General features: G+C 64.0%; 88 protein-coding genes, 2 tRNA genes and 2 pseudogenes (1 of these 92 only partly in view). 51 read left to right on the top strand and 41 right to left on the bottom strand.

Features of this window, described 5'->3' with window-relative positions:
* Positions 1-10: 10 nt before the first annotated feature.
* The 14 genes from dusB (at position 11) to ACSVIK_RS08160 (ending at position 17,584) form a co-directional block, all read left to right on the top strand.
* Entirely contained in the window at positions 11-1,009 is a 999-nt protein-coding gene (dusB, locus tag ACSVIK_RS08225) for a tRNA dihydrouridine synthase DusB (RefSeq protein ID WP_442443854.1), read from the top strand.
* Positions 1,006-1,326 carry a DNA-binding transcriptional regulator Fis gene (gene fis, locus ACSVIK_RS08220; protein WP_268179136.1) on the top strand — a complete coding sequence of 107 codons (321 nt, stop codon included), beginning with the start codon at positions 1,006-1,008 and terminating at the stop codon, positions 1,324-1,326. Before dusB ends, fis begins: the two co-directional genes overlap by 4 nt.
* Before the next feature lie 99 nt (positions 1,327-1,425).
* Positions 1,426-3,033 carry a bifunctional phosphoribosylaminoimidazolecarboxamide formyltransferase/IMP cyclohydrolase gene (purH, locus tag ACSVIK_RS08215; protein ID WP_442443853.1) on the top strand — a complete coding sequence of 536 codons (1,608 nt, stop codon included), beginning with the start codon at positions 1,426-1,428 and terminating at the stop codon, positions 3,031-3,033.
* Between the two features lie 110 nt (positions 3,034-3,143).
* Positions 3,144-4,433 (top strand): phosphoribosylamine--glycine ligase, encoded by a 1,290-nt coding sequence (gene purD / locus ACSVIK_RS08210; protein WP_442443852.1) that lies wholly within the window; start codon positions 3,144-3,146, stop codon positions 4,431-4,433.
* Positions 4,434-4,544: 111 nt separating this feature from the next.
* A complete protein-coding gene (locus ACSVIK_RS08205; RefSeq protein WP_442443851.1) occupies positions 4,545-7,325 on the top strand; it encodes a response regulator in 2,781 nt (926 codons plus the stop codon).
* Between the two features lie 40 nt (positions 7,326-7,365).
* On the top strand, positions 7,366-7,962 hold the full coding sequence (locus ACSVIK_RS08200) for a MarC family protein (protein WP_442443850.1): 597 nt from the start codon (positions 7,366-7,368) through the stop codon (positions 7,960-7,962).
* Between the two features lie 280 nt (positions 7,963-8,242).
* On the top strand, positions 8,243-10,042 hold the full coding sequence (gene atzF, locus ACSVIK_RS08195; RefSeq protein ID WP_442443849.1) for an allophanate hydrolase: 1,800 nt from the start codon (positions 8,243-8,245) through the stop codon (positions 10,040-10,042).
* Between the two features lie 8 nt (positions 10,043-10,050).
* Positions 10,051-10,755: a GntR family transcriptional regulator gene (locus ACSVIK_RS08190; protein WP_442443848.1), complete on the top strand. Its 705-nt coding sequence runs from the start codon at positions 10,051-10,053 to the stop codon at positions 10,753-10,755.
* Between the two features lie 76 nt (positions 10,756-10,831).
* On the top strand, positions 10,832-12,097 hold the full coding sequence (gene urtA / locus ACSVIK_RS08185; protein ID WP_442443847.1) for an urea ABC transporter substrate-binding protein: 1,266 nt from the start codon (positions 10,832-10,834) through the stop codon (positions 12,095-12,097).
* A 110-nt stretch (positions 12,098-12,207) separates the two neighbouring features.
* Positions 12,208-13,779: an urea ABC transporter permease subunit UrtB gene (gene urtB / locus ACSVIK_RS08180; RefSeq protein WP_442443846.1), complete on the top strand. Its 1,572-nt coding sequence runs from the start codon at positions 12,208-12,210 to the stop codon at positions 13,777-13,779.
* Positions 13,779-14,867, top strand: a complete 1,089-nt coding sequence (gene urtC, locus ACSVIK_RS08175; RefSeq protein ID WP_442443845.1) for an urea ABC transporter permease subunit UrtC — start codon at positions 13,779-13,781, stop codon at positions 14,865-14,867. The genes urtB and urtC overlap by 1 nt, the downstream gene beginning before the upstream one ends.
* Positions 14,864-15,700, top strand: coding sequence for an urea ABC transporter ATP-binding protein UrtD (gene urtD / locus ACSVIK_RS08170; protein ID WP_442443844.1), 837 nt, complete (start codon positions 14,864-14,866; stop codon positions 15,698-15,700). The genes urtC and urtD overlap by 4 nt, the downstream gene beginning before the upstream one ends.
* 98 nt (positions 15,701-15,798) lie before the next feature.
* Positions 15,799-16,497, top strand: coding sequence for an urea ABC transporter ATP-binding subunit UrtE (gene urtE, locus ACSVIK_RS08165; protein WP_017678742.1), 699 nt, complete (start codon positions 15,799-15,801; stop codon positions 16,495-16,497).
* A gap of 328 nt (positions 16,498-16,825) precedes the next feature.
* The gene (locus ACSVIK_RS08160) at positions 16,826-17,584 is read left to right on the top strand and encodes an SDR family NAD(P)-dependent oxidoreductase (RefSeq protein ID WP_442443843.1); all 759 of its coding nucleotides are present in this window, start codon (positions 16,826-16,828) and stop codon (positions 17,582-17,584) included.
* 103 nt (positions 17,585-17,687) lie between these two features.
* On the opposite strand, the pseudogene ACSVIK_RS08155 reads toward ACSVIK_RS08160, so the two are convergent.
* From ACSVIK_RS08155 to ACSVIK_RS08130, 6 genes and pseudogenes are all read right to left on the bottom strand, one after another.
* Positions 17,688-18,401, bottom strand: a pseudogene (locus tag ACSVIK_RS08155) (TSUP family transporter).
* A gap of 165 nt (positions 18,402-18,566) precedes the next feature.
* The gene (locus ACSVIK_RS08150) at positions 18,567-19,010 is read right to left on the bottom strand and encodes a hemerythrin domain-containing protein (protein ID WP_442443842.1); all 444 of its coding nucleotides are present in this window, start codon (positions 19,008-19,010) and stop codon (positions 18,567-18,569) included.
* An 83-nt stretch (positions 19,011-19,093) separates the two neighbouring features.
* The gene (locus tag ACSVIK_RS08145; protein WP_268179149.1) at positions 19,094-19,360 is read right to left on the bottom strand and encodes a DksA/TraR family C4-type zinc finger protein; all 267 of its coding nucleotides are present in this window, start codon (positions 19,358-19,360) and stop codon (positions 19,094-19,096) included.
* Between the two features lie 85 nt (positions 19,361-19,445).
* On the bottom strand, positions 19,446-20,309 hold the full coding sequence (locus ACSVIK_RS08140) for an isocitrate lyase/PEP mutase family protein (protein WP_442443879.1): 864 nt from the start codon (positions 20,307-20,309) through the stop codon (positions 19,446-19,448).
* 157 nt (positions 20,310-20,466) lie between these two features.
* A complete protein-coding gene (locus ACSVIK_RS08135; protein WP_442443841.1) occupies positions 20,467-21,462 on the bottom strand; it encodes a type II secretion system F family protein in 996 nt (331 codons plus the stop codon).
* Complete coding sequence (locus ACSVIK_RS08130; protein ID WP_442443840.1) at positions 21,455-22,219, bottom strand: substrate-binding periplasmic protein; 765 nt, start codon at positions 22,217-22,219, stop codon at positions 21,455-21,457. The genes ACSVIK_RS08135 and ACSVIK_RS08130 overlap by 8 nt, the downstream gene beginning before the upstream one ends.
* 1,031 nt (positions 22,220-23,250) lie before the next feature.
* Here ACSVIK_RS08130 and ACSVIK_RS08125 point away from each other — a divergent pair.
* The 7 genes from ACSVIK_RS08125 (at position 23,251) to ACSVIK_RS08095 (ending at position 28,896) form a co-directional block, all read left to right on the top strand.
* A complete protein-coding gene (locus ACSVIK_RS08125) occupies positions 23,251-23,970 on the top strand; it encodes a VC0807 family protein (RefSeq protein ID WP_442443839.1) in 720 nt (239 codons plus the stop codon).
* Between the two features lie 18 nt (positions 23,971-23,988).
* On the top strand, positions 23,989-24,426 hold the full coding sequence (locus ACSVIK_RS08120; protein WP_442443838.1) for a YqaA family protein: 438 nt from the start codon (positions 23,989-23,991) through the stop codon (positions 24,424-24,426).
* A gap of 225 nt (positions 24,427-24,651) precedes the next feature.
* Positions 24,652-25,626, top strand: coding sequence for a lysylphosphatidylglycerol synthase transmembrane domain-containing protein (locus ACSVIK_RS08115; RefSeq protein WP_442443837.1), 975 nt, complete (start codon positions 24,652-24,654; stop codon positions 25,624-25,626).
* A gap of 139 nt (positions 25,627-25,765) precedes the next feature.
* Positions 25,766-27,031, top strand: coding sequence for an Hsp70 family protein (locus ACSVIK_RS08110; protein WP_442443836.1), 1,266 nt, complete (start codon positions 25,766-25,768; stop codon positions 27,029-27,031).
* A gap of 277 nt (positions 27,032-27,308) precedes the next feature.
* Positions 27,309-27,839, top strand: coding sequence for a hypothetical protein (locus ACSVIK_RS08105; RefSeq protein WP_442443835.1), 531 nt, complete (start codon positions 27,309-27,311; stop codon positions 27,837-27,839).
* 74 nt (positions 27,840-27,913) lie between these two features.
* Positions 27,914-28,600 carry a type 1 glutamine amidotransferase domain-containing protein gene (locus tag ACSVIK_RS08100; RefSeq protein WP_442443834.1) on the top strand — a complete coding sequence of 229 codons (687 nt, stop codon included), beginning with the start codon at positions 27,914-27,916 and terminating at the stop codon, positions 28,598-28,600.
* Positions 28,597-28,896 carry a putative quinol monooxygenase gene (locus ACSVIK_RS08095; protein WP_442443833.1) on the top strand — a complete coding sequence of 100 codons (300 nt, stop codon included), beginning with the start codon at positions 28,597-28,599 and terminating at the stop codon, positions 28,894-28,896. Before ACSVIK_RS08100 ends, ACSVIK_RS08095 begins: the two co-directional genes overlap by 4 nt.
* Positions 28,897-28,932: 36 nt before the next feature.
* Here the strand turns inward: ACSVIK_RS08095 and ACSVIK_RS08090 are convergent, their stop codons facing one another.
* Complete coding sequence (locus ACSVIK_RS08090) at positions 28,933-29,832, bottom strand: AEC family transporter (RefSeq protein WP_442443832.1); 900 nt, start codon at positions 29,830-29,832, stop codon at positions 28,933-28,935.
* A gap of 266 nt (positions 29,833-30,098) precedes the next feature.
* Here ACSVIK_RS08090 and ACSVIK_RS08085 point away from each other — a divergent pair, with 266 nt between their 5' ends.
* Positions 30,099-30,479, top strand: a complete 381-nt coding sequence (locus ACSVIK_RS08085) for a hypothetical protein (RefSeq protein ID WP_442443831.1) — start codon at positions 30,099-30,101, stop codon at positions 30,477-30,479.
* 898 nt (positions 30,480-31,377) lie between these two features.
* On the opposite strand, the gene ACSVIK_RS08080 is transcribed toward ACSVIK_RS08085, so the two are convergent.
* Positions 31,378-32,499, bottom strand: a complete 1,122-nt coding sequence (locus ACSVIK_RS08080; RefSeq protein WP_442443830.1) for a fatty acid desaturase family protein — start codon at positions 32,497-32,499, stop codon at positions 31,378-31,380.
* Complete coding sequence (locus tag ACSVIK_RS08075) at positions 32,457-33,536, bottom strand: flavin reductase family protein (protein WP_442443829.1); 1,080 nt, start codon at positions 33,534-33,536, stop codon at positions 32,457-32,459. The genes ACSVIK_RS08080 and ACSVIK_RS08075 overlap by 43 nt, the downstream gene beginning before the upstream one ends.
* A 148-nt stretch (positions 33,537-33,684) precedes the next feature.
* Here ACSVIK_RS08075 and fabR point away from each other — a divergent pair, with 148 nt between their 5' ends.
* The 10 genes from fabR (at position 33,685) to ACSVIK_RS08025 (ending at position 44,277) form a co-directional block, all read left to right on the top strand.
* Positions 33,685-34,320: an HTH-type transcriptional repressor FabR gene (gene fabR, locus ACSVIK_RS08070; RefSeq protein WP_442443828.1), complete on the top strand. Its 636-nt coding sequence runs from the start codon at positions 33,685-33,687 to the stop codon at positions 34,318-34,320.
* 164 nt (positions 34,321-34,484) lie between these two features.
* Complete coding sequence (gene ureE / locus ACSVIK_RS08065; protein WP_442443827.1) at positions 34,485-34,985, top strand: urease accessory protein UreE; 501 nt, start codon at positions 34,485-34,487, stop codon at positions 34,983-34,985.
* A 37-nt stretch (positions 34,986-35,022) separates the two neighbouring features.
* Positions 35,023-35,697 (top strand): urease accessory protein UreF, encoded by a 675-nt coding sequence (locus ACSVIK_RS08060; protein ID WP_442443826.1) that lies wholly within the window; start codon positions 35,023-35,025, stop codon positions 35,695-35,697.
* Positions 35,698-35,712: 15 nt separating this feature from the next.
* Positions 35,713-36,327, top strand: a complete 615-nt coding sequence (gene ureG, locus ACSVIK_RS08055) for an urease accessory protein UreG (protein ID WP_442443825.1) — start codon at positions 35,713-35,715, stop codon at positions 36,325-36,327.
* Positions 36,328-36,396: 69 nt separating this feature from the next.
* A complete protein-coding gene (locus ACSVIK_RS08050; RefSeq protein WP_442443824.1) occupies positions 36,397-36,969 on the top strand; it encodes a HupE/UreJ family protein in 573 nt (190 codons plus the stop codon).
* A 438-nt stretch (positions 36,970-37,407) separates the two neighbouring features.
* Positions 37,408-37,653: a hypothetical protein gene (locus ACSVIK_RS08045; protein ID WP_442443823.1), complete on the top strand. Its 246-nt coding sequence runs from the start codon at positions 37,408-37,410 to the stop codon at positions 37,651-37,653.
* Between the two features lie 136 nt (positions 37,654-37,789).
* The gene (locus ACSVIK_RS08040; protein ID WP_442443822.1) at positions 37,790-39,856 is read left to right on the top strand and encodes a type VI secretion system Vgr family protein; all 2,067 of its coding nucleotides are present in this window, start codon (positions 37,790-37,792) and stop codon (positions 39,854-39,856) included.
* Complete coding sequence (locus tag ACSVIK_RS08035) at positions 39,853-40,413, top strand: DUF4123 domain-containing protein (RefSeq protein ID WP_442443821.1); 561 nt, start codon at positions 39,853-39,855, stop codon at positions 40,411-40,413. Before ACSVIK_RS08040 ends, ACSVIK_RS08035 begins: the two co-directional genes overlap by 4 nt.
* On the top strand, positions 40,410-43,310 hold the full coding sequence (locus ACSVIK_RS08030; RefSeq protein WP_442443820.1) for a toxin VasX: 2,901 nt from the start codon (positions 40,410-40,412) through the stop codon (positions 43,308-43,310). Before ACSVIK_RS08035 ends, ACSVIK_RS08030 begins: the two co-directional genes overlap by 4 nt.
* Positions 43,311-43,314: 4 nt before the next feature.
* Positions 43,315-44,277, top strand: a complete 963-nt coding sequence (locus ACSVIK_RS08025) for a hypothetical protein (RefSeq protein ID WP_442443819.1) — start codon at positions 43,315-43,317, stop codon at positions 44,275-44,277.
* A 141-nt stretch (positions 44,278-44,418) separates the two neighbouring features.
* On the opposite strand, the gene avs3b is transcribed toward ACSVIK_RS08025, so the two are convergent.
* Positions 44,419-45,096, bottom strand: coding sequence for an AVAST type 3 anti-phage proein Avs3b (gene avs3b, locus ACSVIK_RS08020; protein WP_442443818.1), 678 nt, complete (start codon positions 45,094-45,096; stop codon positions 44,419-44,421).
* Positions 45,074-51,331 (bottom strand): AVAST type 3 anti-phage nuclease/ATPase Avs3a, encoded by a 6,258-nt coding sequence (gene avs3a / locus ACSVIK_RS08015; RefSeq protein ID WP_442443817.1) that lies wholly within the window; start codon positions 51,329-51,331, stop codon positions 45,074-45,076. Before avs3a ends, avs3b begins: the two co-directional genes overlap by 23 nt.
* Positions 51,332-51,720: 389 nt before the next feature.
* Here avs3a and ACSVIK_RS08010 point away from each other — a divergent pair, with 389 nt between their 5' ends.
* From ACSVIK_RS08010 to azu, 4 genes are all read left to right on the top strand, one after another.
* Entirely contained in the window at positions 51,721-51,945 is a 225-nt protein-coding gene (locus tag ACSVIK_RS08010) for a hypothetical protein (protein ID WP_442443816.1), read from the top strand.
* Between the two features lie 1,148 nt (positions 51,946-53,093).
* Entirely contained in the window at positions 53,094-53,681 is a 588-nt protein-coding gene (locus ACSVIK_RS08005; RefSeq protein ID WP_442443815.1) for a TIGR00730 family Rossman fold protein, read from the top strand.
* Between the two features lie 100 nt (positions 53,682-53,781).
* The gene (locus ACSVIK_RS08000) at positions 53,782-54,720 is read left to right on the top strand and encodes a DUF808 domain-containing protein (RefSeq protein ID WP_442443814.1); all 939 of its coding nucleotides are present in this window, start codon (positions 53,782-53,784) and stop codon (positions 54,718-54,720) included.
* Between the two features lie 387 nt (positions 54,721-55,107).
* Entirely contained in the window at positions 55,108-55,557 is a 450-nt protein-coding gene (gene azu, locus ACSVIK_RS07995; RefSeq protein WP_442443813.1) for an azurin, read from the top strand.
* A 13-nt stretch (positions 55,558-55,570) separates the two neighbouring features.
* On the opposite strand, the gene ACSVIK_RS07990 is transcribed toward azu, so the two are convergent.
* The 3 genes from ACSVIK_RS07990 to ACSVIK_RS07980 form a co-directional block, all read right to left on the bottom strand.
* Positions 55,571-56,464 (bottom strand): transglutaminase family protein, encoded by an 894-nt coding sequence (locus tag ACSVIK_RS07990; RefSeq protein ID WP_442443812.1) that lies wholly within the window; start codon positions 56,462-56,464, stop codon positions 55,571-55,573.
* A complete protein-coding gene (locus ACSVIK_RS07985) occupies positions 56,461-58,947 on the bottom strand; it encodes a circularly permuted type 2 ATP-grasp protein (RefSeq protein WP_442443811.1) in 2,487 nt (828 codons plus the stop codon). Before ACSVIK_RS07985 ends, ACSVIK_RS07990 begins: the two co-directional genes overlap by 4 nt.
* Before the next feature lie 182 nt (positions 58,948-59,129).
* Positions 59,130-62,435 carry a transglutaminase family protein gene (locus ACSVIK_RS07980; RefSeq protein WP_442443810.1) on the bottom strand — a complete coding sequence of 1,102 codons (3,306 nt, stop codon included), beginning with the start codon at positions 62,433-62,435 and terminating at the stop codon, positions 59,130-59,132.
* A gap of 219 nt (positions 62,436-62,654) precedes the next feature.
* Here ACSVIK_RS07980 and ACSVIK_RS07975 point away from each other — a divergent pair, with 219 nt between their 5' ends.
* From ACSVIK_RS07975 to ACSVIK_RS07965, 3 genes are read left to right on the top strand one after another with little or no spacing between them, the layout of a single operon-like run.
* A complete protein-coding gene (locus tag ACSVIK_RS07975; RefSeq protein WP_442443809.1) occupies positions 62,655-63,437 on the top strand; it encodes an efflux RND transporter periplasmic adaptor subunit in 783 nt (260 codons plus the stop codon).
* Entirely contained in the window at positions 63,434-64,753 is a 1,320-nt protein-coding gene (locus tag ACSVIK_RS07970) for an efflux RND transporter periplasmic adaptor subunit (protein WP_442443808.1), read from the top strand. The genes ACSVIK_RS07975 and ACSVIK_RS07970 overlap by 4 nt, the downstream gene beginning before the upstream one ends.
* Positions 64,750-66,846 (top strand): HlyD family efflux transporter periplasmic adaptor subunit, encoded by a 2,097-nt coding sequence (locus ACSVIK_RS07965; protein ID WP_442443807.1) that lies wholly within the window; start codon positions 64,750-64,752, stop codon positions 66,844-66,846. The genes ACSVIK_RS07970 and ACSVIK_RS07965 overlap by 4 nt, the downstream gene beginning before the upstream one ends.
* A gap of 6 nt (positions 66,847-66,852) precedes the next feature.
* Here the strand turns inward: ACSVIK_RS07965 and ACSVIK_RS07960 are convergent, their stop codons facing one another.
* A complete protein-coding gene (locus tag ACSVIK_RS07960; protein ID WP_442443806.1) occupies positions 66,853-67,344 on the bottom strand; it encodes a GNAT family N-acetyltransferase in 492 nt (163 codons plus the stop codon).
* Positions 67,345-67,409: 65 nt separating this feature from the next.
* Between ACSVIK_RS07960 and ACSVIK_RS07955 the strand changes: the two genes are divergently transcribed.
* Positions 67,410-67,712, top strand: a complete 303-nt coding sequence (locus ACSVIK_RS07955) for a DUF6916 family protein (RefSeq protein WP_442443805.1) — start codon at positions 67,410-67,412, stop codon at positions 67,710-67,712.
* Positions 67,713-67,874: 162 nt separating this feature from the next.
* On the opposite strand, the gene ACSVIK_RS07950 is transcribed toward ACSVIK_RS07955, so the two are convergent.
* Together ACSVIK_RS07950 and ACSVIK_RS07945 are read right to left on the bottom strand one after the other, a co-directional pair.
* Complete coding sequence (locus tag ACSVIK_RS07950; RefSeq protein WP_442443804.1) at positions 67,875-68,447, bottom strand: phage tail protein; 573 nt, start codon at positions 68,445-68,447, stop codon at positions 67,875-67,877.
* 19 nt (positions 68,448-68,466) lie between these two features.
* A complete protein-coding gene (locus ACSVIK_RS07945) occupies positions 68,467-69,054 on the bottom strand; it encodes a phage tail protein (protein ID WP_442443803.1) in 588 nt (195 codons plus the stop codon).
* Between the two features lie 278 nt (positions 69,055-69,332).
* Between ACSVIK_RS07945 and ACSVIK_RS07940 the strand changes: the two genes are divergently transcribed.
* Together ACSVIK_RS07940 and ACSVIK_RS07935 are read left to right on the top strand one after the other, a co-directional pair.
* Positions 69,333-77,486: an Ig-like domain-containing protein gene (locus ACSVIK_RS07940; protein ID WP_442443802.1), complete on the top strand. Its 8,154-nt coding sequence runs from the start codon at positions 69,333-69,335 to the stop codon at positions 77,484-77,486.
* A gap of 53 nt (positions 77,487-77,539) precedes the next feature.
* Positions 77,540-79,024 carry a TolC family protein gene (locus ACSVIK_RS07935; protein WP_442443801.1) on the top strand — a complete coding sequence of 495 codons (1,485 nt, stop codon included), beginning with the start codon at positions 77,540-77,542 and terminating at the stop codon, positions 79,022-79,024.
* A gap of 58 nt (positions 79,025-79,082) precedes the next feature.
* Here the strand turns inward: ACSVIK_RS07935 and ACSVIK_RS07930 are convergent, their stop codons facing one another.
* Positions 79,083-81,371, bottom strand: a complete 2,289-nt coding sequence (locus ACSVIK_RS07930; protein WP_442443878.1) for a YgiQ family radical SAM protein — start codon at positions 81,369-81,371, stop codon at positions 79,083-79,085.
* A 409-nt stretch (positions 81,372-81,780) separates the two neighbouring features.
* Here ACSVIK_RS07930 and ACSVIK_RS07925 point away from each other — a divergent pair, with 409 nt between their 5' ends.
* The 6 genes from ACSVIK_RS07925 (at position 81,781) to ACSVIK_RS07900 (ending at position 90,007) form a co-directional block, all read left to right on the top strand.
* On the top strand, positions 81,781-82,605 hold the full coding sequence (locus ACSVIK_RS07925; RefSeq protein WP_442443800.1) for a hypothetical protein: 825 nt from the start codon (positions 81,781-81,783) through the stop codon (positions 82,603-82,605).
* Positions 82,602-84,233 carry a GH3 family domain-containing protein gene (locus ACSVIK_RS07920; RefSeq protein WP_442443799.1) on the top strand — a complete coding sequence of 544 codons (1,632 nt, stop codon included), beginning with the start codon at positions 82,602-82,604 and terminating at the stop codon, positions 84,231-84,233. The genes ACSVIK_RS07925 and ACSVIK_RS07920 overlap by 4 nt, the downstream gene beginning before the upstream one ends.
* Complete coding sequence (locus ACSVIK_RS07915; RefSeq protein WP_442443798.1) at positions 84,233-85,339, top strand: GNAT family N-acetyltransferase; 1,107 nt, start codon at positions 84,233-84,235, stop codon at positions 85,337-85,339. The genes ACSVIK_RS07920 and ACSVIK_RS07915 overlap by 1 nt, the downstream gene beginning before the upstream one ends.
* Before the next feature lie 13 nt (positions 85,340-85,352).
* Entirely contained in the window at positions 85,353-86,447 is a 1,095-nt protein-coding gene (locus tag ACSVIK_RS07910) for an HlyD family secretion protein (RefSeq protein ID WP_442443797.1), read from the top strand.
* Complete coding sequence (locus ACSVIK_RS07905; protein WP_442443796.1) at positions 86,440-87,984, top strand: DHA2 family efflux MFS transporter permease subunit; 1,545 nt, start codon at positions 86,440-86,442, stop codon at positions 87,982-87,984. Before ACSVIK_RS07910 ends, ACSVIK_RS07905 begins: the two co-directional genes overlap by 8 nt.
* A 121-nt stretch (positions 87,985-88,105) precedes the next feature.
* Positions 88,106-90,007, top strand: coding sequence for a diguanylate cyclase domain-containing protein (locus ACSVIK_RS07900; protein ID WP_442443795.1), 1,902 nt, complete (start codon positions 88,106-88,108; stop codon positions 90,005-90,007).
* A gap of 23 nt (positions 90,008-90,030) precedes the next feature.
* On the opposite strand, the gene alr is transcribed toward ACSVIK_RS07900, so the two are convergent.
* The 8 genes from alr to rnr form a co-directional block, all read right to left on the bottom strand.
* On the bottom strand, positions 90,031-91,107 hold the full coding sequence (alr, locus tag ACSVIK_RS07895) for an alanine racemase (RefSeq protein WP_442443794.1): 1,077 nt from the start codon (positions 91,105-91,107) through the stop codon (positions 90,031-90,033).
* 173 nt (positions 91,108-91,280) lie between these two features.
* Entirely contained in the window at positions 91,281-92,675 is a 1,395-nt protein-coding gene (dnaB, locus tag ACSVIK_RS07890) for a replicative DNA helicase (RefSeq protein WP_442443793.1), read from the bottom strand.
* A 121-nt stretch (positions 92,676-92,796) separates the two neighbouring features.
* Positions 92,797-93,243: a 50S ribosomal protein L9 gene (gene rplI, locus ACSVIK_RS07885; RefSeq protein WP_442443792.1), complete on the bottom strand. Its 447-nt coding sequence runs from the start codon at positions 93,241-93,243 to the stop codon at positions 92,797-92,799.
* 21 nt (positions 93,244-93,264) lie between these two features.
* Positions 93,265-94,158 (bottom strand): hypothetical protein, encoded by an 894-nt coding sequence (locus tag ACSVIK_RS07880; RefSeq protein ID WP_442443791.1) that lies wholly within the window; start codon positions 94,156-94,158, stop codon positions 93,265-93,267.
* 36 nt (positions 94,159-94,194) lie between these two features.
* Positions 94,195-94,425, bottom strand: a complete 231-nt coding sequence (gene rpsR / locus ACSVIK_RS07875) for a 30S ribosomal protein S18 (RefSeq protein WP_003246847.1) — start codon at positions 94,423-94,425, stop codon at positions 94,195-94,197.
* A gap of 28 nt (positions 94,426-94,453) precedes the next feature.
* On the bottom strand, positions 94,454-94,876 hold the full coding sequence (gene rpsF / locus ACSVIK_RS07870) for a 30S ribosomal protein S6 (RefSeq protein WP_161864739.1): 423 nt from the start codon (positions 94,874-94,876) through the stop codon (positions 94,454-94,456).
* A 291-nt stretch (positions 94,877-95,167) separates the two neighbouring features.
* Complete coding sequence (gene rlmB / locus ACSVIK_RS07865; RefSeq protein ID WP_442443790.1) at positions 95,168-95,935, bottom strand: 23S rRNA (guanosine(2251)-2'-O)-methyltransferase RlmB; 768 nt, start codon at positions 95,933-95,935, stop codon at positions 95,168-95,170.
* Positions 95,932-98,406, bottom strand: a complete 2,475-nt coding sequence (gene rnr / locus ACSVIK_RS07860) for a ribonuclease R (RefSeq protein WP_442443789.1) — start codon at positions 98,404-98,406, stop codon at positions 95,932-95,934. The genes rlmB and rnr overlap by 4 nt, the downstream gene beginning before the upstream one ends.
* Positions 98,407-98,613: 207 nt before the next feature.
* Here rnr and ACSVIK_RS07855 point away from each other — a divergent pair.
* Positions 98,614-98,700: transfer RNA gene (locus ACSVIK_RS07855), tRNA-Leu, on the top strand.
* Positions 98,701-98,783: 83 nt separating this feature from the next.
* A tRNA-Leu gene (locus ACSVIK_RS07850) sits at positions 98,784-98,870 on the top strand.
* Positions 98,871-98,993: 123 nt separating this feature from the next.
* On the opposite strand, the gene ACSVIK_RS07845 is transcribed toward ACSVIK_RS07850, so the two are convergent.
* The 14 genes and pseudogenes from ACSVIK_RS07845 to ACSVIK_RS07780 form a co-directional block, all read right to left on the bottom strand.
* Positions 98,994-99,854, bottom strand: coding sequence for a methyl-accepting chemotaxis protein (locus ACSVIK_RS07845; RefSeq protein ID WP_442443877.1), 861 nt, complete (start codon positions 99,852-99,854; stop codon positions 98,994-98,996).
* Positions 99,852-100,112 (bottom strand): annotated as a pseudogene (locus ACSVIK_RS07840) (HAMP domain-containing protein); the annotation flags it as partial. The gene ACSVIK_RS07845 and the pseudogene ACSVIK_RS07840, both read right to left, overlap by 3 nt.
* Positions 100,113-101,064: 952 nt before the next feature.
* Positions 101,065-102,360, bottom strand: a complete 1,296-nt coding sequence (locus ACSVIK_RS07835) for an adenylosuccinate synthase (protein ID WP_442443788.1) — start codon at positions 102,358-102,360, stop codon at positions 101,065-101,067.
* Between the two features lie 56 nt (positions 102,361-102,416).
* Positions 102,417-103,604, bottom strand: a complete 1,188-nt coding sequence (locus ACSVIK_RS07830; protein WP_442443787.1) for an ATP phosphoribosyltransferase regulatory subunit — start codon at positions 103,602-103,604, stop codon at positions 102,417-102,419.
* 37 nt (positions 103,605-103,641) lie between these two features.
* Positions 103,642-103,827: a DUF2065 domain-containing protein gene (locus tag ACSVIK_RS07825; protein WP_442443786.1), complete on the bottom strand. Its 186-nt coding sequence runs from the start codon at positions 103,825-103,827 to the stop codon at positions 103,642-103,644.
* 141 nt (positions 103,828-103,968) lie between these two features.
* Positions 103,969-104,838, bottom strand: a complete 870-nt coding sequence (gene hflC, locus ACSVIK_RS07820; protein WP_442443785.1) for a protease modulator HflC — start codon at positions 104,836-104,838, stop codon at positions 103,969-103,971.
* Complete coding sequence (gene hflK / locus ACSVIK_RS07815) at positions 104,838-106,007, bottom strand: FtsH protease activity modulator HflK (protein ID WP_442443784.1); 1,170 nt, start codon at positions 106,005-106,007, stop codon at positions 104,838-104,840. The genes hflC and hflK overlap by 1 nt, the downstream gene beginning before the upstream one ends.
* Positions 106,008-106,104: 97 nt before the next feature.
* The gene (gene hflX, locus ACSVIK_RS07810) at positions 106,105-107,406 is read right to left on the bottom strand and encodes a ribosome rescue GTPase HflX (RefSeq protein ID WP_442443783.1); all 1,302 of its coding nucleotides are present in this window, start codon (positions 107,404-107,406) and stop codon (positions 106,105-106,107) included.
* An 11-nt stretch (positions 107,407-107,417) separates the two neighbouring features.
* Positions 107,418-107,678 (bottom strand): RNA chaperone Hfq, encoded by a 261-nt coding sequence (gene hfq / locus ACSVIK_RS07805; RefSeq protein WP_268179202.1) that lies wholly within the window; start codon positions 107,676-107,678, stop codon positions 107,418-107,420.
* 102 nt (positions 107,679-107,780) lie between these two features.
* Positions 107,781-108,752: a tRNA (adenosine(37)-N6)-dimethylallyltransferase MiaA gene (gene miaA, locus ACSVIK_RS07800; protein WP_442443782.1), complete on the bottom strand. Its 972-nt coding sequence runs from the start codon at positions 108,750-108,752 to the stop codon at positions 107,781-107,783.
* Positions 108,753-108,812: 60 nt separating this feature from the next.
* Positions 108,813-110,693: a DNA mismatch repair endonuclease MutL gene (gene mutL, locus ACSVIK_RS07795; protein WP_442443781.1), complete on the bottom strand. Its 1,881-nt coding sequence runs from the start codon at positions 110,691-110,693 to the stop codon at positions 108,813-108,815.
* Positions 110,693-112,123 (bottom strand): N-acetylmuramoyl-L-alanine amidase, encoded by a 1,431-nt coding sequence (locus tag ACSVIK_RS07790; RefSeq protein WP_442443780.1) that lies wholly within the window; start codon positions 112,121-112,123, stop codon positions 110,693-110,695. Before ACSVIK_RS07790 ends, mutL begins: the two co-directional genes overlap by 1 nt.
* 10 nt (positions 112,124-112,133) lie before the next feature.
* Complete coding sequence (tsaE, locus tag ACSVIK_RS07785) at positions 112,134-112,601, bottom strand: tRNA (adenosine(37)-N6)-threonylcarbamoyltransferase complex ATPase subunit type 1 TsaE (protein ID WP_442443779.1); 468 nt, start codon at positions 112,599-112,601, stop codon at positions 112,134-112,136.
* The gene (locus ACSVIK_RS07780) at positions 112,589-114,088 is read right to left on the bottom strand and encodes an NAD(P)H-hydrate dehydratase (protein WP_442443778.1); all 1,500 of its coding nucleotides are present in this window, start codon (positions 114,086-114,088) and stop codon (positions 112,589-112,591) included. Before ACSVIK_RS07780 ends, tsaE begins: the two co-directional genes overlap by 13 nt.
* A 61-nt stretch (positions 114,089-114,149) precedes the next feature.
* Here ACSVIK_RS07780 and queG point away from each other — a divergent pair, with 61 nt between their 5' ends.
* Positions 114,150-115,244 (top strand): tRNA epoxyqueuosine(34) reductase QueG, encoded by a 1,095-nt coding sequence (gene queG / locus ACSVIK_RS07775; RefSeq protein ID WP_442443777.1) that lies wholly within the window; start codon positions 114,150-114,152, stop codon positions 115,242-115,244.
* A gap of 93 nt (positions 115,245-115,337) precedes the next feature.
* Here the strand turns inward: queG and orn are convergent, their stop codons facing one another.
* A protein-coding gene (gene orn / locus ACSVIK_RS07770; RefSeq protein ID WP_442443776.1) for an oligoribonuclease crosses the window boundary here: on the bottom strand, positions 115,338-115,343 show its 3' end. It continues 537 nt past the right edge of the window; only the last 6 of its 543 coding nucleotides appear in the window; the start codon falls outside the window, past its right edge — the gene reads right to left on this strand; the stop codon is at positions 115,338-115,340.

The raw sequence follows: 115,343 nt of genomic DNA, 5'->3' as shown, positions 1-115,343 counted from the left end.
GGGACGCCCCATGTCGGCCCCACGCATCGGCACCTACACATTGCCCAATCGCCTGATCCTGGCCCCCATGGCCGGCGTCACCGATCGGCCCTTCCGCCAGCTGTGTCGTCGCCTCGGCGCCGGCCTGGTGGTGTCGGAGATGGTCACCAGCGATGTACGCCTGTGGAACAGCCGTAAGTCCAGCCTGCGCCTGCTGCACAGTGGCGATCCCGAGCCGCGCTCGGTGCAGATCGCCGGCGGCGACCCGCAGATGATGGCCGAAGCCGCGCGCAAGAACGTCGAGCTGGGCGCACAGATCATCGACATCAACATGGGTTGCCCGGCCAAGAAGGTGTGCAACAAGGCCGCCGGTTCCGCCTTGCTGCGTGACGAGCCGCTGGTGCGCGAGATCCTCGACGCGGTGGTCGCCGCGGTGGACGTGCCGGTCACTCTGAAGATTCGCACCGGCTGGGATCGGCAGAACAAGAACGGCGTGAACGTGGCGAAGATCGCCGAAGACGCCGGCATCGCCGCGCTGTCGGTACATGGCCGCACCCGCGCCGACCTGTACACCGGCGAAGCCGAGTACGACACCATCGCCGCCATCAAGCAGGCGGTATCCATTCCGGTGTTCGCCAACGGCGACATCGACTCTCCGCAAAAGGCCCGCGCCGTGCTCGACGCCACTGGCGCCGATGCCCTGCTGATCGGCCGCGCCGCTCAGGGCCGGCCGTGGATCTTCCGCGAGATCGAACACTACCTGCGCACCGGGGAACTGCTCCCGGCCCCTACGCTGCACGAAGTGGAACGCATTCTGCTAGAGCACCTGACCGCCTTGCACGCCTTCTATGGCGACGAGATGGGCGTACGCATCGCCCGCAAGCATGTCGGCTGGTATCTGGCAACCCTGCCGGGCGCCAGGGAGTTTCGCGCCCAATTCAACCGTCTGGACGATAAGGACGCTCAATGCGCCCAGGTTCGCGCGTTTCTCCGCGAGCGCTATGAAGAAGGAAACGAGGTGGCCGCATGACGTTGATGAATGAGACCTTAGTGAGTGGAATTGCACCCGTGAGTGACAACACCAGCCTGAAACAGCACCTGAACACGCCGAGCGAAGAGGGCCAGACCCTGCGCGGCGCCGTGGAAAAGGCGCTGCACAACTATTTCGCCCATCTCGAGGGCGCGGACGTCACCGACGTCTACAACCTGGTGCTCACCGAAGTCGAAGCACCGCTGCTGGAAACCGTCATGAATCATGTGAAAGGTAACCAGACCAAGGCCTCCGAACTGCTCGGCCTGAACCGCGGCACCCTGCGCAAGAAACTCAAGCAGTACGACCTCCTCTGAGCCGCAGGCGGCAAGCTTCAAGCGGCAAGCAGATGCGCTTGCTCTTGTAGCTTGCGGCTTGCAGCTTGCAGCTTGCAGCTAACCTCTGATGGAATCGTTATGACCGACCAAACCACCCGCCTTCCCGTCCGCCGCGCGCTGATCAGCGTTTCCGACAAGACCGGTATCCTCGAGTTCGCCCGCGAACTGGCCGCCCTCGGTGTCGAGATCCTTTCCACCGGCGGCACCTACAAGCTGCTCAAGGACAACGGCGTGGCTGCGGTGGAAGTCGCCGACTACACCGGCTTCCCGGAAATGATGGACGGCCGCGTGAAGACCCTGCACCCGAAGATCCACGGCGGCATCCTCGGCCGTCGTGCGCTGGACGGCGCGGTGATGGACGAGCACGGCATCAAGCCGATCGACCTGGTGGCGGTCAACCTCTATCCGTTCGAGGCCACCGTGGCCAAGCCTGATTGCTCGCTTCCCGACGCCATCGAGAACATCGATATCGGCGGCCCGACCATGGTTCGCAGCGCGGCGAAGAACCACAAGGACGTAGCCATCGTGGTCAACACCGGCGACTACGCCGGCATCCTCGAGGCGCTGAAAGCCGGCGGCCTGACCTATGCCCAGCGTTTCGACCTGGCCCTGAAGGCCTTCGAGCACACGGCGGCCTACGACGGCATGATCGCCAACTACCTGGGCACCATCGACCAGGCCCGTGAAACCCTCTCCACCGAGGGTCGCGGCGCCTTCCCGCGCACCTTCAACAGCCAGTTCGTCAAGGCGCAGGAAATGCGCTACGGCGAGAACCCGCACCAGAGCGCGGCGTTCTATGTCGAGGCGAAGAAGGGCGAAGCCAGCGTCTCCACCGCCGTGCAACTGCAAGGCAAGGAACTGTCGTTCAACAACGTGGCCGACACCGACGCCGCGCTGGAGTGCGTGAAGAGCTTCGTCAAGCCGGCCTGCGTCATCGTCAAGCACGCCAACCCCTGCGGCGTGGCCGTGGTACCGGAAGACGAAGGCGGCATCCGCAAGGCCTACGACCTGGCCTATGCCACCGACACCGAGTCGGCCTTCGGCGGCATCATCGCCTTCAACCGCGAGCTGGATGGCGCAACCGCCCAGGCCATCGTCGAGCGCCAGTTCGTCGAAGTGATCATCGCCCCGAAAATCTCCGCCGCTGCCCGTGAAGTGGTCGCCGCCAAGGCCAATGTGCGCCTGCTCGAGTGCGGCGAGTGGCCGGCCGAGCGTGCTGCCGGTTGGGACTTCAAGCGCGTCAACGGTGGCCTGCTGGTGCAGAGCCGCGACATCGGCATGATCGCAGCCGCCGACCTGAAGATCGTCACCCAACGCGCGCCGAGCGAGCAGGAAATCCACGACCTGATCTTCGCCTGGAAAGTGGCCAAGTTCGTCAAATCCAACGCCATCGTCTACGCCAAGAACCGCCAGACCGTGGGTGTCGGCGCCGGCCAGATGAGCCGCGTCAACTCCGCGCGCATCGCCGCCATCAAGGCCGAGCACGCTGGCCTGCCGGTACCGGGCGCCGTCATGGCCTCGGACGCCTTCTTCCCCTTCCGCGACGGCATCGACAACGCCGCCAAGGCCGGTATCACCGCCGTGATCCAGCCGGGTGGCTCGATGCGCGACAACGAGGTGATCGCGGCTGCCGACGAAGCCGGCATTGCCATGGTGTTTACCGGCATGCGCCATTTCCGCCACTAACAGCGAGTTGCAAGCTGCAAGCTGCAAGCTGCAAGCAAGAGCGGGCATCCACCTGCTTTCACTTGCAGCTTGAGGCTTGAGGCTTGCAGCTCTCTCCGTAGGAGAGATTCATGAAGGTTTTGATCATCGGCAGCGGCGGTCGCGAACACGCCCTGGCCTGGAAAGCGGCGCAGGATCCGCGCGTCGAGAAGGTCTTCGTCGCCCCGGGCAACGCCGGCACTGCGCTAGAAGCCAAGTGCGAAAACGTCGCCATCGACGTGCTGGCCATCGAGCAGCTTGCCGATTTCGCCGAGAAGAACGTGCAACTGACCATCGTCGGCCCGGAAGCGCCGCTGGTCAAAGGCGTGGTCGACCTGTTCCGCAAGCGCGGTCTGGATATCTTCGGCCCCACCGCCGCCGCCGCCCAACTGGAAGGCTCCAAGGCCTTCACCAAGGATTTCCTGGCTCGGCACAAGATCCCCACCGCCGACTACCAGAACTTCACCGAAGTCGAACCGGCACTGGCCTATCTGCGCGAGATGGGTGCACCCATCGTGATCAAGGCCGACGGCCTGGCCGCGGGCAAGGGCGTGATCGTCGCCATGACGCTCGCAGAAGCCGAAGCCGCCGTGCGCGACATGCTCTCCGGCAACGCCTTCGGTGACGCCGGCGCACGCGTGGTCATCGAGGAGTTCCTCGACGGCGAAGAAGCCTCCTTCATCGTCATGGTCGACGGCACCAACGTGCTGCCCATGGCCACCAGCCAGGATCACAAGCGTGTCGGTGACGGCGACAGCGGCCCCAACACCGGCGGCATGGGTGCCTACTCGCCGGCGCCGGTGGTCACCGCCGAGGTACACCAGCGCGTGATGGACGAGGTGATCTACCCCACCGTGCGCGGCATGGCCAGCGAAGGCAACGTCTATACCGGTTTCCTCTATGCCGGCCTGATGATCGACAAGAGCGGCGCGCCCAAGGTCATCGAGTTCAACTGCCGCTTCGGCGACCCGGAAACCCAGCCGATCATGTGCCGCCTGGAATCCTCCCTGGTGCTGCTGGTCGAGGCCGCGCTGGCCAAGGCGCTGGACAAGGTGGAAGCCACCTGGGATCCGCGTCCGACCGTGGGCGTGGTGCTGGCTGCCGGCGGCTATCCGGGCGACTACGCCAAGGGCGACGTGATCGAGGGCCTGGATGAAGCGGCCAAGCTCGACGGCAAGGTGTTCCACGCCGGCACCGCGCTGAAGGATGGCCAGACCGTCACGGCCGGCGGTCGCGTGCTCTGCGCCACCGCCATCGGCGCCAGCGTCGCCGATGCCCAGCAGCAGGCCTACCGCCTGGCCGAGAAGATCCGCTGGAACGGTATGTTCCACCGCAACGATATCGGCTACCGAGCCATCGCCCGTGAGCGCGGCGAAAGCTGATCGTTGCACCGAAGAACGGGCACAGGCGGGCCAAAAAACGCCGCCTGTGCCGTATTCGCCTGGGCAAATGCTTGGCTATAATCCGGCCACTCGTTTAGAAGGAACTTGCCCGTGAAGCGGCTGTGGATCGCCATAGGATTACTCGCCAGCGTGCTGCTTGCCCTTCCTCTGGCAGCCAGCGCCACCACGCAGATCGGCCTGCAGAACTGGTCCTACCTGGTCGACAGCAGCGCACGCCTGAGCCTTGACGAAGTGCGCGCGCAACGTCAGCAATTCAAACCGCTCAGCAAACAGTCCTTCACCTTCCCCCCCAGCGACCATGCCGTCTGGCTGCGCGTCGAGATACCGCCACAGGGCGAACCGACCTGGCTGTGGATCTTCTCGCCACGGGTGCAGTTTCTCGACTACTACCTGCTCAAGGACGGCCAGCTGGAGCAGAACCTGCACACCGGCGAGGCCATGCCGCTGGAGTCACGGCCGCTGCCCTCGCGCTTCTACCTGATGCCGCTGCCCAACGACCAGCAGGCGCGCGTCGCCTATGTTCGTCTGACCTCCAACCACCCGCTGATGACCTGGTTCAAGATCATGGATCAGGCCGAGCTGGTGGGGCTGGAGAAACCCGCCTACCTCTACGGCGTGCTGTTCGGCGCCCTCTTGCTGCTGACCCTGTACAACCTCATTCGCTTCCTCTACAGCCGCAGCGCCAGCAGCCTGTGGCTGTCGGGCGTGAACCTGAGCCTGGGCATCTGTTCGGCGGCCAACCTTGGCGTACTCGCCCAGTGGCTGCCAAAACTGGGCTACAACCAGTCGCTGGTGGCCGACCTTTCCGCGTTGTCCGCCGCCTTCTGCGTGCTGGCCTTCGGCTTGTCCTTCGTGCACGGCTCGCACGTTCAGCGCAGCCCACTCAACCGCCTGCTGCAGATCAACGCCCTGCTGGTGGCAGCCTATGGCCTGCTGATCGCCGTGACCGGGCTGCTCTGGTTCAGCTCGCTGGTCTACCTGCTGGTCGCCCTGAGCACCCTCAACCTGCTGCTGGTGAGCAGCCTGCACTGGCGCGCCGGCTATCAGCCGATTCGCCTGGTGATGGTGGGCACCCTGGTGTTCAACATGGGCTTCGGCTTCTTCGTGCCGGTGCTGTTCGGCGTCGAGCAGCTCAACCCCGGCTGGCTGGTGCTGGGCGTATTCAGCGTGGCCACCCTGGCCGGGCTGATCCTCAGCGTGTCGCTGACCGAACGCCAGCGCGAGATCACGTCCGCCACCCTCGACAGCCGCACCGCACTGGCCGCCAGCAGCGCCGAGCTGCGCGCCAAGGCCGAGTTCCTGGCCAAGATCAGCCACGAAATCCGCACCCCGATGAACGGCGTGCTGGGCATGACCGAGCTGCTGCTGGGCACGCCGCTGTCGGCCAAGCAGCGCGACTACGTGCAGACCATCCACAGCTCGGGCAACGAACTGCTCACCCTGATCAACGAGATCCTCGACATTTCCAAGCTGGAATCCGGGCAGATCGAACTGGACGACGTGCAGTTCGACCTCGGCGCGCTGATCGAGGATTGCCTCGACATCTTCCGCGCCAAGGCCGAGCAGCAGCGCGTGGAACTGATCAGCTTCATCCAGCCGCAGGTGCCACGGGTCATCAGCGGTGACCCCACGCGCCTGCGCCAGGCCCTGCTGAGCCTGCTGGACAACGCCTTCAAGCAGACCGACGAGGGCGAGATTCTGCTGGTGGCCGCGCTGGACAGCAGCAATGCTCAGCATCGCCTGCGCATCGCCGTGCAGGACAGCGGCCGCCCCTTGCAACCCGAAGAGCGCGACGCCCTGCTCAACGCCGAACTGCACAGCCGCGATTTCCTCGCCGCGACCCGCCTGGGCGGTCGCCTCGGGTTGATCATCGCGCGCCAACTGGTGCGCATGATGGGCGGCGATTTTGGCATCCAGGCCGGCAACAACCAGGGCAGCACCCTGTGGCTCAGCCTGCCGCTGGATGCGGCCCGCCTGGAGCAGCCGGAAACCGACCTGGACAGCCCGCTGCAGGGCGCCCGCCTGCTGGTGGTGGACGACAACGACACCTGCCGCAAGGTGCTGGTGCAGCAGTGCAACGCCTGGGGCCTGCAGGTCAGCGCCGTGCCTTCCGGCAAGGAGGCTCTGGCCCTGCTGCGCACCAAGGCGCACATGCGCGAATACTTCGACGCGGTACTGCTCGACCAGGACATGCCCGGCATGACCGGCATGCAACTGGCGGCGCGGATCAAGGAAGACCCCAGCCTCAACCACGACATCCTGATCATCATGCTCACCGGCATCAGCAACGCGCCGAGCAAGGTGATCGCGCGCAACGCCGGGATCAAGCGCATCCTCGCCAAGCCGGTGGCCGGCTACACGCTCAAGACCACCCTGGCCGACGAACTGGCGCAGCGCCCCAACGACACTCCAGCCCAGGCAGCGCCGACGCTGGTGAGCGCCCCGCTGAACGTGCCGGCCGACTTCCGCATCCTGGTAGCCGAGGACAACAGCATCTCCACCAAGGTCATCCGCGGCATGCTGGGCAAGCTCAACCTGCAGCCGGACACCGCCAGCAACGGAGAGGAAGCCCTCGGCGCGATGAAGGCCAAGCATTACGATCTGGTGCTGATGGACTGTGAAATGCCGGTGCTCGATGGTTTCTCCGCCACCGAGCAACTGCGCGCCTGGGAAGCCCGCGAAGGCCGCCCGCGCACCCCGGTAGTGGCCCTGACCGCGCATATCCTCGACGAGCACAAGGAGCGCGCCCGCGCCGTGGGCATGGACGGGCACATGTCCAAGCCGGTGGAGCTGTCGCAGTTGCGCGAGCTGATCGAGCACTGGATCGCCGAGCGTGAGCTGCAACGCCAACGTGACGCGCTGCCACACTGATCGTCCATTCTTCTCTTCACGTTTTCTGCGAGCCTGCCCAATGGCGTCCGAGTTGTTCAGCCTCTACCTGAAACTGCTGGTGCTCTACAGCCCCTTCTTCGTTCTTTCCTGCTTCATCGGCCTGAGCCGTGGTTACACCCTCAAGGAGCGCAAGCGCCTGGCCTGGAAGGTGGCACTGGGGGTGCTGATCGCCAGCGTGCTGCTGTACCTGTTCGGCAAGCACATCTTCACCCTGTTCGGCATCACCATCGACGCCTTTCGCATCGGCGCTGGCAGCGTGCTGTTCATCTCCGCCCTGGGCATGGCTCAGGGCAAGTCGGCGGTGCAGAGCGATAACGTGCAGCAGGACGTGACCATCGTGCCCTTGACCATCCCCCTGACCGTCGGCCCTGGCACCATTGGCGCCCTGTTGCTGATGGGCGCCAGCCACCCGCAGTGGGAAGACAAGCTGGTGGCGCTGGCGGCGATCTTGCTCGCCAGCTTCACCGTGGGGGTGGTGTTGTACCTGTCCAACCGCTTCGAGCGCCTGCTCGGCGACCAGGGCCTGCAGATCGTCAGCCGTCTGATGGGCCTGTTCGTCTGTGCCCTGGCCGCGCAGATCATCTTCACCGGGGTGAAGAACTATCTGATGCCTTGAGGCCGCAGGCGTAGGGTGCGCTATGCGCACCAGCACCATAGAACGCGAGCGGTGCGCACGGCGCACCCTACAAGGCGGACAAGCCTAGGGTGCGCTGCGCGCACCGCCAGCCGTTAAAACCTTGCACCATTGGCTTGCAGGCCGGCCCCGCCTCGGTGCAACGCCTCGCGCCCAAAACCCTGCCGCGCCCCTGATATCCCCGAGAATACAGGCCCGGGCAAAACTGGCACCCTCATTGCTCTGCTGATCCCAACTTGGATACAAGATGGGATCTCAACACATGCACAGCGCACCTCACGCCTTCACCCTCGCGCAATGGCAGCAGGCCTACCACGATGGCCAATCCCCTGCCGAATTGCTGCACGCCCTGCGCCGAGAGCTGCGCACCGATGACAACGCCTGGATCGCCCTGGCCAGCGCAGCGCAGCTCGACGATCAACTCGCGGCCCTGGCCGCCGCATTGCAAACCGCCGACGGCGACACCGGCAAGCTGCCACTGTACGGCGTACCCTTCGCCATCAAGGACAATATTGACGCCGCCGGCTGGCCCACCACCGCCGCCTGCCCCGAGTTCGCCTACAGCGCCGCAGCCGATGCCACTGTGGTGGCGCGCCTGCGCGCGGCTGGCGCCATCCTCATCGGCAAGACCAACCTCGACCAGTTCGCCACCGGCCTGGTGGGCACCCGCTCGCCCTATGGCGCAGTATCCAACGCCTTCGACCCGGCTTACGTCAGCGGCGGCTCCAGCTCCGGCTCGGCCAGCGTGGTCGCCCGTGGCCTGGTGCCCTTCGCCCTGGGCACCGATACCGCCGGCTCGGGCCGCGTACCAGCAGGTTTCAACAATATCGTCGGGCTCAAGCCGACCAAGGGCTGGCTGCCCAATACCGGCCTGGTGTCGGCCTGCCGCACCCTGGACTGCATCTCGGTGTTCGCCCTGACCGTCAGCGATGCCCTGGCCGTGGCCAGTATCGCCGGCGGCTATGACGCCGCCGATGCCTACAGCCGGCAGAACCCCAACAGCGCCAAGGTCGGCATGCCAGTCCGGCCGCGCCTGGCAGTGCCGGGCAACCCCGAGTTCTTCGGCGACACGCAGAACCAGGCCGTTTATGAGAAAGCCCTGGGCACACTGCGCGAGCTGGGCGCCGAGCTGGTGGAGATCGATTTCGCCCCCTTCCAGCAACTGGCCGAGCAGCTCTATTACGGTTCCTGGGTCGCCGAACGCACCGTAGCGGTGGAAGGCGTGAACCCCGAGCACATCAACCCGGTGGTGCGTGGCATCGTCGAAAATGGCCACCAATACAGCGCCTGCGATGCCTACAAGGCCGAATACATCCGCGCCGAGCTGAGACGCGTGATCAACGATGCACTGGCTGGCTTCGACGCCCTGGTGGTCCCCACCTCGCCGACCATTCGCACCCTGGCCGAGATGGACGCCGAGCCCGTGCTCTACAACAGCCAGTTTGGCACCTATACCAACTTCACCAACCTCGCCGACCTGTCCGCCCTCGCTGTACCGGCAGGCTTTCGCGAGGACGGCCTGCCGGCCGGTATCACCCTGATCGCCCCGGCCTGGCACGACCAGGCGCTGGCCGCCTTCGGTCAGCGTTGGCAGCAGGCACTGGCCCTGCCGCTGGGCGCTACCGGCAAGCCGCTGCCAGCGCAAACCGCCAGCGAAAAGCCAGCACCCGGTTGCATCCGCGTCGCCGTGGTCGGCGCGCACCTGACCGGCATGCCGCTGAACTTCCAGCTCACCAGCCGCGATGCCGTGCTGGTGGAGCAGACCAGCAGCGCCGCGCATTACCGCCTCTACGCCCTGCCCGGCACCGTGCCGCCCAAGCCTGGCCTGGCGCGAGTCGCCGCAGACGGCGCCGAGATCATCGTCGAGCTGTGGGACGTGCCGCAGGCGCGCTTCGGCGAGTTCGTCGCGGAGATCCCGCCGCCACTGGGCATCGGCAACCTGGAGCTGGCCGACGGCCGCTGGGTCAAGGGCTTCATCTGCGAGCCCTATGCGCTGGACGGCGCGCGTGACATCACCAGCTTCGGCGGCTGGCGCGCCTTTATCGCCAGCACCCAGGCCTGACGCCGCTCATGTCGCGCGCCGCTGAACGCCCACAGAGCCTGGCCGAGCGCATATACGCCCGGCTCAAGGACGATATTTTCGAGTTCCGCCTGATGCCTGGCGAGCGTTTCTCCGAAGGCGAGGTCGCCACACGCATGGCCGCCAGCCGCACGCCGGTGCGCCAGGCCCTGCACCGCCTGCAGCGCGAAGGCTACCTGGAAGTGCACTTTCGCAGCGGCTGGCAAGTGCGTGCGCTGGACTTCGTCCAGTTCGACGAACTCTACGAGCTGCGCATCGTGCTGGAACTGGAAGCCGTGCGCCGAATCTGCCAGCGCCCCATGGACGAACATTGCGCTGCACTACAAATGCTTGAACGCACCTGGATGGTGCGCAAAGAACAACAACTGCAGGACGGCAGCCAGGTTGCACGGCTTGACGAAGCCTTTCACAGCCTGCTGATGGAGGCTGCCGGCAATCAGGAAATGGCCCGCGTGCACCGCGAGGTCAGCGAGAAGATCCGCATTCTAAGGCGTCTGGACTTCACTCAGGCGCCGCGTATCGAGCTGACCTACGCCGAACATGCGCAGATTCTCACGGCAATTCTCAGCCATCGCCCAGAAGAGGCACAGCTATTGCTCAAGACCCACATCGAGGTCAGCAAGGCGCAAGTACACAAGATCACCCTGCACATGCTGCACAGCGCCCGAAAGCGGGCGCTACCGGTGCAAGGGTGACGCACATGACCTTTGCATCACTGCCGAACAATAAAGAGCTGTCCACTTACTCACAATTGTGAATGGAGATCGCCCCATGCAACGTCGCAGCCTGATCAAGGCCTTCACCCTTTCCGCTTCCATCGCCGCCATGGGCCTGTCCTGGACCATCCAGGCCGCCGAGACCATCAAGGTCGGCATCCTGCACTCGCTGTCCGGCACCATGGCCATTTCCGAAACCTCGCTGAAAGACATGGCGTTGATGACCATCGACGAAATCAACGCCAAGGGCGGCGTGCTCGGCAAACAACTGGAGCCGGTGGTGGTGGACCCGGCCTCGAACTGGCCGCTGTTCGCCGAGCGTGGCCGCCAGTTGCTGACCCAGGACAAGGTGGCGGTGACCTTCGGCTGCTGGACTTCGGTATCGCGCAAATCCGTGCTGCCGGTCTACGAGGAACTCAACGGCCTGCTGTTCTACCCGGTGCAATACGAAGGCGAAGAGATGTCGCCGAACGTCTTCTACACCGGCGCCGCGCCAAACCAGCAGGCGATCCCGGCGGTGGAATATCTGCTCAGCGAAGATGGCGGCGGCGCCAAGCGCTTCTTCCTGCTCGGCACCGACTACGTCTACCCGCGCACCACCAACAAGATCCTGCGCGCCTTCCTGCACAGCAAGGGCATTGCCGACAAGGATATCGAAGAGGTCTATACCCCCTTCGGCCACAGCGACTATCAGACCATCGTCGCCAACATCAAGAAGTTCGCCGCTGGCGGCAAGACTGCCGTGGTCTCCACCGTCAACGGTGACTCCAATGTGCCCTTCTACAAGGAACTGGCCAACCAGGGCCTGAAAGCCACCGACGTGCCGGTAGTGGCCTTCTCGGTGGGCGAGGAAGAACTGCGCGGCATCGACACCAAGCCGTTGGTCGGCCACCTGGCAGCCTGGAACTACTTCGAGTCCGTGGAGAACCCGGTCAACGAGAAGTTCGTCGCCGACTGGAAGGCCTACGCCAAGGCCAAGAACCTGCCGAACGCCGACACCGTGGTGACCAACGACCCGATGGAAGCCACCTACGTGGGCATCCACATGTGGGCACAGGCCGTAGAGAAGGCCGGCACAACCGACGTCGACAAGGTGCGTGAAGCTATGGCCGGGCAGACCTTCGACGCGCCGAGCGGCTTCACCCTGACCATGGACAAGACCAACCACCACCTGCACAAGCCGGTGATGATCGGTGAAATCCAGGATGACGGTCAGTTCTCCGTGGTCTGGGAAACTGAGAGCCCGATCCGCGCCCAGCCGTGGAGCCCGTACATCGAAGGCAACGACAAGAAGCCGGATCACCCGGTGAAGTCGAACTGAGGCAAAAGCCCCTCCCTGCGCCGACCGCGCAGGGAGAGGACAAAGTAGCCCGGATGCAATCCGGGGAGAGTTGTCCCGGATTGCATCCGGGCTACGCCAAGGATTCCCTTATGCCCACTGCCCTGATCCGAATTCTTCTGAGCCTGCTGCTGTTGCTGCCATTGGCCGCGGGCGCTGGCGAAGCCGACGACTTCGCCGCCGCCAACTCCAGCCAGCAGGCCAAGCTGCTGCAAGCCTGGGCTGCCGCGCCCAAGGCCGACCGCCTGCCCCTGCTGCTGGCCCTGCAACAAGGCCGCGTAGCACGCGATGCCGACAAGCGTGCCTTCATCGAACAGGACGGCACCTGGCTCGCCGCCACGGGCGATGCCACTGCCAACGGCACGCCACGCAAATTGCGCCTGAACAACCGCCTGCGCGGCCTGACTGCCGTCGCCGTGGCCAGCCACCGCTTGCTCGCTGACGATGCCACCCTGCGCCTCGACGCTGCCCGGCAACTGCAACGCAATACGCCAGCGACACTGCAACCCTTGCTGGAAAACCGTCTGAGCATCGAAGCCGACGAACAGGTGCAGGACGCCATCGCCCTGGCCCTGGCCAACCTGCAACTGGACGCCAGCGACCCGGCCGTGCGTCTGGCCGCCGTGCAGCGCCTCGGTGAAACCGGCGACCCACTGGCCCGCACGCGCCTGCAGGCGCTCATCGACGGCGGCCAGGAGAGCGATGCCCAGGTACTGACCGCCGCGCGCCAGAGCCTGGCGCAGATCAACAGCAAACTGCTGATCGGCGAACTGCTCGGCCAGGCCTTCAGTGGCCTGTCGCTGGGTTCCATCCTGCTCCTGGCGGCCCTGGGCCTGGCCATCACCTTCGGCCTGCTCGGGGTGATCAACATGGCCCACGGCGAAATGCTGATGCTCGGTGCCTACACCACCTACGTGGTGCAGTTGGCCTTCCAGAATCTTGCTCCCGGCTACCTCGCGCTCTACCCACTGGCCGCCCTGCCAATCGCCTTCGTGGTCACCGCCTGCATCGGCATGGCCCTGGAGCGCACGGTGATCCGTCACCTCTATGGCCGCCCGCTGGAAACCCTGCTGGCCACCTGGGGCATCAGCCTGATCCTGATTCAACTGGTGCGCGTCACCTTCGGCGCGCAGAACGTCGAAGTGGCCAACCCCTACTGGCTGTCCGGCGGCATGCAGGTGCTGCCCAACCTGGTGCTGCCATACAACCGTATCGTCATCATCGGCTTCGCCCTGTTCGTGGTGGTGCTGACCTGGCTGCTGTTGAACAAGACACGCCTGGGCCTCAACGTGCGGGCGGTGACGCAGAACCGCAATATGGCCGCCTGCTGCGGCGTGCCCACCGGCCGTGTGGACATGCTGGCCTTCGGCCTCGGTTCGGGCATCGCCGGCCTCGGTGGCGTGGCCCTGAGCCAGATCGGCAACGTCGGCCCGGATCTCGGCCAGAGCTACATCATCGACTCCTTCCTGGTGGTGGTGCTCGGCGGCGTCGGCCAGTTGGCCGGCAGCGTGCTGGCCGCCTTCGGCCTGGGCGTGCTGAACAAATTCCTCGAACCGCAGATCGGTGCCGTGCTGGGCAAGATTCTCATCCTCGCGCTGATCATTCTGTTCATCCAGAAACGCCCGCAAGGCCTGTTCGCATTGAAAGGAAGGGTGATCGACTGATGAATGCACCAAACCAAACCCTGCTGGCCCGTGCCAGCACCAAGCTCGGCCCGCAGGTCTCCATTGCCATCGGCCTGCTGGTGCTGGCCGTGCTGATAGCCATGCCGCTGCTGCACCTGCTGCCCGCCGAGCACCCCCTGCATGTGACGGCCTACAGCCTCACCCTGGTGGGCAAGATTCTCTGCTACGCCATCGTCGCCCTGGCTCTGGATCTGGTGTGGGGCTACGCCGGCATGCTGTCGCTGGGCCATGGCCTGTTCTTCGCCCTCGGCGGCTACGCCATGGGCATGTACCTGATGCGCGAAGCGGCCGGTGACGGTCTGCCGGCCTTCATGAGCTTCCTGGCCTGGAACGAGCTGCCCTGGTACTGGTACGGCACCTCCAGCTTCCTCTGGGCGCTGTGCCTGGTGGTGCTGGCGCCCGGCCTGCTGGCCCTGGTGTTCGGCTTCTTCGCCTTCCGCTCGCGGATCAAGGGCGTGTATTTCTCGATCATGACCCAGGCGCTGACCTTCGCCGGCATGCTCTTGTTCTTCCGCAACGAAACCGGCTTCGGCGGTAATAACGGCTTCACCGGCTTCACCCGCATCCTCGGCTTCGACATCACCGCCCAGGGCACCCGGGCAGCGCTGTTCCTGGCCACCGTGGTGCTGTTGCTGGGCAGCCTGTACCTGGGCCTGCGCCTGGCGCGCAGCAAGTTCGGCCGGGTGCTTACCGCCCTGCGCGACGCCGAGAACCGCCTGATGTTCTGCGGCTACGACCCACGCGGCTACAAGCTGTTCATCTGGGTGCTATCGGCGGTGCTGTGCGGCCTGGCTGGTGCCCTGTACGTGCCGCAGGTGGGCATCATCAACCCCAGCGAGATGGCGCCAACCCAATCGATCGAGGCCGCCGTGTGGGTCGCCCTGGGCGGGCGCGGCACGCTGATCGGCCCGCTGCTCGGCGCAGGCCTGGTCAACGGCATGAAGAGCTGGTTCACCGTGGCCTTCCCCGAATACTGGCTGTTCGCCCTGGGCGCGCTGTTCATCATCGTCACCCTCTATCTGCCTAGGGGCGTAATCGGTCTGTTGCGCAAGGAGAAGGATCAATGAGAGCCACTCCGGTACCCGAAACCATGCTCGAAGCCGCTCTGGACCCGACGGCGCTGGACACCCGCCCGGTGCTGGGCAAGGGCGTCAACGTGCGCCACGGCACCATCCTCACCCTGGAAGACATCAACGTCAGCTTCGATGGCTTCAAGGCCCTGACCGACCTGACCCTGTACATCGGCGTCGGCGAACTGCGCTGCATCATCGGCCCCAACGGCGCCGGCAAGACCACCATGATGGACGTGATCACCGGCAAGACCCGCCCGGACAACGGCGTGGCCTACTTCGGCGAACAGTTCGACCTGACCCGCATGAGCGAGGTGGAAATCGCCCAGGCCGGCATCGGTCGCAAGTTCCAGAAGCCCACGGTGTTCGAGGCGCTCACGGTGTTCGAGAACCTGGAGCTGGCGCAGAAGACCAACAAGTCGGTGTGGGCCAGCCTGCGCGCCAGGCTCAGCGGCGAACAGCAGGATCGCATCGAGGAAGTGCTGGGCACCATTCGCCTGGAAGCCTCGCGCAACCGCCCAGCCGGTCTGCTTTCCCACGGACAGAAGCAGTTCCTCGAGATCGGCATGCTGTTGATGCAGGAGCCGCACCTGCTGCTGCTCGACGAGCCGGTGGCAGGCATGACCGACGCCGAGACCGAATTCACCGCCGAACTGTTCAAGTCCCTGGCGCGCAAGCACTCGCTGATGGTGGTGGAGCACGACATGGGCTTCGTCGGCTCCATCGCCGACCACGTCACCGTACTCCACCAGGGCAGCGTGCTGGCCGAAGGCTCGCTGGAGCAGGTGCAGAACGATGAGCGGGTGATCGAGGTTTATCTGGGGCGCTGACGCGCCAGCTACAAGCGGCAAGTAGAAGCAGGCCCGTGCCGCTTTTACTTGTGGCTTGCCGCTTGAAGCTTGCAGCTCCAAGAACGAGGAATTGAATCATGCTCCAAGTCCAACAACTGCATCAGTACTACGGCGGCAGCCATATCCTCCGTGGCCTGTCGTTCGACGTGAAGGTCGGCGAAGTCACCTGCCTGCTCGGTCGCAACGGCGTGGGCAAGACCACCCTGCTCAAGTGCCTGATGGGCCTGATCCCGGCCAAGGACGGCAGCGTGCAATGGGAAGGCAAGGCCATCACCGGCTTCAAGCCGCACCAGCGGGTGCATGCCGGTATCGCCTACGTGCCACAGGGACGTGAGATCTTCGGTCGCCTGACGGTGGAAGAGAATCTGCTGATGGGCCTGTCGCGCTTTCCTGGCAGCCAGGCCAAGGCAGTGCCGGAATTCATCTACGAGCTATTCCCGGTACTGCGCGAGATGAAGCATCGCCGTGGCGGCGACCTCTCCGGCGGCCAGCAGCAACAGCTGGCCATCGGCCGCGCCCTGGCCAGCCAGCCGCGCCTGCTGATCCTCGACGAGCCCACCGAAGGCATCCAACCCTCGGTGATCAAAGAGATCGGCGCGGTGATCAAGAAACTCGCCGCCCGTGGTGACATGGCCATCTTGCTGGTGGAGCAGTTCTATGACTTCGCCGCCGAACTGGCCGACCAGTACCTGGTGATGAGCCGCGGCGAGATCGTCCAGCAGGGCCGTGGCGCCAACATGGAAGCCGAAGGCGTGCGCGGGTTGGTGGCGATCTAGCCCCGCTCCCCCGCCCGCTCGGGCTGGCAACGCTGTTCTTGTCCACCATTGCGCACCCAGGCTCCTGAGCTGCGCAGTGATGCCCCTCGACACACCATCCTCGGCAATCGTTGCGGAACCACTGGCGCTTCCCCCGCAACCGAGCGAGTACGCAGGTTCCTCGAACTGTCCGCGTGAATCTGCGGCCAACTGTCAGCGCAGCGACTCGGTTAAGGTCTTACACTGGCGCCCTGCCCCTGGTGCAACGGGGCGAGTGCACGGCCCGGCCTGCGCCCGACAGCGCAGGCTCAAGCGGGCCATACACCCTAACAGCGAAATGAGGTTATCCATGAGCAAGGTGGCATTCATCACGGGCGCGACATCCGGTTTCGGCCGCGCCACGGCACGACGCTTCGCCGAGGCCGGCTGGGCTCTGGTGCTCAGCGGCCGGCGTCTGGAGCGCCTGGAGGCACTGAAGCAGGAGCTGCAGGACAAGGTGCCGGTACACATCGCTGCGCTCGACGTGCGCGATGCTACTGCCGTGAAGGCCCTGGTCGACAGCCTGCAGGCGCCGTTCGAGCGCATCGACGTACTGGTCAACAACGCCGGCCTGGCCCTGGCCCCGGAGGCCGCGCAGAAGGTGGCCCTGGAAGACTGGCACACCATGATCGACACCAACATCACCGGCCTGGTCAACGTCACTCACGCCGTACTGCCCAAACTGCTGGAGATCGGCAAGGGCACCAGCATCATCAACATCGGTTCGGTGGCTGGCGAATGGCCCTACCCGGGCGGCCATGTCTATGGCGCCACCAAGGCCTTCGTCAAGCAGTTCAGCTTCAACCTACGCTGCGATCTGGTGTCCACCGGCGTGCGCGTTACCGACATCGCCCCCGGCATGGCCGAGACCGAATTCACCCTGGTGCGCACCAAAGGCAACCAGGCCGCTTCCGATGCGCTGTACGGCACCACCACGCCGCTGACTGCCGAGGATATCGCCGAGCAGATCTTCTACGTCGCCACTCTGCCGGATCACATCAACATCAACCGCCTGGAGATCATGCCCAGCCGCCAGGCCTGGTCGGCCTTCGCCGTCGACCGCGATTGAAAGGCGCTTCGTAACGCGGGTCGGGGTCATCGACAGCGAACCCGCCCGTAGGGTGCGCCATGCGCACCGCTACCAAGCAGGCTCCCAGTGCACGCAGCGCACCCTACGGCCACAAGGCCCGTAGCAGACTGCCCACCGACAGCAGCACCAGCAAACCGCCAACCAGCACGCGCAATGGCAAAGGCTGCCAGCGCGGGTGCAGCCACTGCCCAAGCAGGTTGCCGGCCAGCGCTGGCAGCGCCAGCTCCAGGGCCAGACGCCACTGCGCGCCAGTCAGCACACCCGCGACACCCAGCCCGATCAGCGCAAAGAAACTGCTGGCCAGGAAGAACAGCACCGCCGTGCCACGCAACTGGCGCGCGTCCAGACCACTGCGCAGCAGGTAGATCATCAGCGGCGGGCCGCCCGCCGAGGCCATGGTGGTCGCCAGCCCCGAAGCCAGCCCTGCAACCCAGGCCATACGCATGCGCAACGGTCGGGCGACACTCGGTCACCACAGCACCAACAGCCCACCGCACAGGCAGAGCAGCGCCACCAGCGGCGCCATCACGCGCGCAGGCAGCCACAACAGCAGCCAGGCGCCCAGCGGCACCGCCAGTAGCAGGCCGAGTAGCAGACGCGCCAGCACCCTTGCATGCACCGCGCGCAAGGCCGCCGGCCACAGCGTCACGCTGCAGAGCACGTCGAGGATCAGCGCCACCGGCACCGCCTCGGCGGGCGGCAACTGCAGCATCAAGCCGAGTGCCATCAGCATGGCGAAACCGAAGCCGCTATAGCCCCGTACCAGGCCGGCAGCGAAAGCAATGAAGGGAAACATGAGGGCTCCGAGAGTCTCGAAGGCCCAACTCTGACTCAGTCAGATGCCATCAGGCAGAGCCAGATGCAACGCCACGACTGGCCACCGTGGCGTCGCGAGGCTCAGGTCAAAACGGCCCTAGCCAGACAGGCAGACCAGGCCTTGCGCCCGGCCTGCCGCAAGCCATCAGGACGCCTGCTTCAGCTCGTCGTAGGCGCTGAGGTAGTCACCGGCCAGTTGCTCCTTCTCCTTGTCACCCAGCAGCTTGCCGGCCATCTGGAAAAAGCGCTGTTCCTCTTCCTCGAGGTGATGCTCGACCTTATGCGCCAGGGCCTTGGCCTGCGCCAACCAGCTGGGGCTGCTGGGGTCGGTTTCCTCGAGATCCTCGATCATTTCGTCCATCTGGTGATGCTCGGCAATGGCGTGGCGCGACAGATCGACGCCCGCTTCCTGCTGCATCAGGGGAATGTAGAAATGCCGCTCCTCGGCCACCGAGTGCACGGCCAGCTCCTGCTTGAGCTGAGCGAACAAGGCATGGCGTTCAGGGGTATCGCCCTGGGTAGCGACCAGTTTCTGCGCCAGCTTGCGCTGGATGTCATGGCTGATACGCAGGGCTTCGAAAATCGTCATGCAGGCACCTCATTATCGGTTTCTAGGTCACGGTCGTAGTAGCACTAGACCATCATTTCCCCGATAGGTGCCGTATCGCTTGCTCAGCGCAACTGGCTGTCCTTGCTGCCGCGGCGGTTGTAGCCGCTGCTGGCGGCTTGTTGTTTGTCGACCTCGGCCTGGCAATTGACGCACAGGCGCACGCCGGGAATCGCCTGGCGGCGCGCCTCGGGAATCACCGCGTCGCATTCCTCGCAGCGGTGCAGGCTCTCGCCTTTCGGCAACTGGCTACGGGCACGCGCGACGGCGTCCTCGATGCTGCTGTCGATCTGTTCCTGCACCGCGCTGTCACTTGCCCAACCGCCTGCCATGTTCCGGCCTCCTCGCCTGCATGGGCCATGATATGCGCCCAATGTCGGCGAAGTGCAAGTGCCGTTCGTGCAGGCGCCTCTGCGCTTATTCGCGCACTTCCATGAACTCCTTGGCCCAGAGGATGTAATCCTCGGGCATGGTGTACTTGTGCGTCAGCTCGGTGGCATTGAGATCGCAGGGCTGGGCGCCGCGCTGCTCGCGCAGGCAGTCGTAGGTAGCCTTGATCGCGGCGAAGTAGGCGGCGTGGCCGTTGACCACGATGCGCACGCCCAAACGTGCCAAGCGCTGGTTGTCGCGCAGTTCCGGGTTGCCGTAGGTGACCAGCATCAGCGGCACCTTGAGGCCTTCGGCGATCTGCTCCAGATGAGCGAAATCCTTCACTCCCACCAGGCAGATGCCATCGGCACCAGCGGCCTCGTAGGCGCGGGTGCGGTGGATCACTTCGTCCACCTCCAACACGCCGGCGTGGGTACGGGCGATGATGGCCAGATCCGGGTCGACGCGCGCCTCCAGGGCCGCGAGGATCTTGCCCACGCCTTCCTCCACCGAGATCAGGTCGGTGGATTTGCGGCCGAACTGGGCCGGCAGCAGGGTGTCTTCGATGGTCAGCGCGGCGATGCCGGCGCGCTCCAGTTCGACCACGGTGCGCATCACGTTGAGCGCATTGCCATAACCGTGGTCGGCGTCGGCGATCACCGGCAGGCGTGCCACGCGGCCGATGCGCGCGGCCTGCTCGACGAACTCGCTGAGGGTGATCAAGGCGAAGTCCGGCGCGCCGAGCACCTGCAGGGAGGCGACGGAGCCACCGAGAATGCCGACCTCGAAGTCGAGATCGGCGGCGATACGGGCGGACATGGGGTCGAAGACCGAAGCGGTGTGGTAGCAGCGCTCGGAAGCCAGCAGGGCACGAAAGGCACTGCGCAGCTCATGATGGGATGCACGTTGCAAGATGGGCATGGGGCGTATTCCAAAGTGGTTGAATCGCTTTTTCTCTTTTTAGTAATCGCGTAGACGTGACCAATGCTAGCGCAAGGCACTTGCGCCAGGCTTTCGTCGCACCTTTTCAGTCACACCAGCGATGTTTCCCAGGCGTCTTGCCAGCAATTTACCGGCCAGCCAGCTCCGCCGGCAGCCGGGGGATAAAAGCGCCGCTGTCGATCAGGGCATAGGCCATGCCGCCGGCGACGGCCAGGTAGAACAGCCGTGGCAGCCAGACGGCCAGCCATTGCTGCCGCGCAGCGAGCTGCTGCGCCTGTAGCTGGGCAAAACGCAGCAGTGCCTCACCCGGCCGGCCGGTCGCTTCGCCCGTGTTGAGTATGGCCGTGAGCATGCCATGCCCCGGCAAGGCCAGGGCGACGAAGGCCTGCGTCAGGGACTGCCCGGCCTGGATGCGCGGTGCCAGAGTGGCGAAATCCCGCCGCAGACGGGCATTGCGCATGGCGCCACAGGCTCGCGGCAAGGCATCGAGCACGGCGATACCGGCCTCGAGCTGCAGGCCCAGGGCATCGCAGAAGTCACGCAGGTCGGCCTTGCACTGCAGCGTACCGAGCAGGGGCAGCGCCAGCAGAAGATCATCCAGCCGGCCCGGCGGCACACTGCGCCGCTGCTGCCAACGCCGCCACAATACAGATACCAGGTGGTACAGGCCGAACAGCGTCAGCAGCGGCAACAACGCACGCGCCAGGTAGCCGCTCAGGCTCAGCGAACCGCCTACCAGAGCCGGCAGGGGATGGACGATCAGCGCCAGCACCAGTACACCTGCCGGCAGCCACAGACGCGCACGCAGGGCAGCGAGTTGCTGCACCTGCTCGGCATAACGCTGAGCCAGTCGCTCGTGCATTTGCGCCAGACTGCCGGCCTGCTGCGCAGCCCGCAGCAGGCTGGCCTCCAGCGGCGTGAACACGCCACTCAACTGGCCGGATACCGCCAGGTCACGCCCGCCGCCGACGAGCTGACGCAGGCGCTGCAGTGCCCGTGCCTGCCGCGCCCCCAGCGCCAGGCTGGCCAGGGCCCGATCCAGCGGTACACCGGCACGCTCCATGGCGGCCAGATGGGCGAACAGTCGGGCGCGCGCCTGCAAGGGCAAGGCCCGCTCACTCATGCAGCAACTCGGCGACGTGCGCTTCGCTGGCCTGAGGGAACCACTGCCGATAGAGATGCTCGAGGCTGCCATCGGCACGCATGCCGCTGAGCAGTTGTCGCCAGCGCGCTACCCGCTCCGCCGGAGCGGACTTGGAGAACGCGATATAGGAGGCATTGGGCATCAGGTCGAACTGCCACTGCACCTGATCGACGCTCATGCCCTCCCCGGCCAGCAGGGTTTCCAGGCTCAGGTCATTGGCCACGAGCAGTTTCACCCGACCATGGTGGAACAGGCGCACCATGTCGGCCGGCCTGGCCACCCCGTGCAGGTTGTCCATGCCCAGCATCAGCAAATGCTCGTGGATGTACCACTGCTTGGGCACCGCCAGCGTGCCGAGGCGGCGCACATCGTCGAGGTCATGCACGCGGATGTTGTCCTCGCGTCGGCTGTAGAAACCGGTACGTCCCACGGCGATTGGCCCGACCCACTGGAACAGCGCCTCGCGCTCCGGCGTACGCACCACCGGGAACAAGGCCGCATCGGCCTCACGCTGCACCTGGTGGTAACCACGCGTCCAGGGCACCAGCTCGATCTGCGCAGGCTGGCCGCTGCGGCGCACCAGCTCCTCGACCACCTGCACGGCCATGCCATCGGGCTTGCCCGCCTCGAGGAAGCTGTAAGGGCGATTGTCTTCGGTGTACAGATGCAATTCGGCAGCAGCGCTCGCGGCACTGCAGCAGCAGAGGAGGACGGCACATACGACGGATTTGAACATAGAAGGTGTCACTGACCTGAGCGATGCTCGACAACACACTGGATGATAGGCCGCTGCGCTGCAAGCGTCATCCCGCCGAGCCAGACCTTATGGTCTGTAGTTGCGCTGCCCATTACAGGCCCTAGGGTCTGTTACCGTTTCGGCGCGAGCCGCGTTGCTGCCTTGGAAGCGAGTCTTCGCGGGCTCGGGGAAGCCGGACTGGCAAGTTTGTGTGTTGGTTTGCATTGGTGTTCTGGACGCTGCTGCGGTGTTTACAGAAAGTGCCTGTTTCGCCTCCTCGGGCGACTCACTTTCTTTTCTCTGAACTCGGATTGCCGCCTGAACGTGCAGTCGTGTAGGGCGTACTCGCGTAGCAGTACGCCGTTGGTGGGAGTATTGGGCGTGAGCCGTGGTGTCGAGCTCGGCATGGCCCGGCGGACTGTTCGCTTAGGCTCCTGAGTCCGCCCTACGGCTGCCCCCATTAAGCGCGTGAGAGTCCCATGGAGTAACCGCAGGTTCAGGCGCGTGCAGAGCCCGCCCAGGAGGGCGAACGGAGTCGTCGTGGAAGAGGTTGAGCGACATGGATGTCGCGAAAGCCGCGATGGGCCAGGGATGGCCCACCGCGGCGGGCCTCTGGAACGGCGATGGAGTGAGCGAACCCTCGCGCAGCGAGGGCCGGATGATCGGGCGGAGGGTTTTGGTTACTTTTGCCCCACAAAAGTGACTCGCCCGGGAGGGCGAAACCAAAAACATCAGCAAAAACGCGGCAATCCGGAACAGACACAAGAACAACCCACACACAACCTTGCCAATCCGGGGTATCAACCAGGCCTTCCCCTAAACCTCAAAAATCGCTCGAATGCGGGCCCGGTGCTGTTCTTGCGGGGTCGCCATCGTTATGGCACTGGCCGCATCCCCCATGTTTTCAACGACCTGATAACTGTCCCTAAACTGTCGGTGCGCACATTTTTTCACACTCGCGACGACGGCCGGGCTGGCCCTATGCGCCCGCTCGGGCGATGATCAGTGCCCCTTTTAGTCTTTCGTTCGCCATGACCACCACAGACAGCTCGACCCCGACCCACAAGCCGCGCCCGTTGATCGACCTGGTCATCAGCATCCTGATCCCCTCGTTCATCCTGATGAAACTCAGCGGTGAACATCGTCTGGGGCCCGATGGAGCCTTGCTTCTGGCCCTGGCCTTCCCATTGGGCTGGGGGGCCTTCGAGCTGATCAAGTACCGCAAGTTCAACTTCATCGCCCTGCTCGGCCTGATCAGCGTGGCGCTGACCGGCGGCATCGGCCTGCTGCATCTCAGCACCCAGTGGCTGGCGGTCAAGGAGGCGACCATCCCGGGCATCATCGGCGTCGCCGTGCTGGTATCGACACGCACACGCTACCCGCTGATCCGCACGCTGCTGTTCAACAAGACGGTGCTCAACGTCGACAAGATCCACGAACGCCTGGAGCAAGGCGGCCATGTCGAGCACTTCGAGACGCGCCTGCTGCGCGCCACCTACTGGCTCAGCGGCACCTTCTTCTTCTCCTCGTTCATGAACTACGTGCTGGCCAAGTGGATAGTGGTCAGCCCGTCAGGCACCGAAGCGTTCAACGATGAGTTGGGGCGCATGACCCTGCTCAGCTACCCGATGATCGCCATTCCCTCGATGATCATGCTCATGGCCATCTTCTATTATCTGTGGAAGACCATTCATGGCCTCACCGGGCTGAGCCTGGAAGAGATCATGGCCAATCAGGAGCGCCAGTCCTGAACCGCTGAGCCACGGCTCATGCTGTTCACCTCGGCCTACCTGGGGCTGTTTCTCTCGGCATTCGGCGCCGCCACCCTGCTGCCCTTGCAATCCGAGACGGTGCTGGTGGCCCTGCTGCTCGGCGGCGCTCACGCCACCTGGGCGCTGCTGGCGGTGGCCAGCCTCGGCAATGTGCTGGGCTCCTGGGTCAACTGGCTGCTGGGCCGCTCGCTGGAACATTACCGGGGGCGACGCTGGTTCCCGGTCAATGACACCCGCCTGGCACAGGCTCAGGGCTGGTATGCGAAGTACGGCCGCTGGTCGCTTTTATTGAGCTGGATGCCGCTGATCGGCGATCCACTGACACTGGTGGCCGGCGTTATGCGCGAGCCACTGTGGCGTTTCCTGCTGCTGGTGAGCCTGGCCAAGAGCGCGCGTTATGCCGTGTTGGCCGCACTCACCCTGGCCTGGTTGTAAGCTGTCTGGTGTCCACACAGGCCGCATGGACATACGGGGTTACGCCGATGACGCGTATTGCAGTTGAGCAACGGACGCGGCTCCGTGATACTGCGCACCGCGCCATGCAGCCAGACTCCATTCGCGGGCGCCGCAAGATCGGCCCACAAGGCCCGCCATCATCGAGCCCGGCCAAGGCTCAAGGCCCCGTCATAAGCCTCGGGGCCTCTCGATCGAGGATTTGTAGTGTCCGTTGTTGAAGCCAAACCCAAACTGAAACGCAGCGATCTGATCTGGACGCTGATCGGTCTTGGCGCTGTGGTGCTGTCCGGCTTCCTGCTCTACCGTGAACTGCGCAACATCTCCATCAGCGAGATCAAAGGCAGCCTCGAAGCCATCTCGCACATGAACTGGCTGCTGGCCGGTGCCGCCACCCTGGGTGCTTACTGGGCGCTGGCCTGGTACGACCGCATCGCCGTGGCCCACCTGGGCAAGCGGATCCCCTGGCGCTTCATCACCCTGTGCTCCTTCACCACCTATGCGCTGGCGCACAACATCGGCGCCTCGGTGTTCTCCGGCGCGGTGGTGCGTTACCGCGCCTACCGCAGCAAGGGCCTGACGCCGCAGGAAATCGGCATCCTCATCGTCTTCTGCTCCTTCACCTTCGCCATCGGCACCTTGCTGGCCAGCGGCTGCGTGCTGATCGCCCAGCCGGATCTGGTGCACCGCGTCGCCAACGTCACGCCGCTGGTATCGGTGGTCATCGGCAGTGTCCTGCTGACGCTGGTCGGTCTCTACGTGCTGGGCTCCTGGCTCCAGTTCAAGCCCTGGACACTGGGTAAGCTGCATGTCGAGTACCCGCGCCTGCGCATCGTCGGCCGTCAGTTGCTGGCCGGCCCGCTGGAACTGCTGTGCGCGGCGGCGATCATCTACTTCGCCCTGCCCGCCGACAACCACCCTGGCTATCTGGTGGTGCTGGGCGTGTTCCTTGCCTCCTTCTCGCTGGCGTTGCTGTCCCACGCCCCCGGCGGTCTGGGTGTGCTGGAAGTGACCTTCCTCGCCGCCATGCCGGAAGTCCCTGCCGCCGACGTGCTGGCGGCGTTGATCGTGTTCCGCGTGTTCTACCTGCTGTTGCCGTTCGCCCTGTCGCTGCTGGTGGTACTGGGCTTCGAGTGGAGCCAGTGGAAGGCACGGCAAAGCAGCGCCAATCTGCCCTCCTGAATCACGACTCGCGATGACGGCAGCGCTGACATAGAATGCGCGGCCGTTTTCGTGGCCTGCCCTCGTTGGCAGCCACCCTCCGGGTCGTCGCCGTGCGACGTCGTCATTCATCCCGGCAATCTTTCTGGCGGTCTGCACCATGTCCTTCTCTACTCCCGCCCGCGCCTGCGGCATCGACTTCGGCACCTCCAACTCCACCGTCGGCTGGTATCGCCCCGGCCAGGACAGCCTGCTGCCGCTGGAAGACGGCAAGATCACCCTGCCCTCGGTGATCTTCTTCAACACAGAGGAGCGCCGCCCGGTCTACGGCCGCCTGGCCCTGCACGAATACCTGGAAGGCTACGAAGGGCGCCTGATGCGCTCGCTGAAAAGCCTGCTCGGCTCCAAGCTGCTGAAGAGCGAAACCACGGTGCTGGGCAGCGCTCTGCCGTTCAAGGATTTGCTCGGCTTCTTCATCGGCGAACTGAAAAAACGCGCCGAAGCCCAGGCCGAACGCGACTTCGAGGAGGTGGTGCTGGGCCGCCCGGTGTTCTTCGTCGACGACGACCCGGCCGCCGACCAGGAGGCGCAGAACACATTGGTAGCCGTGGCGCACAAGCTCGGCTTCAAGGATGTGTCCTTCCAGTACGAGCCCATCGCCGCCGCCTTCGACTACGAGTCGAGCCTGCAGCGCGAGGAGCTGGTGCTGATCGTCGACATCGGCGGCGGTACTTCGGACTTCTCCCTGGTGCGCCTGGCGCCGCAGCGCCACCACCTGGCCGAGCGACAGGGCGACATCCTCGCCACCGGCGGCGTGCACATCGGCGGTACTGACTTCGACAAGCAACTGTCGCTGGCCGGGGTGATGCCGCTGTTCGGCTACGGCAGCCGGATGAAGAGCGACGCCTTCATGCCCACCAGCTACCACCTCAACCTGGCCACCTGGCACACCATCAACGCCCTGTACGCACAGAAGACCCAGCTTGCGCTGCAGAACATGCGTTACGACATCGTCGACGCCACCGGCATCGACCGCCTGTTCGGTCTGATCGAACAACGCGCCGGGCACTGGCTGGCGATGCAGGTGGAAGACAGCAAGATCGCCCTGAGCGAACAGGACGCCCGCCCCATCGACCTGTCGCGCATCGAGCCGGGCCTGGTCGCCGAACTGACCCGACCGCTGTTCGAGGAGGCCATCGAGCCGCTGCTCGAACGCATCCGCGCCAGCCTCACGCAGTTGCTGAACGACGCTGGCATCGCCGCCGAGCAGGTCGACACGCTGTTCTTCACCGGCGGTTCCAGCGGCGTGCCGGCCCTGCGCCAGAGCGTGGCGGCCATGCTGCCCAAGGCGCGCAGCGTGGAGGGCAACACCTTCGGCAGTATTGGCAGTGGCCTGGCCATCGAAGCCAAGAAGCGCTACGGGTGACGATCTGCTGCGCGTCGGCCCTGAGGCGTTGAAAGTAAGCTCGGAATGCTCATGTACTTAAGTACACTCCGCTTCCTCGCTTACTTTCCCCTTGCAGGGCTCTAGCTCGCGAGATCGTATTCATTCATGCCTGTTGCTTTGCCCCCAACTTAACAACCGAGGAATAGGTCGTAGGGTGCGCTGTGCGCACCGATTACCGATGCCCTGGTGCGCACGGCGCACCCTACCCAGGCGATGATATTCTTGCCGCCCCCTTCCATACCCGAGGAATAGCCTGATGAAAGCCCAGCTGGAAGAACTGATCGCCAAGATAAGCTCCGGCTGCCTGCCCGAGGACGAGATCGCCCGCATCGCCGACGAAGCGGCGCAGGCCTATGCCGACCCGGCTGCCTTCCTCGCTGCTAACCCGGACGTCAACTACGACGACGAATTCCCCATCCCGCTGGGCGAGTGGGTGGTGGTCGGCAGCCTGCCGGACACCGTGCTGTTCCAGGCCGACAGCTACGAGGAACTGTTCCAACGCATCACCGAATCCTTCGGCCCGCAGGTGCAGTTCGTGCTCAAGCCCAAGCAACTGGTAAAGACCGAACCGCTGAAAGCGCTCAACCGCATTCAGGTGCAGCTCTCGGCGCTGTCGCCGGAAACCGGCGGCTACGTGCTGGTGGATTTCAGCGAGCCACTGGATGACGAACTGCAAGCCGTGCTGGTGTACGCCAACGACCTACCACGGGTGCTGGAACTGGCGGTGGAGGTGGGCATCTACGCCGCACCGGCGCTAGAAGCAGCGCAAGCGCAAGCGGATGCCTGAGCCCTGAGGGAACACCCGCTCATGGTCGCAGTCACTAAAGCTACTCGATCAGCCCAAACCGCAAGGAAATCCTCATGAAGATTCTGCTGGTACTGACTTCCCACGACCGCCTCGGCGACACCGGCCACAAGACCGGCTTCTGGCTGGAAGAGTTCGCCGCGCCCTACTACAGCTTCAAGGATGCCGGCGCCCAGTTGACCCTGGCCTCGCCCAAGGGTGGCCAACCGCCCATCGACCCGAAGAGCGATGACGAGAGCGCGCAGACCGACGCCACCCGCCGCTTCGCCGGCGATGCCGAAGCCCAGCGCGAACTGGCCAACACCCTGCCGCTGGCTCAGGTGCGCGCCGAGGACTTCGATGCGCTGTTCTACCCCGGCGGCCATGGCCCGCTGTGGGATCTGGCCGAAAGCGCCGACTCCATCGCCCTGATCGAGCGTTTCCAGGCTCTGGGCAAGCCGGTCGGTGCGGTCTGCCACGCGCCGGGCGTGCTGCGCCACGTCAAGGGCAGTGACGGCAAGCCGCTGGTGGCCGGCAAGCGCGTCACCGGTTTCAGCAACAGCGAAGAGGAAGCGGTGCAACTGACCCAGGTGGTGCCCTTCCTGGTCGAGGACATGCTCAAGGCCAACGGCGGCCAATATGCCCGCGGCGATGACTGGCAGAGCCACGTCGAGGTCGATGGCCTGCTGGTCACCGGGCAGAACCCGGCCTCCTCCGAGGCCAGTGCCGAAGCCCTGCTCGGCCTGCTCGAGGCGCGCGCATGAGCATCGCCATCTTCGCCAGCATTGATGCCAGGCCCGAGCACCGCGACGCGGTGCTGCAGGCGTTACAGCAGATGGTCAGTGCCAGCCGCAGTGAGCCTGGCAACCTGCGCTACGACCTGTTCGAGCGCGACGGCGCGCCCGGCACCTTCGATCTCTACGAGCTGTACGTCGATCGCGAGGCGGTGGAGGCGCACCGGCAAAGTGCGCATTACGCCGACTACCGCCAGCGCACCGCCGCCTGGTTGGCCAGCCCGCCCGAGGTGAAGGTCAGCCTGCCGCTGGATCTGGCGCCCTGATCCGACCTGCGGGCGCCTAGGATGGCGCCCGTCGGCTCAGAAGCCCATCAGCATCATCCAGGCCGGCAGGCTGACTGCCGCCAGCAGCGTCGATAGCGAGATCGCTGCGCTGACGCTGCGGTTGTCCTCGGCCGTGCGGGAAAACGCCATCACGTTGACCCCGCTCGGGCAGGCCGCCAGCAACACCATCACCGTCCGCGCCGCATCGTTGAGACCAGGCAGCAGGCCACTCAATGTCCACACCAGCGCCGGGAACAGCAGCAGCTTGACCAGCGCCACGCTCCAGGCTTCGGCGGTCGGGCGCAAGCGATAGCGCGACAAGCTGGCACCCAACACGATCAGTGCGCAAGGCAGGGCGGCCTGGCCCAGCCAGGTCACCGCGCGCCACAGGCTATCGGGCACCACCAGCCCGGAAAGATTGAGCAAGGCGCCCAGCAGCAGACCGATGATCATCGGGTTGGCCAGGTTTTTCAGCAGAGCACGAGCGTCGACGCGCTCCTGGCTGCCGAACGCGGCATAGAAGCTTTGCAGGGAAAACAGCGTCAGGCTGTGGAACACCAGAATGGCGAACACGTACACCAGCCCGGCTGCGCCCATCAGGCTGGTGACCAGCGGAATGCCCACCAGCACGTTATTGGAGAATGCAGCCACCAGCCCCAGCGGCGAGGCCCTACCGCGCCGCCAATGGGCGACAGCGTTGACCAGCACGAACACCAGCAGCACCGGCAGGTAGTAACCCAGCAGCAACATCGGCGACAGGCCTTCGGCCAGATGCGCCTTGGCGATGCCGGTGAACAGCAGCGTGGGCATGAACAGCTTGAAGGTGATATTGGCCAACCCGGCGGCCGACTCGGCAGTGAGCCACTGGCGCCAGCCCAGCACGTAGCCGAGCACGATCAGGGCGAAGATCGGCAGGATTGCCTGTACCGCAAGCATCGATGGAGCAGCCTCAGCTCATTGCAGGAAAATGGATCGCAAGCGACCCAAAAGGCCGCACAGCATACGCTGCGGATCTTGCGTTTGCGATGTCGAGCGCATCGCCCAAACCGCTCGACGCCGCTCTGAAAGGCTCGAGATAGAGGGCTCCAAGCAAGTATTGCGGCTATCGATGTTCACTATCAGGTCAGTCAAGTTCTTATCCGAGTGGTGAGCTAGGACAATTGCTTCCGTAGACACGAAACACGCCCAACGGAGGCACGGACATGAAAACTCAACTGACCCTGACCGCCCTGGCTCTGACCCTGCTGACTTCCACTGCTTTCGCCCTGCCGAACAATGCGCCCTTCCCGCTGGTGGGTGAGCATCAGGACAGCCAGATCCAGCAAGATCAACCCCTCACCCCGCTGGCCGAGAACGGCTCCGAGCGCACGCCCGGCCAACAGCGCTTCAAGCTGGCAGAAGATGGCTATGAGCGCACCCCTGGTGCGCAGCATGTGCAGCTTGCCGAAGACGGCTATGAGCGTACCCCTGGTGCTCAGCACGTTCAGCTTGCCGAAGACGGCTATGAGCGTACCCCTGGTGCGCAGCACGTTCAGCTTGCCGAAGACGGCTATGAGCGTACCCCTGGTGCGCAGCACGTCTGAAGCAACTCAGCGATACCCCCAAGCCCGGCGCACGCCGGGCTTTTCTTTGGTTATTCGGATTTGATACGGGGTCGGTTGGTTTGAGACTGTCAGATTTTCGGTGCTCGAGCTGCTTATCGGCGTTCTGCTGATATCTCCCGTTTCGCCCCCGGCGACTTTCTTTTGTCAAACGCCACAAAAGAAAGCAAAAAGGCTTGGCCCCGACATCCGGCCCCGGCTACGCCGGGGTTCGTTCGCTCCATCGCTGCTCCGAGGGTCGGCTTACAAGGGCCGTCCCTGGCCCTTTAAGCCTCTCGCCGCGTCCATGCGGCTCGCCCCTCTGCGCAACGATTCCGCTCACCCTCCTGAAGGGGCCATTCGCGCGCCTGAACGAACAGGCATACCAGGTGTTGCACGCAGTGTTCTGGTAGTCGTGAAGTCGCGATGGGTCGTCGAGTTAAACCAAAAGTTTCATTCGCGCAGTTTCATTCGCCTGGATAGCTTGCCGGCTTGCAGCCGGCATTCTGGTCAGCCCTAAGGCTGCCCCATGTTCAAACACTCCGCACTATTTCTGGGTTACCGCAGGTTCAGGCGCATGCAGAGCCCGCCCAGGAGGGTGAGCGGAATCGTCGTGGAAGAGGTTGAGCGACATGGATGTCGCGAGAGACACGATGGGCCAGGGATGGCCCACCGTGGCGGGCCTCTGGAGCGGCGATGGAGCGAACGAACCCTGGCGCAGCCAGGGCCGGATGATCGGGCGGAAGGTTTTGGTTACTTTGCCCGCAAAGTGACTCGCCCGGGAGGGCGAAACCAAAAACATCAACAAAAACGCGGCAACCCGGAACAGGCACAAGAACAACCAACACCGCATTGCCAGTCCAGTATCAGAACCACCACTCCACGCTCCGAACCCCTCACCTCAACTCATAACAGCCGGCGGCAGCCGATAGATCCAGATACGCCGCAACACCGTGCGAAACTGCCCCCACAAGGTTCCACAGTTGTAATGCTGCCCATAACGCTCGGCGATGCGCCGTACCTCGCGCGCCAGTTCGGCATACCGCCGCGCCGGCAGATCGGGGAACAGGTGATGCTCGATCTGGTGACTGAGATTGCCAGTGAGGATATGCAGCAACGGCCCACCGGACAGGTTGCTCGAGCCGCGCAACTGGCGCAGATACCAGTGACCACGCGTCTCACCTTCCAGCACTTCGGGCGCGAATACCGCCGCCTTTTCGGTGAAGTGACCACAGAAAATCACCAGAAAGGTCCACAGGTTACGCAGCAGGTTGGCCAGCAGATTGCCCACCAGCACGGCCAGCGCATTGGCGCCGAGCAGCAGCGCCAGCAAGGGGAAGAACAGATAATCCTTGCCCCACTGCCGCGCCAGCTTGACGCCGAACTGACGGGCCAGCGGACGCACCTCGTCCTTGCTGATGCGCCCCTTGACCAGCTTGTCCAGACGCAGGTGCTGGATGGCCACGGCGTACTGGAACAGCAGCGCCTGGATCGTCACCCACAAGGGCTGCCAGCGGTAGAAGGGCTTCCAGCGCTGTTCGGGGAACAGCCGCACCACGCCATAGCCGACGTCGTCATCCATACCCAGCACGTTGGTGTAGGTGTGGTGCACATGGTTGTGCGTGTGCCGCCAGAAATCGGCGGGGCCGACGATGTCCCACTCGTACTGGCGCCCGGCGAATTCCGGGTCGTTCATCCAGTCGTACTGGCCATGCATGACGTTATGGCCCAATTCCATGTTCTCGAGGATCTTGCCCAGGCCCAGCAGCAAGGTGCCGAGCAGCCAGGTTGGCGGGAACCAGCCCAGCATCAGCAACACCCGGCCGCTCCAGCAGCACAGGCGCACGGCACCACGCACACGGCGGATGTAACGCGCATCGGCCTCGCCCAGGTCGGCCAGGGTGCGCTGGCGCAAGGCGTCCAGCTCGGCGCCGAAGGCCTCCAGTTCGGCGGGGCTCAGTTCGCGGTCAAGACGGGCACTCACAGATCGATCTCCACATCCCCATGCGGGGCACTGACACACAGACGAATGGGCTGGTTGGGTTCGGCGAACAGTGCGCCACTGCGCAGATCCCGCACAGCACCACTGAGCAGGGTGCAGGTGCAACTGGCACAAATGCCCTGGCGACAGCCGTGAGCTGGGCGCAAACCGCTGGCTTCGGCCTGTTCCAGCAGGCTGCTCTGATTGTTGGCCAATACCTGCTGGCCGCTGCGGGCGAAGCGCAGGCGTACCTCGCGTCGCTCATCCAGGGTAAGCGGTTCGGGTGGGCTGAAGCTTTCCACCTGCAGGGTGCCGTTGCGCGCCCACCAGCCCTGCACCTGCTCGACGAAACCACGCGGGCCACAGGCGATCAGGTGTTCGCCCGGCAATTCATCCAGTTGCTCGCGGCTGATGCGCCCACCCGGTTCACCACTGATCACCCAACGCAGGTGCAGATTACGATGCCGCTCGGCCAGTGCCTGCAGTTCCTCGACGAAGGCACGCTGGCCCGACCGGCGCACCTGATGCAGCAAGGTCACCGGCGCCGCGAAACCGCGCGCCAGGGCGTCGCGCAGCAAACCCAGCAGGGGCGTGATGCCACTGCCAGCGGCGGCCAGCACGACCGGGCGACCGTCATCCGGCCAGTGCAATTGGCCGAAGGCAGGCGCCAGCTCCAGTAGCTGCCCTACCTCAAGATGATCGAGCAAGGCATTGGACAGGCGCCCCCCCGGCTGGCGCTTGATCGCCAGCTCGACACGGCCATCGGCACTGACCGTCGTCAGGCTGTAGCTGCGGCCATGACGCACACCCTCCTGCTGCAGAAAGAGCTGCACATGCTGACCAGCACGCCAGCCGCGCTCATTGCCATTGCAGCGCAGGGTCAGCGCCAGCATGTCCTCGGCCACCCAACGGCGCGCCTCGACCTGGGCGAATACCCGCTGTACCCGCAACGCGGGATGCAGCAAGCGCAGCAACAGGTCGACATCGGCCTCGCGCAGCCAGCCGTGACGGCACAGCGCACGTAACGGCTGCAGAGCTGGCACCAGGTGCCGGGCCAGGGAAAGCGAGAGGATGGGCATGCAGCGACTCCTTTCAGTGTACGACTGTTCACAATGCTGGCAGCCAACTCGAAATGAGTCAACAGTCGTTCACTGAAGTGCCCCGTATGGTTCGACGCTGCCCAACCGCATTTGCTAGAGTGCGGCATCGCTCACTGATCCCAATCGCATGACACCACGCGCCGAACAGAAGCAGCAGACCCGCCAGGCCCTGATGCACGCGGCCCTCACCCTGATGGAGAGTGGACGCGGCTTCGGCAGCCTGAGCCTGCGTGAGGTCACCCGCCTGGCCGGCATCGTGCCCACCGGGTTCTACCGCCACTTCGCCGATATGGACGAACTGGGCCTGGCCCTGGTGGCGGAAGTCGGCGAAACCTTCCGCGCCGCGATTCGCCAGGTGCGCCGTCACGAGTTCGAGGTGCGCGGCATGATCGACGCCTCGGTGCGCATCTTCCTCGCCGAGGTGGCCAACAACCACGCCCAGTTCCTCTTCCTCGCTCGCGAGCAGTACGGCGGCTCGCAGCCCGTGCGCCAGGCCATCGCCGCCCTGCGCGAACGCATCACCAGCGACCTGGCCGCCGACCTCAAGCTGATGAATCGCATGCCGCAGCTGGATCAGGCCGCGCTGGAGGTGATTTCCGACCTGGTGGTCAAGACCGTGTTCGCCACCCTGCCCGAACTGATCGACCCCCCGGCGGCTACGCTCCCTGCGCACCTCACCGCCGAAGCCAAGGTCATCCAGCAGTTGCGTTTCATCATGATCGGCGGCAAGCACTGGCTGGGCCTGGGCAAACCAGATAGCTGAATTGCACCAAAAAGGTGCCAACCAGCCAGCGCACGCACCAAATAAAACCTATCCAGCCCGACAGCTTCCGTGAGCATCGCCTGCAAGCGCCTGCATGCAGCGCTCAGACGCATTGGCAAGGCCCTTGCACTATTTGCGGGCACACTGCCCCGGAATCGACTCACATGCTGGTAATCCACAGCCGCATCGCGCCACAGAACACCTGTGACGCCGAACTGGAACTGACCTTCGAGGCCCGCAGCAAGAGCCGCCTGCGCTGTTTCACCAGTGCCGGCGAAGAGGTCGGCCTGTTTCTCGAGCGTGGCCAGCCGGCCCTGGCCGATGGCGACTGCCTGCAAGCGCAGGACGGCCGCGTGGTGCGCGTGCGCGCCAAGGCCGAACCCTTGCTGCACGTCACCTGCGCCAGCCCCTTCGAGCTGATGCGCGCCGCCTATCACCTGGGCAATCGCCATGTCGCCCTGCAACTGGGCGACGGCTGGCTGCGCCTGCCCGACGACTACGTGCTCAAGGCCATGCTCGAACAGCTCGGTGCGACGGTCGAGGCCATCGAAGCGCCCTACCAGCCCGAGCAAGGTGCTTATGGCGGTGGTCACCACCACTCTCACCATGGCGACGCCGAGTTCAACTACGGCCCACGCCTGCACCAGTTCGGGGTGCGCAAGTGAGCAAGGCCATGTCGACTGCATTCACCGAGGCTGGCGCATGAAACCGGCCTGGGCCTTGCTGCGCCTGGCCAGCCCGCAGCTTCCCATCGGCGGCTACAGCTATTCACAAGGCCTGGAATGGGCCATCGACAGCGGCCTGATCGAGGATGCCGAAAGCGCCGAGCGCTGGCTGAGCGACCAGTTGTCGCTGAACCTCTCGCGCTTCGAGGCCCCGTTGCTGGTGGCCCATTGCCGAGCTGCGGCAGAGGGTGACTGGAGCCAACTGCAACAGCTCGCCGAACAGCACCGCGCCAGCCGCGAAACCCGCGAACTGGCACTGGAAAGCCGGCAGATGGGCTACTCGCTCAGGCAGTTGCTCGAAGGGCTGCCGGAGCTGGACGGCGCTGCTCGCGAACTGCTGGCGAGCCAGGATGAACCTGGCCTGGCCCTGGCCTGGGCATTGGCTGCGCGCGCCTGGCAGATCAGCCCGGACGACGCCCTGGCCGCCTGGCTCTGGGGCTGGCTGGAAAACCAGCTCGCGGTGCTGATGAAGGTGCTGCCCATGGGCCAACAGGCCGCCCAACGTCTGACCAGCCGCCTGCTGCCGCAGCTCGATGCCGCCCAGCAACAGGCCGCTGAACTCTCCCCCGAACACTGGGGCAGTGCCGCTTTCGGCCTGGCCCTGGCGAGCATGGCGCACGAGCGCCAGTACTCGCGTCTCTTCCGCTCCTGACGAGGAACAAAGCAAATGAACAGCCAACCCCTGCGTGTCGGCATCGGCGGTCCGGTCGGTTCCGGCAAGACCGCCCTGACCCTGGCGCTGTGCCGCGCCCTGCGCGAGCGCTACAACATCGCCGTGGTCACCAACGACATCTACACCCAGGAAGACGCCCAGTTCCTGGTGCGCAACGAAGCCCTGGAGCCCGAGCGCATCATCGGCGTGGAAACCGGCGGCTGCCCGCACACCGCCATCCGCGAGGACGCCTCGATCAACCTGGAGGCGGTGGAGCAGCTCAACCGTCGCTTCCCCGGCCTGGATCTGATCATCGTCGAATCCGGTGGTGACAACCTCTCGGCCACCTTCAGCCCGGAACTCTCCGACCTGACCCTCTACGTGATCGACGTCGCCGCTGGCGACAAGCTGCCGCGCAAGGGTGGGCCGGGCATCTGCAAGTCCGACCTGCTGGTGATCAACAAGATCGACCTGGCGCCCATGATCGGCGCCTCGCTGGAAGTGATGGAACGCGACACCCTGAAGATGCGCGGTGACAAGCCCTTCGTCTTCAGCAACCAGAAGGTCGGCCAGGGTCTCGACGAGATCATCGCCTTCATCGAACGCCAGGGCATGCTCACAGCGGCCTGAACCTCCCCTGTCCCGCCCGCGGGAGAGAGGGCCGCCTCTCTCCTTACCCATTGAGTCAAGGAGACCTTTATGAATCTGCGCAAAACCCTTTCCGCCATCGCCCTGTTCTGCACCCCGGCGCTGGCCTTCGCCCACCCCGGCCATGGTGAATCGGGGCTACTCTCGGGCCTGGCCCACCCGGTATTCGGCCTGGATCACCTGCTGGCGATGCTCGCCGTCGGCCTGTGGGCCGCGCAGCAGAGCGGCGCGGCGCGCTGGGCACTGCCGCTGACCTTCGTTGGCAGCATGCTCATCGGCGGCCTGCTGGGCTTCTCCGGGGTGCAAATTCCGCTGATGGAAACCGGCATCGCCGGCTCGGTGCTGGCCTTCGGTCTGCTGGTGGCGGTGGCCGCGCGCCTGCCGATGGCCTTGTCCATCGCCCTGACCGCCCTGTTCGCCCTCACCCACGGCGTTGCCCATGGCCTGGAGCTGCCGGAGCTGGCCAGCCCGCTGGGCTATGCCGCCGGCTTCGTCATCGCCACCGCTGCCCTGCATGCCTTCGGCTACGCCCTGGTGCGCTTCCTGCCCCAGGCCGCCGCGCCGCTGGTGCGCATCGCCGGCGCCGCCTCGGCACTGACCGGGGTCTGGCTGCTGGCCAGTTGAGCTTCCGCGCCCGTTTCCGGTGGAGACGGGCGCGTGAAGTGTGTGGGAGTAATACCCCCACACACTTGCCTCTGCCGCCCGTGCCTTGCCACATCGTCTTATCAACGCTAAAGTCCGGCTGTCGCGGTCAATCCCGCGACCGGGTGTGAGAACCCGACTCCCACGAAGGCGCGGTAGCGCCATAGCTGTGTAGCAGGCGCTTTTTTTATGCCTGTCTACCGCATTTCTATGGCGGGCCGTGTGAGGCAGGCTTCGGCCTGGCCGGCGTCCTTCGTGGCCGGTTTCTCACCCTTGCACGGTCCGCCTCCATTCCCGTGAGAAGGTTGGATGGCGGCTCCTTAACCTCACGAAGGAGCATAAGGAAAATGCACCATCTTCCCCCTTTTACCCAAGGGCGCCGCCCTGGGCCATCATCGTTCTTCCGCCCGGAGGTACGCCATGACTGATCGGCCGACCTCACTCGACAAGCCACATCACCTCGACCCGCAAACCCTGTGCGAGCTGGCCTCCCTGCGCCTGGAATCCGTACAGGCACTGATCAAGGTACTGATCGAGGAGCAGCCGCCCAAAGATGCCGCGCGCATTCCACGGCATACCCTGGCCACAGCCAGCAGGTTGCTCGGCGACGCAGCGGCGCTGTACCGGCGTGCCGTGCGCGGGTTGCCCCCGGATCACTCGCCGTAGGCGTTCATTCGCGGCCAATCGCCCTGGCCGGGCCTTTAGCGTGAACCAGTGCATGCTATCGCCCCGCCAGTATTGAACCTGTCACCCGAGCCGGGCACCCTCTTGCCCAGCTCGCCATTCAAGGAAGGAACTCGCCATGCTGGATGCCAACCAGGCGCATATCACCCTGACCATTCCCGCCGTCGACAGCGACCTGCAAGTGCTGTCCTTCATTGGCCGGGAGATGCTCAACAAGCCCTACCGCTTCGAGATCGACCTGGTCAGCCCGCGTGCCGACCTCGACCTCCATGCCCTGATCAACCAGCCCGCGTACCTGGCCTTCGGCCCCAGTGGCAAGGGTGTGCACGGCATCATCTATGGCGTCGAGCAGGGCGACTCCGGCAAGCGCCTGACCCGCTACCACATCGACCTGCGCCCGACCCTGGCCTACCTCGGCCACAGCTTCGACCAGCGCATCTTCCAGCACATGACCGCGCCGCAGATCATCGCCGCCGTGCTCGAAGAACACGGCCTGCTCGAAGGCACCGACTACCGCATGCAGTTCGGCCCCTACGTCTACCCCGAACGCATCTACTGCACCCAGTACGACGAAAACGACCTGTATTTCATCCAGCGTTTGTGTGAAGAAGAGGGCATCAGCTTCCATTTCCAGCACAGCGAAGGCGGCCACGTCCTGGTGTTCGGCGACGACGCCACCGTCTTCCCCCGGCTCGACCCGCTCAACTACCAGCAGGACAGCGGCCTGGCCGCCAGCCACGAAGTGGTGCGCGCCTTCGGCGTGCGCCTGGAAACTCGCACCACCCAGGTCACCTGGCGTGACTACGACTTCGAGCAGCCCAAGCTGCAGATGGAGGCTGGCTACAGCAGCGAATTCTTCCCCGCCCTGGAAATGTACGACTACCCCGGCCGCTTCACCGACCGTACTCGCGGCAAGCACCTGGCCAAGCGTAGCCTGGAACGCCTGCGCAGCGACTACGAGCTGGCCGAAGGCAAGAGCGACGCCTACCTGTGCTGCGGCCACTTCCTCGCCCTGAGCGGCCACCCGCGCCAGCCGTGGAACGACCTCTGGCTGCTCACCGAAGTAATCCACGAAGGCAAGCAACCACAGGTGCTGGAAGAGTCGGTCACCAGCAACACCCAGCCGGGCGACGGCTTCCAGCAGGGCTACCGCAACCGCTTCACCGCCACCCCCTGGGACATACCCTTCCGCCCCGGCTTGGAACACCCCAAACCCAAGGTACTGGGCAGCCAGACTGCCGTGGTCACTGGCCCTGCCGGCGAAGAGATTCATTGCGACCAATATGGCCGGGTGAAGGTGCAGTTCTTCTGGGATCGCGACGGCCAGGGCAACGACAAGACCAGTTGCTGGTTGCGCGTGGCCTCCAACTGGGCGGGCAAGGCCTACGGCGGCGTGGCCATCCCGCGCGTCGGCATGGAAGTGCTGGTCACCTTCCTCGAAGGCGACCCCGACCAACCGCTGGTCACCGGCTGCCTGTACCACGCCGAACACGTCGTCCCATACGACCTGCCTGCGAACAAGACCAGAAGCGTATTCAAGACCCTGAGCAGCCCCGGCGGTGGCGGCTACAACGAATTTCGCATCGAAGACCGCAAGGGCGCTGAGCAGATCTACATTCACGCCCAGCGTGACTGGGACGAAAACATCGAACACGACCAGAAGATCCGCGTCGGCAACGAGCGCCACGACACGGTCGAGGCCAACACCTACACCGAGCTGAAAGCTGAAGAACACCGCACCACCGACCTCGACCGCAAGGTGGAAGTGCGCGCCAACGACCACCTCACCGTCGCTACTACCCAGCACAACAAGATCGGCAGCGGCCTGTTCATCGAAGCCGGTGGAGAACTGCATTATTTTGCCGGTGACAAGGTGACCATCGACGCCGGTATGGAATTGACCGCAGCCGGCGGCGGCAGCTTCGTCAAACTCGACCCCAGTGGCGTAACCATCAGCGGCGCGACCATCAAGATGAACACGGGCGGGGCGCCGGGCAGTGGTTCGGGTTTGAAGATACTGGGGCCGGTGATTCCGTGGGCGGCGGATCAGGACAAGGCCGGCCAGGTCTTGCTGCCTCGTGCGCCTGAAACCTTGCTCAAGCAGAAGATGGTGTTTCTTGAGGCCAGAAGCGGCATCTGCGAGGTCTGCGAGGCAGCGCAGAAAGCCAAGGACGGTCACCCATGAGAAGCGGGGCGTTGTTACTCGAAGGGGCTCATCATGAGCAACCGCTACGGTGGTTGTATCAGCAATACCCTGATCACGCGCCGAGATTACTGTTGCGTCATACACCTTACGAAGATATTGCAGACTTTGGCCCCGTTCTCGTTCAGGCCGACGAAGGCAGCCCGCTTTACAACGCCTGGTGGCAGGGGCAAGCGGATCTTCTTTCTGCCGTTTGGCTGGAGTCGAGCATGCCAGCGGAGCGCTTGTTCAAGGTGTTGCAGAGGCGTTTACGCATTCATGCGCCCGATGGTCGTGAGTTCTGGCTGCGACTCGGCGATGCCTTGCCGTTGCGCCAAGCTTGGCTTGCAGGAGCCAAGTGGCCGGCTGGCTTCTGGCATGGTGTCAGCGCCGTCTGGCTACAGCATGATGGAGCGCCCATTCTTGCCTGGTCTAACGAGACGCCAGATGCGGACTGTGCGCCTGCTGACAGCGGGCTGGCGGCTCAGGTCACCCTCGATTGGCCGCTGCTGCAAGCCCTCACTCTCAATACGGATAGCGACAAGGAGGCCCAGGGATGAACCAGGCCGTTACCGCCCCTAGTAATTTCCAGCCGACAGCTTGCCCGCTGCTGACGGCTGTTTTGCCGTTGCGTTATGCCATCGGGCCGCGTGACGTTATTTCAGCCAGCGATTACGACATCCCTGAGCTTGAAGGGAATTTCCCGAGCCTGACCGACCCGCTGGCCCCTCAAAATTTCCACCCGCTCGGCTATACGCCGCGTGTTCTGCGTGACGGTTGGCTGTACCTGTGGAGCAATAACCGCCTTGCCGAGTTTCGAGTAGAGCGCGCTTCGCTCACCGAAACGGAGCGCGGCGGAGCTGTAGTCGACAAGCGCAGCAAGCCTTATCTGATTCTTCAAGCAGGAAGCACTGCCATGCTCGCATGGTCTCCCGCGCAATGGAGTGATCGACACTTCGCGTCGGCCAAATCCCGGGATGACGTGCGCCAACGGGTCATGCGCAGTTTCACGCCGGGTGCGGCTCCTTTCTCCGGTCAGGCCGAAAAGATCCACGAGCAGATCGGCGAATACATGTTCCCGGAAGGCTTCAAGTGGAGTTGCGAGCCTGATACCCGTCATCGCCCGGACTGGCCACGAACGCTCGATGCCATGGAGCGTTGCGAGCAACAGAGCTATGCCGTCATCGATGATCCCTGGGGCGTGCTGTTGGATCTGGCCGGGCTGCTGCGTGCCCGCAAAGCCAGCTTCGCGCAGCGCCAGCTCGAGCGTGGTGATGACTGGGCCATTGCAGGCGTCATTCGTGCACTCAGCGATGGTGATGGCGCTCTCAAGCAGCAGCTACCGAGTGCCACGCATTTCAGCGAACTGCAACGCGTCTGGCAGGAGCAGGAAACAGAAGAGAAAGCACACCTCGCCGATGTGCGTCGGCTGGCTGAGTTTTGGGCTGACTGGATGGGGACGCTCGACCAGCGCACCCCTGGCAGTGTCGATACGGCCTGTGGCCACTTCGACATCGTGCAGCCAGAAATGCGCGACGCCTTGGAAACCCATTTCGCCCTTGCTGCCTTGGATGCGGCCTCTACAGGGCCGGGAGCCAAGGCGATAGTCGAAGCTCTGGATCCTGAAAACAGCACGACAGACAAACATTGGCTGGCCTGGGCAGTGCTCGGCGTAGCTCGCCAGATGACCGGCAACGAAATCAAGGGGCTGTTGCAGTCGGTCGATGTGCTCAAGCAAGAGCAACTGCTAAAGGAGGCCGGTCTGTTGCTGCAGTACGGCAAGGAGACCGTACGCGCGATGGCGTTTACCGGCGCCATCAACCTGGGGGCCGATAGCCTGGATGCGTTGAGGCCGGCAAAAGCCAGCGATGTCCTGTTCGCAGCGGTGGCCCCCATCGCTGCCGGGCAAATGGGTAATCTGCAGCAGCAGATAACGGCAGCCACCAAGGTGTTGTGGATGTCGATTCTGTCCCGTAGTGCCCAGCGCCTGCAGGTGATGCAGCTTACGCCACGCCAGCATCTGGAACGGCTCAGCGAACTGATGGGTACCAGCCATAACAAGAGCCAACGCCGGCGTGCCAAGGCCGACCTGGAAGCACTCAAGAAACGCGAAGCGCGTGCTGCTGCCCAGGCCGCCAAACAACCTGCTCGGCCTGTGCCGGGGGCGTTGGCCAATGGCGTCCGCGAGGCCATCCCCTATCTGGAACTGGTGCCCAAACCCGCACCGCCACATCCGCAGCCTGGTTATGGGAGTGACGTACCGCACCCGACGGCGGCCAAGGCACCGCCAGCACCCGCGCTGCCACCAGACCTGCCGCCGCTCAGGCATCTGCCGGAAGGCACCAGACTGCCAAGCCTGGATGAGCTCTTCGAGAAAGCTCCATTGAAGTCGGCGATTGCCTTGCTCTGTGCCTGGAATCTGGGGCAGAGCATTTTCGGAGAGGGAGGCCTTAAACAGAATCAATCTGGGAAAAACTGGGTTTCTACGTTCGGTGCCTCATTTGCTGGCTGGGCGGCATACGCTGCAGTTAGGCATCATTTGGCGGATGCGGACTGGTCCGTTCATGCCAAAGGTGCGGGGAAGCACAATAAACAAGCGCAGGCACTTCTTTATGAAGCCTTGGGGCGTGGTGCCATGGCCTGGATTGCTCAGTCGGCCGCCTCGGCTGTCGATGTTCTCTACTTCGGCTTGGAAGCCATTGACGCGCTCAAAGCTGGAGACCTGGATAGCGCTGGTGTCTATACCGGGCTGAGTGCATCGAGCCTGGCCATGATGCGGGTGTCATGGCAGGCCATACAGACCTTCCGCGTCGCGCAAGGCCTGGCCTTTGCGGGAGATGCCGCTGTTTTGTCGCGAGGTGTGGCTGTATTGCCGTTGCCGTTGGCTGCCCAGGCCACAGCTTTGACCCTGCTGATCGTTGCCGGACTGGTCACGTTGCTCTCCACCAAGGACTCGCCAGCGGAAAAATGGGTCAAGCACACCCGCTTCGGCACCCGCCCCGCCGAGTGGTCGAGGACTCATGCGGAATCGATGATCGCCTTCTACCAGATGGTAATGCCCGTCAGCATGGAGCTGCAGCGGTGGAGTGAGCAGAACCCCTATGGTGGTTTTGCCAACGAAATTCGCCTGGTGCTACTGGTGCCGCTGTTCCAGCAGACCGACTATGAACAAGGCATGGTGATTTTCGACGGCATGGAGGAGTGGTCGCTCAGCCGTGGCATGCTCGATTTCAGCGATAACCGCAGTTGCGTGCCGCTGGTCTGGGGTGAAGAAGACCCCATCCCGCTATACAAGGAAACCGGCAGCCGTGTCGAACCTCAACCCCCAGGTTATGTGCGCTTGAGCCGCGCCTACCACGAGCTAGAGGGCCAGCAGCTCAAGCGCATCAGCGGCACCCTGATCTTTCAACCCATCGAGGGGCTGTATATGCCGCCCCTGGATATCGACCTGAGCTGATGCCATGAGTTGGGAGAAGTTACTAAGCGCCCTGGGCGACAGATTGTCTGGGAATGTGCCTTATATCGCCATGAAGGCTGATGAGCCTACTGGCCAGCAGCCAATGAACTTGGGCGATGTCGAAGAACACACCGAGCATTATTTGACCTTGCAGGCAGGGGAGCGAAAAACGCGCGGAATGCTGGCGGGAATATTGGGGGGAGTAGGAGGGGGGGTGGCATTATTATTGGCAGCAATGTTTGCAGTTGATAAAAACTGGAGCGCTGCTTCTACTGGGTTATTTTTTGGCATCGCATTCTTGATCATTCCTTTTTTGTGGGAGGCCTTTCGCTCATTACCTTTGCCGATCTTGTTCAATCGCCGCACTCGTGAAGTGTATTTCGAACAGGAAGGCGTGCTCTATCACTGCCCTTGGGATGATATCGCCGCCGTGGCCTATCAATTTCAATTGGTCGGCCCCTATACCGGTGCCATGCGCAGCGCGGCGCTGGAGATATTGATGCATCAATTCAAACGACCGGAACGCCAGGTGCTGGTCAGTCTTGGGTTGCCCATGGGCAAGGATCTGGAGCTGCAAGCAGCCTTCTGGGAATATCTGCGGGCCTATATGAACAATGGCCCCTGGTTCGATGAGCATGGCAATCATAGTGAGTCCGACGCCTTTGTTAAAGATCAGTTATCCATTAAGTTTGAGTTAAGCAAGACATTTGGAAAGCATTGGCGAGACTTGAAGAAACGCCACCAAGAATCGAATGGGCGTAACTATCTACAATTATCGGATGTGCTTTTGCTGATTGGCGGTGTACTTGATTACCCTGTCGGATTGATTGGAGAGTACACCTACAAAGTCGCCAAGCGCCGTAGCCAGAATAATTGGCCGCAAGTAGTGCGTGAGCGGCTCGATCCAAACGGACCGACCGAGCGCCTGATCGATGTGGAGCGCAATAGCGGGGCGCTGGAGCTATGAGCATCCCGCCCATCAAGGGTATTGGAGCCACTGTTCCAGCAGACCGGCTATGAGCAAGGCATGGTGATCTTCGATGGTATGGAGGAGTTCTCGCTAGGTGCAACGGCATCAACTGTTTCGCCGGATCGCGGAATTTTTTTCTCAGTCACACGACTCATCGGTATCTTGCGGGAGCTCCCTCATCTCGCAGGCGAGAGATAAAGCTACTTTCGCAAAGCTCTCCAACCGATCAGCTCGATCTAGCATGCCCTGTCTATTTACCTCTTTTTGGTTTTTCAGCAGGCCTTCAATGATAAATCTTGAGAGTCGCAATTCTACGGTTGCTTCCATGCCGCCCTTGACGGCCACCTCTAGCCATGGGCTGACCACGTTGACTGAGCGTTCTGCGGCAACACTGAGTGCGTAACGGATTAGTTCCCTGGCTGTCTGATCAATCCCGATCGCAAACTCGAAGAGTTTCTTCTCGTCCTCCGTAGCACCCTCAAGCTCATCGCTGCTAGGGGGACGAGCGAAATACCTAAGCTCATCAGCCTCATTCACACCTAAGGAATTGAGTGTATGCAGCAGTGGGTCTAGATCCCTCAGAGGTTGCACGTACGGGGGCAACATGTACCTGTGCGTCCAGAGTTTCAGGATGGCATCCATACACTCCGCCAACGCTGAATCTCGCACAGTTTCGGACGCATCCTCAGCTGCGGAGATTTTCTCGGCTACTAGGTGTGCCATCCATTGTGCAGTGACATCGTCGCCGAGCATCATGCCGGCAACAATCCGCTTGCCGAGATCGATGACAGCCTTAGAGCGATCTAGTGATTCCATCTTGTCCGATCAAGTAGTAGCGGTTGTAGGGATAGTTGTAAAAATAGTAGTAATCGTCGCCGGTCTCGTCTTTCGGTGGCTTCCGGCGAACCTTGATGCAGACGATCAGAGATGTATTCGGGTGCCCATCCAACAGTGCACGAATGAACTTGGCGTCAGCGCTGAGCCGAGTGCCGGCCAGGACATCGCGCTCCTCGCCGTAACCCGTACTGCGCGACCACGATTCGCTTCTCGCCTTGCCACCATCTGGTAGCGTCCACGATCGCACGTCTGGATCCGTCATCGGATGCAGGGCATTGAGGATTTCCTGACAAGGCTGCGGGCCCGGGTTAGCCACCTTGCCCGCCCATGGGTCATATTCATCAAGGCCAAACGAGTCGCTTCCCGTCTTGACCCAGCCGAGCAGCCTCAACTCTAAATCATCAACCCCCTCCCGATGAACAATTCGATCCGCGTCTGGAAGAAAACTGTCTCCTGGGTTAGGGCTCGTCTGCATGGCGGCTAGAAGGGCCGCCGCATAGCAAGTCGGAACGAGTGCAGACCCCACCGACACCGTTTCACCTTTGTCCGTATCGGTGGTCGTCCAATGCCCACAGAGCGCCGTCATACCATCGTCCGTTGTCAGTTGGTCATCCAGGTACTGCCTATCGACTTGCCAACACCATGAGGCATCTGATCGATCTTTCTCCGACGCGGCGTTCTTCAGAATCTCGGGATCGCGTCGATCCGCAAGCCACCTGTCATCACTGCGAGTGAGCAGCTGTCCTCTCAACCAATCGTCGAATGGATCCTCTTCCTCGTCAGCGCGACGGCGCACCGGCTTGGTCTCCAAGAGCAGACCTGCTACGAACATCATGGCGTGATAGGACTGGTAAACGAGGCAGTCTTCCACCTCAGGCATCCTGCCGTGTGAGTGGCTTGTCTCTCTCCCCCGAAAGAGCCCGCGCTCGTAGCGTTGATCATCAACGCGATGGCGAGGCCTTAGCGACATACGGCCACGCAAGATAGCTCGTGCTCGCTGTTCGATCGCCTGCTGATTCAAACCGAAGACGCGGCCCAATGGTGCGAACCAGTAGGGGCCTATGTCTAAGCCAAAAAAGTACCTCTCGTCGTCCATAGCTTCGTCATCCGTGGCCTCGTCATCAACGATCTTGTACTCTCCGCGGCCGTAGACCTCTGTGGGCAACCCAGCACGGTTTGCGCTGTTCGCGATGGCGAGCAAATTCGCTGGCAGCGTATGGACTTCATTCAGGTGCCTCAATGCATCCGAGGCGAAGTGCCGGATGATGACGTGCTGCTCCCTTGCGGAAGACTCAAGAAACGCGAGAAAAGGAGCAACAGCACAAGGTACGTCCATGGCGCCCCGTGCTAAGGCAATACAAAGCCATTGGCGGGCGTGCCACTCATAAAAAACCAGGTCGCGGTCGACAAATGGCTGCGGGTCAGCTCTCGATGCGCGAGTGGCCAGTGCGGACAGCAAGGATTGCCAGTCGAGCTCAAGACAGTTGCGGACGCAGTGGGCGTGCTCCCAGCGTTCAGAAGTGGACGGGCGCGCCAGCCCCGCCCATAAGTAGCCAGCCAAAGCTTCCTCGCAAGAGGATGACGGTGCGAGCGAGTCACTCCAAGGACCATCACCGTCTTCGCTTTCGAGAATCTCTTCGAGCAGGTCAAAGCCAAAGTTCAAAACCTCATCGGCCTCGTCGCTGGTCAAGTGCCGCGCGAGCGGCTCCACCAGACGGAACAAGTCATTCGCACCAAGTGTGTCGAGCTGAGACAGGTACCCCTTGATCCGAGCTGAAGCGACGTCCTTCTCCGCGATGATGCCCTCTGCATAAAGACCGTCAAATGGGCCCTCATAGCCCCAGCCGCGTCGCCCCACGCGGCTGGGCTCATTTGCAGCCAGCAAGAGAGCCGCTTTTTTGAGTTCTCTGCGGACGGACAAGAGCCTCTTGCTCGGCTCGGAGAGGTGCCTGATGACGCCCATAAAACTGTAGACATTGAACTTGTCGTCCAACTGGATCGCACGAAGGTATCCGTCGATTTCCGAGAGTTTCGCGCGCCGAAAGCCTTGATCATAGAACTCTGTAACGTACGAACGACCGTCAATATTTTTGAGAGATTGTCGTGCTGCAAGAACAGCAGCGGCATCGCAGAGATCGATGCCGTTGAAGATGGCATCCCAGTCAGGCTCTTGCACCTCTTCGCGAAGCCCCGACCAGGGTTCGTGAGCAGCAGTCACCGACTTACCAGCGCTTTTGGCCACAGATGCTTGAAGCAGCCTCTCTAAATCTGGAAGCGACATCGCCACAGAGTCGGCTAGAGCCTTGATCTCGACCCAGGTAGGCGTTTTGTGGGACTGGATACGGAGGAATCGGTAGGCGATCCGCAGGATTGATCTTTTCCGATTGTTGTCGGACTCCACCTCAATGGCCGCTTTGATGTCGCTGACGCGCTTCCATCCCGTCCCAGTACCGCATAGGGCAATAGCAGCCCTCTTGGGAAGGCACCCTTGGTCGATCAGACTGTAGATTGCAACGGGAAATAGCTCGCCAGCAAAGCCAAACTCTCTATCCCGCCAACGGCTCAGAATTGCGAGGCTGGATGAAGGACAAAGACCGACTAAGCCCTCGACCAAGCGATCCCAGTCCATGTACTTGTCCCGCGCCATATGCTCGTAGCTGAACTCGGCAATCCTTGCCAGACGATAGGCGGTTCGAGATTTTGCCCCACCCGAGCAATGTGCGGCGTCTGCCAATTCTAGGAACGTTGTCCATCGAGAGAGGTGCTCCTCTCCGATCTTGCTGGCGATGTCGATCGCCTTGTCGAAATAGGCTGCCGCTTCCGACTTGCTCACGCAAAAGATGGCGCGCGCTAGCATCTGAAGATCGTCAACCTGTATCTCCGCATCGCTGCGCGACGCAGTGATTTGATCGAACGCCTTAGAGCTAAGTTGCAGTGAGAGGTCGCCCATCCCTGCTGTTCGTGCGGCGATGTGGCACATCCTCGTGAGAGTGCTCGAGTAGATACGGTCGTTATTGTCGACCCACTTCAGCAGCACGTCGATCTGTGCTGGCTGAATGGGATCCAGATCGCGAAGAATTTGCACCCACTCGACAGCAGCAACTTTCGCCAAATTGAAGTACTGCTGATAGTCGCGTGACGAAGCAGATTTAGTCTGTCCCAACGCGAGCTCAATTTCGCGATCAAGGTTAGGAGGCTGGCGATTACAGGCGATCTCAGCGGCCAACGTAAACCAGGGCAGGACGCCCCCTGTTACGTGCTGTAGCTGGGACATTTGTTCGTCCCTAACAGAGGCCCCTTTTGCCTCAAACTTCGTACGAACATCCTTTGGCGTCAGATCAACCAACTCAAGTCGTTTTCCACGCAGAGCGGCTTCCAAAGCATAGGCCCGAATTAAATCTGCTCGCTCATCATCGAAGTCATGGAACTGGTGAGGCGGATCTTCTGGCAAATACCGGCGCAACATCTCCGCCCAAGTCGCATCGTCGCGCGGAAGGCACCGGAGCGCCAGCGTGATTGCAGACCGGACTCCTTCCAGTACGCTGCTCCCAGACCTCCATGAAAGATGTTCCTCAGGTAATTTGACCTTAGGATCAACCAAGATGCCCATCAGATAGCGCAGCGGCTCCGCCGGCAACAGATGCGCAACCCGGACCGCTTCGGTTGCTAGGCCCAGCAGCATCCAGGCATCTCCCTCGGCGTGCTTGGCGAGTTCATCCATTCGCTTGAAGTCGCCAACGTCCGCAAGCCGAGCGGCCACGCACTTCGTGGCTCTCAGTACGGTGGATTTGGGATTCCATGCTTTCAGGAATTGCGCGGCCTCAGCAGAGCCCCGTAATCTTATGACTCCGATAGCAAGCTCGGCGATATCGGCGTCGTCGATCTTGTCCTTCTTGCGGCGCTTGGGTGGCAGCTTGCTCCAAGCGATCAATGATTCCCAGGCCATGCGCAACCTACTTCTCGCCTCAGGAATATGGTCATCGTTTCCGGCAAGCAGCACCGCCTCGTACGCGTGATGCGAGCCAAGGAATCCACCGCCGAACGTGCGCCTGGAGACCATTTCTTCGATGCGATCTGGCGCAAGCAGAACGCTGGCAATGTCAGTGTTCTGCTGGATGAGCGTGTTCTGGCGAGCCTCGCCAGCTACCTCGCCGCCGACCTTCAGAGCGAGCTTAGCGGCGGCAACATGCCGCCCCTGCTGCAGGCACGCTCTGAGCGCGAACATCAGTCGTTGCAGCTCGACGTCTCGTCGCTCCAGAGGGTTGAGCTCTGGCAAGCTCTCATTCGAGAGCGCCAGCGCAATCAGCTCGTCCATCCGGCCGGCAGACAGTAGCAACTGCGGCAGCGCCGCCGCCACATATGAACTGGTCGCCGCAAGCGGCTTCAGTTTTGCAAGAAACGCATCAAGCGAAGCCGCATCGGGCTTGAATGTCTCGTTGAACCAGGTCTCTGCTGGTTCATCCATGAAGTGCAGACCTGAGTCCTTCACAAAGAGCGGTCGCCCAAACTCAGTAGCAAACGTACGGACGGCGCTCTCAGGAACGCCGGCGATCTGCGCCAAGATGGAAATGGGCACCAAGGGCCGAAGCACTGCGAGGCCCTTGCAGATGAGGTCTATCTGATTCGTTTCCGTGGGGCCCCACTCGGCTTTCAGCCTATCGATGGCTTTGGTCAGCAAGCCTCCGATCGCGAGTTGAACCGTCGTCGGTGTTGGCCCCAGAGCCCTCAGCATGTTGCCGATGGGTGGGGTTCCCTCCATCGCCAGCGCTTGAACGCGCGGGTTATCGCTACTTAGAAAAGCGAATTCCGCTGCCTCCGCATCCGTTGCCTCAGGATAGCTCAGCCGTAGGTGTGTGGCAGTCTCAGCTTTGGAGAACGGCTCTAGCTTGATCACTATGGCGTCCAGCGGAGCTCCCAGGTAGCTCCGGCGGTGTGATCGGCATGTGAATGCCAACCGCACCCCGTCGGGCATGTCTGTGTTGATCAAGTCATGGACAAAGGCACGCTCACTGATCTCATGTGCCGCCATATACGCGTTGTCAGCCGCGTCGACGATGACGCAAAGGCTCGCCTGAGGCGTGCGGGCTCTAAGAAGATCAATGGCCTGCTTGAGACGAGACACAAAAGCCCGCATGAACTGCTTGGGGTCCGTGCCGCTGGACGGAATCAACGGCAGGCAAAGCTGCTGCCCTGAGAGCTCGTTCGCGATCTGAACGAGGGCATCGCGGTACCGATGACGATACTTCAAGGATTGGCGATAAGTCCCGTCACCGAAGCAGTCGTACAGAACTGCCACCGATCCAGCAGGCATGGCACGGGCCAGGTGAGCAGAAAGAGTCGACTTGCCTACGCCACCGTCTGCATGGATGACCACCGGGCGTTGTGCGGTGAGCAACGTCGCCAGGATGCCTGCCTGCTGCGCTCGTGGAAGCACCTGCTTCGGTTCCGAGATCAACGAGGGCGCCGGCAGTAAGTCGATTTCGGACACCCGCAGTGCGCGGAGTACGTCGTAGAGCCGGACGGAACGGTTCTTCGCTCCCTCATCGGTTGCCCGGCGGGTGACCAGTTCCTTCAGTTGGAGTGCAGCCTCGGTGTCCGGCTCGGACAAGTATGCGCTCAGATCCTGACTCAGGAGGTTGCGCTGTTCCCATAGATCCGGCTCACCAGCTTCAACCGAGAAGGCGGCGAAGAAGCTCTGTACGTTGTTGCTAGCTGAAGCCGCGTACCGTTTCAGCAATTCGTCAATTTCGCGGTGCCGCGGCGCGGTTGACCCCACAGCGAGATCGGCCAACGCTTCAAGAACAGCTCCGTCCATAGGCCTGTTGGTCAGAAAGACGAACCGAACCTTATTAGCCAGGACGTCCAGGCCAAGCGATGACTCCAGCTCCTTGAAACGCCCAGCGAAGCCTTCGATGGTTCCTTTGAGGCCGCTTGCCCTCCAGGGGGTGTGCGCTTGCCTGGACGAGTGTTTGAGTTGCACATAGCGGATGGACGTTGCTGCTGTAACTTCCTCGCTCCCGTAGTACAAACCGACGTCAATGACCTCGTCGCCGACGCTCGTAGATGTATCCCCCTCGTCCAGTGACGCTCCTTCGATCGCCACCGCCACTAGACCATCTTCGCCGGTAAGCAGCCCGAGGCACTGCCGGGCAGCCCATTGATAGTGGAACTGATCACCGCTCCTGGAGGGCCCTACAGAACCTTGCTTTGCCATATTTATCTGCACTCCCTGCATCCGCAGCTGACGGAGTTTACAGGCCCAAGGTGTCCTTGAGGATCTATCGCCGGCCAGTTTCTAACTTCAAACGTTGTGGGGCCATTTTTCGGGCGTTGAGTTTGACAGGATGAAAGAACGCACCCACTACATAGCAAACGTTGCCCCCCACTCGAACTACTGAAATTGGCAATAGCAACTGATGGCGACCGGCTGCTACCGGCCAATATATGGGCACTAGATACACCTGATTCCAAACTCTCACGCTTGCAGTGAGAAGAACTCGCGCCTACGTGGACAATGGCCCAAGGTTCGATGAGCAAGGGCGCCATAGCGACTCGCCTGTCTACAGAAGCTTTCAGGAAGTCCGTAATAGCAAAGGGAAGTCGGTGCGCCTGTACTGGGAGCTGATCAAGGAGGAATTCAAAGCCAACATGCACCGCAACCTTCTCAGCTATGCCGACTCAATGCTGCTGTTCGGCAGCATGATGCTACTGCCCGTGCGTATTCTGCAGAACCTCACCTACACCACAGCCAAACGCCGCTCATGCAGCCAATGGCCGCAGGATTATTCGGGAACGCTTGCGTTCCGATGGCTGGTGGATCCGAAGTAAAGCCAGGCATGGAGATTAAGGCATGTTCTGCTTCGACGGTTACGTTGCCGACCAACTGAGCCCCGCCGTCCGCCTCTGCCCGGAGGCGGACAAACTTCTCCTGAGCTGGCTGCACGAATGTTCGCCAGCTCGGGATATCCCCATGCGCTCTTGCTCGAACCTGGTTATCCCCAGATAGCCCACAGATACATGCACAGAATCTGAGGATAACCTGCTTGGCGCTCGCCCCGCTGTGCCGTGGAGGCATCCTTCCGTCTGCTTCGCACACGCCCTTGTGCACCTGTTCATTAATACGCCAACCGCCTCAAACCCGCTAATCACCTGGCCTGACGGCTGCCTTCAAGAGCTTATCCACAAGAAGACCCACAGCTTTCGGGGAAAACTCGGCGACCCTCGCGCAATCGCCGAATAAAATGTCAAGCCCTTGTGAACAAAGGATTTTATGCCCTGATCAAAGATTGTTCAGTCTTTGCCAGGAAGCATGATTTCGGCGCTTCATGAAGGAACCACCAGCTTATCCACAGGCTTGCCCACAGCTACCGGGGAAAACTTTTGGTTATTCGGATTTTGAGGGGGGAATGCTTGGTTTGATGCCGGACTGGCAAGTTTGTGTGTTGGTTTCGGTTGTTTTCGGTGTTCAGGGTGCTTATCGGCGTTCTGCTGATGTTTCCCGTTTCGCCCTCCCGGGCGGGCTCTGCACGCGCCTGAGCCCGAGGTAACCCAGAATTAGCGCAGAGTGTTTGAGAGGGCAGCCGTAGGGCGGACTCAGGAGCCTAAGCGAACAGTCCGCCGGGCCATGCCTCGCTCCGCATCACGGCTCACGCCCATTACTCCTCAACGGCGTACTGCTCCGCGAGTACGCCCACGCGAATGAAAGTATTGGTTTGACCTCCCCGTCCCTCGAAGAAGCCAATTTTCTGGATGCCCCTATGACCCTGATCGAAACAATCTAAGGGCAACCCAACGGCATCCCGGCTAGCCTTCTGACTACCGCCAGATAAGGAAGCCTTGCCATGTCCCTCGACGATCTACGCCAACTGCTCGCCAGCTATGCCTGCGCCGCCTGTGGCATCGATACCCGTCATTGACCCTTGGTGACAACGCGGCGACTCGCTAACCTTGGCGTTTTTTCGTCGAGGAGTCGCGGCATGTCCCTGCGCAGTATCTGTGTTTTCTGTGGCGCCAGCCCTGGTGCCAGCCCCGTCTATCGCGAAGCCGCCGAAGCGCTCGGCCAGCACCTGGCCGAGCGCGGCCTGCGCCTGATCTATGGCGGTGGCGCCGTCGGTCTGATGGGAGTGGTGGCCGATGCGGCGCTGAACGCCGGCGGCGAGGTCATCGGCATCATTCCGCAAAGCCTGGAGCGCGCCGAGATCGGTCATCGCGGCCTGACTCATCTGGAAGTGGTGGACGGCATGCACGCGCGCAAGGCGCGCATGGCCGAACTGGCCGACGCCTTCATCGCCCTGCCCGGTGGCCTAGGCACCCTCGAGGAGCTGTTCGAGGTGTGGACCTGGGGCCAGCTCGGCTATCACGCCAAGCCGCTCGGGCTGCTGGAGGTGAACGGCTTCTACGCCAAGCTTGGCGACTTCCTCGACCACCTGGTGAGCGAGCGTTTCGTCCGCGCGCAGCACCGCGAGATGCTGCAGATGGCCGACTCGCCACAAAGCCTGATCGACGCCCTTGCGGCCTGGCAGCCGACCGTGGCGCCCAAGTGGGTGGACAGAACGCCGGCCTGAACCCAGCGCGTGAACCACTGCCGGCTTTCGACGCACGGCGCGGCACTGCCGTGGCCGAGGATGCTAGGCTCTGCCTCTTTCTTCAACATGGAAGCCGACAATGGCCGGAAGCAGCCTGCTCGCCCTGATCGATGACATCAGCACCATACTCGACGATGTCGCCACCATGACCAAGGTGGCAGCGCGCAAGACCGCTGGCGTACTTGGCGATGACCTGGCACTCAATGCCCAACAGGTCACCGGCGTGCGCGCCGACCGTGAATTGCCGGTGGTCTGGGCAGTGGCCAAGGGTTCGCTGGTGAACAAGGCGATCCTGGTGCCGGCGGCGTTGCTGATCAGCGCCATCGCCCCCTGGCTGGTGGTGCCACTGCTGATGCTCGGCGGCCTGTTCCTCTGCTACGAAGGCGCGGAGAAGCTGCTGCACAAGCTGCTGCATCGTCACCACGCTGATGAGGAGAAACAGGCGCACAGGCAAGCCCTGGCCAACCCCGAAGTGGATCTGGTGGCCTTCGAGCGCGACAAGATCCGTGGCGCCGTGCGCACCGACTTCATTCTCTCGGCGGAGATCATCGCCATCACCCTCGGCACGGTCGCTGCCGCCAGCCTGCTCAACCAGTTCGTGGTGCTCAGTGCCATCGCCGTGGTGATGACCCTTGGCGTGTACGGCCTGGTGGCGGGCATCGTCAAGCTGGACGACGCCGGGCTGTACCTCAGCCAGCGCGGCAGCGCCTTCGCCCAGGCCTGCGGGCGCGGCATTCTGGCATTCGCGCCCTGGCTGATGAAGACGCTTTCGGTGGTCGGCACGGCGGCGATGTTCCTGGTCGGTGGCGGCATCCTCAGCCACGGCCTGCCGTCTGTGGAAAGCGCCGTGCACCTTGCCGCCGAGTGGGTCGCCGAAGATGCCGGGCACCTGCTTTCGCTGGCGGTGCCGGCCCTGCTCAATGCCCTGCTGGGCATAGCCGTGGGCCTGCTCAGCGTGCCGCTGGTCAGCCTCGCCACGCGCCTGTGGCAAAGGTTACGACCGTCCCAGGCCAACTGAGGCGAACGTTTTTCGAGCAGCCAGTCGCGCCCTCTGCCAGGCGTGGCCGGCACGCACTTTCCCCATGCTTATCCACAGTTTGCTCAACAGTTTCCGGGGATAAGCCGCCGCGCCTCGGCTGCGCTGCGCTCATGCCCCTCAAAGCAGGCCAATCCATTCATTGCAAAGGTTTTTTCACTCGGCACAGGCGCGCTGAGCAAAACCTGACCAAGCGCCCAGAAAGCCCAAGAAATAGCGCTCTGGAAGAGCCTCCCAGAGCTTATCGACAGAGTTATCCACAGATTATCGGGATAACCAGATGTGGCGCTCGGTCGCATCCTCGGCGCTATCGAGCTGTGCGAACCTGTCCAGACCTGACCGGAAACTCAGAATCTGGAGGCTTCAAAGATGTTGCGTAAATTTGCTCTGCTGGCTGCGCTGGGCCTGGCCAGCACTCCGCTTCTCGCTGCCGAATGCGCGGTGGATGTCGAATCCACCGACCAGATGACTTACAACACCCAAGCCATCTCCATCAGCAAGAGCTGCAAGACCTTCACCGTCAATCTCAAGCACGTAGGCTCCCTGCCCAAGACCGCCATGGGCCACAACTGGGTACTGAGCAAGACCGCCGACATGCCTGGCATCGCCAGCGACGGTATCGGTGCCGGCCCTGCCGCCAACTACATCAAGGCTGGCGACGAGCGTGTGATCGCCCATACCGACCTGATCGGCGGCGGCGAAAGCACTTCGGTGACCTTCGACGTGAGCAAGCTGGCAGCCGGCGAAGACTACAGCTTCTTCTGCTCCTTCCCTGGCCACTACTCGATCATGAAAGGCAGCGTGAAGCTGGTGGAATGACCGCAGTACCCCTTCAGCCCAGCGGCAGTACCGTGACCTGCACTTCCGGGTCGTGGCTGCCGCCTCCCAGGATCACCCCGCGCAGCGGCGACACATCGGAGAAATCCCGGCCCCAGGCCAGGGTGATGTGCTCCAGCGCCGGGCGCACGTTGTTGGTCGGGTCGAAATCCACCCAGCCCTGACGCGGACAATACAGCGACACCCAGGCATGCGAGGCATCGGCACCGATCAGCCGTGGCTGGCCGGGGGGCGGCTGAGTCAGCAGGTAGCCGCTGACGTAACGCGCCGCCAGACCACGCGAGCGCAGGCAGGCGAGCATCAGGTGGGCAAAGTCCTGGCAGACCCCGCGCTTTTCCTCCAGCACCTGCAGCAGCGGCGTCGCCACCTGGGTGGCACCGGCGTCGAAGCTGAATTCGTCGAAGATCTTCTGCATCAGCGCCTGGCCCGCCTCCAACAGCGGCCGCCCTGGCGTGAAGCAATCGTCGGCGTAGTCGGCGAACACCTGCTTGAGGCGCACGTAAGGCGACTCGAAGCGATAACGCGCCGCCTCCAGCAACGCCGCTGCCATGGGCTGACCGGCGTAGCTGAGCGCGGCACAGGCGGACTCCCAGGCGGGCGAGTCGTCCAGCTCCAGCGGCGGGCGCGCCAGCACCTCGACCCGTAGCCGCGCGCTGACGCTGAGTACCTCGTGCGGGCGCTCGAACACCAGGCGCGTCAGCGGATTGCCGAACACGTCCAGGCCGTCACGGCGCTGGCAGGGCTGCGGGTCGATGCGCAGCTCCTGCTCCTGGCAACGCTGCCATGGGCATTCGCGCGGCCACAGATGAGCCAGTTGCTGGGCCAGGGAAACCGGTGCCGAGTAACGGTAATGGGTGTCGTGAAGAACCTGATAAGAGGCACTGCTCATGAGGATTGCGTCCGCTGGCTGACATCGACATGGGCGAAGAAACGCAGCCCCAGGTGATCGGAGGCCGTACCGGCAGCCTCGCTGATGGCGCCCAGCAGGTCGGCCAGGCCTTCGAGCACGGCACGGGTGCTGCCCGGGCCGAACAACGGGCTCTCCAGGCTGTTCAGGTTGAAGGCGGCGAGCTGCTGTTCGAGATAGACCAGGTAGCGTTCGACCGGCAGCTCGAAACGCTCGTTGATGCCCTGCAGGGAGCGCAACAGCGTGCGTAGCTGGAACATCACGGCATGCGGGTTCTGATCGTCCAGCAGCAGCAGGTCGAGCACCGGGATCAGTTGCGCCGAGGCCAGGTAGCGGGTGCGGTAGGTGATGCTGCTGTTGCCCAGTTCCAGCAGCCATTCCAGCGCCGACTGGTCGGTGGCCGAGCTGCTGCGCAGAAAGCAGGCGAAGCTGTCGCAGAGAAACTGCAGACGCTCGACGTAACGCCCAAGCATGAGGAAACGCCAGCCATCGTCGCGGGTCATGTCGTCGAGAGCAAACCCCGACAGCGCCGCCAGCGACATCAGCATGCGGTTGAGAAAGTCCAGCAGTTCGCCGAAGTCGGCCGGCTGCCCCTCGAGCAGTTGCGCATCGCGCTGCAGTTCCACCAATGCCTGCCAGTTGGCCTGGGACAGCTTGCCGCGCACGCTGCCGGCGGCCCACTGCAGGCGCTGCAGGTTGGCGCGCAGGCTGGCTGGCCAGTCGCTGCCAAGCAAGGCTTGCAGCAGGCGCGCCTCCAGCTCACCTTCATCCGGCTCGGCCAGCAGCCCCAGGTTCTGCGCCAGGGCCAGGGCGCTCTGCAGCGCCTGCGGGTCGTCGTCATCATCGACGTAACGCGCCAGCATGATGCGCAGCAGGCGCGCACTGTCTTCGCAGCGCTCGGCGTAGCGGCCGAACCAGAACAGGTTTTCCACCACCCGTGACGGCAGGAAGGGGTCGCTGCGCACCAGGTCGGCAGTGCCCAGGGTGCGCGGTGTGTGCCAGGGCTCGCCGCTGCTGTTGCGGGTGCCGAGCACCCAGGTGTCCTTGCTCGCCCCGCCACGCTGCATCGACACCACTTCGGCATCGGCTTCGCCGGCCACGCGGGTCAGGCCGCCGACCATCACCCGGTAGCCCTCGGTGCTGGCCACGGCGAACACGCGCATGCCGATGGCGCGCGGCTGCAGGCCGCTGCCATCCCACACCGGCGCCTGCGACAGCTTGGCCCGCGCCTGCGCCACGTAGGCGTAGGGGCGCTGCTTGAGACGCGCGGCCAGCTTGGCGCGCTGCGCCGCGTCCAGATCGCGGCCGAATACCGGGGTGAAACTCTGCGAGGGAAAGGCCGGGCGCACCAGTAGCTGGTCGAGCTTTTCCAGCGCCTCGTCCAGCACCGGCGGCTCACCGCACCACCAACTGGCGATGGACGGCAGCAGCAGTTCCTCGCCCAGCAGATGCTCGCTGATCGCCGGTAGAAAGCCCGGCAGGCCGGGCGACTCGAGCACGCCGCTGCCCAGGGCATTGGCCACCAGCACGCGGCCACGGCGCACCGCTTCGAGCAGGCCGGGCACGCCGAGAGCGGAATCGGTGCGCAGCTCCAGCGGGTCGCAGTAATCGTCGTCGAGACGACGCAGCACCGCATGCACGCGGCGCAGGCCGGCCAGGGTCTTGAGGTAGAGGGTGGCGTCGCGCACGGTCAGGTCGCTGCCTTCGACCAGCGGGTAACCGAGCTGGCGCGCCAGGTACAGGTGCTCGAAATAGCTTTCGTTGAAACGCCCAGGCGTGAGCAGCACCACCAGCGGCGTCTCGCCACCGCTCGGCGCCTGGCGTGCCAGGGTGTCCTGCAGGGTGCGGAAGAAGTTGCCCAGGTGCTGCACGCGCAGGTCGCGGTACAGCTCGGGGAAGGCGCGCGAGACGATCTGCCGGTTCTCCAGCGCGTAACCGGCGCCGGACGGCGCCTGGGTGCGGTCGGCGGTGACCCACCAGCGGCCGTCCGGCGCGCGGGCCAGATCCACCGCGTACAGGTGCAGCCAGGTGCCCCCCGGGGCTTGCATGCCCTGACAGGGCCAGAGGAAGTTGTTGTGGCCGAACACCAGCTCGGTGGGCAGCAGGCCTTCGGCGATCAGCTTCTGCGGGCCATAGAGGTCGGCCAGGACGCGGTTGAGCAGGGTCGCGCGCTGCGCCACGCCAGCGGCGATCTGCTGCCATTCGTCGAGCGGGATCAGGTTGGGCAGCAGGTCGAGTTCCCAGGGCCGGTCGGCCCCCTCAGGGTCGGCATAAACGTTATAGGTGACGCCGTTCTCCTGAATCTGCCGCGCCAGCATGGCTTCGCGCTGGGCCAACTGCTCCGGGCGACTGCGCGTCAGCTGTTCGTAGAAGCGCCGCCAGTGCGGGCGCACGTTGCCCTTGGCGTCGAGCAGTTCGTGGTAGGCCCCGGCAGGGGGCGGGTAATCGGCTAGCAGGTCGTGCATGGCAGGCTCGGCAGTGGCAAGGCGGTGCGGCTTTCGCTCCCCTCTCCCATTCATGGGAGAGGGGCCGGGGGAGAGGGCTGAAAACACAGCGAGCTCGCCAGCTCTCCCCTCTCCCTAACCCTCTCCCCAGAGGGGCGAGAGGACTGATCGCGGCAACCGACATTCATGTGCGCAACATGTGGTCAGACGCGCCGCAGATCCAGGGTCATCGGCAATTCATTATTGTCTATCGGCTGCAGGGCCGGGCGCTTGCCTGGGCTGTGGCCCAGACGGAAGAAGCGCGCCAGGCGCCGGCTCTCGGCCTCGTAGGCGTTGACCGGCAGGCTGTCGTAGTTGCGCCCGCCGGGATGCGCCACATGGTACTGGCAACCACCCAGGGAGCGCTGCATCCAGGTGTCGATGAGGTCGAACACCAGCGGCGCATGCACGCCGATGGTCGGTTGCAGGCAACTGGCCGGTTGCCAGGCGCGGAAACGCACGCCACCGACGAACTCGCCGACCTTGCCGGTAGGCCGCAGTGGCACCGGCACGCCGTTGCAGGTGAGCAGGTAGCGATCCGGCGCCATGCCGTTCACTTTCACCTGCATGCGTTCCAGTGACGAGTCGACGTAGCGCACCGTGCCGCCGACGGCGCCCTCCTCGCCCAGCACGTGCCAGGGCTCCAGGGCCTGGCGCAGCTCCAGATCGATACCCTTGACGGCGAAGTCGCCAGCCTTGGGGAAACGGAACTCCAGGTGCGGGGCGAACCATTCGCCGCGCAGGCGATAGCCGAAGCTGCCCAGTTCCTGCAGCACGTCGGCGAAATCCTGCTCGACGAAATGCGGCAGCAGGAAGCGGTCGTGCAGCTCGGTGCCCCAGCGCACCAGCTTGGCCGGGCGGTAGGGCTCCTGCCAGAAACGGGCGATCAAGGCGCGCAGCAGCAGTTGCTGGGCCAGGCTCATCTGCGCGTGCGGCGGCATCTCGAAGGCGCGCAGCTCCAGCAGGCCGAGGCGACCGCTGGCGGAATCCGGCGAGTACAGTTTGTCGATGCAGAATTCGGCGCGGTGGGTGTTGCCGGTGACATCCACCAGCAGGTTGCGCAGCAGGCGGTCGACCAGCCAGGGCGGGCAGTCGCGGCCCGGCTCGGGCATCTGCGCGAAAGCGATCTCCAGCTCGTACAGGGCGTCGTTGCGCGCTTCGTCCATCCTGGGGGCTTGAGACGTCGGGCCGATGAACAGGCCGCTGAACAGGTAGGACAGCGACGGATGGTTGTGCCAGTAGCTGATCAGGCTGCGCAACAGGTCGGGGCGACGCAGAAAGGGGGAGTCACTGGGCGTCGCGCCCCCCAGAACGAAGTGGTTGCCGCCGCCGGTGCCGGTATGGCGCCCGTCGATCATGAACTTCTCGCTGGACAGGCGCGACTGGCGCGCCGCCTCGTAAAGGAATTCGCAGCGCTCCACCAGTTCGTCCCAGTTGGCCGCTGGATGGATGTTCACCTCGATCACGCCCGGATCGGGGGTGACGCGGAAGTACTGCAGGCGCGGATCCTGCGGCGGCTCGTAGCCCTCCATCAGCACCGGGCAGTCGAGCTCGGCGGCCACGGTCTCGATGGCGGCGACCAGCTCCAGATAGTCCTCCAGGTGCGCCAGCGGCGGCATGAACAGATACAGCCGCCCCTCGCGCGGTTCGGCACAAAGCGCAGTACGCACGATGCCGGCGGCAGATTGCCCGCTGGCCGGGCGCGCGCTCTGCGAGCCATTGCCCGCAGCGCCACTGGCGCCACGCCAGACCCCGCGCAACTGGCGCTGGATCTGGGCCGGGCTGGGCAGCGGTGGCAGCGCCTGGCTGGGGTCGAGCGGGTTGATGTAGGGGTAATCGGCCTGGCTGACCCAGGGCAGCGAATCCAGCGGCAGGCGGTAGCCCAGCGCGGAATCCCCCGGCAGCAGGCGGCAGTGTTCATCACGCAGGAACCAACGCCCGCTCTGCCAGCCCTCACCCACCACCTGGCGCGCCAGCGGCAGCACATGGCCAACCACGGCGTCGAGGCCCTGGTCGAACACCTTGCGCAGGCGCTCGCGCTCCAGTGGGTCGCTCAGGCGCGGGTCGTCGGGGCTGACGTTGTCCGGCAGCTTGCGCTCGCGCCACAGGTAGTAAAACCAGTCTTCATAAGCCGGGAAGACGTTGTCGCCATCCACCCCAAGCTGTGCGGCCAGGCTGGCGAGAAAGCGCGCGGCGGTTTCGGCGGTAGCGCCATAGCCACGTTTCTCGTCGGCCAGCAATTTGGGGTCGTGCCACAGCGGCTCGCCATCGCGGCGCCAGAAGCAGTTCAGCGACCAGCGCGGCAACTGCTCGCCCGGGTACCACTTGCCCTGGCCGAAGTGCACCAGGGCATTGGGGGCGTAATGGCTGCGCAGGCGATGGAACAGGTCGGCAGCCAGGCGCCGCTTGTTCGGCCCCAGCGCGGCGGTGTTCCACTCGTCGTCATCGGGGTAGTCGAGGGCGACGAAGGTCGGTTCGCCACCCATGGTCAGGCGTACGTCATGCTTGCTCAGGTCATCGTCGATCTGCCGGCCCAGGGCCAGGATCGCCTGCCACTGCGCCTCGCTGTAAGGCTTGGTGACGCGCGGTGCTTCCCACACGCGCTCGACGCTCATCAGGTGCTCGAACTCCACCTCGCACTCGTCCAGGCCGCCGGTGATCGGCGCCGCCGAGGACGGTTCGGGGCTGCAGGCCAGGGGGATATGGCCTTCGCCAGCGAACAGGCCGCTGGTAGGGTCGAGACCGATCCAGCCGGCACCGGGCAGGTACACCTCGCACCAGGCGTGCAGATCGGTGAAGTCCTTGTCGGTGCCGCTGGGGCCGTCGAGGGATTTGACGTCGGCGGTGAGCTGGATCAGGTAACCGGAAACGAAGCGCGCAGCCAGCCCCAGGTGACGCAGCAACTGCACCAGCAGCCATGCCGAGTCGCGGCACGAGCCGGACGCCAGCTCCAGCGACCGTTCCGGCGTCTGTACGCCCGGCTCCATGCGGATCAGGTAGCGAATATCGCTGGACAGGCGCTGGTTCAGCTCCACCAGAAAATCGACGCTGGGCTTCGGCTCGCGGGAAATGCCGGCCAGGTACTTGGCGAACAAGGGTGTCACCGGCAGCTTCACCAGGTAGGGCGCCAGCTCACGCTGCTCGCCTTCGGTATAGGCGAAGGGAATGCGCTCGGCGTAGGGCTCGAGGAAGAAGTCGAAGGGGTTGAACACCGCCATCTCGGCAAGCAGATCCACCTCGACCTTGAACTCGCGGGTCTTTTCCGGAAAGACCAGACGCGCCAGGTAGTTGCCCTGCGGATCCTGCTGCCAGTTGACGAAGTGCTGGCCCGGCTCGACCTTCAGCGCGTAGGAGAGGATACGTGTGCGGCTGTGCGGTGCCGGGCGCAAGCGCACCACCTGTGGGCCAAGGTTGACCGCGCGGTCGTAGCGGTAGTGGGTAACATGGTGCAGCGCGACATGAATCGACACGGCGGCCTCCTGCTAGCCTGGACGATGCTCCGTGCAGCGCAAGACTTATGCCAGGGCGCGGGGCACGAATCAATCAGGCGCAATCATAACCTCAACGCACCAGCAAGAAGCCAGGTGCGCACCAGAGCCGCGTTGACGCACCATTAACGAACATCGCAATGGATTTGCCATAGCCGCAGCCTGCCTTAGACTGCACACATCTCATCAAGGATGTGTGTCATGTCCCCTCGCTCCGCCCACTGGTTGCCCCTCGCTATCCTGACGCTCGTCCTCAGCCCCTCGCTCCGGGCAGAAGACCCGTTGCTCGCCCCCCTCGATCAAACCACCGCCAACAGTGGCGAACGCCAGGTGCGCGGGGTGCTGCGCGCGCGCAATCAGGCAGTGATCAGCAGCGAACTGGCCGGGCGTATCGTCGAAATGCCTTACAGCGACGGCCAGAGCTTCGCCAAGGGTGATCTGCTCGCCCGTTTCGACTGCAGCGCCTACCAGGCTCAGCTCAATGCTGCGCAGGCCGCCGCGCGCGCCACCCGTGAAGAGCTGAACCACAAGAAGCAACTGGCCGCGCTCAACTCGGTCGGCCGCTTCGAGGTGGCGCTGGCCGAAGCCCGCCAGGCCCAGGCCCAGGCCGAGACCCAGGTGTACCAGGTGCAGGTCAGGCGTTGCAGCGTCACCGCACCCTTCGCCGGCAACGTGGTACAGCGCCGCGCCCAACCGCATGAAAGCGTCGCCAGTGGCGCGCCGCTGCTGGAGGTGGTGGATAACACCACGCTGGAAATCTATCTGCTGGTGCCCTCGAGCTGGCTCAGCCGCCTGCAACCGGGGCAAGCCTTCGAGTTCATCCCCGACGAAACCGGCAAGCCCCTGCAGGCCAGGATCAAACGCTTGGGCGCGCGCATCGATGAAGGCAGCCAGACCCTGCTGCTGATCGGTAGCCTGCCCGAGGATGCCAAAGGCCTGCTGGCCGGCATGAGCGGCACCGCGCAGTTCCAGGAGTCACCATGAACGCGCCGCTGCCGGCCAGCGCGGAGCGCATCTTCGCCCTGTTCCTCGGCCTCGAGCAGCAGGCGCGCAGGGCTGACAACACCGAGCAACTGGCCTTCGCCATGGTCAATGATGGCCAGGCGCTGTTCGGTTTCCGCCATGCCGCCCTGCTGATCGCCGGCAAGGTGCAGGCGCTGACCGGCATCAGCGTGGTGGAGGCGCACTCCCCTTTCGTCGCGTTCGTCGAGCGTGCCGCTGCGGCCCTGCGCGAGCAGGGGTGCCTGGACGAGGGGCATAACGTCGACCCGGCGCAGCTGGACGAGCAGACTCGCCTGGACATGAACGAGCTGTCCGCCCCACACGCCTACTGGCTGCCGTTGAAGAACCGCAGCGGCGAAACCTTCGGTGGCCTGTGGCTGGCCCGCGAGCAAGCCTTCAACGATGCCGAGCAATCCTTGCTGACGCAGTTGGCCGACAGCTACGCCCATGCCTGGCTGGCCCTGCAGCCGCGCAAGCCCTGGCGCCTGCGCTGGCCACGCAAGAAGCTGCTGGCCGTGGCCGCTGTGCTCTGCTTGCTGCTGCTGATCCCGGTACGCCAGTCGGTATTGGCCCCTGCCGAGGTGGTGCCCCTGGGTGGCCGCGTGGTGGCAGCGCCACTGGATGGGGTGATCGCCGAGTTCCTGGTCAAGCCTAATCAGCAGGTGGCCGCCGGGGACGTGCTGGTGCGCTTCGATGCCACCAGCCTCAAGGCCCAGGCCGATGTCGCCGAGCGCACCCTGGGCGTGGCCGAGGCGGAACTCAAGGCCAACAGCCAGCGCGCCTTCGTCGATGCCGAATCCAGCGCCCGCCTGGATCTGCTCGCCGCGCGCGTCGAGCAGAAGCGCGCCGAGCGCGACTATGCCCAGCAGTTGCTGGCGCGCAGCGAGGTGCGCGCCGAGCGCGCGGGCATCGCGGTGTTCGCCGATGCCGAGCGCCTGACCGGCAAACCGGTGCAGACCGGCGAACGACTGATGCAGATAGCCGACCCGAATCAGGCCGAACTGCGCATCGAACTGCCAGTGGGTGACGCCATCGCCCTGCAGCCCGGCGCCGAGGTGGCGCTGTTTCTCGACAGCGATCCGCTGCATCGTCACCAAGCGCGACTGGAGCGCGCCGCCTACGAGGCGCAAAGCACCGCCGCCGGGCAATTGGCCTATCGCCTCGACGCTGCCTTCATCGAAGCGCCGCCGCGTATCGGCCTGCGCGGCACCGCCAAGCTGTTCGGCGACCGCGCGCCGCTGGCCTACTACCTGCTGCGCCGGCCTTTGGCCGCGGCGCGGCAGAGCCTGGGCCTGTGATGCTGCCCGCGCTGCGCCCCGACCTGCAGCTATCGCCGGCCGCCCCCGGCCTCGATGGCGCACCGCAATGGACGCTGGCCGACCCGCTGCGCGGCCGCTACTTCAAGCTCGGTGCGGCGGCCGTGCGCCTGCTGCGTCACTGGACGCTGGGCGAGCCACAGCGCGTGCTGGCGGCGGCCAATGCCGAACCCGGCCTGCCCCTTGGCTCTGCCGAGCTGGAGGAGATGCTGGGTTTTCTCAGCCAGCATGACCTGATCGCCGCCTTGGACGACAGGCAGCGCGCTAGCTACGCCATGAAAGCCGCCGCCCAGCGCCAGAGCCCGTGGAAGCGGGTGCTGCATCAGTACCTGTTCTTCCGCATCCCGCTGTGGCGCCCGGATCCCTTTCTCAATCGCGCCTGGCCGGTGCTGGAGCGCCACGGCCCCTGGCTTCTGCGCAGGGGCCTGCCGCTGGTCTTGCTACTCGGCCTGTTCCTGGTGATCCGCGACTGGCAGCGCTTTCTCACCACCTTCCCCCATCTGTTCAGCCTCGGCGGTGCCCTGGCCTTCGGCGTGGCACTGACCTTCGCCAAGCTCTGCCACGAATTCGGCCATGCCTTCATGGCCAAGCGTGCCGGCTGCCGGGTGCAGAGCATGGGCCTGGCCTTCATGGTGCTGCTGCCGATGTTCTACACCGATGTCAGCGACGCCTGGCGCGTGCGTGACCGCCGTTCACGGCTGCTGATCGGTGCTGGTGGCGTGCTTGCCGAACTGTCGCTAGCGGTACTGGCGTTGCTGGCCTGGTCGCTGCTGCCGGACGGCCCAGCGCGCACTGCGGCGTTCATGCTGGCCAGCGCCACCTGGATCACCACCCTGGTGATCAACCTCAACCCCTTCATGCGCTTCGATGGCTATTTTCTGATCAGCGACCTGTGGGGCGTGGATAACCTGCAGCAACGCGCCTTCGCCCTGTGCCGCTGGCGCCTGCGCGAGGCGCTGTTCGGCTATGGCGAACCGGCCCCCGAGCCCTGGTCGCCGGCCATGCGCAAACGCCTGCTGATCTGGGGCTATGGCTCATGGATCTGGCGCGCGATCCTGTTCCTCGGCATCGCCCTGGCGGTCTATCACCTGTTCTTCAAGGTGCTGGGCATCTTCCTCATGCTGGTGGAGCTGCTCTGGTTCATCGGTTTGCCGATCTGGCGCGAACTGGGCGAGTGGTGGCAACGCCGCGAACAGGCCAATCCGCACAAGGCATTGCTCACCGGGCTGGGCCTGGGCGCGGTACTGCTGGTGCTGGTGGTGCCCTGGCGCAGTTCGGTGGAGATACCGGCCCTGCTCGAAGCCTCCCGCACCCATGCCCTGCACGCTCCGGTGGCCGCGCGCCTGAAGGCGGTGCACGTGCAGGACGGGCAGAGCGTGGCGGCCGGTGACCTGCTGCTGGAACTGGACTCGCCCGATCTGGACTCGCGGCAAGCCATCGTCCGCCGCGAGATCGACATTCTGCAACTGCAACTACGTCGTCTGTCGGCACGCAGCGAGACGGCGGCCGACGCCGGCGTTCTCGAACAGCGCCTGGCCGAGGCCGTGGCCGAATACCGCGGCCTCGCTGCGCAACGTGAGCGCCTGCAGTTACGCGCGCCACAGGCCGGCGTGGTGCGTGACCTGCAACGCGACCTGAGTGTGGATCGCTGGCTGCACCCTGCCGAGCCGTTGGCGCGCATCGTCGAGCCTGGGCTGCGCCTGCGCGGCTACCTGGCCGAAGAGAACCTCTGGCGGGTCGAGGCTGGCAGCAGCGGACGTTTCATTGCCGATGACCCAGCACGCCCGGCCATGCCGGTGCGCCTGGATGAAGTGAACCCCACCGCTGCCGCCTACCTGGAGCTGGAGGCGCTCAGCTCCGATCATGGTGGCCCCATCGCCGTGCGCCGCGACGCGCAACATCGCGCCGAGCCCGTGCAGGCGCAATACGGGACACGCCTGACGCTGCTCGAAGACGACATCCATCCCGACCACCCACTGCGCGGCGTGGTGCTGCTAGAGGGTGAGCGCCAGTCCCTGCTGGGCGCCGCCTGGCGGCGAATCGCGGCGCTCGGTGTGCGCGAAAGTGGATTTTGAGACGACTCAGGCCACTTGCTGCGGCTCACGGCGCATCTGTAGCTGAACCTCATCCTCCGCATTAGCTTGCGCACGAAACCCCAAGCGCTGGTAGAGACGCAGCGCGGGGTTGTGGCGCATCACCGCCAGTTCCAGCGCCTTGCCCTGCTGGTCGGCCTGGCCGATCAGCTCCCTCAGCAGTCGCTCGCCCAGGCCCTGCCCGCGGTGCTGGGCCTCAAGGCCAATATCCAACAGGCGAATGCATGTCGCCCCCGCGTGCCAGGTGAGCGCCCCGACCGGCTCAGCGTCGATCAGCACGATCTCGGTACGGGCCTCGGGATAATGATTGGCGAAAACCTGGCGCTGCAGTTGCCATTGCTGCTCCAGCAATTGCGGACAGGCGGCCAACAGCTCAGGTTGCAAACCCCGTAACTGGGCGAAGAGCTGGCGCAGCCAGGGTTCGTCCGCCGCGCAGGCGACACGGCGCTTGAGCTCACCGCCGGCCTTCATCTGGTTCATGGGCTGCTATATTTCCCCCTGCCTGGCAGGCAATGCCAATTATTCCTAAGCACAGGGAGTGACCCATGCTCATCGATACTCAAGGCCTCACGGCTCGGTCTTTCAACGCGGAAATCGGCCAGTTGTTCACGGCAGAGACCGTGCCCGACCCGGTCCAACTGACCCTGCACAGGCTGGTGGAAGGAGGCGTGGCGAACAATGGTTATCGCACGCCCTTCTCGCTGATCTTCACCACACCCATGAACGTGCTGCTGCTGGAAGCGCAGTACCGCCTCAAGAGCGCCAGCGGCCGCGAATACATGCTCTACCTGAGCCCGATCGCCTCCCCTGGTGACGGCCTGCGCCACTATCAGGCCCAGTTCAACTAGCAAGCCGTTGAAAAACGTAGGCGAGGCAGGCAAGACAAGGCAAAAACGACCGAAAAAGCGCAGTTTACGTGTTGTAAATGAGCATTTTGAGGTCGTTTTTAACGCAGTATTGCCAACGCAGGTAGTTTTCAACAGCCTGCTAGGCCTGATAGTGGCGACCGATCACTGCCGAGGTGGATAGAGCCCCTCGATACAGATGCACTGCGTCAGGGCCAGTACTGGCTGCACTATGCTCACCGGCTGGTTCTGACCATTGACGGCTAACTGAACGCTCATCTGCAGTTGCGCGGGCAACTGCACAGAGCCTGGCGCGGGCGCGTAGATCTGTACCGCTACGTCCTCGCGACCATAATTGCCAAGGCTTTGCCCGAGCGTGCTGGTGGCCGAGGCCTGGCTTGCAGTGGCGGGGACGTCCGCTTCCTGCAGGGCCACGCTCAACTGGCTAACGGCATCGTGCTGGTGCTGGGGCAGATTGTTCAGCAGCAGCGTGGTGCTTTCCGTCCCGGCCATCTCGCCGGGATCGTATTGCCCACCGGCCCCCATCGCGACACGTCCATTGAGGTTGGGCAAGCCGAAGGTGGTCGTGCCATTACCTCCATAGGTAGTACCTAACAGAGAAAACAGTGCGTCGAACTGGGCAATCGACAAAAGCTGCCCACTACAGGTCATCCAGCCTCGCGGCGCGAAGTTTCCAGCAAAGGGGGCGACTACCCCCATGTAGCTGTCGATATCCATTGCAATACTCCTCGAGCCATCAATCGCGTGGGGGGAAGATCCCTTGCATGCAGATGATGTAGTTGATGACGGTGAAGGGCTGGAGGATGGAGAAAGGCTGGTTGCCGCCAGTAGCGCCCACGGTCACGGTGGCCGTCGTGCTGAGGGGTACGCTGACCGAACCAGGGGCCGGCGCATAGATCTTCACATCGACTATCTCGCGGCCATAAGCGCCGGTGGCACTGGCCAACACGGTGCTGGCTGTCGGCGTGGCCGTGGTGGCAGCCGCGCTGCTGGCCGGCAAGGACGCGCTGGCCGAGACCGTGGCGGCATGGTTGTGCGCGGGCATCTGCAGTGGTGTCAGGGTCATGGTTTCCTGGCCTGCCTGCTGCCCCAGAGGGTGCAGCGTGGTGCCTGGCGATTGCCCCGCCCCAATGGGTACACGGCCTTGCAGGTTGGGCAGGGCGAAGTTGGTCTGACCGTTCCCCCCATAGGTTGTGCCGATGACGGCAAAGAGCGCCTGGTTCTGATTGATGGGCAGCAATTGCCCCTGGCAGAAGGCCCAGTTACGGGGTGCGAAGTTGGGTGCCCAACCACTGATCGCACCAATGTAGGACTGATCGCTCATGACTATTCCTTTTCGATTATGGTCGCATGATCACGGAGTCGCCCGATCCGCCGACTTCTTCCTTGCGGCCCGAGCCGATAAGAACCATAGCTGACATCCGGGCAGGCGAAGATTTATTTATCGGGACGCCTATCAATTGCCGGATAAAGAACTAGACTGCTTTTACGGCCACTGAAGGCATACCGCCACCAGTCACACTTGCATGCCCATTCACCAACCCACGTAGAGCCTCGGCAGTAGAGGAAACATGAGCGGTGAGTCCAGGGAGGAAGTTCAAAATGTTTCGCAATCTGCCGAAAGTCTCAACCCGCAGCAAACCCCAGACTGGCTCGCTGCATGCTCCTCTGGCCATCAGCCTCGAAGCCCGCATGATGTTCGACGGCGCCGTGGCCGCTACCGTCGCCGAGACCACCGCCAGCCAGCCCACCGATACCCCGGATGCGGCAAGCAGCCCCGACGCCTCGCACGACACCCTGGCCGCAGCGCCAGAAAGTGCCACGGCCGATCAGCGTCAGGATCTGGTGTTCATCGATGGCAAGGTGGCCGACAAGGAGCAACTGATCGCCTCGCTACGCCCGGGAGTCGAGGTGGTGGTACTCGACGGCAACCGTGATGGCCTGCAACAGATCGCCGACTATCTGCAAGGCCGGCAGGACATCGATGCCATCCATATTTTCAGCCATGGCGAGCAGGGCCTGCTGAAACTGGGCAGCGCCACGCTGGACAACCAGAACGTCGCCAGCCGCTCGACCGAGCTGGCCGCGATCGGTGCCAGCCTCAGCAGCGACGGCGACATCCTCCTTTATGGCTGCGACATCGGTCGTAGCGACAGCGGTGCCGCCCTGGTGGAGCAACTGGCGACGCTGACCCAAGCCGACATCGCGGCCTCCTCCGACAGAACCGGCGCTGCCGCCATGGGCGGCGACTGGGAGTTGGAGCGGCAGAGTGGCGAAATCGCCGCTCATGACGTGCTGGACATGGCGCAACTGGCAAACTACGACAACCTGCTGGCGCTGCCCTCAGCTACCCAGCCGTTTGGCGATACCTACTGGAACAACAATACCGGCGGCAACACCGTCGACGGTTTCAACATTACCGAATCAACCGGTGCAACCCGGGCCAGCTCACCTAATTCCATCTATTTCAATACCAGCCCGCAGATGGATGGCGACGGCAATTATTATTACGAGCTGACCTGGACCGCAGACAACGTCGACCTGGGCACATTCGACCTCGACGGCATGGTGATCCAGAGCTTCGGCGGTAAATATCGCCTCGACTTCAGCGCCACCTCGGGCGGAATCGCTGTCAATGACTCATTCTCCTACGACGGCGCCCAGGGGCCGCTGACCATCGACCTGAACGCCTCCAAGTACAATGACATCTCCTCCTTCACCCTGCGCGTGACCAATCTCGTTGGTGCCTCATCGGTAGCCAACATGGATCTGCAGCAACTGATCCTGGCCGACCTGAAAGGGGCCAATACCGCTCCCACAATCGGCAACCTGAATGGCGACAGCGTGGCCTGGGGCAACGTGGGCAATACCGTGCACCTCGACGTGGGCAGCAATGCCAGCCTGAGCGACACCGAGCTGGGCGCATTGAATGGCGGCAACGGCAACTGGTCCGGCGCCAGCCTGGTCATTCAACGCAACGGCACTGCAGTAAGCAGCGACTTGTTCGGCTTCGATACGTCCGCTGGCGCCTTATTCAGCATCGATAACAACAACCTGCAAGCGAATGGGCAGACCTTCGCCACCTTCACCAATAACAACGGCGTGCTGACAGTCAACTTCACCAGCAGCGGCACCAACGCCACCACCGCGCTGGTCAACGACGTGGCACAGCGCATCACCTACCGCAACGACACCCCAGCCGGCGACGCGACCATCAGCTTCACCCTCAATGACGGCGCCGGGGGCAGCGCCAGCGCCACCACCACGGTCACCAGCGATACCATCTACGTGACCAACAACACCGACACTGCCACCATCAACGTCAGTAACGGTGTGAGCTTCAGCGAAGCCGTCGCCATCGCCGCCAACGACACCACCGGCAGCCAGACCATCGTCTTCGATGCCTCCCTGGCCGGCCAGACGCTGAACCTCAATGCCGTATCGATCAACGAGAGCCTGACCTTCGATCTGGATCAGGTCAGTGGCCTGACCCTCACCGGCGGCACCATCACCCTCGCCGGGGGTACCACCCAGACCTTCAGCAACGGTTCGGGTGATACCGCGTCCATCGTCAGCGTGGTCGCCGGCAGCGGCGCACTGACCAAGGCCGGGGCCGGCAACCTGACCCTGAGCGGCGCTATCAACAGCTTCTCCGGCGCCACCAACATCGCCGCCGGCACGCTCACTGTCGCCGGAGGTAGTGCCCTTTCCGACAGCAGCAGCGTGTCGATCGCCGCAGGCGCCACCCTGGCACTATCGAGCAGCGAAACCATCGGTAACCTCTCCGGCGCGGGCTCGATAACCCTGGGCAGCAATACCCTGACCACCCTACAGACCGCAGACACCACCTTCTCCGGCAATATCAGTGGCGACGGGGGCCTGTCTATCAACCAGACAGGCTCGGCCAGCCATGCGCTGACCCTCTCCGGCAACAACAGCTACATCGGCAGCACCACGCTGCTCAATTACGGCTGGCTGAAGCTTGACGGCGACGCCTCGGTGTCCAGCAGCAGTGCGGTACGGGTCAACGGCAACGGCGTGCTGACCCTACTCTCGGATCAGACCATCGGCAGCCTGGCGAGCAACAATGCCAACGCCAGCATCCAACTGGGCAGCTACAGCCTGACCTCCGGCGGCGACAACACCAGTACCTCGGTTCTTGGGGTGATTTCCGGCAGCGGCTCGCTGATCAAGCAGGGCAACGGCACCCTGACCCTGGCCGGCAGCAACACCTACAGCGGCACCACCACCGTCTCCGCCGGCACACTGTCGATTGCTGGTGATGGCAACCTCGGCACGGGCGGCCTGACCCTGGCTGGCAGCACGCTCGCAATCACCGGCGCCACGACCATCGACAATGCCATCGCCCTCACCGGCAACAGCACCATCGACAGCAGCGACGCCGCCACCCTCAGTGGCGCCATCAGCGGCGCCTACGCCCTGACGAAAACCGGCGCAGGTACCCTGAGCCTGGCCGCCAGCAACAGCTATGGCGCCACTTTCGTCAATGCCGGCACCCTGAGCGTAAGCAGCGACGGCAACCTGGGCTCGGGGCCGGTCAATCTGGCCGCCGGCACCACGCTGGCTCTCACCGGCGCGACCACCGTCGACAACGCCATCGTCCTCGGCGGCAACGCCACGGTCACGGCAGCGGCCAACGCCACCCTGTCCGGCGTGGTCAGCGGTGCCTACACCCTGACCAAGGCGGGCGCCTCGACCCTGACCCTGTCCGGCACCAACACATACGGCGCCACCACCGTCAGCGCCGGCACCCTGAGCGTCGCCAGCGACGCCAACCTGGGCAGCGGCACGCTGACCCTGGCGGCTGGCAGCACCCTGGCCGTCACTGGTGCCTCCACCATCGACAACGCCATTGCCCTGAGCGGTAACGCCACGGTCAATACCGGCGCGGATACCACTCTCTCCGGCGTGATCAGCGGCAGCAACAACCTGACCAAGGCCGGCGCCGCGACCCTGACCCTGAGCGGCAGCAACAGCTACAACGGCAGCACCAACGTCAATGCCGGCACCCTGAGCGTCGCCGGTGACGGCAACCTGGGCGCCGGCAGCCTCAACCTGGCCAACGGCACCACCCTGCAGATCACGGGCAACACCACCATAGACAATGCCCTGGCCTTGACCGGCGCGGCCACCATCAATGCCGGCGCCGCCGCGACGCTCTCCGGGGTGATCAGCGGCAGCGGCGGCCTGACCAAGACGGGCAGCGGCAGCCTGAATCTCTCGGCCAGCAATACCAACACCGGCAGTACCACCGTTTCCGCCGGTACCCTGGTGGTGGACGGCAGCACCAGCAGCGCCACCACCGTGGCCAATGGCGCCACCCTGGCCGGCGGCGGCACCTTGGGTGGCAACGTCATCGTGCAGGATGGCGGCACCCTCTCTCCAGGCAACGGCGGCGCCGGCACCCTGACCGTGAATGGCAACCTGACCCTGGGCTTCGGCAGCACTCTGGCACTGGATATCAATGGCGCCAGTGCGGGCACCGGCTACGACCAGGTCGTGGTAAACGGCACCGTCGAGCTTGCAGATGCGACCCTGGCGGTCACCCACGGTTATGCGGCCGGCAATGGCGAGATCTATGAGGTCATCCTCAATGATGCCGCCGATGCCATCTCCGGCACCTTCAGTGGCCTCTTCGAGGGCGACAGATTCAATGCGGCGGGCAATGGCACCCAGTTGACCACCAGCTATGTCGGTGGCACTGGCAATGACCTGACCCTGACCGCCCCCACCGCCCCGACGGTCACCAGCGTCTCGTCCAGCACGGCCAACGACACCTACAGGATCGGCGACACCATAGTCGTCACCGTCCAGTTCAGCAGTGCCGTGAATGTCACCGGTACCCCGACCCTGACCCTGGAAACCGGCACCACCGACCGTGTACTCAACTACCTTTCCGGCTCGGGCAGCGACACCCTGAGCTTCAGCTACACCGTACAGGCCGGTGACAGCTCCGCCGACCTCGACTACGTTTCCACTGCGGCCCTGAGCCTCAACGGCGGCAGCATTGAGGACGGCGCCAACCAGGCCGCCCTCCTCACCCTGCCAACACCCGGCGCTGCAGGCTCCCTGGGTGCCAACAAGGCCCTGGTGGTAGATGGTGTGCGCCCGGCAGCCAGCAGCATCACCCTCAGCGACACGGCGCTGCGCATCGGCGAGACCGCCACCGTCACCGTGACCTTCAACGAGGCCGTGCAAGGCCTGGACATCGCCGACTTCAGCGTGGCCAACGGCAGCCTCAGCGGCCTCAGCAGCAACGATGGCGGCCTGACCTGGACGGCCACCTTCACGCCAGATGCCGGCGTCAGCGATGCCAGCAACCTGATCACCCTGAACAACACCGGCGTGATGGATATGGCCGGCAATATCGGCAGCGGTAGCACCGACTCGGTCAACTATGCCGTCGACACCCAGCGCCCCACGGCCACCATCGTGGTGAGCGATAGCACGCTCAAGGCCGGGCAGACCACAACCGTCACCATCATCTTCAGCGAAGCGGTGACCGGCCTGACCACGGGTGACTTCAGCGTGGCCAACGGTGCGCTAAGCAATCTGGCCACCTCGGACAACATCACCTGGACCGCTACCCTAACGCCCAGTGCCAACGTCACCGACAGCAGCAACCTGATCACCTTGGACAACACCGGCTACACCGATGCCGTCGGCAACACCGGCACAGGCAGCACCGATTCGGTCAACTATGCCATCGACACCCAGCGCCCAAGTGCCAGCATCGTGATTGCCGATACCGCCTTGAAAGCAGGCCAGAACACCACCGTCACCATCACCTTCAGCGAGGCGGTGACCGGCCTGACCACGGGTGACTTCAGCGTGGCCAACGGCACACTCGGCAACCTCAGCTCCAGCGACGGCGGCATCACCTGGACAGCGACCCTGACGCCGAACGCCAACGTCAGCGACACGACCAACCTGATCACCCTGGACAACACCGGCTACACCGATGCTGCAGGCAATACCGGCACCGGCACCACCGACTCCAACAACTACGCCATCGACACCCAACGGCCGACGGCCACCATCGTGGTGACTGACACTGCGCTGGCCATCGGTGAAACCTCTGTCGTGACCATTACCTTCAACGAGGCAGTGACAGGCCTGAGCCTGACCGACTTCAGCGTGGCCAACGGCACCCTGAGCAATCTGAGCACCTCGGACAACATCACCTATACCGCCACCCTGACGCCAAGCAGCAGCGTTACCGACAGCAGCAACCTGATCACCCTGGATAATACGGGTGTTCAGGATGCCGCTGGCAACACAGGTACTGGTAGTACCAACTCGAACAATTACGCCATTGACACCCAGCGCCCCACGGCCACCATCGTGGCGAGCGATACCGCGTTGAAGGCCGGGCAGACCACCAGCGTCACCATCACCTTCAGCGAAGCGGTCACCGGACTGACCATCACCGACTTCAGCGTCGCCAACGGCACCCTGAGCGGCCTAAGCTCCAACGACGGCGGCATCACCTGGACTGCCACTCTGACGCCGAACGCCAACGTCACCGACAGCAGCAACCTGATCACCCTGGACAACACCGGCTACACCGATACCGTCGGCAACACCGGCACGGGCAGCACCGAGTCGGGCAACTATGCCATCGACACCCAGCGCCCAAGCGCCAGCATCGTGGTTGCCAATACCACCTTGAAAGCAGGCCAGAACACCACCGTCACCATCACCTTCAACGAGGCGGTGACCGGTCTGACCACGGATGACTTCAGCGTGGCAAACGGCAGCATCAGAGGACTCGGCAGCACCGATGGAGGTATCACCTGGACCGCCACCCTGACGCCGAACGCCAACGTCACTGACACGACCAACCTGATCACCCTGGACAACACTGGCTACACCGATGCTGCAGGCAATACCGGCACCGGCACCACCGACTCCAATAACTACGCCATGGACACCCAACGGCCGACGGCCACCATCGTGGTAACTGACACCGCCCTGGCCGTAGGTGAAACCACCGCCGTGAGCATCACTTTCAACGAAGCTGTCACAGGCCTTAGCCTGGCCGACTTCAGCGTGGCCAACGGTGCCCTGAGCAACCTGAGCACTTCGGACAACATCACCTACACGGCAATCCTGACGCCCAATGGCAACATTGCCGACACCAGCAATGTCATTACCCTGGACAACAGCGGGGTACAGGATGCCGCTGGCAATATCGGCAGCGGCAGCACCAACTCGAACAACTACGCCATCGACACCCAGCGCCCGACTGCGACCATCCAGTTGAGCGACACCGCGCTGGCTGCCGGTGAGACCACAACCGTGACGATCACCTTCAACGAAGCGGTAACGGGTCTGAGTCTGGCTGACCTCAGCGCAACCAATGGCACTCTCAGCGGGCTCAGCAGCAACGATGGCGGCATCACCTGGACAGCGACCCTGACGCCAGACGCCAACGTCACCGCGAGCAGCAACCTGATCACGCTGAACAACACGGCCGTACAGGACGCAGCAGGTAATGCCGGCGTTGGCGGTACCCTATCGAGCAATTATGCCGTCGACACCGTGGTTCCACTCATTGGCAGTGTCAACGTGCCAGCCGGCGTACAGTACAACGCAGGCGATACCCTGACCTTCGTGGTCAACGCCAGCGAAGCCGTTCTGGTCAACGGTACGCCAAGGCTTGCCTTGGATATCGGCGGCACCACGGTCTTCGCCGACTATGTGGCAGGCTCTGGCACCACGACGTTGGTCTTCCAGTACAGCGTGCAACCTGGTCTGAACGATGCGGACGGCATCACCGTGACGGGCCTGCAGAACAATGGTGGCAGCCTGCGCGATGCCACTGGCAATGCCATGAATCTGACCCTGAACAATGTCGGAGACACCTCGGGCGTGCGCGTCGACACCACAGCGCCCACTGCGACCCTGACCCTCGATCAAGCCTCCAGCAGTGCCGGCAATGTGCGCTATACACTGACCTTCAGCGAAGACGTGAGCGGCGTCGATCTGTCGGACTTCAGCCTGGTCAGTACCGGCAGCGCCCAGGGTAACCTCAGCAGCCTGGTGCAGATCGATGCACGCACCTACCAGATCAGCATTAGCAACGTTGTAGGCAGCGGCAGCCTGGCCCTGGCACTCAACAGCAGTGGCACCGGCATCAGCGATTCAGCCGGCAACACGCTTACAAGTGGCCTGGTCGGTCAGCCCTATACCCAAAATCAAACCGAAGGGGATCCGGAGTTCCGCAGCAATCCAGGGAGCACCCTGCCTACGGAACCCAGTTCGCAGCCCGATACGGCTCTACCGCCAGCCCCGGCCCCGATCTTCGCCTCACCACTGCTGCCACCGCCCTTGTTCGATCTACCGACCCTGGGCAGCGGTATTCCTACCCTGGGCAATATCTTCATCAACAATGGCGCGCTGGCGCCCAGCTACATTGCCCTGGTCTTCTCCAGCAGTGACAGCGGAGGCGGCAATGGCAGCGCCGTGGGCTTCCTCGGCTTTGGCGGTGGCGATGCCAGCGTATTCGGCAGCAGCAGCTTCTCCGGTCTGTTCAGCAAGGAGGTGCCCCAGCAATCGAGTGATATCCAGCTACGCTGGGGCGGTGGCCTGGGCGGCAATGACCTCGGAGCGGTGACCGGGGCACCGACACTGGGCCAGCAGTTGCAAGAGATAGGCGCAAGCGAACAACGCCAGATAAGAGACCTCGCCTGGGCGCTGGGACAGTTGTCCGCGCCAATGCCACAGGCCTGATCGGCAAAACCTATAAGAATCGAATGAACACCGTACTAGGGGGCAGTTCAAGGATGGGTAATACACAGAAGTTGTTCACGATCAGCTTGTTGACGCTGGCCATCAGTGGCTGCGCCGTCACCAGCAAGCCGATTGACCGCAGCGTCAGTGAACAAAGGGCACAGCATGATCTGACGATGATGTTCAAGGATCAGGAGCCGCTCAATGGTCCGCTGACCTTGCATGAGGCCATGGCTCGTGCGGTGAAGTACAACCTCGAGGCGCGCCTGAAGGTCATGGAAGAGGCCATGGCGCAGCGCCAGGTCGACCTGGCCACCTTCGACATGCTGCCACGCATGGCTCTGTCGGCTGGCTACGCAGGGCGCAGCAACATCAGTGCCTCCAGCAGCGAGAGCATCCGCACCGGCACCCAATCGCTGGAGCCCTCCACCTCGCAGGATCGTGACCGCGACGTCGCCGACCTGACCATGGTGTGGAACGTGCTCGACTTCGGCGTCAGCTACGTCAGCGCCAAGCAACAGGGCGACCAGCGCCTGATCGTGCAGGAACGCCGGCGCAAGGTGCTGCACACCATCATTCAGGATGTGCGCTCGGCCTATTGGCGCGCAGTGGCAGCCGACCGCCTGCTGACCCAGATCGACAGTCTGATGAACCGGGTCGCCCAGGCCCGTGACAACAGCCAGCACCTCAGCGAACAGCGCATCGGCGACCCGATCCAGGCACTGAGCTACCAGCGCGCGCTGATCGAGGCCACCCGGCAACTGGAAGAACAGCGCCGCGCGTTGTCCCTGGCCAAGACCGAACTGGCGACCCTGATCAACCTGCCCCTGGGCACCGATGTCGAACTGGCGCCCGATGGCGGCTATCAGATGCCGGAACTCAAGGTCGAGCTCAGCCAGCTCGAACAAGAAGCCCTGGCCAGCCGTCCGGAACTGCGCGAGCAGGACTATCAGGCGCGCATCAGCGCCGCCGAAACCCGCAAGGCCATGCTGCGCCTGCTGCCTGGCCTGGAGTTCTCGGCTGGCGGTCATTACGACAGCAACTCCTTCCTGGTCAACCAGAGCTGGGCCGACTACGGCGTGAAGGTCACCTGGAACCTGTTCAACGTGCTTTCCGCGCCAGCCGCCATCGACGTGGCCAAGGCCGGCCAGGAAGTCGCCGACGCGCGCCGCCAGGCCATGTCCATGGCCATTCTGGCGCAACTGCACGTGGCCAATGCCAACTTCCGCGAAGCCCAGCGCCAGTTCCAGACCAGCCAGCAACTGGCCGGCCTGGACAGCCAGATCGTCGAGCAATTGCGTAACCGCTATCAGGCCCAGGGCATCGGTGAACTGGAGTTGATCCAGGGTGAGCTGAACACCCTGCAGGCCGACCTGCGCCGCGACCTGGCCTATGCCGAGCTGCGCAACAGCTACGGCCAGTTGTTCGCCAGCGTGGGCTTCGACCCGCTGCCGGAAAGCATCGCCTCCGACAGCATCGAGGACATCGCTGCCGCGCTGGCCAGCCGCGAAGCGCAGTGGCAATCAGGTCAGATGTGACCGCGACGGGCGTGTCTGCCGGTCACTGAGGCCGACAGACACGCGCCAGCCTTGGCCCTCAGCGCGGCGCCACCGGGCGTGATTTCTTCTTCCCGCCTGCACCCTTGCCGCTGCCCTTCTTCTGCTCCTGCAGCTTGGCGAAGGCCGCCGCCTTTGCCTGCTCACGCTTGTCCCAGGGTTTGCTGCCATCGCTGGCGCGCGGCGGCAGGCCGTTGTGCTGGGTGAGGATCTTGCCGCCACCGCCGACCTTCTTGCTGCCCGCCGGCGTGGAGTTCTTGCGCCGTGCGCTCTGGTACTCGTCGGTCTGCGGCTGGTAGGTGGGGATCAGGTGGTGCTTGCCGTTGCCGATCAGATCGCTGCGGCCCATGCGCTCCAGCGCCTCGCGCAGCAGCGGCCAGCCCTTCGGGTCGTGGTAGCGCAGGAAAGCCTTGTGCAAGCGGCGCTGCTGCTCGCTCTTGACGATGGTCACGCCGTCGCTCTTGTAGGTGACCTTGCGCAGCGGGTTCTTGCCCGAGTGATACATGGCCGTGGCCGTGGCCATCGGCGAGGGATAGAAGGCCTGCACCTGGTCGGCACGGAAGCCATTGCGCTTGAGCCACAGAGCGAGGTTCATCATGTCTTCGTCGGTGGTGCCGGGGTGCGCGGCGATGAAGTAGGGGATCAGGTACTGCTCCTTGCCCGCCTCCTTCGAGTACTTCTCGAACATCTGCTTGAAGCGGTCGTAGCTGCCGATGCCCGGCTTCATCATCTTGTCCAGCGGGCCACGCTCGGTGTGCTCCGGGGCGATCTTGAGGTAACCGCCGACGTGATGGGTGACCAGTTCCTTGACGTACTCCGGCGACTCCACGGCCAGGTCATAGCGCAGACCGGAGGCGATCAGGATTTTCTTCACGCCCGGCAGGGCACGCGCCTTGCGGTACAGCTCGATCAAGGACGAGTGATCGGTATTGAGGTTCTCGCAGATGCCGGGGAATACGCAGGACGGCTTGCGGCAGTGCCGCTCGATTTCCGGATCCTTGCAGGCGATGCGATACATGTTGGCGGTCGGCCCACCGAGGTCGGAGACCACGCCGGTGAAGCCCGGCACCTTGTCGCGCATCTCCTCGATCTCGCGGATGATCGAGTCGTGCGAGCGGTTCTGGATGATCCGCCCTTCGTGCTCGGTGATCGAGCAGAAGGTGCAGCCGCCGAAGCAGCCACGCATGATGTTCACCGAGAAGCGGATCATCTCGTAGGCCGGAATCTTCTCCTTGCCGTAGGCCGGGTGCGGCACCCGTGCGTAGGGCATGCCGAACACGTAGTCCATTTCCTCGGTGGTCATGGGAATGGGGGGCGGGTTCAGCCAGATGTCCATGTCGCCATGTTTCTGCACCAGCGCGCGGGCGTTGCCCGGGTTGGTTTCCAGATGCAGCACGCGGTTGGCGTGGGCGTAGAGCACCGGGTCGTTGCGCACCTTCTCGAAGGACGGCAGGCGGATCACCGTCTTGTCGCGGGTCATGCGCGGGCTTTCGAGTATCTGCACGACCTTGGCTTCGTTGGGGTCTTCGACCTCGCCTTTGGCCTGTTCGATGGCGCAGGCCTCGGTGTCCTGGGTGTTCACATAAGGGTTGATGATCTTGTCGACGCGGCCGGGGCGGTCGATGCGGGTGGAGTCCACCTCGAACCAGCCCGCGGGCGTATCGCGGCGAATGAAGGCCGTGCCGCGCACGTCGCTGATGGTCTCGATCTGCTCGCCACGGGACAGGCGCTGGGCGATCTCCACCACGGCGCGCTCGGCGTTGCCGTACAGCAGGATGTCGGCGGTGGCGTCCATCAGGATCGAGCGACGCACCTTGTCCTGCCAGTAGTCGTAATGCGCGATGCGGCGCAGCGACGCCTCGATGCCACCGAGCACTACCGGCACATGGCTGAAGGCCTCCTTGCAGCGCTGGCTGTAGACCAGGCTGGCGCGATCCGGGCGCTTGCCGGCGAGGCCACCTGGGGTATAGGCGTCGTCGCTGCGAATCTTCTTGTCCGCGGTGTAGCGGTTGATCATCGAGTCCATGTTGCCCGCCGCCACGCCGAAGAACAGGTTCGGCTCGCCGAGTTTCATGAAGTCGTCTTTGCTGCGCCAGTCCGGCTGGCTGATGATGCCGACGCGAAAGCCCTGGGCCTCAAGCAGACGGCCGATGATGGCCATGCCGAACGACGGGTGATCCACATAGGCATCGCCGGTGACGATGATGATGTCGCAACTGTCCCAGCCGAGCTGATCCATCTCCTCCCGGCTCATCGGCAGGAAGGGTGCGGGCCCGAAACATTCGGCCCAGTACTTGGGATAGTCGAACAGGGGCTTGGCGGCTTGCATGGACATGGAAAGTGACCGGCGTTGGCAAACGGGTAGGAAAAATCGCGGGCGCGAAAGATAGCACAAATTTTAACCAAACCCGAGCCCTCCGCTCGGGCTTTTACCTATCTGCCTCCCTCAGGCTGCCGCCCTCCCCCATCCAAAAGCGGGTGCGCGCGCCAAGGCGTCGAGCCGTTTGGGTCGTTTGGCAACACGCCGCCCAGGACGAGAAATGGCACAGCGCGCAAGTTTGACGCTGCCGAACTTTGGATCAATGGCCGCGCCTGGCCATCGACTGAAAACTCCTCCGTCGCGCAGATCTCTCCAATCCCGTTGCGTGATTGGAGCCGACCTGAGAGATGCAGGCCCACCCAGCAGTTAGAGGAAACACCTGCCCAGACAAATGACAACGTCCATTGAGGGACACACCATGCTTGTACCTGCCGAAAAACTTAGCAGCCGCTATGTACCCCTGCAGCGCCTGAGCCCTGCCGATATCCAGCAGATGTACGCTGTCTTCTCGCAGTACTACCAGAACACCACGCAGCAGACCTTCCTCGACGACCTCTCGCGCAAGAGCGGCGTGATCCTCGCACGCACCCGCAAGAGCAAGCGTATCGTCGGCTTTTCGACCCTCACTCACTTCGACATCAACGTAGATGGCAAACGCGCCCGAGGGCTGTTCAGCGGTGACACCATAGTCGAGCCGGCGTACTGGGGCTCTCGCTGCCTGCATGTGGCCTTCTACTCGCAACTGATACGCGCCCGCCTGCGCCATCCGCTGACCCCGCTCTACTGGCTGTTGATATCCAAGGGCTACAAGACCTATCTGCTGCTGACCCGCAACTTCTACGCCTACTACCCCGACCGCAACACGCCCGACAGCCCGCTGAAGCAGGTGGTCGCGGCCTACAGCCAACAGCTCTTTCCCGATGCCTTCGACCCGCAGCGCATGCTGCTGGACTTCGGCGAAGGCGCACAGCACCTGAAGGAGGAAGTCGCCAGCATTACCCCAGAGCTGTGCGAACAAGACGCCGACATCGCCTACTTCGAGCAACGCAACCCGTCCTGGCGGCGCGGCACCGAGCTGCCCTGTGCCGGTGAAGTGTCCTACTCCGCCCTGCTGCGCTATTGCTCGCGCCTGGCGCTGAAGCTGCTGCGCCGCAATCTGAATTGGCGAGCGACCACAACTGCCGCGCAGCCCTCGGCACAAGCCAGCGTCATCCAGGACGGCTCGGCCGAGCTGAGCCAATGAGCGCAGTGATCGCCAGCCGTTGCGGCCACGGCCTGCTCAAGGCCTTCATGCAAGGCGGGCTGCAGCGCTTCGAGCGTCAGGCACATGACCTCGAAGCCGTGCAGCGCCGCCTGCTGCGCGACTGGAGCCAGCGCTTCGTACGCTCCCCGCGCGGCCGCAATAGCGGCATTCGACCCGATGACAGCTGGGAGCAGATAACCGCACGCCTGCCCGGCAGCCATTACCGCGACTATCAGGACGACCTCGAGCGGCAACGCCGGGACAACCAGCAACGCCTGATCGACAGCCCCATCAGCCGCTATCAGCCCACCAGCGGCTCCACCTCGGCGATCAAGTGGATCCCCTACACCCGGACCTTTCTCGGCGAACTCGACCAGGCGATCAGCCCCTGGATCGGCGACCTCTACCGGCAATACCCGCAGATCGCCCAGGGCAGCCACTACTGGTCACTGTCATGGATTCCCAGTGCGCTGCGCGAAAGCAGCAGCGCCGACCTCAACGACGACATGCAGTTGATGTCGCTGGGCAAACGCCTGATCGCCGGCCTGACCCAGACCGCGCCACCCGGCATCGCCCTGGCCGGCAGCGCCGACGACTCGCTGTTCGCCACCCTGGCCTACCTGGTCGCCGATACGCGCCTGAGCGTCATGTCGATCTGGAGCCCCACCTTCGGCCTTGGTCTGCTGGAACAACTGGGCCAGTGCCGCGAAGAACTGGCCGAGGTGCTCAGCCGCGGCCATTGGGGCCAGCGCAGCGCCGCCATGGCCGCGCTGCGCTGCCCACGCTCGACAGCCGCTGCTCAGCGCCTGCGCGCCTGGGATGGCCAGGCCGATCCAGCCTTCTTCACCGAACTCTGGCCACAACTGGCGCTGGTCAGCGCCTGGGATACCGCCGCCGCCGCGCCCTGGGCCCAGCGCCTGCGCCAGCTCCTGCCGCAGGCGGGCTTCCAAGGTAAAGGACTGTGGGCCACGGAAGGCGTGGTCACCTTCCCGTTTCGTGGCTGCTACCCACTGGCCTACCGCAGCCATGTCTACGAATTCGAGGATCTCGACAGCGGCAAGATCCTGCCACCCTGGGCCCTGCGTCAGGGCCAGCAGGTGATGCCGCTGCTGACCACCGGCAGTGGCTTCGCTCGCTACCGGATGAACGACATCCTCGAGGTCAGCGGCCACTGGTGCACGCTGCCCTGCTTCCGTTTCCTCGGGCGCAACGATGGCGTCGATCTGGTCGGTGAGAAGATCAGTGCGACCCTGGCGCAAACCGTACTCGACCGCCTCGACTATGCCGGCCTGCTGCCGATCACCCTGCTGGCCCTGGATGACAGCGGTGATGCTCGTCCCGGCTATGTGCTGCTGCTCGAAAGCAACATCGAGCCGCACTCGCCCGCCCTGCAGAACCTGGCCCAGCAGTTGGAAAGCGCCTTGCTCGACAACTTCCACTACCGCCTGGCCCGTGACCTCGGCCAGCTCGCTGCGGCACGCTGCATCGCCCAGCCACAGATGCGCCAGCTGTACCTGGAACAGGCGCGGGCGCGCGGCATGCTGGAAGGCAACATCAAGCTCGAAGCCCTGCGCCACTGGCCCGGCGAACTGCCCGCCAGCCTGCGCCCACTGTTGCAGGTGAGCTGATGGCGAACGATCACGAGATTCTGGTACGCCCGGCCCGGCCCGATGACAATGCGGCGCTGCTCGACCTGCTGCGACGCACGCCGCAGATGGGCAGCGTGACCCTGACCTTCGAGCGCGCGCCGGATTTCTTCAGTGGCGCCCAGGTGGCCTGCGAAGCGCCACAGGTGCTGGTCGCCGAGCACCAAGAACGCCCAGGCCGCTTGCTCGGCATGGTAGATATCGGCCAGCGTCAGCAGTACATCAATGGCCAACCCTGCAGGGTCGGCTACCTGCATGACCTGCGCATCGCCGCCGAAGGACGCGGCGGCCGCGTGCTGGCCGCACTGTTTCGCGCCATCGCCACGGCCATGCAGACGCCCGGCAGTTGGATGGAAGCCGTCATTCTCGAAGACAACCTGATCCCCCTGGGTATCGTTGGCCGCGGCCGCCCTGGGCTGCCCAACTTCTATCCGAACGGGCGCATCACCACCAGCCTGTTGCCCGGTCGCCAGTCCCGTCGCCACGCCGACAGCGGCCTGCAGATCCGCGCTGCGAGCGCTGCGGATGCGCAAGCCATGCAACTGCTATGGCGGCAGGCCGCCAACCGCCAGGGCTTCCCTGTCTACGAGGTCGAGGCGCTGCTGGCAGGCAGCCCGTACTACCAGGGGCTGCGCATCGAAGACTACTGGCTGGCCTGCCTCGATGGGCAGGTGGTCGGCGTGGTCGGCGTCTGGAAGCAGAAGGCCTTCAAGCAGACCCGCGTGGCCCGCTACAGCCCATGGCTGGCCGCCCTGCGCAGGCCCTACAACCTCTACAGCCGATTGTTCGGCGGCCTGCACCTGCCCGCCGTCGGCGACACCTTCGACTACCTGCACCTGCACGGGTTGAGCGTGCGCAACGACGACCCGCTGGTTTTGCAGGCGCTGCTCGAGCATCTCCTGGCCCACCAGGTACAGCCTCGGCAAAGCCTGGTGTGCGGCTTCTTCGACGATGACCCACTGGCGCAAGTCGTCAGCCGTTACCGGCGCCAGACCCTGCACAGCCGCCACTTCCTCCTCAGTTACGACCATGACCCGCGCCCGGCCCAGGCGCACGGCCCCCGCCATGTCGAAATCGCCCGCTTGTGAGAGTCGCACCACCATGACCCACGCCGAACCTGCACGCCCCCTCGCAGCCAAACCGGTCGACCTGGATTCAGGCTATGCCATGGATGCCAAGACCCTGCGCCGCCTCGCCCTGTTCGCCGCCTTCCTGCTGTGCATCGCCCTGGCTTTCGGGGCGTACTGGCTGCTGCAAGGACGCTTTCTGGAAACCACCGACAACGCCTATGTGCGCGCCGATATCGTCGAGGTCTCCAGCCAGCTTGCCGGGCGCATCACCCGCGTCGAGGCGCAGGACAACCAATGGGTCGAGGCCGGTGACGTGCTGGCCCGCCTCGACGACGCCGATTACGTCTATCAGGAGCAGCGCATCCAGACGCAGATCAACGACCTGCAGGTTCAGTTGCACAGCCTGTCCAATCAGCAGGCGCAGCAACAGGCGCGAATCGAGGCGCAGGCCGCCGAGGTTCAGGCCGGCGGCGCCGAACTCGGCCGCCAGCAGGACAATCTCGAACGCCTACGCGCCCTGCGCCGCAACGGCTTCGTCTCGGAGGAGCAGTTTTCCAGCCTCAGCGCCAATGTCGCAGTAGCCCGCGCCAACGTCGACAAGGCCAAGGCCGGGCTGAAGGCTTATCGCCTGGAGCTCGACCAGCTCGACAATCGCCGCCAGCAACTGCAGAACCAGCTCGACGGCGCCCACAACGACCTGGCCCAGGCACGCCTGAACCTGGCCCGCACGCAGATAGTCGCGCCGATCGCCGGACGGGTCGGCAACCGCTCGCTGCGCGAGGGGCAGTACGTGCGTCCGGGCGAGGCGCTGCTCGCCCTGGTGCCACGCGAGCTCTGGGTGCAGGCCAACTTCAAGGAAACCCAGGTCGCGCGCATGCATCCACAGCAAAAGGTCGAGCTGCGTTTCGACGCCCTACCCGACCTGCGCCTGCAAGGCACCCTCGATAGCCTGTACCCGGCCACGGGCGCTGAATTCAGCCTGCTGCCGCCGGACAACGCCACCGGCAACTTCACCAAGGTGATCCAGCGCGTGCCGGTGAAGATCCGCCTGCCGCAAAACATTCCCGAACTGGAGCGCATACGCCCCGGCATGTCGGTCATCGCCACGGTGGACAGCCGTGACTGAGCAAGCGCTGGCGCAACGCGAGCCCAGCCTGCGCGATTGGATCGCCGTGCTCAGCGCGATGCTCGGGGCCTTCATGGCGGTCATCGACATCCTCATCACCAACGCCTCGCTCAAGGAGATTCAGGCCGCCCTCGGTGCCACCATCAGCGAAGGCTCGTGGATTTCCACCTCTTATCTGGTCGGTGAGATCATCATCATCCCGCTGACCGTCTGGCTGATCAGCCTGCTTGGCGCACGGCGCCTGACCGTCTGGTTGTCGATCGGCTTCATCAGCGCCTCACTGCTCTGCTCGCACGCCTGGTCGCTGCACAGCATGATCGCCTTTCGCGCCATGCAAGGGCTGTGTGGCGGCGCCTTCATCCCGCTGGCCTTCAGCATGGTGCTGACCCACCTGCCACCCCATCGCCGCCCGATCGGCATGGCGCTGTTCGCCGTCACCGCCACCTTCGCCCCGGCCATCGGCCCGTCCATCGGCGGCTGGCTGACGGAGCACCTGGGCTGGCAATACCTGTTCTACATCAACCTGCCACCGGGCCTGCTGATGATCTGCGGGCTGCTCTACGGCCTGGAGAAACGCGCCATCGACTGGCGGCAGATACGCCGTGCCGACTACGCCGGGATCTGCAGCATGGCACTCGGCCTGGGCTGCTTGCAGGTATTTCTCGAGGAGGGTTATCGCAGCGACTGGTTCAGCTCAAGGTTGATCGTGGTGCTGGCACTGATCGCCTTCGTCAGCCTGGGCTGCTTTCTCATCATCCAGCTCTCGCGCCAGCATCCGCTGCTCAACCTGCGCATACTCAAGGATCGTAACTTCGCCCTCAGTTGCATCGCAGCCGTGGGCCTGGGCATCGGCCTGTATGGTTCGATCTACGCGCTGCCGCTGTATCTGTCGCAGATTCAGAATTACAGCCCGCTGCAGATCGGCGAACTGATCATGTGGATGGGCCTGCCGCAACTGGCGCTGATCCCCTTCGTACCGCTGCTGATGCGCTTCATCGACCCACGCCTGCTGTGCGCCATTGGCTTCATGCTGTTCGGCTATGCCAGCTTCATCAGCGGCTCGCTCAACCCCGACCTGTCGGGCCCGCAGCTCCTGCATATCCAACTGATCCGCGCCGTCGGCCAGCCGCTGATTCTGATCACCTCGTCGCTGATCGCCACCAGCTACCTCGAACACAAGGACTCGGGCGACGCCTCGGCGCTGTTCAACATCCTGCGCAATCTCAGCGGCGCGATCTTCATCGCCCTGCTGATGACCATGCTGCAGAACGACACCAACCGCAATTACCAGTACCTCGGCGAATCGCTCAGCAACCTCAACCCCCAGGCACTGGAGCGACTCGAATGGCTCACGGAAAAGCTTGGCAGTTCGCAGCGCGCCCTCGCCGTGCTCAGCCAGGAAATCCGCGAGCAAGCCTCGATCCTCGCCTACAACGAGGCCTTCCATATCATGGGCTGCGCGCTGGTGATCAGCGTGGTGGCGATCCTCTCCACCCGCCGCCTGCCGCCCGGCCTGAAGCCTGGAGAGATCCATTGAAACAAAGCAGAGGCAATGGCGATCTGCAGCCGCCACCAAGCTTGTGATCACAGTCACGCTTGTGGCTTACTCGACGCGACAAAGCATCGGCAGCGACAGCCGGGTTCACGGAGTGCGTTTAGTGCAGCGATTAGTCTTCTCGATCGTCCTGCTGCTCGGCCTGGTGGCCGCTGCGTACGCAGCTCCCGCCGTGCTGGACGACAATAGCAGCGGCCGGTCGCTGAACGGGTACGTCCAACTGCTGGAAGATGTCGGTGGCCAGCTGAGCATCGCCGACATGGCCGATCCCGCGGTGCAGAGCGGCTTCCAGCCGGGCAATGGTCGCGCCAGCGTCGGCCAGAGCCTGAACCCCTGGTGGATCAAACTCAGCCTGCAACGCGAGACGGCGGCACCCTCGCGCTGGGTACTGGAAGTCGGCTCGGTCACCCAGCTCGACCTGCAGCTCTATCAGGCCGATGGCCAGGGCGGCTGGCACCAGCGCCAGGCCGGCGAACGGGTGGCCTTCAGCGAGAGTCGTGACCACCCTTACCGTCGCATGGTGTTCGATCTACCCGATATCGGCGAACAACCGAGCACCTTCTACCTGCGCGCTTTCGACCCCGCCGGCAACTCCTTCCCGCTGCGCATCTGGCAACTCGATGACCTCACGCAACTGGCCGTGCGCGAGAATCTGGGGCTTGGCGCCATCTACGGGGTGGTCTTCGCGCTGTTGCTGTACAACCTGTTCATCCTCATCTCGCTACGCGACAAGGCGTACTTCTGGTATGTGCTGACCACCGCCTTCGCCCTGCTGTTCATCATGAGCATGACCGGCCATGGCGCGCAGTACCTGTGGCCGAACCATCCGGTGCCGGCCTGGCTCGACCGCATCACCCTGCCCTCGCTCTGGGGGCTGTGCGCCAGTCGCTTCACCCAGACCCTGCTGCAGACGCGCATTCACGTGCGCTGGGCGCACCACCTGCTGAACATGGCCTGCGTGGTCTACCTCATCGCCATTGCCCTGACCTCGTTCGAGCAGCGCTACCTGGCTGCCTGGGCCATCGCCCTGCTGTCGCTGACCAGCATCCCTGCGGCACTCGGCAGTGCCATGATTCGCTGGCGCCAGGGCTTCTTCCCGGCACAACTGTATCTCTATGGCTATGGCCTGGTGCTCGGTGGCGTGGCCATTCTGCTGCTGCGCAGCACCGGCGTGCTGCAACCGGCCGAATGGAATGCCTATGTGTTCCCACTGGCGGTGGCTGCCGAATCGATCCTGTTCTCCTTCGCCCTCGCCTATCGCATCCAGATCCTCAAGCAGGAACGGGCCGAAGCCCTGCAGCAGGCCGACCGCGAGAAGACCGCCCGCCTGGCTCAGTTGCAGGCCAGCGCAGAAGAGCTGCAGAACGCCGTGACCGAGCGCACCGCCGAACTGGCGGCGACCAATGCCCAGTTGCGCGAACGTGAGCGCGAGCTGCAGCATGCGGCCTTTCATGATCCGCTGACCGAACTGCCCAACCGTCGCTACCTGGTGGAACGCTGCGAATCGGCCCTGGCCCATGCCGAGCGGCACCAGGAGAGCGTCGCGCTGCTGCTGATCGACCTGGATCATTTCAAGCCGATCAATGACCGTTTCGGCCACGCCGCTGGCGACCTGATGCTGCAGGTGATTGCCAAGCGCCTGCGCGAACATGTGCGCGCAGGCGATGCGGTGGCGCGCCTGGGTGGCGACGAGTTCGCCGCGCTGATCTGCGGCAACGACGCCGAGAACCAGGCCCGGGAGATCGCCCAGCGGCTGCTGGCAGAGCTGTCCGAGCCGGTGCATTACGGTGCCGAACGTCTGCGCGTGACCATCAGCATCGGCGGCGCCCTCTACCCGCGCCACGCAAAGAACTTCACGGGCCTGTACAAGGCCGCCGATCAGGCGCTGTATCGGGTCAAGGAGCTGGGCCGTTCGGGCTCGCGCATCTATGGCGACGATGGCGAACTCAGCGAGCAGGCCTGCTTGCAGCTCGATGTGCTCAAGGTGCCCAGCGGCCTGGCCTAGGAGTGCATCAGGACTACATCAACTCAACCGATATAGCGCCGGGGCACGCGTGCGGTGACCTTGGTCAGCAACTCGTAGCCGATGCTGCCGCAGGCGGCTGCCACCTCATCCACCGGCAGATTCGCGCCCCATAGCTCCACTGGCGAGTCGATGCCGGCTTCGCTCAGCTCGGTGATATCCACGGCCAGCATGTCCATCGACACCCTACCCGCCAGTGGCGCACGCTGCCCCTCGACCAGCACCGGCGTCCCGCTCGGCGCATGGCGTGGATAACCATCGGCATAGCCGCAACTGACCGTGGCGATGCGCGATGGCCGCTCGGCGATCCAGACGGCGCCATAACCGACGCTCTCCCCCACTGCCACCTCACGCACGGCAATGACCCGCGCCGCCAGGGTCATGGCTGGCCTGAGGCCGAGATCATGGGCGCTGAGGTCAGCGAAGGGGGTGGCCCCATAGAGCATGATGCCGGGGCGCAGCCAATCCATGTGCGCGGCGGGAATGGTCAGCACCGCCGCCGAATTGGCCAAGGAGCGGTGGTTGAAATCCAGATCCAGCAGATCGAGAAAACGCTCGACCTGCAATTCGGTGAGTGGATGGCCGCGCTCGTCAGCGCAGGCGAAATGGCTGAGCAGGTTGAGTTCGGCCACTTGGTCAGCGTCCTGCAGACAGGCATGCCACAGACGCAGCTCGGTGGCCTCGAAGCCCAGACGATGCATGCCAGAGTCCAGCTTGAGCCAGACGTTGAGCGGACGCGCCAGTTCACTGGCGATCAGCGCCCGAGCCTGCGCCGCGCTTTGCACCACCAGATCCAGACCGAGCTGCGCGGCGATGGCGTATTCGCTGGCCTCGAAGCAGCCCTCGAGCAGCAGGATGCGCGCCTCGCCCTGCATCGCCCGCACCTCGGCCGCCTCCTCCAGGCTGGCCACGGCGAAACCGTCGGCGACATCCTGCAGTGCCGTCACCACCTCCCGCACGCCATGCCCATAGGCATTGGCCTTGACCACCGCAAAGGCCTGCCGCCCCGGCGCGCAGCGCTTGGCAGCGGCGTAATTGTGAGCAACGGCGGAAAGGTCGACGATGGCGGCAAGCGGGCGCATGGGGAAAAGCCTGAACGAAAAACGGGTGCCCATCTTAACCGCTGGGCACCCGTTTTTATTGAGCAGGATCAGCTGCAAGCTGCAAGCATCTGGCCCGCGACCAAAATCGGCAAACACGCCGTATCGCTTTTGGCTCTTACTTGAGGCTTGAAGCTTGCAGCTTGCAGCCGCTGTTATTCATCCTCGAACTGATAGCTACCCGGCGCCAGGTTCTCGAAGCGCGAATACTTGCCGAGGAAGGCCAGGCGCGCAGTGCCCAGCGGGCCGTTACGCTGCTTGCCGATGATGATTTCGGCCACGCCCTTGTATTCGGTTTCCGGGTGATACACCTCATCGCGGTAGACGAACAGGATGATGTCGGCGTCCTGCTCGATCGCCCCGGATTCACGCAAGTCGGAGTTGATCGGGCGCTTGTTGGGGCGCTGTTCCAGACCACGGTTGAGCTGCGACAGGGCGATAACCGGGCAGTTGAACTCCTTGGCCAGGGCCTTGAGCGAGCGCGAGATTTCGGAAATCTCGTTGACCCGGCTGTCGCCGCTGGAACCGGGAATCTGCATGAGCTGCAGGTAGTCGACCATGATCAGGCCGATCTCACCATGCTCGCGGGCCAGGCGCCGGGTACGCGCACGCATTTCACTGGGGGAGATACCGGCGGTGTCGTCGATGAACAGCTTGCGGTCATTGAGCAGGTTCACCGCGCTGGTCAGGCGCGGCCAGTCATCGTCGTCGAGCTGGCCGGCACGCACCTTGGTCTGGTCGATGCGCCCCAACGAGGCGAGCATACGAATCACGATGGATTCCGAAGGCATCTCCAGCGAGTAGACGAGAATCGTCTTGTCGCTGCGCATCAGGGCGTTTTCCACCAGGTTCATGGCGAAGGTGGTCTTACCCATCGACGGACGTCCCGCGACGATGATCATGTCGGCCGGCTGCAGACCACTGGTCAGGTTGTCCAGATCATCGAAACCGGTGGACAGACCGGTAATCGCATCACCGTTGTTGAATAACTCGTCGATGCGGTCGATGGCCTTGACCAGAATGTCGTTGATGCCCACCGGGCCACCGGTCTTCGGCCGATCCTCGGCGATCTCGAAGATCTTGCGCTCGGCCTCGTCGAGAATCTCCTCGCCGGTACGCCCCTCCGGCGCATAGGCGCTGTCGGCGATCTCGTTGCTGATGCTGATCAGTTGGCGCAGGGTGGCGCGCTCACGAATGATCTGCGCATAGGCCTTGATGTTGGCCACCGATGGCGTGTTCTTCGCCAGTTCGCCCAGATAGGCCAGGCCGCCGACCTGAGAAAGCTGCCCCTCCTTGTCCAGTTGCTCGGAGAGGGTCACCACGTCGAACGGGTGGTTACGCTCGGCCAGCTTGTAGATGGCGCGGAAGATCAGGCGATGGTCGTGGCGGTAGAAATCACCATCGGACACCGCATCGAGCACACGCTCCCAGGCGTTGTTGTCCAGCATCAAGCCACCCAGCACCGCCTGCTCCGCCTCGATGGAGTGCGGCGGCACTTTCAAGGCAGCGGTCTGCAGATCGTATTGCTCGGGAATGCTGATGTCGTTCATAGGCTCGGGGCGGAAAAATAAGGCGGTAGAAAAACAACGGGCACGTCACCGCTTGCGCAATGACGTGCCCGATTTTGGCAGACCCGCACCTGAGCGCAAGGGCTGCCATGACCACTACTGATTAAGCAGCGACCACGATCACTTTTACAGTGGCTTCGACGTCGGTGTGCAGGTGCAGCGCAACGTCGTACTCGCCGACCTGACGGATGGTACCGTTGGGCAGGCGAACTTCGGCCTTGGCCACTTCCACGCCGGAGGCGGTCAGGGCGTCAGCGATGTCGTGGGTACCGATCGAACCGAACAGCTTGCCTTCATCGCCAGCGACGGCGGTGATGGTGACTTCCAGCTCGGCCAGTTGCGCAGCGCGAGATTCGGCGGAGGCCTTCTTCTCGGCAGCGGCTTTTTCCAGCTCGGCGCGGCGGGCCTCGAATGCAGCCACGTTCTCAGCGGTAGCAGCGGTGGCCTTGCCTTGCGGCAGCAGGTAGTTACGGCCGTAACCGGCCTTGACGTTCACTTTGTCGCCCAGGTTGCCCAGGTTGGCGATTTTTTCCAGCAGGATGACTTCCATTTGGGTCTTACCTCTTAACTTTTAACCTTCACCGTCCGTAGAGCCTGGGCCGTTCTTGCGCGCCAGGCGACCACGGAAATCAAACAGACTGTCGACGATGGCCAAGACCACCAGAAGCGGATAGATCAGCTGCATGAACAGCAAGAGCGTGATGTACATGCCCACCAGCCAGAAGCGAGCGAGCCCACCCTTGTCCACCAGGCCGTGCACCAGGGCAATCCCAGCGAACAGCAACGGCACACTGCACAGCGGCGTGAGCATGGCCGATTGCGGCCCCAGATTGGGCCCCAACAGCATGCCCGCCAGCAGCAACGACGCCTGTGGCAGCGACAGCCTCAGCTCGCGGAACTCGCGACCGAAACCGCCAGGGTTGTACAACACGGCCTGCCAGTAACGCCCGAGAATCAGGCTCAGCAAGCTGAGGATCTGCAGCAAGGCCGCCAGCAATCCGGTCAGCACCGGTGCGATCAAGGCCTCGAAGCGCTCGCGTTCGCTCACCGTCATCTGCTGGTGAGCCCCCTCGAACATGGTCGGCAGCAGCTTTTGCAGCTCACCGGCCATGGCCGCGATGGGTTCGCGGAACACCGCTCCAAGAACCAGGCCATACACCAGGCCCAGCGCCACACTGCACAGCAGTATGCGACTCCAGGACCAACTGGCGCGCAACAACAACGCCAGGCTCAGCGCACCGACCAGCACCAGCAAGGTGCGCGGCTCGCCGAAATACCACCAGGCAATTGCCGGCAGCATGGCCCAGGCCAGGATGCCCAGGGCATCGCTGGCTCCGCGCCGCAGCAGCACCAGGCTGCCGGCGGCGGCACTCAACCAGAACAACAGCGGCATCGCTGCCGATCCCACCACCACGAGGGTGGCCTGCATGCGGCCGCGCATGATGTATTCAGCCAGGGCACGCATGCGATCTATTCCTTAACGCTTGTCGACTGTCCGATCTCAGCGGCCGTGGCTGTCGGTGTAGGGCAGCAGGGCCAGGAAGCGGGCGCGCTTGATAGCGGTGGCCAGCTGACGCTGATAACGAGCCTTGGTACCGGTGATACGGCTAGGAACGATCTTGCCGGTTTCCGAGATGTAGGCCTTCAGCGTGTTGAGATCTTTGAAATCGATCTCTTTCACGTCTTCAGCGGTGAAACGGCAGAATTTACGACGACGGAAGAAACGTGCCATGTGATTGGCTCCTCAATAGATCCGTGAATTACTCGTCAGCGTTGTCGCTGTCGTTGTTGTCGCTGTCATCGCTGTCGTTGCTTTCAGCGTTTTCAGGACGTTCACGACGCTCGCGGCGCTCACTGCGGTTTTCTTCGGCCTTCAGCATCTCGGACTGGCCAGTGACGGCCTCGTCGCGACGGATGACCAGGTTACGGATCACGGCGTCGTTGTAGCGGAAGTTGTCTTCCAGCTCGGCCAGGGCCTTGCCGGTGCACTCTACGTTGAGCATCACGTAGTGGGCTTTGTGGACGTTGTTGATGGCGTAAGCCAGCTGACGACGGCCCCAGTCTTCCAGGCGGTGAATCTTGCCGCCGTCTTCTTCGATCAGCTTGGTGTAACGCTCGACCATGCCGCCGACTTGCTCGCTCTGATCCGGGTGAACCAGAAAGATGATTTCGTAATGACGCATAAATGCTCCTTACGGGTTGTAGCCTGCCAACTCAGTGGTCAGGCAAGGAGTGGTTTTTTCTCGTGATGAGCTTGCCGGCCGACAGGCGCAAAAAGGCCTGCCGTCACGGCAAGGGGCGCCATTCTAGAGAAGCCCCCAGCCGCGCGCAAGGCGAATTGGTGAATATTTGAGCAATAGCTCCAAGCTCCAAGCTCCAAGCTCCAAGCTCCAAGCTCCAAGCTCCAAGCTCCAAGCTCCAAGCGAATCAGGGTAAGAGCCGGCCCGGGACGATCAAGCGTTGCGCTCTGGCCTCTACTTGCGGCTTGCAGCTTGAAGCTTGCCGCTGCTTCTCTGGCGCACCGCCTCGAACAGGCAGACGCCGGTGGCGACCGAAACGTTGAGGCTGCTGACGCTGCCGCCCATGGGCAGCTTGACCAAGTAGTCGCAGTGCTCGCGGGTCAGGCGGCGCATGCCCTTGCCTTCAGCGCCCATGACCAGCACCGTCGGGCCGGTCATGTCGAGCTGGTACAGCTCCTGCTCGGCCTCGCCGGCGGTGCCGACCACCCACAGGCCCTTCTTCTGCAATTTCTCCAGGGTGCGCGCCAGGTTGGTCACGGCCACCAAGGGGATGACCTCGGCCGCGCCACAGGCCACCTTGCGCACGGTAGCGTTGAGGGTGGCGGACTTGTCCTTGGGCACGATCACCGCCAGCGCGCCAGCGGCATCGGCGGTGCGCAGGCAGGCGCCCAGGTTATGCGGGTCGGTCACGCCATCGAGCACCAGAAGCAAGGGCACGCCCTCGCTGCGCTCGAGCAGCTCGTCGAGCATGTTCTCGCCCCAGACCTGGCTCGGGCTGACCTCGGCGACCACGCCCTGGTGCACGCCTTCGGCCCACTCGTCCAGTTCCTGACGCTCCTTGTGCCCGACCGGCACCCGGTGCTGCGCCGCCAGTTCCAGCATGGGCTGGATGCGCGGCGCCTGGCGGCTCTCGGCCAGCCACAGTTGCTTGACCCGCTTGGGATGGTGGCGCAACAGCGCCTCCACGGCGTGCACGCCGTAGACCTTTTCCAACTGACTCATCGTTTCGCCTTACGCTTGCTCGGCTTGCTGGCGGTCGTCTCGGCCTTGCCCTTGGCCGCCGGGGCTCCCTTGCGATGGCCAGAGGCCTTGCTGGACGCGCCCTTGCCGCCACTCTTCTTGGCACTGTCGAGCAGCGCCTTCTTCACCTCGCGACTCTTGTGCACGTCGGTATTGCCCATACCGCCACGACGCCCGTCGTCGCCCTTGCTCGCCTTGCCCTGGCTCAGCTCGAAGTCGATCTTGCGCTCGTCCAGATCGACGCGCATGACCTTGACCTCGACGCTGTCGCCAAGACGGAAGCTGCGGCCACTGCGCTCGCCAGAGAGACGATGATGAACCGGATCGAAGTGGTAGTAGTCCGCCGGCAACGCGGTGACGTGTACCAGGCCCTCGACATAGATGTCGCGCAGCTCGACGAAGATGCCGAAGCCGGTCACGGCAGTGATCACCCCGGCGAAGGTTTCGCCGACGCGATCCTGCATGAATTCGCACTTGAGCCAGTTGACCACGTCACGGGTCGCCTCGTCGGCACGGCGCTCGGTCATAGAGCACTGCTCACCGAGTTTTTCCAGGGCGGCCTCGTCGTAGGGATAGATGCGCGCCTTGGGCATGCTCGCCGCGCCGGCACGCTCGACGTGCTGGGTTTCACGCTTGGAGCGGATCACGCTGCGAATGGCGCGGTGCACCAGCAGGTCGGGGTAGCGACGGATCGGCGAGGTGAAGTGGGTATAGGCCTCGTAGTTGAGGCCGAAGTGCCCTTCGTTCTGCGCGCTGTACACCGCCTGGCTCAGCGAGCGCAGCATCACGGTCTGGATCAGGTGATAGTCCGGGCGCTCACGGATGCTTTCCAGCAGACGCTGGTAATCCTTGGGCGACGGGCCGTCCTTGGGCTTGCCACGTTGCAGCGACAGGCCCAGCTCACCGAGGAACTGCTTGAGCTTTTCCAGGCGCTCCGGCGGCGGGCCATCGTGCACACGGTACAGCGACGGAATGTCGTGATCCTGCATGAAGCGTGCAGTGGCCACGTTGGCCGCCAGCATGCACTCCTCGATCAGCTTGTGTGCATCGTTGCGCTGGGTCGGGCGAATCTCGTCGATCTTGCGATCACTGCCGAAGACGATGCGCGTCTCCTGCGTCTCGAAATCGATGGCACCACGCTCGTGACGCGCCGCGACCAGCACCTGATACAGCGCATAGAGCTGGTTGAGGTGCGGCAGCACCTCCTTGTACTCGCTGCGCAGGGACTTGCCCTCGCTGCTCTTGGGATCTTCCAGCATCAGGCTGACCTTGTTGTAGGTCAGGCGCGCGTGGGAGTGGATCACCGCCTCGTAGAACTTGTAGTCGACCATCTGGCCGCTCTTGGACATGGTCATTTCGCAGACCATGGCCAGGCGATCGACGTGCGGGTTGAGCGAGCACAGACCGTTGGACAGCTCCTCCGGCAGCATCGGCACGACGCGCTCGGGGAAGTACACCGAGTTGCCGCGCTCTACCGCCTCGGCGTCCAGCGCCGAACCGACCTTGACGTAGTGCGACACGTCGGCGATAGCCACGTAGAGTTTCCAGCCACCGGAGAACAGCTTCCAGCGGCTGCTGTTCTTCTCGCAGTACACGGCATCGTCGAAGTCGCGGGCGTCTTCACCATCGATGGTGACGAACGGCAGATGACGCAGGTCGATGCGCTTCTCCTTGTCCTTCTCCTCCACCTCGGGCTTGAGCTTGCGCGCTTCCTTGATCACCGCCTCGGGCCAGACATGCGGGATGTCGTAACTACGCAGCGCGACGTCGATCTCCATGCCCGGCGCCATGTAGTTGCCGATCACCTCGACGATGTCGCCCTGCGGCTGGAAGCGCTGGGTCGGCCAGTGGGTGATCTTGATCTCGACGAACTGGCCGACGCGCGCACCGGCGGTGCGACCGGGGGTGACCAGCACTTCCTGCTGGATCTTGGGGTTGTCGGCGACCACGAAGCCGATGCCGTTCTCTTCGTAATAACGGCCGACGATGCTTTCGTGGGCACGGCTGATCACCTCGACGATACCGCCTTCACGGCGACCGCGACGGTCAAGACCGGCCACACGCACCAGAGCGCGGTCGCCATCGAAGACCAGGCGCATCTGCGCCGGGCTGAGGAACAGATCGTCGCTGCCGTCGTCCGGCACGAGGAAGCCGAAGCCGTCGCGGTGGCCACTGATGCGACCGCAGATCAGATCGAGCTTGTCCACCGGCGCGTAGGTGCCGCGACGGGTATAGATGAGCTGGCCATCGCGCTCCATGGCGCGCAGGCGGCGGCGCAGCGCCTCGAGCTGGTCTTCGGTGTCGAGACCGAATTCTTCGACCAGTTGCTCGCGGCTGGCGGGCGAACCCCGTTCGGCCAGGTGGGCCAGAATCAGTTCGCGGCTAGGGATGGGGTTGTCGTATTTTTCCGCCTCGCGGGCGGCCTCGGGATCGAGGGATTGCCAATCGGCCATGTAGGAAGGATTACCTATGCTTATGTATAGAGGTGTATGCCATCTGCCTATTGAAGCGCGAAAACGTCATTCGCGGCAGCTTTTCCAGCGACAATAATTTTTTTGGGGTCAGGGGTTTACAAGGTAAATGCCCGCCCGTATAGTTCGCGCCCACAGCGTCGAGCAGACGTTGTAACACGAAGCCGATGATGATTCATCGTTTTCAGTGCCCAGGTGGCGGAATTGGTAGACGCGCTGGTTTCAGGTATCAGTGGTGGCAACACCGTGGAAGTTCGAGTCTTCTCCTGGGCACCAAATTTCGTGAAGTGGCTTGATAACCCACTTTGCAAATAACGGATGCAACGCTCCGTGTCGGTAACGACGAACATTGCTGCAGTGCCCAGGTGGCGGAATTGGTAGACGCGCTGGTTTCAGGTATCAGTGGCTTAACGGCCGTGGAAGTTCGAGTCTTCTCCTGGGCACCAAATCTCAAAAAACCGAGTCTCATGGCTCGGTTTTTTATTGCCCGTAAAAATATGCATCACCCTCCGGGCGCGCGACGCGCACCACCAGAGCCCAAGCAGGCAGCAAGGTGCGCATCGCGCACCCTATACTTTGAACTGCCCCAAGCTGGCCTTGAGCTGCGCCGCCAACTCATCCAACGCACGCGCATTGCCAGCAATCGCCGCCACGGCCTCGGCCGCACGCTGCGATTCGGCGTGAATGGTCTCGACACGCCCGCGCACCGCCCCCGCCCCTTGCGCCTGATGCGCCGCTGCCTGAGTCGCCGCATTGATGGCACCATGCACCTCGTCCACTGACAGCTGCACCGACTGCTGTAGACGCGCACTGTCACGTAGCACCTGCAGCCCTTCACTGCCTTGCGCCCCCGCCTGGGCAATGGCGGCTACTGCCTCCTGGGCACCACGCTGCAGCGCAGCGATATGGGTCTGGATATCGCCAGTGGACTGCTGAGTCTTGCTCGCCAGCGCACGCACCTCATCAGCCACTACCGCAAAACCACGCCCACTCTCGCCAGCACGCGCAGCCTCAATGGCAGCGTTGAGCGCGAGCAGGTTGGTTTGCTCAGCGATGGATTGGATCACCGTCAGCACCACTTCGATCTGCTCGCTCTGCTTGGCCAGCCGCTCAATCACCGCCGAACCGTCGGCCACCCGCGCCACCAATCCTTCGATCAGCGCCGACAGTCGCTGGGCAATGGCCGCATTCTCGTGGGCAGCCTGACGGATGGTATCAACGCGCTGCAGCGCATCCTGCATGGCCTGGCTTTCTGCCTGCGCCTCATCCGCCATTTGCTCCAGAGCCTGCAGACTGCCCGCCACCTCGTCACGCTGGCGCGCAGCCGCGGACTCAGCCGCGGCGCCGCGCTGGGTCAGGCTGCGAATCTGCTCGCCGGTACGCAGCGCCACCTCACCGGACTCGCGCACGATGGGCTGCAGCTTGTCCATGAAGCGGTTGACCGCCGCCGCCATCTCCCCCACTTCATCGCGACTGTGGATATCGACCCGCCGGGTCAGATCGCCCTCGCCCGCCGCCAGATCATTGAGCGCATCACTGAGCAGGCGCAGGCGACTCAGCACCCGCCAGCCCAGCACCACGGCCACCACCCCCAATGCCAGGGCGCCGACCAGAAGCAGCCCCAGGGCGATACTCCAGCGCAGGTCATCGGCGGCAACGCGCACCGACTCGCCGCCATTGCGCGCCATCTCCTGAGTGTAACGCTCAGCCGCCTGCAGGCGTTCACGCAACGCCCGCGTGGCCTCCTCCGAAGCACCGGACAGACTGCTGTCTACCAGGGTTCCAGCACCGCTTACCAGCGTATTGAAACGACCATCCAGCGCCTTGAGCTCTTCTTCCACTCGCGCCAGGGAAAGCCCTAGCTGAACCTTGCCGATGGATGCCCCCATGGGGTTGATGTCTGCCTCGACGATATAGACGTCGGGGCTACGCGAAGCGGCGTCGACCAGTTTATCGAGCGAGGAAGAGCCTTGACCGGCAGCTATCAGCTCACGCACTTGCGCATTGCTGCGATTGAAGTTGCGCGTCAGGCGCTTGCCTTCGCCGTCATAGATGATCGCGAAGAGCACCGCCGGGTCTTTCTGGGCGATGCGGGTCAGCGCCGTCAGCGCCGGGATATCCAGATCCCAGATGGACTTGGGTGCCACGCCGGCCAGCAGTTGCGCCAACGATTGGCCGGATTGCTTGAGGCTGCCTTCGAGCACCTGACGCAACTGCGCCTGCTCGTTCTTGAGCTGCCCGGACAGGCCCTCGACCAGGCGCACGCGAGTGTTCTGCGACAGCGTCGTCAGCCCCTGACTCATTTCCTGCTGGGCGTCCTTGAGCTCCTCCCCGAGGCGCTGACTCTCACCGCCCAGGCGCTGTGCCAGATTCGCCACCATTTCGTCCACCGAGGCGCGCATCAACCACAGAGCCAAACCCACCTGCACCAAAATGGCGAGCCCCAACGCAATGAAGACAGGGCGCAACAAACGGCTGCGCAGCATCGAAAGCATGGCGAACACAGGCATTACTCCTCGAGACCCAGGCCATTTATAGCGGCGGTTGGCGAAAAACATTTAGCCCAGGCAAGCTTCATGCCCGCGCCGGAAACGAAAAGACCGCCTGCAAAGGCGGTCTTTTCAGCGCTCGACCCCGTGATCAGGCGAACGGATGACGCAGCACGATGGTTTCGTTGCGGTCCGGGCCGGTGGAGATGATGTCGATCGGCGCACCGACCAGCCCTTCCACGCGCTTGATGTAGGCGCGCGCATTGGCCGGCAGGTCTTCCAGGGTCTTGGCGCCCAGGGTGGATTCGCTCCAGCCCGGCATTTCCTCGTACACCGGCTGCAGGCCGAGGTAGCTGTCGGCGTCGGTCGGCGCATCGACCAGCACCTGGCCGCTGGCATCCTTGTAACCGGTGCAGATACGGATGACTTCCAGGCCGTCGAGCACGTCCAGCTTGGTCAGGCACAGGCCGGAGATACTGTTGATCTCGATGGCGCGGCGCAGGATCACGGCATCGAACCAACCGCAACGACGGGCACGCCCGGTGGTGGCACCGAACTCGTGACCACGCTTAGCGAGGAAGGCACCGACATCGTCGAACAACTCGGTGGGGAACGGGCCGGAGCCGACGCGGGTGGTGTAGGCCTTGGTGATGCCGAGGATGTAGTCCAAGTACAGCGGGCCGAAACCGGAGCCGGTGGCGATGCCGCCAGCGGTGGTGTTGGAGCTGGTGACGTAGGGATAGGTGCCATGGTCGATGTCCAGCAGCGAACCCTGGGCGCCCTCGAACATGATGTCCTTGCCGCCCTTGCGCAGGTCATGCAGCACGGCCGTCACGTCAGCCATCATCGGCTTGAGCAGCTCGGCGTACTCCATGCACTCGTCCAGGGTCTTCTGGAAGTCGATGGCCGGCTCCTTGTAGAAATGCACCAGCTGGAAGTTGTGGTAATCCAGCAGCTCACCCAGCTTGGCGGCGAAGCGCTCACGGTGGAACAGATCACCGACGCGCAGGCCGCGACGCGCCACCTTGTCTTCGTAGGCCGGGCCGATACCGCGACCGGTGGTGCCGATCTTGGCGTCGCCACGAGCCTTCTCGCGCGCCTGATCCAGGGCCACGTGGTAGGACAGGATCAGCGGGCAAGCCGGGCTGATGCGCAGGCGCTCACGCACCGGCACACCCTTCTCTTCCAGCTTGGTGATCTCGCGCAGCAGGGCGTCGGGAGCGACGACCACGCCGTTGCCGATCAGGCATTCGACGCCTTCACGGAGGATGCCGGAGGGAATCAGGTGCAGAACGGTCTTCTCACCATTGATCACCAGGGTGTGGCCGGCGTTGTGACCGCCCTGATAACGCACCACGGCAGCGGCCTGCTCGGTGAGCAGGTCGACGATCTTGCCCTTGCCCTCATCACCCCACTGGGTGCCCAGGACGACGACATTCTTACCCATAAACTTGTCCTCTTCGCGCAAGCTTGGATGCCGGCCTGCAGCCGGCGAACATGAAATCAGAGCGCCAATGGCGCCACTTGCCAACGGCCGTCGCGCAGCGTCAGCAGCCGGTCACAGCCTGCCTCGCGCGCATCCGCCTCGCCTTGCCCGGGCAGCGCCTGAACCACGCGCACGCCCTCACTGCGCAGGCGACGCACGGCCTGCCACAGGTACAGATCATGGTTGTCCGGCGCCCAGACCCCTGCCGCTGGCTCTTCCAAGCGCATGCTGCCCAGGGTCACCAGAGTCTTCAGGTCGGTGGAGAAACCGGTCGCCGGCCGCGCACGGCCGAACACCGCGCCGGTGTCGTCATAACGCCCACCCTGCGCGATGGCACCGCCCTCGCCCGGCACGAACGCGGCGAACACCACGCCGGTGTGGTAGTTGTAACCACGCAGCTCGCCCAGGTCGAAATACAAGGGCAGCTCGGGGTAACGCAGCTCCAGCGCATCGGCAATGGCCATCAGCTCGTCCAGCGCGCCGTGCACCGCATCCGGCGCCTCGACCAGGGCCGCCTGGGCCAGATCCAGCACCTCGCGCCCACCACACAGCTCGGCCAGCGAACGCAGCATGTTGCCCAGACCAGCCGGCAGGGCTGCGGTCAGCGTCTCGATCTCGTCCATGGCCTTGCGCTGCAGGGCATCGAACAGTTGCTGCTCGGCCTCGCCGGACAAGCCGGCCGCATGGGCCAGGCCGCGATAGATGCCGACATGACCGAGATCCATGTGCACGTCCGGCACAGCCGCCAGCTCCAGAGTTTCCACCAGCAGGCTGATCACCTCGATGTCACTGGCCGGGCTAGCATCACCATACAGCTCAGCGCCGAGCTGAATCGGGCTGCGCGAGGTGGTCAGCGCACGTGGCTTGGCATGCAGCACGCTGCCGGCGTAGCACAGGCGGCTCGGCCCTTCGCGACGCAGGGTATGGGCGTCGATACGCGCCACCTGCGGCGTGATATCGGCACGAAAGCCCATCTGCCGGCCCGACAGCGGATCGGTGACCTTGAAGGTGCGCAGGTCGAGATCCTGACCCGCACCGGTCAACAGGGATTCCAGGTATTCGATATGCGGGGTGACGACGAACTCGTACCCCCAGCGTTGAAACAGATCCAGCACCTGACGGCGGGCTGCCTCGATACGCGCCGCCTCCGGCGGCAGAACTTCTTCGATGCCATCTGGCAGCAGCCAGCGGTCTACCGTTGCCATTTCGCCATTCCCCTCTCGATCCGGGCGGCACAAGCCTTCAGTGAAGCAGATAAAGAAGAGCTGTTCCCAGCAGCATGCTGGTCAGCCCCATCAGGCGCAGTCGACGGTCGGGCAGGCGTGCTGCCAGCATGACCGCCCCGCGCCATTGGCGCGGATAGAGGAAGGGCAGGATGCCTTCGAGCACCAGTACCAGACAGAGTGCAATGCCAAGTTCCTGCCACATGATTCCCACAGACGCAAAAAAGCCGGGATTTTCCCGGCTGCCGCATGATAACACGCTCGAAGCTTCAAGCCACAAGCCTCGAGCCGCAAGTAAACGACCGGCGACCACTTGCAGCTTGTGGCTTGCAGCTCGGAGCTGTGGTTAAGGTTTGGCCTTCTCCAGGTAGCGGAAGAAGTCGCTGCTCGGATCGAGCACCAGCACGTCTTGCTTGTCGGCGAAGCTCTCGCGATAGGCCTTCAGGCTGCGATAGAAGCCATAGAACTCCTGATCCTGACCATAGGCCTTGGCGTAGATGGCTGCCGCCTGGGCATCACCATCACCACGCAGCTCCTCGGATTGACGATAGGCTTCGGCGATGATTACGCGACGCTGACGGTCGGCATCGGCACGAATCCCCTCGGCCAGCTCACGACCCTTGGCGCGGTGCTCGCGGGCCTCACGCTCACGCTCGGTGCTCATGCGCTCGAACACACTGCGGTTGACCTCGCGCGGCAGGTCGATGGCCTTGACCCGCACGTCCACCACCTCGATGCCCAGCTCACGCTCGGCAGCACGGTTGAGGGTCGCGGTCACGTCCGCCATCAGCGCGTCACGCTCGCCGGACACCGATTCGTGCAGGGTGCGCTTACCAAACTGGTCACGCAGCGAAGCTTCGAGACGACGCGACAGGCGTTCGTCGGCAACCTGCTTCAGGCCGGAAGTCGACTGGTAGAAACGCTCGGCATCCTTCACCCGCCACTTGGCGTAGGCATCCACCATCAGCGCCTTCTTCTCCAGGGTGAGGAAGCGCGACGAGGTGGCGTCCAGGGTCAGCAAACGACCATCGAAGATGCGCACCTGGTTGACGTAAGGGATCTTCACGTGCAGGCCCGGCTTGACGTCCGGGTTGACCACACGACCGAACTGCAGCAATACCGCACGCTCGGTCTGCGACACGATGTAGAAGCTGTTCCAGGCCACCAGGGCCAGAACCACGGCCACGATCAGGCCGATCAGGGACTTGTTGCTCATCAACGGCTCTCCCGGGTACGCAGGTTACGCTGGGACGGATCGCTGCTCATGGGCACGCCCGAATCTCTTGCCGCAGCACTGCTGCCGCTTGCCGAGCTGCCGGTCGAAGCACCGCTGCGGCTGCTGTCGATCATCTTGTCCAGCGGCAGATAGAGCAGGTTGTTCTGCCCCTTGTCGCCAGTGACCAGCACCTTGCTGGTGTTGCTCATCACTTCCTGCATGGTGTCGAGATAGAGACGCTCACGGGTGACCTCGGGCGCCTTGCGGTACTCGGTCACCAGCTTGGTGAAGCGGTCGGCCTCACCCTGGGCGCGCGCGATGACTTCGTCGCGATAGGCGTTGGCCTCTTCCAGCATGCGCTGGGCCTGGCCGCGTGCTTCCGGGATCACGCCATTGGCGTAGGACTCGGCCTGGTTCTTCTCGCGCTGCTCGTCTTCACGGGCACGGATCACGTCATCGAAGGCTTCCTGCACCTCACGCGGTGCGGCCGCACTCTGGATGTTCACCTGGGTGACGGTGATGCCGGTGGCGTAGTTGTCGAGGAAACGCTGCAGGCGCTCGCGTACTTCGCTGGCCATCAGCTCACGGCCTTCGGTGAGCACCTGATCCATCTCGGTGGAACCCACCACATGGCGCACGGCGCTGTCGGTGGCGTTCTGCAGGCTGACCTCGGGCTGGTCGACGTTGAGCACGAAGTCCTTCAGGTTGCTGATGCGGTACTGCACCGTCAGCGGCACCTCGATGATGTTCTCGTCCTCGGTGAGCATCGCCCCCTGCTTGCTGTAGGCACGCTCGCGGGTGACGTTCTCCTGATACTTGCGGTCGAACGGCGGGAAGTAGATGTTCAGACCCGGGCCGACGGTTTCGTAGTACTTGCCGAAACGCAGTACCACCGCCTGCTCCTGCTCGTCGACGACATAGATGGCGCTGTACAGCCAGATCACGGCCAGCAGGCCGAGACCGACGAACAGCAGGCCGAAGCCACCGCCACCGCCACGCCCGGAGTCGTCGCCCCCGCGCTTCTTGCCACCGCCGAACAAGCCGTTGAGGCTCTCTTGCAGTTTGCGGAACGCTTCGTCGAGATCCGGCGGGCCCTGGCGCCCACCGCCTTTGCGGCCGCCCCAAGGGTCTTGATTGTTCGAGTTTCCACCCGGCTCATTCCAAGCCATAGCGTTCTCCGTACTGATAAAGCGAAGGCGCGCCCACGGCGCGCCGGCCAATGCTACCCAAAGCCCTGTCCCGACGGCAAAGCACGCGATCCAGGCTTTATTGCAAAGTATGTTGCTCGATGAAGCGTTGCGGCTCCAACCCCTCGCGGCTGACCAGGCGATTGAGTTCGACCCGCGGCAACCTCACCGACAGCAGGCTCTGCCCCTGTTCGTCATGCGCCTCGTCCTGCACCGCCCCGAGGGCGAAGAACTGCGCCCGCAGGCGCCCCAGAGACTGCGGCAACTGCAGGGTCGCGACAAACAGGTCCTCGCCGAGCAACTCGGCAATCGCCTGTCGGAGGCAATCCAGGCCCCGCCCTTCGCGCGCCGACAGCCAGACCCTGACAGGCTTGCCATCCCCATCGCGCTGAATCTGCGGTTCGACACCTTCCAACAAATCCAGCTTGTTGTATACCTCGAGCATGGGCAACTCGTGCGCACCGATCTCCTGCAGCACGTTCTGCACCTGCTCGATCTGCGCCATGCGCTCGGGCTCGTGGGCATCGATCACGTGCAACAACAGGTCGGAATTGCTCGACTCTTCCAACGTAGCGCGAAAGGCCTCGACCAGCTTGTGCGGCAGATGGCGGATGAACCCCACGGTATCGGCCAGCACGATGGGGCCCAGGTCATCCAGTTCGAGACGACGCAGGGTCGGATCCAGGGTGGCGAACAACTGGTCGGCGGCGTAGACCTCTGAGGTGGTCAGGGCATTGAACAGGGTGGATTTGCCGGCGTTGGTATAGCCCACCAGCGACACCGAGGGAATGTCCGCACGCCTGCGCCCACGACGCGCCTGTTCACGCTGGCTGCGCACCTTTTCCAGCTTCTGCTTGATCTGGCGGATGCGCACACGCAGCAGGCGGCGGTCGGTTTCCAGCTGGGTTTCACCCGGGCCGCGCAGGCCGATACCGCCCTTCTGCCGCTCCAGGTGAGTCCAGCCACGCACCAGGCGCGTGCTCATGTGGTCGAGCTGCGCCAGCTCCACCTGCAGCTTGCCTTCGTGGGTACGCGCGCGCTGGGCGAAGATGTCCAGGATCAACCCGGTACGGTCGAGCACACGACACTCGAAGGCGCGCTCGAGGTTGCGCTCCTGACTGGGCGTGAGAGTGTGATTGAAGATGACCAGATCGGCCTCGACGGCCTGAACCTGGTCGCGCAGCTCCTCGACCTTGCCACTGCCGATGAGGTACTTGGCGGTCAGGCGGCTGCTGGGGACGCTGAAGAAAGCGACCATGTCGGCACCTGCCGACATGGCCAATTCCTGAAACTCCTGGGGATCTTCGCTCGCCTCGGAGTCCTGGCCCTCCAGATGCACCAGAATGGCCCGTTCACCGCCTTCATGACGCTCGAAGAACAAAGCAGCCCCCTTTAGGCGTTACCCGCGTCGCCTTCGCTGTGCTCGGAGTCACCAGCGCTGGGCAGGCGCACCGGACGGCTGGGCACGACGGTGGAGATGGCATGTTTGTAGACCATCTGGCTGACGGTGTTCTTCAGCAGAATGACGAACTGGTCGAAAGATTCGATCTGACCCTGCAGCTTGATGCCGTTGACCAGATAGATGGAAACCGGGACGCGTTCCTTACGCAGGGTATTGAGGTAAGGGTCTTGTAGCGAATGCCCTTTTGACATGTGCCGCACTCCTTTCAAGGATCAATTTTCAATAGTTTTAGTAGGTGAACAATGGCTTCAGGCCGCCATCTTCGAGGATAGACGGTCAGCGGCGGCAAGGTCTTAGTCCAATATGGAGACGCTGGCCAGGTATTTCAAGGTGCGAGACAGATTGTCGCAGGCCAGGCTGTCCAGCCAGTGCAGATTTTCCCATCCCCGCAGCCAGGTAAACTGCCGCTTGGCCAGTTGCCGAGTGGCGATGATGCCGCGCTCCAGCATTTCGCTTCGAGAAAGCCTGCCGTCAAGGTAATCCCAGACCTGGCGATAGCCCACCGCCCGTATAGACGGCAGCCCCGGATGCAAGTCACTTCGTTCGCGCAGGGCTTCGACCTCGCCGATCAGGCCCTGTTCCACCATCGCGTGAAAACGCTGGGCGATACGTGCGTGCAGAACCTGCCGCTCGGCCGGCGCGATGGCGAACTGCGCGACAGTATAGGGCAATTGCCCGCCGCCCGGCGTGTCGGAGTCGGGATTTCCTGCAGCCTGACGACGTCGGTGCTCGCTCATGCTCAGGCCGCTGACACGATACACCTCCAGGGCGCGCACCAGCCGCTGCGGATCATTGCGGTGAATACGCGCCGCCGACTCTGGGTCGACCTCAGCCAGCTCGCGGTGCAGCGCCTCCAGACCTTCTGCCGCCGCGCGCGCCTCCAGCTCGGCACGCACGGCCGGGTCGGCGCTGGGCATGTCCGCCAGCCCATCGAGCAAGGCCTTGTAATACAGCATGGTGCCGCCAACCAGCAGCGGGATACGCCCACGGGCCGTGCTGTCGGCCATCGCCGCCAGCGCATCGGCGCGAAATTCGGCTGCCGAGTAGCTCTCGGCCGGGTCGCGAATATCGATCAGGGCGTGGGGAAATTCGGCGAGCACGGCCTTGTCCGGCTTGGCCGTACCGATATCCATGCCGCGATAGATCAGCGCCGAGTCCACGCTGATCAGGTCGCAGGGCAGCACGCGCGCCAGCTCCAGGGCCAGGTCGGTCTTGCCGGCGGCGGTCGGGCCCATCAGGAAGATTGCGGGAGGAAGCGAAGACATCGGCATGACTCGAAACACGAAGATGGGAGAACCCCTGATTGCAGGGCCTCAGGGGCTCGATTACTGGCCGCGCATGAACAACTTGTCGAGCTGATCCATGCTCAGTTGCGTCCAGGTCGGACGACCATGGTTGCACTGGCCGCTGCGCTCGGTCTGCTCCATGTCGCGCAGCAGGGCGTTCATCTCCGGCAGGGTCAGGCGTCGGTTGGCACGCACCGCACCGTGGCATGCCATGGTCGCCAGCAACTCGTTGAGGTGGGCCTGAATACGGTCGCTGGTGCCGTATTCGAGCAGATCGGCCAGCACGTCACGCACCAGTTGCGTGGCCTGCGCCTGCTTGAGCAAGGCCGGAATCTGGCGGATCGCCAGGCTTTCCTCGCCCAGGCGCTGCAGCTCGAAGCCCAGGCGCTGGAACCACTCGGAGTGCTCCTCGGCGCAATCGGCCTCGCGCTGGCTCAGGGCGATGCTTTCCGGCACCAGCAGCGGCTGGCCGCGCAGGCCCTCGCTGGCCATGGCCTGTTTGAGGCGCTCATAGGTGATGCGCTCGTGCGCGGCGTGCATGTCTACCACCACCATGCCCTGGGCATTCTCGGCGATGATGTAGACCCCCTTGAGCTGCGCCACAGCATAGCCCAGCGGCGGGATATCGCCCTGCTCCTGCGGCAGCGGTTGCGCCGGAGCAGCGGGTAGCGGCGCATAGTAGTCGCGGTAGGCCGCCTGTGCTTCGGCAACCGGCACCCCCGGATTGCTGGCAGGCGCCTGGTAACCCGCCCCGGCACCACGCCAGGCTGGTTGTGGGCTGGCCTGCGGGGTTTCCAGCACGCTGGCGGCCAGGCCCATCTCGCCCTGCGGGCCGAACTCGCCAGCCGCCGCGCCGCTTGCGCGCACCATGGGCGTCACGGCTGCCGGCGCCGCCACCTGATCCTCGGGGCGCACGTCGGCCAGGGCGCGATGCAGGGTGCCGTAGAGGAAGTCATGCACCATGCGACTGTCGCGGAAGCGCACTTCGTGCTTGGTCGGGTGCACGTTGACATCCACCGTGCTCGGGTCGATCTCGAGGAACAGCACGAAGGTGGGATGGCGACCGTTGAACAGCACGTCGCGATAGGCCTGGCGCACGGCATGGGCCACCAGCTTGTCGCGCACCATGCGCCCATTGACGTAGAAGTACTGCAGGTCGGCCTGACTGCGGGAGAAAGTGGGCAAACCTACCCAGCCCCACAGGCGCAGGCCGCCACGCTCGATCTCGATGGGCAGCGCCTGCTCCAAAAAGGCCGGGCCACAGACCGAGGCCACACGTCGCGCGCGGGTCATCTCGTCGCCTGCCTCGTGCAGGGCGAGCACGGTCTTGCCGTTGTGGCGCAGGTGGAAGGCCACGTCGAAACGGGCCAGTGCCAGGCGCTTGATCACTTCCTGCAGGTGATCGAACTCGGTTTTCTCGGCGCGCAGGAACTTGCGCCGCGCCGGGGTGTTGAAGAACAGGTCGCGCACCTCCACCGAGGTGCCCACCGGATGAGCGGCCGGCTGCACCCGCGGCTCCATGTCGCGGCCTTCGGTTTCCACCTGCCAGGCCTGCTCGGCATCAGCGGTGCGCGAGGTCAGGGTCAGGCGCGACACCGAGCTGATCGAGGCCAGCGCCTCGCCGCGAAAGCCCATGCTGATCACCGCTTCGAGGTCTTCCAGCTCACGAATCTTGCTGGTGGCGTGACGCGCCAGCGCCAGGGGCAGGTCGTCGGGAGCGATACCGCTGCCGTCATCGCGCACCTTGAGCAGCTTCACCCCACCCTGCTCGACTTCCACATCGATGCGTCGAGCACCGGAGTCCAGGCTGTTTTCCAGCAACTCCTTGGCGACGGAAGCCGGCCGTTCGACCACCTCGCCTGCGGCGATCTGGTTGGCCAGGCGAGGGCTGAGCAAATGAATACGGGACATGGAACTCACTACTGGGCAGCCAGCGACGTGGCGGGTATCTGCAGGGTCTGGCCGATCTTGATGACGTCACCATTGAGCTTGTTGGCGCTGCGCAGGGCGGCCAGGCTGACCTGGTAGCGCTGGGCGATCAAGGCCAGGCTGTCGCCGCGCGCCACCACATACTCGCGCGGGCCCGTGGCGATCTTGCCCTGATCACGCAGCCAGGCGATGTAGGTGCCGGGCGGCGGGTTCTGGTGGAAGAACTGCTTGACCCCACTGGTGATCGAACGCGCCAGCGCCTGCTGATGGCTGGCGGTGTGCAGCTTCTTCGCCTCGTTGGGGTTGGAGATGAAGCCGGTTTCCACCAAGATCGACGGAATGTCCGGGGATTTCAGCACCATGAAGCCGGCCTGCTCGACGCGGCGCTTGTGCAGCGGGGTGATGCGCCCCATGTTGCTCAATACCTTCTGCCCGACATTCAGGCTGGAGGTCAGCGAGGCGGTCATCGACAGATCCAGCAGCACGCCGGCAAGCATCTTGTCCTTGTCATCGAGGCTGACGTTGCCGGCACCGCCGATCAGGTCGGACTGGTTCTCGGCATCGGCCAGCCAGCGCGCCGTTTCCGAGGTGGCGCCACGTTCGGACAAGGCGTACACCGAGGCGCCAAAGGCCGAGGAACGCGGCGCGGCGTCGGCATGGATGGAGACGAACAGGTCGGCGCCCTTCTTGCGCGCGATCTCGGTGCGCTTGCGCAGCGGAATGAAGTAGTCGCCGGTGCGCACCAGCTCGCCCCGGAAGCCCTTCTCGGCATTGATCTGCCGCTGCAGCTCCTTGGCGATGGCCAGGGTCACGTTCTTCTCGTACTGGCCCTTGACCGGCGACAGTGCCCCCGGATCCTCGCCACCGTGACCGGCATCGATGGCGATGACCACATCACGCTTGCCATTGGGCACGGGGGTAAGCTTGGGCGGTGCCTGAGTCGGCGTCACCGGCACGGCTGGCGTGCTGGCCGGCGGGCTCGGCGGCTGGGTCGCGGCGTCGGCGGCGCTGGGCTGGTCGAACAGGTCGACCACCAGACGATTGCCATACTGCTGGTTGGGCGCCAGGGCGAAACTCTTGGGGGTGACCTGCGCCGACAGGTCGATGACCACACGCAACTGGTCTGCGCTGCGCTGCGCAGAGCGAATGCCGGTGATCGGCGTGTTGCTCAACGCCAGATGATCCAGATCGGTCGCCAGCTTGGCACCGCTGATATCGATGACGATGCGATCGGGCGCAGCCAGGGTGAATACGCTGTGCTGCACCGGCCCGGACAGGTCGAACACCAGCCGCGTATTGTCGGGGGCGCGCCAAAGCCGCACGCCGCGCACATCGGAGGCAGCCAACGCCTCGGCGACAAGGGCCGCCCACAACAGCATCACAGCGGTAACCAGCGCGCCTATGCGCATAACCAACCCCATCGACTCTTGTTCATTGCTTGCCGCTCAGGGCCTTGCACCAGGCCTCCCCTCGAGCCCCATGCCCCTGCAGCAATAGCGAACGGCCGCCCGCTTGGGGGCTAATGGTAATGTCCATGTCCGGCTTTGGCAAAACGCCGGCGCCACGCTGCGGCCACTCGATCAGACACAGGGCATCGCCCTCGAAGTAATCGCGGATGCCCAGGAACTCCAGCTCCTCGGGATCGACCAGGCGATAGAGGTCGAAATGGAAGGCGCGCAGTGCGCCGATCTCGTAGGGCTCGACCAGGGTGAAGGTGGGGCTCTTCACCGCCCCGGCATGGCCCAGCCCACGCAGGATGCCGCGCGACAGGGTGGTCTTGCCGGCCCCCAGGTCGCCATGCAGGTAGATGATGCCAACGCCAGCGCTGACCTGGGCGATACGCGCCCCCAGCTCCAGCATTGCCGCTTCGTCGGCGGCTTCGAGGGTCAACTCAGACAAGGACAGCACTCCTCCAGTAACAGACGAATGGTCGGCGGCAGATCAGCGGCAGCCAGGCCACGCCCCTGCAGCGCGAGCGTCTCACCCGCGCGGGCATGCAGCCAGACCGCCAGGCAGGCGGCATCGAAAACGGTCATACCCTGCGCCAGCAAGGCAGCGATCAGGCCGGTCAGGACATCGCCCAGGCCCGCCCCCGCCATGGCCGGATGCCCCCGGTCGCACAGTGCCAGGCGCCCATCCGGGGCGGCGATCAGGCTACCGGCGCCCTTGAGCACCACCACCGCGTTGTAACGTTGCGCCAAAGCATGCGCGGCAGCCGGACGATCGGCCTGCACGGCGGCGGTATCCAGGCCCAGCAAGCGTGCGGCCTCGCCCGGATGCGGCGTCAGCACCGCCTGACCGGGCGCGGCCACCAGGCCGGCAGCCAGCAGATTGAGCGCATCGGCATCCCACACCTGGGGCAGGCTGCGCCCGGCGACGGCGGACAGCAGACTGCGCGACCAGGCGCTCTGCCCCAGGCCCGGGCCGACTGCGCAGACATCGGCACGTTCCAGCAGCGCCAGCAACTGATTGGCCGACGCCACGCCGGTGCACATGACCTCGGGGCGCCGCACCAGGGACGCGCCGACATGCTCCGCCCGTGTCGCCAGCGACACCAGGCCCGCACCGGCACGCAAGGCGCTGTCGGCGCAGAGCAGGGCCGCTCCGCCCATGCCCAGATCACCGCCCAACACCAGCAGGTGACCGAACTGGCCTTTGTGCGCCAATGGCGAGCGGGCCGGCAAGCGTGGCACGCTGGAAAAATCCAGACGCTGCGCCAGGCAGGGGGCCTGCGCCAGCAACTCGACATCCCCCTGTAGGTCATCGAACTGCAGCTCGCCGCATAGCTGCGGCCCCACCCCGGTGAACAGGCCGAGCTTGAGGGCGATGAAGGTCAGGGTCAGATCCGCCTGCACCGCCACGCCCAGGCAGGCGCCGTTGTCGGCATGCAAACCGGAGGGAATGTCCACCGCCAGTACCGGCAGGCCGCTGCCATTGATCGCCTCGATGGCCTGGGCATAAGGCTCGCGTACGGCGCCACTGAGGCCGGTGCCGAGCAGGGCGTCGACCAGCACCCCCGTCAGGGGCGCAGAGATGCTCCAGGGCAGGATCTCGACACCCGCATTGGCCGCTTCGCGGCAGGCCTGGGCGGCATCACCGTGCAAGGCTTGCGGCTCGCCGACGGCCAGCACGCGCACCCGCCAGCCGGCCCGGTGGGCCAATGCGGCGACCAGGTAACCGTCGCCGGCATTGTTGCCACGCCCGGTCAGAACGGTGATTTCGCCCGCCTCGGGCCAGCGCCGACGCAATGCGCGCCAGGCGCCATGGGCGGCGCGGCTCATCAGCTCGAAGCCGGGGGTGCCAGCGGCGATCAGGCGGGCATCGAGCTGGCGCACCTGTTCGGCACTGTGCAGGCTGCTGGGTAAGGATGTGGAATGCGGTTGCATGGCTCGCTCACGGCGGATGTCTGGCAGAATTATACCCACCTCAACCATCCGCGCCCGCCTCATGCCTGAACACAGCCTCGACCTCGACAACCTGGCGCAGTCCATCAAGGACTGGGGGCGCGAGCTGGGCTTCCAGCAGGTGGGCATCAGCGATGTCGAGCTGGGCGAGCACGAGGCCCATCTGCAGCGCTGGCTGGAGGCCGGCTATCAGGGCGAGATGGATTATATGGCCGCCCACGGCAGCAAGCGCGCGCATCCGGACGAACTGGTGCCTGGCACGCTGCGCGTGGTATCGCTGCGCATGGACTATTTGCCGGGCGACACGCAGATGAGCCAACGCCTGGCCCAGCCCGAGCAGGCTTATATCTCGCGTTATGCCTTGGGCCGCGACTATCACAAGCTGATTCGCAAGCGCCTGCAGCAACTGGCCGAACGCATTCAGCAGGTCGTCGGCCCGTTCGGCTACCGCGCCTTCGTCGACAGCGCCCCGGTACTGGAAAAGGCCATCGCCGAGAAGGCCGGCCTGGGCTGGATCGGCAAGAACACCCTGGTGCTCAACCGCAAGGCCGGTAGCTGGTTCTTCCTCGGCGAGCTGTTCGTCGACCTGCCGCTGCCCGTGGACGCCGAACATGGCAGTGAGCATTGCGGACGTTGCAGCGCCTGCCTGGACATCTGCCCGACCCATGCGTTCGCCGGGCCTTACCGCCTGGATGCGCGGCGCTGCATCTCCTACCTGACCATCGAACTGAAAGGCTCGATCCCAGAAGAGCTGCGCGCGCCCATCGGCAACCGCGTATTCGGCTGCGACGACTGCCAGATCGTCTGCCCGTGGAACCGCTTCGCCCGCCCCACCGAACAGGGCGATTTCCAGCCGCGCCACGGCCTGGACAATGCCGGCCTGGCCGAGTTGTTCCTGTGGACGGAAGAAGAGTTTCTCAGCCGCACCGAAGGCTCGCCGCTGCGCCGCGCCGGCTACGAGCGCTGGCTACGCAACCTGGCGGTCGGCCTGGGCAATGCCCCTTCCACCATCCCGGTACTGGAAGCCCTCAATGCACGCCGCGAGCATCCGTCCGAGCTGGTGCGCGAGCATGTGCTATGGGCGCTGCAGCGCCATGGGGAAAGCAGCGGCAAGCCTCAAGCTGCAAGCGACAAGTAAAAGCGACCGCCACCGCCACCCTGATTTCCGCCATCCCCGGATTGCATCCGGGCTACGCCGCTCTTGCTCTTAGCTTGCCGCTTGCAGCTGCTTTCAGAC

Source organism: Pseudomonas sp. NCHU5216 (genome assembly GCF_052156495.1).
In the GTDB taxonomy this organism is placed as follows: Bacteria; Pseudomonadota; Gammaproteobacteria; order Pseudomonadales; family Pseudomonadaceae; genus Aquipseudomonas.
This window is presented reverse-complemented; position numbering and strand designations above follow the sequence as displayed.

Excerpts from the sequence above, each read along its gene's own strand:
- dusB (WP_442443854.1), top strand. The coding sequence starts at position 11 with ATGTCGGCCCCACGCATCGGCACCTACACATTGCCCAATCGCCTGATC.
- fis (WP_268179136.1), top strand. The coding sequence starts at position 1,006 with ATGACGTTGATGAATGAGACCTTAGTGAGTGGAATTGCACCCGTGAGT.
- purH (WP_442443853.1), top strand. The coding sequence starts at position 1,426 with ATGACCGACCAAACCACCCGCCTTCCCGTCCGCCGCGCGCTGATCAGC.
- purD (WP_442443852.1), top strand. The coding sequence starts at position 3,144 with ATGAAGGTTTTGATCATCGGCAGCGGCGGTCGCGAACACGCCCTGGCC.
- ACSVIK_RS08200 (WP_442443850.1), top strand. The coding sequence starts at position 7,366 with ATGGCGTCCGAGTTGTTCAGCCTCTACCTGAAACTGCTGGTGCTCTAC.
- atzF (WP_442443849.1), top strand. The coding sequence starts at position 8,243 with ATGCACAGCGCACCTCACGCCTTCACCCTCGCGCAATGGCAGCAGGCC.
- ACSVIK_RS08190 (WP_442443848.1), top strand. The coding sequence starts at position 10,051 with ATGTCGCGCGCCGCTGAACGCCCACAGAGCCTGGCCGAGCGCATATAC.
- urtA (WP_442443847.1), top strand. The coding sequence starts at position 10,832 with ATGCAACGTCGCAGCCTGATCAAGGCCTTCACCCTTTCCGCTTCCATC.
- urtB (WP_442443846.1), top strand. The coding sequence starts at position 12,208 with ATGCCCACTGCCCTGATCCGAATTCTTCTGAGCCTGCTGCTGTTGCTG.
- urtC (WP_442443845.1), top strand. The coding sequence starts at position 13,779 with ATGAATGCACCAAACCAAACCCTGCTGGCCCGTGCCAGCACCAAGCTC.
- urtD (WP_442443844.1), top strand. The coding sequence starts at position 14,864 with ATGAGAGCCACTCCGGTACCCGAAACCATGCTCGAAGCCGCTCTGGAC.
- urtE (WP_017678742.1), top strand. The coding sequence starts at position 15,799 with ATGCTCCAAGTCCAACAACTGCATCAGTACTACGGCGGCAGCCATATC.
- ACSVIK_RS08160 (WP_442443843.1), top strand. The coding sequence starts at position 16,826 with ATGAGCAAGGTGGCATTCATCACGGGCGCGACATCCGGTTTCGGCCGC.
- ACSVIK_RS08150 (WP_442443842.1), bottom strand. The coding sequence starts at position 19,010 with ATGACGATTTTCGAAGCCCTGCGTATCAGCCATGACATCCAGCGCAAG.
- ACSVIK_RS08145 (WP_268179149.1), bottom strand. The coding sequence starts at position 19,360 with ATGGCAGGCGGTTGGGCAAGTGACAGCGCGGTGCAGGAACAGATCGAC.
- ACSVIK_RS08135 (WP_442443841.1), bottom strand. The coding sequence starts at position 21,462 with ATGAGTGAGCGGGCCTTGCCCTTGCAGGCGCGCGCCCGACTGTTCGCC.
- ACSVIK_RS08130 (WP_442443840.1), bottom strand. The coding sequence starts at position 22,219 with ATGTTCAAATCCGTCGTATGTGCCGTCCTCCTCTGCTGCTGCAGTGCC.
- ACSVIK_RS08125 (WP_442443839.1), top strand. The coding sequence starts at position 23,251 with ATGACCACCACAGACAGCTCGACCCCGACCCACAAGCCGCGCCCGTTG.
- ACSVIK_RS08120 (WP_442443838.1), top strand. The coding sequence starts at position 23,989 with ATGCTGTTCACCTCGGCCTACCTGGGGCTGTTTCTCTCGGCATTCGGC.
- ACSVIK_RS08110 (WP_442443836.1), top strand. The coding sequence starts at position 25,766 with ATGTCCTTCTCTACTCCCGCCCGCGCCTGCGGCATCGACTTCGGCACC.
- ACSVIK_RS08105 (WP_442443835.1), top strand. The coding sequence starts at position 27,309 with ATGAAAGCCCAGCTGGAAGAACTGATCGCCAAGATAAGCTCCGGCTGC.
- ACSVIK_RS08100 (WP_442443834.1), top strand. The coding sequence starts at position 27,914 with ATGAAGATTCTGCTGGTACTGACTTCCCACGACCGCCTCGGCGACACC.
- ACSVIK_RS08095 (WP_442443833.1), top strand. The coding sequence starts at position 28,597 with ATGAGCATCGCCATCTTCGCCAGCATTGATGCCAGGCCCGAGCACCGC.
- ACSVIK_RS08090 (WP_442443832.1), bottom strand. The coding sequence starts at position 29,832 with ATGCTTGCGGTACAGGCAATCCTGCCGATCTTCGCCCTGATCGTGCTC.
- ACSVIK_RS08085 (WP_442443831.1), top strand. The coding sequence starts at position 30,099 with ATGAAAACTCAACTGACCCTGACCGCCCTGGCTCTGACCCTGCTGACT.
- ACSVIK_RS08075 (WP_442443829.1), bottom strand. The coding sequence starts at position 33,536 with ATGCCCATCCTCTCGCTTTCCCTGGCCCGGCACCTGGTGCCAGCTCTG.
- fabR (WP_442443828.1), top strand. The coding sequence starts at position 33,685 with ATGACACCACGCGCCGAACAGAAGCAGCAGACCCGCCAGGCCCTGATG.
- ureE (WP_442443827.1), top strand. The coding sequence starts at position 34,485 with ATGCTGGTAATCCACAGCCGCATCGCGCCACAGAACACCTGTGACGCC.
- ACSVIK_RS08060 (WP_442443826.1), top strand. The coding sequence starts at position 35,023 with ATGAAACCGGCCTGGGCCTTGCTGCGCCTGGCCAGCCCGCAGCTTCCC.
- ureG (WP_442443825.1), top strand. The coding sequence starts at position 35,713 with ATGAACAGCCAACCCCTGCGTGTCGGCATCGGCGGTCCGGTCGGTTCC.
- ACSVIK_RS08050 (WP_442443824.1), top strand. The coding sequence starts at position 36,397 with ATGAATCTGCGCAAAACCCTTTCCGCCATCGCCCTGTTCTGCACCCCG.
- ACSVIK_RS08045 (WP_442443823.1), top strand. The coding sequence starts at position 37,408 with ATGACTGATCGGCCGACCTCACTCGACAAGCCACATCACCTCGACCCG.
- ACSVIK_RS08040 (WP_442443822.1), top strand. The coding sequence starts at position 37,790 with ATGCTGGATGCCAACCAGGCGCATATCACCCTGACCATTCCCGCCGTC.
- ACSVIK_RS08035 (WP_442443821.1), top strand. The coding sequence starts at position 39,853 with ATGAGAAGCGGGGCGTTGTTACTCGAAGGGGCTCATCATGAGCAACCG.
- ACSVIK_RS08030 (WP_442443820.1), top strand. The coding sequence starts at position 40,410 with ATGAACCAGGCCGTTACCGCCCCTAGTAATTTCCAGCCGACAGCTTGC.
- ACSVIK_RS08025 (WP_442443819.1), top strand. The coding sequence starts at position 43,315 with ATGAGTTGGGAGAAGTTACTAAGCGCCCTGGGCGACAGATTGTCTGGG.
- avs3b (WP_442443818.1), bottom strand. The coding sequence starts at position 45,096 with ATGGAATCACTAGATCGCTCTAAGGCTGTCATCGATCTCGGCAAGCGG.
- avs3a (WP_442443817.1), bottom strand. The coding sequence starts at position 51,331 with ATGGCAAAGCAAGGTTCTGTAGGGCCCTCCAGGAGCGGTGATCAGTTC.
- ACSVIK_RS08005 (WP_442443815.1), top strand. The coding sequence starts at position 53,094 with ATGTCCCTGCGCAGTATCTGTGTTTTCTGTGGCGCCAGCCCTGGTGCC.
- ACSVIK_RS08000 (WP_442443814.1), top strand. The coding sequence starts at position 53,782 with ATGGCCGGAAGCAGCCTGCTCGCCCTGATCGATGACATCAGCACCATA.
- azu (WP_442443813.1), top strand. The coding sequence starts at position 55,108 with ATGTTGCGTAAATTTGCTCTGCTGGCTGCGCTGGGCCTGGCCAGCACT.
- ACSVIK_RS07990 (WP_442443812.1), bottom strand. The coding sequence starts at position 56,464 with ATGAGCAGTGCCTCTTATCAGGTTCTTCACGACACCCATTACCGTTAC.
- ACSVIK_RS07985 (WP_442443811.1), bottom strand. The coding sequence starts at position 58,947 with ATGCACGACCTGCTAGCCGATTACCCGCCCCCTGCCGGGGCCTACCAC.
- ACSVIK_RS07975 (WP_442443809.1), top strand. The coding sequence starts at position 62,655 with ATGTCCCCTCGCTCCGCCCACTGGTTGCCCCTCGCTATCCTGACGCTC.
- ACSVIK_RS07970 (WP_442443808.1), top strand. The coding sequence starts at position 63,434 with ATGAACGCGCCGCTGCCGGCCAGCGCGGAGCGCATCTTCGCCCTGTTC.
- ACSVIK_RS07960 (WP_442443806.1), bottom strand. The coding sequence starts at position 67,344 with ATGAACCAGATGAAGGCCGGCGGTGAGCTCAAGCGCCGTGTCGCCTGC.
- ACSVIK_RS07955 (WP_442443805.1), top strand. The coding sequence starts at position 67,410 with ATGCTCATCGATACTCAAGGCCTCACGGCTCGGTCTTTCAACGCGGAA.
- ACSVIK_RS07950 (WP_442443804.1), bottom strand. The coding sequence starts at position 68,447 with ATGGATATCGACAGCTACATGGGGGTAGTCGCCCCCTTTGCTGGAAAC.
- ACSVIK_RS07945 (WP_442443803.1), bottom strand. The coding sequence starts at position 69,054 with ATGAGCGATCAGTCCTACATTGGTGCGATCAGTGGTTGGGCACCCAAC.
- ACSVIK_RS07940 (WP_442443802.1), top strand. The coding sequence starts at position 69,333 with ATGTTTCGCAATCTGCCGAAAGTCTCAACCCGCAGCAAACCCCAGACT.
- ACSVIK_RS07935 (WP_442443801.1), top strand. The coding sequence starts at position 77,540 with ATGGGTAATACACAGAAGTTGTTCACGATCAGCTTGTTGACGCTGGCC.
- ACSVIK_RS07930 (WP_442443878.1), bottom strand. The coding sequence starts at position 81,371 with ATGCAAGCCGCCAAGCCCCTGTTCGACTATCCCAAGTACTGGGCCGAA.
- ACSVIK_RS07925 (WP_442443800.1), top strand. The coding sequence starts at position 81,781 with ATGCTTGTACCTGCCGAAAAACTTAGCAGCCGCTATGTACCCCTGCAG.
- ACSVIK_RS07920 (WP_442443799.1), top strand. The coding sequence starts at position 82,602 with ATGAGCGCAGTGATCGCCAGCCGTTGCGGCCACGGCCTGCTCAAGGCC.
- ACSVIK_RS07915 (WP_442443798.1), top strand. The coding sequence starts at position 84,233 with ATGGCGAACGATCACGAGATTCTGGTACGCCCGGCCCGGCCCGATGAC.
- ACSVIK_RS07910 (WP_442443797.1), top strand. The coding sequence starts at position 85,353 with ATGACCCACGCCGAACCTGCACGCCCCCTCGCAGCCAAACCGGTCGAC.
- alr (WP_442443794.1), bottom strand. The coding sequence starts at position 91,107 with ATGCGCCCGCTTGCCGCCATCGTCGACCTTTCCGCCGTTGCTCACAAT.
- dnaB (WP_442443793.1), bottom strand. The coding sequence starts at position 92,675 with ATGAACGACATCAGCATTCCCGAGCAATACGATCTGCAGACCGCTGCC.
- rplI (WP_442443792.1), bottom strand. The coding sequence starts at position 93,243 with ATGGAAGTCATCCTGCTGGAAAAAATCGCCAACCTGGGCAACCTGGGC.
- ACSVIK_RS07880 (WP_442443791.1), bottom strand. The coding sequence starts at position 94,158 with ATGCGTGCCCTGGCTGAATACATCATGCGCGGCCGCATGCAGGCCACC.
- rpsR (WP_003246847.1), bottom strand. The coding sequence starts at position 94,425 with ATGGCACGTTTCTTCCGTCGTCGTAAATTCTGCCGTTTCACCGCTGAA.
- rpsF (WP_161864739.1), bottom strand. The coding sequence starts at position 94,876 with ATGCGTCATTACGAAATCATCTTTCTGGTTCACCCGGATCAGAGCGAG.
- rlmB (WP_442443790.1), bottom strand. The coding sequence starts at position 95,935 with ATGAGTCAGTTGGAAAAGGTCTACGGCGTGCACGCCGTGGAGGCGCTG.
- rnr (WP_442443789.1), bottom strand. The coding sequence starts at position 98,406 with ATGGCCGATTGGCAATCCCTCGATCCCGAGGCCGCCCGCGAGGCGGAA.
- ACSVIK_RS07845 (WP_442443877.1), bottom strand. The coding sequence starts at position 99,854 with ATGGACAAGCTGCAGCCCATCGTGCGCGAGTCCGGTGAGGTGGCGCTG.
- ACSVIK_RS07835 (WP_442443788.1), bottom strand. The coding sequence starts at position 102,360 with ATGGGTAAGAATGTCGTCGTCCTGGGCACCCAGTGGGGTGATGAGGGC.
- ACSVIK_RS07830 (WP_442443787.1), bottom strand. The coding sequence starts at position 103,604 with ATGGCAACGGTAGACCGCTGGCTGCTGCCAGATGGCATCGAAGAAGTT.
- ACSVIK_RS07825 (WP_442443786.1), bottom strand. The coding sequence starts at position 103,827 with ATGTGGCAGGAACTTGGCATTGCACTCTGTCTGGTACTGGTGCTCGAA.
- hflC (WP_442443785.1), bottom strand. The coding sequence starts at position 104,838 with ATGAGCAACAAGTCCCTGATCGGCCTGATCGTGGCCGTGGTTCTGGCC.
- hflK (WP_442443784.1), bottom strand. The coding sequence starts at position 106,007 with ATGGCTTGGAATGAGCCGGGTGGAAACTCGAACAATCAAGACCCTTGG.
- hfq (WP_268179202.1), bottom strand. The coding sequence starts at position 107,678 with ATGTCAAAAGGGCATTCGCTACAAGACCCTTACCTCAATACCCTGCGT.
- miaA (WP_442443782.1), bottom strand. The coding sequence starts at position 108,752 with ATGTCTTCGCTTCCTCCCGCAATCTTCCTGATGGGCCCGACCGCCGCC.
- ACSVIK_RS07790 (WP_442443780.1), bottom strand. The coding sequence starts at position 112,123 with ATGGGGTTGGTTATGCGCATAGGCGCGCTGGTTACCGCTGTGATGCTG.
- ACSVIK_RS07780 (WP_442443778.1), bottom strand. The coding sequence starts at position 114,088 with ATGCAACCGCATTCCACATCCTTACCCAGCAGCCTGCACAGTGCCGAA.
- queG (WP_442443777.1), top strand. The coding sequence starts at position 114,150 with ATGCCTGAACACAGCCTCGACCTCGACAACCTGGCGCAGTCCATCAAG.